This window comes from Lactonifactor sp. BIOML-A5, from assembly GCF_009677585.1.
In the GTDB taxonomy this organism is placed as follows: Bacteria; Bacillota; Clostridia; order Lachnospirales; family Lachnospiraceae; genus Lactonifactor.
Genome location: NZ_WKYV01000009.1, coordinates 1 through 115,343, shown reverse-complemented (window position 1 = coordinate 115,343; position 115,343 = coordinate 1). Strand labels below are relative to the sequence as shown.

Below are 115,343 nucleotides of genomic sequence, written 5' to 3'. Positions count from 1 at the left end.
TGACCGCGCAAGAAATGGCTATGGACCAAGTTATGTTGAGTGTAAGACATACCGTTGGAGAGGTCATTTTGAAGGAGAACCGGAAAATTATCGTAACCCGGAAGAAATCAAACTCTGGAAACAGCCGGATCATGATCCGATCCCCAGATTCGAAGAATACTTAAAAGAAAACCGCGTTGCAAGTCAGGAAGAACTTACTGCTATTCAGGAAAAAGTAAGAGGGATGATAAAGGAAGCTGTGAAGTTTGCGGCAGAAAGTCCATTCCCGACTAAAGAAAAGGCTCTTACAGATGTATATACAGATATTGTAGAGGAGGCGAGATAATGAGAAATATATATTTTTCAGAAGCGATATCTGATGCGATTCGTTTTGAGATGGAGAAGGATCCTACCGTTTTCTGCATTGGCGAAGATGTTGGGCTGGTAGACGGATCTATGGGAGCTACAAGGGGGCTGTATAGACAGTTTGGTAAGGAGCGGGTTCGTGATACACCGGTAGCAGAACAGATGATAGTAGGACTTTCAGCTGGCGCAGCCCTTACCGGAATGCGTCCGGTGGCAGAACTTATGTACAATGATTTTATGGGCTGCTGTATGGATCAGATTATGAATCAGACGGCGAAATTCCGTTATATGTATGGGGGAAGTATGAATGTTCCCATGACATTAAGACTTACCAGCGGCGGAGGAATGCAGAGCGCAGCGCAGCATTCACAGTCGCTAGAGGCAATGCTGGTGCATCTTCCTGGTCTGAAGGTGGTATATCCATCCACACCTCAGGATGCATACGGTCTGCTTTTGACGTCAATAGAAGATGATAATCCCGTTATGTTTTTTGAGCATCAGATGCTTTATCAGACAAAGGGAGAAGTGGTAGATAAAGATGAATATGCTCCGATTCCCCTGGGAAGCGCAGATATAAAGCGGGCAGGAAGCGATGTAACCGTAGTTGCCACTGGTTTGTGTGTGTTGAAAGCTCTGGAAGCGGCAAAAGAATTGGAAAAAGACAATATCAGTATTGAGGTGATTGATCCAAGGACTTTATATCCCTTCGATAAAGAATTGGTTTATAAATCTATCTCTAAGACCAGAAAACTTGTAGTCGTTACAGAAGAAGTCAAACGGGGAGCATGGTCTGGGGAACTGGCAGCGAATGTTGCAGAGGACATGTTTGAAACATTGGATAAAGGAATTATCCGTGTCGGCGCACTGAATACACCGGTTCCATTTACGGTGACACTTGAGGAGTATTACTTCCCACAGAAGAATGACATAATAGATGCAGTAAAGAAAATAATGGGGTAAATTGGGCTTCGTGTACAGTTGCAGCAGCAGGGGCTGCTGTATAAGGAATTGTGATCAGCTGCCCCTGTACGAAACAGAATAAATTATATTACTGGAGGTAATGAAATGGTTAAGATTTTTAAACTGCCCAAAATGGGTTCTACAATGAAGGAAGGAACGGTAGGAAAATATTTGGTTGCAGTAGGCGATAAAGTATCTGAAGGAGATTTCTTATATGAAGTAGAGACAGATAAGATTACCAATCAGGTCGAATCTGACATGAAGGGCTACGTTAGAAAACTTCTGGTAGAAGAGGGAACTCTTGTTGCGTGTCAGACACCGGTCCTAATTTTATCAGAGGATGAAAATGAGGATATTGCTACATATTTATAAATAAAATGGCCGGTGAAGGACGGATGCGCTTAGGCCATATCCGCCGGTTCGCAGGTTATGATGAACTGTAATTCAGAGGGGAGAAATGACAAACATGAAGTTATTGATTGGTCTGGATTTAGGAACAACTGCTCTTAAGGTTGCGCTGTTCGACAGCGGGGGAACGCTGTTGGCTGTATCTGCCAAGGAGTATAGTTTGATGACTCCAAAAGTGAATTTTGTGGAAGGGGATCCTGAAATCTATTGGAATGCTTTCAAAGACGGCCTTGCTGACTTGAAAGCCCAGTATCCAATCCAGGAGCAGGATAGTCTGGCACTAGCAATTTCAGCTCAGGGTGAGACATTGCTTTGTATTGACAAAGAGGGGAAAAGCTTAAGAAATGCGATTGTCTGGATGGATAACCGTGCAGTAAAAGAGGCAAGGGAAATGGAGGCTCAATTCGGAAATGAAACGTGCTATCAGGTGACTGGTCAAGTGAGCTTCGAACCTTGCTGGCCGGCGGCAAAAATCCTTTGGCTTAGAAGGAGTGAACCTGAGGTATTTGCAAAGACATATAAGTTTTTGCTGATAGAGGATTATTTCATTTATAGAATAACAGGCCTGTTTGCAACAGAGGGGTCTTTAGTTTGTTCGTCTGCATACTGGAATATTACCACGAAAAAGTACTGGCCGGAGATGTTGAAGTTTGTGGGAATTGAGGAAGAACAGCTTGCACCTGTGTATGAATCCGGTGAGGTAGTAGGAAAGGTACGTCCTGAAATCAGTAAAGAACTGGGGCTTGGGACTGATATCACCGTTTGTACAGGCGCCTTGGATCAGGCGGCAGGGGCAATTGGAGTCGGAAATGTCCATGCAGGGATGTTTTCAGAAAATATTGGTTCTGCCTTAGCTATTTGCGTTCCGGTTGCAGGTCCTATTTTTGATCCAAACGGTAAGATGCCGCTGCACTATTTTGCAATTCCTGATATGTACATGCTGCATACGTTTACTACAGGGGGGATGGCTCTTCGCTGGTTCAGAGATAAGTTCTGCAAAGAAGAGATGGCAATAGAATCAATTTCAGATGTAAGTGCTTATGATTTGATGGGGAAAGAGGCGGCCAGTGTCCCTGCAGGAGCAGAAGGGCTTTTAATGCTCCCTCATCTGTCTGGTTCTCTTGCTCCTGACGTGAATGCCAAAGCTAAGGGCGTATGGTTTGGATTCACTATGAGGCATACGAAGGCACATTTTGTAAGAGCAATTTTTGAGTCGGTGGGATATACTCTTCAACGCAATATCGATACATTGGAAGCGATGGGAATTGAAGTAAATGAGGTACGCTCTCTTGGGGGAGGCTCTAAGAGTGAAGTGTGGAGTCAGATTAAATCAGATATTACAGGGAAGAGACTGCTCACAACAAAATCAAAAGAAGCTGCATGTCTGGGAGCGGCTATTCTGGCAGGCAAGGCAGTTGGGATTTTTGACAGTATAGATGGGGCTGTAGATAGAATGATTGGAATAAAAGCAGAGTTCGAGCCTGTTCCAGGAAACAGAGAAGTGTACGAAAATGGATATAAGACGTATTGTAAGCTGTTTAAAGATCTGACAGGCTGTTTTGAACAAACAATATGATAAATTAGGAGAAGAAAATGAAAGAAAAATTAATTGTTATGCTGACACATCACGATGTAACAGTAAAGAATGCGAAGGAGACATTTGAGGCGTGCAAAGACCTTCCTGTACAAAACTGGGGATTTAAGGACGTGGGATTAGAACCAGAGGATATGAAGGAATTATGTCAGCTGATGAAGTTTTCCGGCAAAACTACATTTCTTGAAGTGGTTACATACTCTGAACTTGAATGTATGCGTGGTGCTCAGCTTGCCGTAGAGTGCGGATTTGACTATCTTGCAGGAACCATTTTTTATGACAGCGTTTTGGATTATATCAAGCAGCATGATGTAAAGTATTGTCCATTTGTCGGGCGGGTATCCGGAAGCCCCAGTGTATTAAAAGGTACAGTTGAGTTTTGTGTGAATCAGGCAGAGGTATACGCAAAGAAAGGTGTATATGGCATTGATCTTCTGGGATATCGTTATGCGGAGGGCGATCCGGAAGTGTTCTCCCAGGAAATTGCCGTCAGGTGCCAGCTGCCGGTTATTATGGCGGGGAGCATTGATTCTCAGGAGAGAATTGAAGTGGTTCGTAAGATGAATCCCTGGACTTTCACAATGGGAAGTGCACTGTTTGATAAGAAGTTTGTGAAAGATGGCACATTTCGTGAAAATCTGGAAAAGGTTGTATCACTACTGTAGGCAGATGTATATTTTTGCAGAGTAAAACAAAAAAGTGTTGTTGACAAATGGAGGTTTATTATGAAAATTGTTAAAAAAGCTGATGCCAAGGTCAGTCTGGACGGTCCGGAAGTTGTAAGGGATTATTGTAGGACGGACAAAATCTGGTTTGGCACTTCAGAACTTCTTCCGGGACAGACGGGAGGGGTTGATCCGGGACATCCAATTTCTCATGAAACCTTTTTCGCCTGCAGAGGACATGTGGTTGTTCGTAATGGCCAGTCCGGAAAGTGTTATGAACTTCAAGAGGGCGATTTACTTCTTATTGAAGAGGGAGAGCCCCATGAAATCACTAACATCGGTTCAGAACCGGCACTGATTTCTTGGTGCGGCGGTCCGGTTGACTAGAAAGCGTAGAGGCGCCTGTAAGAGAAGGAATAGGGACCAGGCGTAATGAGGAGGTAAAGATTGAAAATGAATGAACAATTAAGAATGGGTCTTGTAGGTTTGTGCAGTCCGATTGAAAGCGGCGGGCAGAGATACAAGGAGTTATTGGAAAGTGCATCTGCTGCAATGAGAGATGCCGGTATAGATGTGGTTGTGGCAGAACGATGTGTTTGGGGACCGGCAGATGCTTTAAAGGTATGCTGTCAATTCAAAGAGGCGGGGATTAAGTCGGTAGCCATTATGGATATTACCTGGGTAATGGACTCTCTAAAATACATTTTTATCCAGGAGTTAAAGCTTCCGTCGGTATTTTGGGCGGTACCTTATCCGGAAACTTTTTCCATAGGCTGTGTTCAGAATTTTGGTTCCGTATTAAAGAATTTTGGTGTCCATTTCGAGTATGTATACGGTCTTGCGCATGATAAAGAGCTTATCAATAAGGTAAAAAATGTTGCCCGTGCCGGTGAAATTATTGAAAAAGTTAGATCAATGCGTCTGGCACTGGTTGGATCACGTCAGACCTGGAGAGTTGCAGGCCCCCAGGATATGAGCATCGAAGAATGGGAGTTTTCAAAAACGGTGGGACCGACCATTCTCCATTTTGAAATGGAGGAAATCATTGATGCAGCGCAGGAAATCTGTGATGAAGAGGCAAAAATGACACTGGAAAAGCTGAGTGATCGTACTGGTGTTGTAAAATGCAGTGAAGATAACATGGTCTGGATGGCAAAGATGTATATGGCAACAAAGGCTATGATTCAAAATGCAGGACTGGCGGCTATAGCGGCAGAGTGTTATCCGAATTATGGCGGGATGATGAACCAGGCAGCATCGTGGCTTGCAGATGAGGGCATTATTGTTGACACGGAGGGTGATATTGCACATGCTGTAGTACAGTATATTTTAAATCTTGCATCAGAAGGCGGTGCGTGTGCCCTGGGCGAGATTGGTGCCTTTAATGATACAGAGGATTATTTGACTGTCTGCCATGAAGGCAGTTCTGCCGCTTCGCTGGCTGACAGCATGGATAAAGTAGTGTCTAACCCGGCAGGGAACAAGGCGTCCTTCATCGGCTTCCCGTTAAAGGCTATGAATAAAGTTACCTTCTGTGATATGCAGGGAAGCGCGGGAAGCTATCAGATGATGATCGCTACTGGTTCTACACTTCCGGTAAGCTGTCAGGAATGGGTTGAAGCGGGGGAAAAACTAGTTGTAAAACTGAGAACTGACGGTGTGAAGGCAAGTCAGGTAGTGGATCAGATGATTGAGAATGGTCTGCATCATCATGTAATTATCAAAGAAGGTGATTATACAGAACTTTTGAAGATGGTATGTGGCTATATGGGGATACAGAAAGTTATTCTTAAATAATAAATGGAGAACGGCATGATAAAAACAGATGTAATAGTATTAGGGGGCGGCCCGGGCGGCTACCTGGCGGCAGAACGTGCAGCTCATGGCGGAAAAGAAGTTGTTCTGATTGAGAAGAGAGCACTTGGAGGGACCTGTCTGAACGAGGGATGTATCCCGTCAAAAGCATTATTGAATTCAGCAAAGCTTTATGAACATGCAAAGGATAGTGCAAACTTCGGTGTGACTGCGGAGAATGTGAGGATTGCCCATAAGCAGGTGATTCAGCACAAGGATCGAGTAGTACATATGCTAGTTGCCGGCGTAGGCGCGAAGATGAAGGCCAATGGTGTAAACGTAGTAACGGGCAGTGGATATGTAGAGGGTAAGACAGAAGAAGGCTTCGTTGTACAGGTTGAGGATGAGACATATTTAGGAGAGAAGCTTATTTTTGCATGCGGCTCTGTCCCTGCGATTCCAGGAATTCCGGGATTAAAAGAAGGAATCGAAAACGGATTTGTTATGACTAGCAAAGAAGCACTCAGCAGAACAAATCTTCCCGAAAAACTCATAGTGATAGGCGGCGGGGTAATTGGGCTTGAAATGGCGTCCTATTTTGCCATGACGGGCGTAAATGTAACTATTATCGAAATGTTGGACAAGATTGCAGGACCGGCGGAAAGAGAAATTGCCTCAATTCTTTTGAGAAATTACAAGCGCAGAGGTGTGAAATTCAGACTTGGCTGCAAAGTGACTGAGGTTACGGAACAGGGTGTGCGGTATGAGGATAAAGGGGGAGAACGTCTGGAACAGGCTGACGCAGTTCTTTGTGCCATTGGACGAAGGGCCTGTACAGAGAATATAGGGCTGGAGAATTTGGGGATTTCTGTTAATCGCGGTGCGATTGAGACAGATGAACATATGCAGACCAATATACCTGGCGTTTATGCAGTGGGGGACATCAATGGGAAAGTTATGTTAGCACATACCGCATACAGAGAAGCTGAAGTCGCCGTAAATGATATTTTGGGCATTGAAGATTCCATGGAATATGAGCAGATTCCGTACGTTATTTATACTAATCCGGAAGTCGCGGGTGTGGGAGAGACCGAAGAAAGTGCAGCTGCGAAAGGCATGAATGTAAGAGTTGCAAATGTTTCCATGAACTACTCAGGAAGATATCTGGCTGAGGTGGAGAGAGGAGACGGCACCTGCAAGCTGATAATAAATACGGATGATAACACGATTGTCGGCGTCCATATGATTGGAAGCTATACATCGGAGATCATTTATGGTGCAGAGATGATGATTGGTTCTAAAAGAACAATTACGGATCTGCAGAAGCTTATATTTCCGCATCCGACTGTGTGCGAGGTGGTCAGAGAGGCATTGTTTATGTAGTGTAAAATTTATATTTTCAGAGGAGGAGGAAGGTAATGAAAAAAATAACAGTTGTCGGCTGTGGAACCATGGGAAGTTCATTGATTCATGCGCTGATGAACGGTGGGATTGAGGTAACGATTGTTGATATTAATAAAAATGCAGCAGACAAATTTATTAAACGTGGAGCGAGATATTATGCAAGTCTGGACGAGGCGGGTGATACGGAATGCATACTGATTAATTTACCAAATCATAAAATTGCATCTGCCGTTATGAATAGCGCTGATAAAGAACGGCTTAGAGGAAAGATGTTAATCAATACAACCACCTCCAGTCCTGATGAAGTTAAGGATATGGATCGTATTGCAAAAGAAAAGGGCATGCTGCATTTGGATGCTAAAATAGAGAACTATCCTGGGGATATCGGTACTGAAAAAGCCTATCTTCTTTATTCGGGAAGCAAAGAAGTATTCGACAGCGCCAAGAATGCACTGGATGCAATCGGAACCGCAGTATATCTTGGAGAAGATGTAATTGGCGCAAGTGTGATTGACATTGCAGTTCTCGAAGTACATTTTGGAGCAATTGCAGCTCTTGCGGAAGCAGTTGCATATTGTATTAAGAACAATTATCCGGTTGCATCCTTTATTGAGCAGGCAGAGCACATTCTTCCAATTATGCTGGCTGGAAATTATCGTTCCTTTGCAGATGAATGCAGCAATTATACGGGCAAGTTTGAAGATGCTTCTGAATGTACCTTACGAATAGAAGTTTCTTCGATGAAAACGATTCTGAACTCTATGCATTCTGTTGGTGTAAAAACACCCTGCGGAGATGCAATTTTGAAGCTGTTTGAGAAAGGCGCCGAGCACGGTAACAGCGCCAAAAATGTTGTAGCGGTTGTAAATGAACTGATTTAGACAGAAGAGGCAGAGGTTATGGCATACGTAATTGGTATTGATACAGGTGGAACCTATACAGACGCAGTACTGTTAAAAACAGACGGGGACTGCGGCCGCGGAGTCGTGCGTAAGGCTAAAGCTCTTACTACGCATGAAAAGCTGGAAAATGGAATCAGTGAAAGCATTTATAAATTGAGGCTGACAGCTCAGGAAACATCGGAAGTTGAAAGGGTAGTGCTATCAACGACGCTGGCTACAAATGCAATCGTGGAAAGCAAGACTGGAAAGGTTGGCGTTATAATTATAGGGGAACGCCCCTGGGGCGTATTGGCATCAGAGAAAATGATGCATGTGGATGGTGAGGTGAACATTAAAGGGCGTGTGTTATCAAATGTGCGCTCAGAACAGGTACGAAGCCTGCTGGATGATTTCCTTCCAGGGCTGGATGCAGTGGCTATTTCAGGTGCATCCAGTATCCGAAATCCGGAGCAGGAGCTGCAGGTAAAGAGCCTTGTGCAGGAAAAAACAGATATTCCGGTAATGTGTGGACATGAAATTGCGAATGTTCTGGGATATTTGGAACGCACAAATACTGTTATTTTAAATGCAGGTTTACTGCCCATTATTCATGGATTTATTAAAGCAATGGAAACATCGCTGAAAAAATATCACATATCGGCGCCGGTTTTTGTAATGAAAGGGGACGGAAGCATTGCAAGTCTTGCGTTTATCAAAGAAAAACCAATCGAAACCGTTCTTTCAGGACCCGCTGCAAGTATGACAGGCGCTGTTAATCTGGCACAGATAGAGACCGCAATTGTATCTGATATGGGAGGAACTACTACGGATGTGGGAGTTATTCGCAATAAACGTGTGGAACTGTCGCATGGAGGGGCACTAGTAGGACCGTGGAAAATCCAAATTCGCTCTGCAAAACTTCATACCTTTGGACTTGGTGGGGACAGTAATATTGCATATGAAGATGGGAAAATAATCATCGGACCGGAAAGGGTTCTGCCGGCTTGCAGAGGTGGTATCGATACAATTACGCCTACTGATATTCTCCATTATACAGAAGAATATGTATTGTGGGATCGGGACAAATCAATAAAATCCATTGCAGGGCTTGCAGATAGGATTGGAATTCCGAAGGATGAGCTTGTTAAAAAGCTAGAGGAGGCAGTTGTTCGGAAGGTCCTGGATGTATTGGGGGCCCACGAGAGTCTGCCCGTATGTGCGGTCGGAGCTCCGGCACGAACCTGGTATGAAAAAGCAAGGGAAGAAAGTGGATTGGATGCAGTAATCCCTGAGCATCATGAGGTAGCGAATGCAGTAGGAGCAGCTACAGCAGGAATTCGGGAGACGGTGGAGGCAACGGTTCGCCCAGGGGAAGAGGGGCGGGGGTATCTCGCCCATACAAAAACTGGACGTTATTTTTCCAGTTTTCGTAAAGACGCATTACAAAGAGCAGTGGATATATCCTGCAGCTATGCGAAGGAAGTGATTTACAGGCAGAATTTGGAACTGGCGGAACTATCGGTTATCTGTGAAGATGTCTTTGAACATAATGGAAAACTGATATATGAATTCTTAAATGTTTCTGAGAAAGGTGTTTTGCTCAGCGAATGCAAAGATGGAGAGCGTCATTTTATAGAAACGGTGGTTCGGGTGACTGCACAGGGTAAAATCTTCGAGGATTGATTTCACGGGAATACTCTATCAATGAGCTGGCATAAAAAATTTAGAAGTGAGGTATATAGATGAGTGTATTAAACAAAACAGGAAAAGAATATTTAAACAGTCTGATTCCGGAAAATGTTCCGGATTGGAAGAAATCATGGCAGGAAGGTTACGAGATTGGAAAGACAATTACAATAGCAGAGACTCCATTTAAGAAAAAATATGGAATGAGCGATGTGGACTATCGTCTCCAGAGGGCAAAAGAAGGAAAGATTAGCTGGAAGATGAATATGGGATTTGCTTCCGTTGACGATGAAGTGGCAGCAATGAAAGCAGTCCAAAAATTCAATGATGAAACTGGTCTTCGGGTCAGTTTTGTACACCAACTTCCCCAAAACCTAGTGGGAACCCCAAAAGAAAAACGCGGAAATCTGCCAAAAGCGCTTGGCTTTGACTTAGATAAGCTGGAGGATTGGGAAAGAATTATGCAGGCTGCTGAAGTACAGCCAGTCTTCGGTGATAATCATCTTGGTTTTCCCAATGCTGTATATATGACAATTAATTGTATGAAAGCCGGCTGCTCTTACCAGGGGCTGTTTGGAACCTTCCAGCAGGTAGCACAGGGCTGTCCTGACGAAGTCTGGAACATGAATGAGAATATTAAGGCTCTTGGAATTGTAGCTGCAAAATACGATGAAAAAATCATTGTAAATTCTAATGCTGACGACAGTATGCCGGCATATTTCTCCGACCTTGTTTCTTACCTTGCATGGGCAAAGTGGGAGCGTTACGTAGTATCCGATCTGTGCAAGGCAAGATATTCGTTTAGCTTTGGCAATCTTACCACTAACCTTATTGACAAAGCAGCCGTGTGGCTGGCTGCCAGCGATACTTTCAGGAAGGATGATCAGCCGGGCATTGAGTTCCTGCATGCAAATACAGTAGATCATTGGGATCATCACCTGCATTCGAATTACGGTTTCCAGATTCCGGAAGCATTAATGATGATTCTTGTAGAAAGAAAATACAAAACAGGTGCAGCATATACTTCTGTGCCTATTACAGAAAAGGTAACCATTCCCACACTTCAGGAACTGCTGGATATGACTGGCGCATGCCAGAGAGCAGAACTCCGTGCAGATGATTATATGCGTCTGATTGACTGGACGACGATTGAAAAGCTTCGGGACGAAGTAAAGGCGCATTCGGACATTATGTTTGATAATATCATGAATGGGATGAAAGAGGCTGGAATTGATATCACAAATCCTATTGAGATGATGGTAGTTTTCAAGAAGATGGATCCCACAAAATTTGAGCAGTTCTTCCACCCTTCAATTGTAAATGATGGAAAAGCCTATGTGGAACCGTATCTTCCTGCCGCCCTTTGGAGCGTTGCAGACGATATGGGCAAGGTGGTTGCTGAGCGTTTGAGAAAACAGGGCTATGCAGAGAAACTAAAAGGCAAACGTATTTGTGTTGTATCAGGAGATCTGCATTTCTATGGTTCTTTTGTAGTGGCTAATGTGTTGGAGGCGTTAGGCGCAGATGTAATAAATGGCGGAAACTCAATGGATGCCATTGATGTCCTGGATATCGCAGATGAACATGGGGTTACTGATATCTGTATCAGTCTGCATAATGGACAGGCTCTGCCATATTCGAAGCTTTTGTTAAGTCTGGCGGAAAAGAGGAATGCGAAGTACCGTTTCTTCATGGGAGGAGTTCTGACAAGTTTTGTAAACGATAACGACGCCGAGCCTTCAGATGTTAGCCCAATACTTCAGGAAATGGGATTATATACAACTGGACCAGTGGAAGAGCTTGTGGCAAAACTGGCGGAATAAAGCAGGGAGGACTGCACAATGGAAATTAAAGTAAAAGGCATGAGAAAAATCATTTCCCAGAGAATGAGTGAGAGCTGGCATACATCTCCCCGCGTTGTGTTTACATTAAGTGTAGATATGACAAAAGTACAGGCATATCTGGAAAGAGTGAATGAAGGTGTAAATGACAAATTGCAGAAGGTTACGCTGAACCATGTTCTGATGAAGGTCTGTGCTGAAGCTATGAAGGAATATGAGTATGTGAACGGCAGCATAGACGATGAAAACATTATACTTCATGAGACAATTAATATCGGCCTTGCTGTGGCAGTAGAGAATGGTTTGATAGTACCGAATGTAAAGGATATCGGAAGCAAGGATATAAAAACAATTGCGGCCGAATGCAATAATGTGGTAGCCCGTGCAAGGGAAAATAAAATTACAATGGATGATATTACCGGCGGCACTTTTACAATTTCAAATCTAGGAATGATGGGTATTGAAAGCTTTTCGCCAATCATTAATCAGCCGGAGGCTGCGATTCTTGGAGTGAATAAGATCACGCCTACTCCGGTAGTCATTGGCGGAGAAATTGCGGTTCGCCCAATGATGAATTTAAATCTGGTGGCAGATCACCGGATTATGGATGGCGCTTATGCGGCGGGTTATCTTAGAAGGGTGAAAGACTTATTAGAAACCACAGAATAGACTATACGATAGATGATAGGAGTATACTATGAATATTAGTAAAGTTATTATTTTTATATTGGTTTTCTTTATGCTGCTTGGTGTGGCGGACCTTTTGTTTTTCAAGAAACGTCTGGGGTACGCTGACGAGTTCGAAAAAGGTATTAATACGACGGGTCCGTTGATTTTCAGCCTTTTGGGATTGGTTTGTATGGCACCGTTAATGGGTCAGGTGTTGGAACCTGTGCTTGCGCCGGTGTATCAATTTTTTGGCGGCGATCCTGCCATGGTTGCAGGTACTTTGCTTTCCTGTGACGGGGGTGGCTATCCGCTGGCAAAAAATATGACGAGTGATCCACAGGTTATTCGTTTATCCGGTGTGTATTTAGGCTCAATGCTCGGCTGTACAATTATCTGCTCTATTCCAGTTTCTCTTGGAGTAGTGAAAGACAAGGATAAAGCTGTATTTTCTGAGGGTATTCTTGCTGGTGTTATTGCAATACCATTTGCTGTATTGCTTTGCAGTGTGCTTGACGGAATGCCAATTAAATTTACTTTCATCAATTTAATCCCTTCGTTGATTCTTGCTGTGATATTAGTGATTGGATTAGTTTTTTTCACGAAGGTAACGATTAAGATATTTGCATTGTTTGCAAAGTTGATTCAGGTAGTTAATATCATTGGAGCTGCAATTGCGATTGGACAGTCGCTTACAGGTATTACTATTATTCAGGGAATGGCATCTACTTCTGAGCAGCTGGGAATCTTAGGAATGATTGGTGTGACTTTGGCGGGGGCATATCCGATGGTTCACTTTGTGACAAAAACGTTTGCAAAGCCTATGAAATCCTTGGGAAAATTCTTGGGTATTAATGATGTGTCAGTTGCCGGAATGATAACGACTTTGGCAAGTTCTTTCCCAGTATATGATATGGTACAAGATATGGATGTAAAAGGAAAGAAAATTGTTTCTGCATTTGCTATCTGTGCTTGCTTTGCTCTCGGAGATCATCTTGGATATGTCGCAGCTAATGACTCAGAAGCTGTTTTCCCTATGGTGGCAGGTAAAATCGTCGGCGGTATACTAGGCATTATCATAGTTCTCGTTATTGATAAAGTGAAAAGACCAGAAAAGGTGAAAAGCTTAGAGGCGTAGAAATAATATGGGAAAGAAAAACAGTTATTCTTATTTTGTAAACAAGGAATGTCAATATTTTCCTTGTCACAAAACTACTGCAGGCAAAGGAGAATTTAATTGTCTATTCTGTTACTGCCCTTTGTATGCTCTTGGTGAAGGATGCGGTGGAAACTTTACATATACAGAGGCGGGGATAAAAGATTGCAGCAATTGTCTTTTGCCGCATACGGACGGTGGATATGATCATATTACCCATAATTTCAAAAAAATAGTTAATATGATAAAAAAATCGGAAAAGGCAGAAGTACATAGCCGCTGAAAGATATCATATATGTAGATGCAGGAAGGAGTGTTATGAAGTATAAAACTTTATACGTTTCAGATTTGGATGGAACTTTATTTAACAGTAAGAAATGTGTATCTGAATATACCATTCAAACTTTGAACCAGTGTATTGCAAAGGGAATGAGATTTACAGTGGCTACAGCACGTATGGCATACGGCTGTGATTACCGTCTTTCAGAAATCCGTTTGAATACACCTGGGATTCTTACAAACGGCGTATTTCTGTATGACTTCTCTAAAAAGGAGATTGTTTCCACTGAGTGTATTAGGAGGGATAGTGCAAAAAAAGCAGTAGACGCCTTTGGAAAGAATGGGTTATCCTGTTTTATATATGTATATGAGGGCAGTCAGATATCTATCTTTTATAATGATAAGAAGATGGAGGAACAAACCCAGTATTATAGTGACCGGGCTATAGAAAGCTGTAAAAATGTGTGTTTGACAGAAGACTTGGACGTAGCATTTAACAGTGGTGAAGTCGTATATCTGACGTATACGGGAGAAAGGGAGATGCTGGAGAAGGTATGTAAGGAGTTGGATCAGATTGAACATTTGAATTATTCCTTTTATCTGAACATATACAGCGGTTTATACTGCCTGGAGGTATTCAGTAATACTGCAAATAAGAAGAATGCCCTGCTTAAACTGAAAAAAATGATGGAATGCGATCAATTAGTTGTATTTGGTGATAATCTGAATGATCTTCCTATGATTGAGATTGCGGATTACAGCCTTGCTCCCGCAAACGCACTAGATGCAGTAAAGGAAAAAGTAAATTATGTGTTGGATGACTGTGACCATGATGGAGTGGCTAAGTATCTGGCTAAAGTTTGGTTAATATAGTAAGAATTAAAAAGGGGCTGTGAAAAAACAGTCCCAATAAAAAAGAGGATTTTCAATACACATTAGTGGTTGAAAATCCTTTTTTTGCGGTAAAATTTATCTGCTATGAAAAACAAAACTACCACTTATTTTATAAATATCATAATAAGAGGATGAGACTACAGAAAGCAGCCTAAAATGAAAAAGCAGAAATCTGTGGGGAGGGAGATTTTATGCCCTTTTATGATTAGAAAAAATATTCCTCATCCATGGATAACTTAATATCCAGAGCTTTTTGGTGCATTCCTACCATCATGTACTTATATAAATCATCTGCGTAATGTAATTCAGGAAGATATCTTTCTGGGATTGTTTTCATACAATCAGAACGAATAACTGCCAAATCTGATGCCTCAACAAGCTGACCGGTTAAAACGATACTGGACGGATCAATCATAGAAATAATGGCAATAATAACCCGTGAAATGATTGGCCGAGCCGTTTTTTTATCACCTAAAAGCAAAAGAAGTTCTCTTGGAGACAGCTCAAAGGGGAGATAACCTATATTGCCGGCAAACAGGTGAGATCCCCGGATTAGCGTGCCATTATATATAGTTGATATCCCAGGAAGGGCTTTGGATGGAAAGTTAGCCAAAGTTAATATTTTTTTAGAGTCTTTACTCTTAATATAGTAACCATAACTTTTTAAGTGCATATCGTTTTCCAGGTGAACCGGACACGAAAACGCAGTGCTGAGTTTGTTAACAATTGCTACATTTTCCAGTTCCTCAATATCACAGATACGAATAATTCCATGATCTGGTACACAGCAGCCAGAAATTATTACCTGAGAAATATTTGGCCATTGGGCTAAAATTGTCATAGATTCTTTTTTTATTAAGTCATAATCCAGATAATCATAAGTTTGGATATGTTCTTCCAGTATATTGCCGGCAAAAGAGAGAACATTTAAAATAAGTGTTTTTAAGCCTTTTGTTATTTCAAAGGAAATACAAAGAAGCTGTTCGTTCTGTGTATTTACATGATATACCATAGTACGCGGACCGATATTTTGCAGCTGCTTTTTTTCTCCGATTATTTCATTATTAGCGGCAAGTTCATTTAACAGAGTATTGCAGGTAGAGAGACTCAGGCCTGTTTTTAATGAGATATCTTGTTTGCTGTATTCTTTGTTACTGTATAACAAACGACGAATAAGATTTATATTTAATTTACGAATATCAGAAGAATCTTTCATAATTATATTCCTTTAGATATATTTTGAAGTTATGCAAAAGCTACATATACTCTTATAATACACAATTACTGAGAAAAAAGCAAATTTTATTTATAGAGGAATAAGTTAAGTTTACATCAGTAAAATATTCTTTTGTATGCCTTTTTCTGTTATGATAAGAAAACAGCAAGTTCTTTATATTTATAAGAAGCAGCTAGATTCCATAAAGTGATTCTTAAGGATATATGTCAATGAAATCAAAAGTAAAACCAGGAATCAATGATCTGCAGACGATGCACCCTCATACAGCGGCTCAATGGCACACATATAAAAACGGCAGACTTACCCCGAAAGAAGTCTTCGCCTACAGTGGCAAAAAGGTCTGGTGGCAGACAGCAGCTCTGTGGCATAAAGGCAGAAACGGTGATACAGAGACATTAGACGGTATGGAACTGGACCTTTATCTGCCGGAGGAGAACATTGCCTTTGAGTATAATGGCCTTTGGGCTCACAGTTTCAGGGAGAGAAAGTTATGTGATGCGAGAAAGCTCAGCCTTTGCAGGGAGAAAAATATTCTGCTTATCCGCATATGTGAAACCAGGACGGTAAACCGTCACGTGCAGGGAGAGCACCTGATCGAGTGCGTGGCAGATGGTACCTGCGAATATCTTACGGCCGGCAGTTCCCAAAGGGTTCACTGGAAACATACTGCAGTTTTTCAGGGCAGAGAGTTTCTGCATGCCTGGAAGGCAACGGTAAAGTCCAGGATGCAGGGCAACGGCTGTCCTTACTGTGGGAATAAAAAGGTACTGAAAGGGTATAATGACCTGGAATCCTGTTATCCCGAGATTGCTGAAAAATGGGACAGAATAAGGAATGCGCCGGCCCTGCCGGATGGCTTTACATCTGCATCAGCCAGGAGGGTCTACTGGACCGACAGAGTTAAGCCTGTGAAAATCAGCGATCGTACCAAGTAGATAAGGATACAGGATAAGAAGTAAAAGGAGGTGCCACCCATAACCACATACAAAACCAATGACATTGCCCGTATTATAGGCATCCATGTGAACACCGTCCGCCTGTACGAAGCCTGTGGACTGATCCCGAGGCCTGAACTCCGGTCCAACGGCTACCGCGTATTCACAGACCTTCACGTAGAGCAATTCAAGCTGGCCCGTGCCGCCCTGAAAGTAGAGGTTCTTCAAAACGGCCTCCGCAAAAAGGCAGTGGATATCATAAAAACCTCTGCTGCGGGCGAGTACGAAGCTGCCGCAGAAAAGACAGCACAGTATATCGGACAAGTGGGCAGAGAAATAAAAAATGCGGAAGAAGCTATAAGGATAACACAGCACATTCTCTCGGGGAACAGCGAATGTTCTCCCAATTCCTCCCTTTCCTTTACAAGAAAGGAGGCGGCGGAGTATCTTCAGGTAACCATAGATACGCTCCGTAACTGGGAGCTGAATGGATTGTTTACTGCGAAACGCAGGAAAAACGGCTACCGGATTTATACGGGCCAGGATATGGAGCGCCTGAAAATCATCCGTTCCCTTCGATGCGCAAACTATTCTCTTTCCTCCATTTTAAGAATGCTTCATGTACTTTCCGCGGATCCTGCGGCCGATATCAGAGAGGCTATTGATACGCCGGGAACAGATGACGACATTATCACTGCCTGTGATAAACTTCTCACTTCCCTGCATGAGGCAAAGGAAAATGCATATTTTGTGGCCGGACAGATTGAAAAGATGAAAAATATGACCACCGAAACCCTACAGTAAAACACCATACTTACGGAAGATGATACTCTTGATACACTTCAAAATAAAGGAGGTAAAAAGAGATGGATGAAACAATCTGGATTTCCGGTCTAAGCAAATCTTATGCCGGAAATAAAGTACTTACAGACATCAGTTTATCCGTAGCGGCAGGGGAGGTATACGGTCTGCTGGGGGCAAACGGAGCGGGCAAGAGCACTATGATTGAGTGCATTTTGGGTACCCGCAGGGCGGATTCCGGGGCAGTCCGCATTCTGGGATTAGACCCGTGGAAAAACAGAAAGCAGCTGTTTGAAGAGGTAGGAGTACAGTTCCAGGAGGCACATTACCCGGAAAAGATGAAAGTGAGGGAGCTGTGCGAAGAAACCGCCTGTCTCTATGAGAAGGCGGCAGACTGGGAAATGCTGCTGGAGCAGTTTGCCCTTGGAGATAAGAAGCATGCGTTTATACAGGAATTGTCCGGCGGGCAGAAACAACGGCTTTTTATTATCCTGGCTCTGATTCCGGAGCCTAAGGTGGTGTTTCTGGACGAACTTACCACTGGTCTGGACACGAAGGCCCGGCGCAGCGTATGGAAAAGTCTGCTGAGGCTGAAGGAGGAGGGGCTGACAATTTTTCTCTCCTCTCATTTTATGGACGAGGTGGAGGTACTCTGTGACAGAATCGGCATTCTCAGAGACGGAGGATTTATATTTACCGGTACGGCGGAGGAGGCCATGGCCCAGAGCTGCTGCTGCAGGTTAGAGGATGCCTATCTTTGGTTTACCGGGGAGGAGGAGACAGAGGATGCATAAGTTTATTACCATGCTGAAAACGGAACTTAAACTATCTATCCGGGGAATGGATATGGTTATCTTCGCTCTCTGTATGCCGGTGGCGGTGACCCTAATTTTGGGATGCATGTATGGGAGTAAGCCAGCTTTCGAAGGGGCGGAATATACCTTTTTGGAACAGTCCTTTGGGGCAATGTCCACCATTGCGGTCTGCGCAGGTGGTGTGATGGGGCTGCCGCTGGTCATCTCAGATTACCGCCAGAAGAAGATCCTGAAGCGGTATCAGGTAACCCCTACAAGCCCCGTGCTTCTTCTGGCAGTGCAGGTGGCCGTCTATGGGGTATACTCTCTGCTGTCTCTAGTTTTGGTTTTTCTTGTCTCAGCTTTATTTTTCAGTATGCGTTTGCCGGGATCCTGGGGAATGTTTCTGGCGGCCTATCTTTTGGTGATGCTGTCTATGTTCAGCATCGGTGTGATGGTGGGCGGGGTTTCCCGGGATATGAAAACTGCCAGTATTGCGGCCAGCATTCTTTATTTCCCAATGCTGATTTTTTCAGGGGCAACCCTTCCCTACGAAGTAATGCCTGAGGCACTCCAGAGGGCTGTGAATCTTATGCCATTAACCCAGGGAATCAAGCTGCTGAAGGCGGCATCTCTTGGTCTCCCTATAGAATCTGTGGGAATTTCGGTAATTATTATGATCGCGTGCGCAGTGATCTGCGGAGGAATTGCTGTCCGATTCTTTCGCTGGGAGTAGGAACAGCGAACAGATAATGTGCAGTTCCGGCTGTTGTTTTTTTATTGCTTTTTCCGGTGTATACTAGATGAGAGGTGATGGAATCATGGGGTACAGAATTTTAATGGTAGATGACGATAAAGAATTGCTCAAAATGCTGAGGGACTATTTTGAAATAAAAGGCTATTCCGTTATTACCGCCGAGAACGGCTGGGAGGCACTGGAGAGAATCAGGATGCAGCCTGATATTCTGCTGCTGGATGTAAACATGCCCAAGATGGACGGACTTGAAGTGTGCCGGCAGATACGGGATAAAATCTCCTGTCCAATCATTTTTCTGACAGCCAAAGCAGAAGAGCAGGATCGGGTAAATGGACTTATGTCCGGGGGCGACGACTATATCCTGAAGCCCTTCAGCTTAAGAGAGTTAGAAGCCAGAATTACAGCTCATCTTAAACGCGAGGAACGGCATAAGGCAAAACCAGATTACAGGTTCAGAGACGGCCTGTTGATTGACTACACGGCCAAGAGGGTGCAGATAGGGGAAAGGTATCTGGAACTTACAAAGCTGGAGTACGATATTATGGAGTTTCTTTCTATGAATCCGGGACAGGTATTCAGCAAGGAACGGATCTACGAAAAGGTCTGCGGATATAACGGCGAGGGGGACAGCCGGGTGATTACTGAGCTGGTTCGGCGTATCCGGAATAAGACCGGTCAGTTTACAGAGACAGAATATATAGAAACAGTCTGGGGGATGGGCTACCGATGGAAACGATAAGGAATTTATCAATAAGGAAAACAATTGTACTGTACCTGACGGTAAGCTTAATCCTGGGATTTCTTACCGGGGCAGCTGTCATGGGGATTGCTGAACAAGCCCAGCGGCAGATATGGATAAAGTATATTGATGAAGATGCATATGTGAAGGCAATGCAGAAAGAAGGGAAGAATTTTACTGTCGATGTGGCCAGAGTCAGTGGTGACAGAATGACAAAAATAGATGGGATCTACTCTGAGCTGTGTGATTTTCTGGAAACCTATAGTATCCTGGTAGCTTGTTTTTTTAGTATGATTGTAGCTGTTATACTGTTTTACAGGGATAAGATAAAGGTACCCTTGGGAGAACTGACAGACGCATCGGAGTTAATCGGAAAGAACGAGCTGGATTTTCAGATTACCTATGACAGCAGGGATGAACTGGGGCGGCTGTGCAGGGAATTTGAAAGAATGCGTGCGTCCCTGGCGGCAAACAACCGGAATATGTGGAAGATGGTGGAGGAGGAGAAGGCGCTCCGGTCTGCCATTGCGCATGATATCCGCTCTCCCCTTGCCGTCCTCAGGGGATATCAGGAAATGCTGCTGGAGTTCATACCCGAGGGCATTCTCGAACAGAAGAAAATCCTGGAGATGCTGCAGGGGGGAATGGAACAGATAGAACGCATGGATAAGTTTATCGGCACCATGCAGAAGCTGTCCAGACTTGAGGCCCGCAGGATAGAATGCACGGAGTTTACGCTCTCCTCCCTTACGGAGGAAGTACGCAGAATTGCACAGATTCTTCAAAAGGAGGCAGGCAGGGAGAGCTTTGTCATACAAACATCACCAGACAAAAAGATTGCGGCAGATCGGGAAGTGATACTGGAGGTGACAGACAATCTTTTATCGAATGCTTTTCGATATGCCAAGAGATTGGTTCAAGTGGAAATCCGGGCAGAAGGGAGAGAATTGAAAATCTCTGTATCGGATGATGGAAGAGGATTTACAGAAAGTCAGGATCAGGTCACAAAGGCATATTATCACTCTAACCCGCAGGATGATCTTCAGCACTTCGGCATGGGAATGTATATCAGTCGTGTGTACTGCGAAAAGCATGGGGGAAGACTTTTAGCATCAAATAATAGGGACGGCGGTGCAGTGGTAAAAGCTGTTTTCAAAACAGGGGAATAGAGTAATGCTGTGTGCAGGAGAATCAGAAGAGATTTTCCTGCATTGTTTTTTTGTTGAGAATTTCCCGTTATTCTAGTAGTAACAAAAAGGAAAGGCGGGGAAAAATGAAAGCAATAATCAAACGGGAACTGAAAAATTACTTAAAAAATCCTGTTTTATGGGTTGGCCTGGTATTTATTATCTTTCAACTGTATCAGACGCTGAATCCGTACCTGGAAATTCGTTATTACCAATCGGAAAAAGATATTGAGGCACTGGAACCGGAGAACATTGCGGATGCTGATATCACAGAGGGCTATGTGCTCTCGTCCAAAGAAGAACAGATGGCACTGGCCTGCGAAAAGATAAAAAAGGATTTAGCAGAGGCAGAAGGCATTACGGAACAGGAGGCGGACCAGATCCTGGAGGATATGAGACACAGGGGATTGTCCATAGATGAGATGGAGGTCGAACTGGCAGAAAAGTATGAATTTTATGGAAAATACGGGGTGAAATATTATTACGATATCTCAGAATACCACAAAGCCGGATATGAGGAGGCCAATGCATATATAGCCTCCAATCTGGAGGAACATTCCTTTTCCTACTATTTCTCACGAAAGTTTGCAGACTTCTGCGGGCTGTTTATGGGATTTTTTTCCTCCGTGCTTTTGGCGTTCTTATTTATCCGTGATTCAAAAAAGGATACCTATGAACTGCTCCACACAAAGCCAATTAGCTCTGGGGCCTATGTGTGCGGGAAAATAGGAGGTGGATTCTTTGCTATGCTTGGTGTATGGGGAATTCTTACAATTATTTTTGGAGGACTCTGTGAATTCTGCGGGCGAAGAGCCGGCTTCCCGGTGAGCATGGCAGATTTTATAATAACAGCGTCTGTTTACATTCTGCCCAATATGCTGATGATCGCCAGCATTTACGGGGCAGCTGCCCTGATCTTTAAAAACCCTCTTCCGGCAGTCCCGCTTTTGTTTCTATATTTGATTTACTCCAATATGGGCAGCATAGGACCGGACGGAGAATATGGGTATTTTGGAAGACCTCTGGCCATTATGGTACGCTTTCCCGGAAAGTTCTTTGAGACAGCGCCGCCGCCTCTGGCACTTTTGAATCAGACATTTTTATCTGCTGCCGCTGTACTCCTTATAGTACTCGGGGCAGAGATATGGAAAAGGAGGCGATTCTATTGAAGCAGGAGATCAAAATATGCCTGCCTCCCTATAAGATGGTGTATTCGGTTATGTTTTTTGTGATTTTAAGCCTAATCCGGGGAATCACCCTCACAGGCGAAATCGGCGGGGCCCTGGATGCCAATGCAGCGCTTTTGGCAGTTGTATTCTGTGCTGAGACTTATGTCATGGAGCGCAGCTCCGGGCGATGGGAGATATTTGTCCTGTATCCCGAGAGAAACAGAGCAAAGGCAGTCATGAGAAGACTGCTGATACAGAACGTATACCTCTGTGTGCTCTCCTATATTGGTTTTTTCTTTTTTTTCTGGCAGAAGCCTGTGCTTTTGTCCGATAACTCTCTGCTCTTCCAGTATGGGATGTATATGCTTGCTGTAACTGGGACAATTCTGTTCTGGAGCACCCTGTCCGTGACAATATCCAACCTTATTGGCAGCCAGTGGGGAGGAATCGGCATCTGCCTTGCGGTTTGGATGATGATAAACTCCACATTTGGAGATAAAACGCTGGGGATATTCAATATTTTTGCCTACAGCTTCCGGGGAACAGAGGAGCCCCTGGACCTGAGCTGGTTATGGGGGAAGGCACTGGGGATCCTGCTGGCAGCAGTAATGGTTGGAATGACACCCTATATCTTAAAGAAAAGAGGCTGAGTAAATGAGTATAAAAATAAAAGATGTAACAGTAACATTCAAAAACGGAGTCACGGCAGTAAACCATGCAAGTCTGGAAATTCCCAGGGGGATCTACGGACTACTGGGTGAAAACGGCGCCGGAAAAACCACCTTAATGCGTATTCTTGTCACGGTCTTGAAGCCCTCTGAGGGTAGTATAACTATGAACGGGATCCTGTATGGTGAACGGAATTACAGAAAAATACAGGAGAAAATCGGTTATCTTCCCCAGGAACTGAATCTGTATCCCAACCTGACGGTGAGGGAATGCCTGGAGTATATGGGGGAATTATCCGGAATTGACAAGACAGAATGCAGGAAGCGGATAGACTACTATCTGGAAAAAACAAGTTTGGCGGAGCACCAGAAAAAGAAAAACCGCCAGCTGTCCGGGGGAATGAAACGCCGTGTAGGGCTTATTCAGGCCTTATTAAATGAACCAGAGTTTTTAATCGTAGATGAACCCACCACCGGACTGGACCCGGAAGAACGGATCCGCATCCGCAATCTTCTTGTGGATTTCTCCAGAAACAGGACCGTCTTGTTTTCCACCCATGTAGTGGAGGATCTGGCCGCAACCTGCAGTGAGCTGGCAGTAATGAAGAAAGGGACTTTTCTTTACAGCGGGACGGTGCAGGAACTGGTGAACAGTGCCAGAGGGCATGTTTGGAACTGCCGGGCAAAAGATATAGAACAGGCAGCGGAAATAGAGAAAAAGTATCATGTTTCTGCAAAACAGTATGTGAATGACGGACTGCAGATGAAGATACTTGCAAAAGAGAAACCGGAGACAGAGTGTACGCCGGCGGAGACAACACTGGAGGATGCTTACCTCTATATGGGTATTTCCAGGAAGGATTGAATTCCAAAGGGATATAATATCATGGGGCTGCTGCAAAATAGAAACGTCTATTTTGCGGCAGCCCCAGTGTGAGTTTTTACTGGTCTAGACTGCTAAGCTTTATTTTGAATGGCAGTGACAGCAGTTTTGTTCGTCTTTTGCTCCAGTTGAGGACTAGCAGTAAAAGTTTATTTATATTATAATGATAATTATATAGTTTAATAACATGCCCTTTGATTTCCTTCAGAATCGAAGGGGAGTTCCTGGAGGAAGGTGTGATACCTGTGAAAGCTCTCAAGAGAATAATTTGTTTTTGTCTTACTGCATTTGCCGCCCTGTTAATAATGCCGATTTCTGTGGAAGCTAAAGAAAAATTGAAGATCGGTTATTATGAAGACGGAGACTATATGAGCCGTGATAAGGACGGCAGTTATGTTGGCTTTAATTTTGAATATCTGCAGAAGATTACACAATATGCGGGATGGGAATATGAGGTTATAGACGGAGGAAGCTGGGATCATACATTTAAGATGCTGGAAACAGGGGAAATCGATATTTTACCTTCTGTTTATTATACAGAAGATCGGGAAGAACAATATCTTTTTTCAAAGCTGCCCATGTGTAATATATACTCCACGCTGAATGTGCGTGTAGACGACAACCGCTATGATTATGAAGACTATGAGTCCTTTAATGGTATGACAGTGGGAGTGATCGAAAACAGCGTGGACGCTGCCTGCTTTGTTGAGTACTGCCGGGATAATAACGTCTCTGTAACTGTCATCCCCTATCAGGAGACACAGGAGCTCCTGGATGCTCTGGATGACGGTACACTCGACGGGGTGGCTATTACATATCTGGGGAAAAACAGTATCTTTCGGTGTGTAGCCCAGTTTTCTCCTCAGCCCCTTTATTTCGCTGTAACAAAGAGCCGGCCGGATCTGGCCCAGGAACTGGATGCTGCTATGAGTACGATTAAGCTGCGGGATCCTTATTATGAATCCCGACTCTATCAAAAATATTTTTCCATTAATTCACTACAGGACCCTGTATTCACCAGGGAGGAAGAGGAGTACATAGAACAGGTGGGAGCAATACGGGCCGTATATGTGGATTCGGATGCACCCCTGGAATATACCGATAAGAGGAGCGGCCAGTTTTCCGGGGTAGAGGCAGACCTGTTTCGCATAATCAGCCAGAAGTCAGGGCTGAAGTTTGAATTTCTGTCTGTAGAGAACTGTGGGGAATCCTATCAAATGCTGAGTGAAGGAGAGGCAGATTTACTGTGCAGTGCAGACAATGACTATCTTTGGTCAGAAAAGAATCATATTGATACCACAACCTATTATCTGAAAGCTCCTTTGGTGGCGGTCAGCACAGGTAATAAAACTAAGGGCAAACGGATTGCTCTGACAGAAGGCCGTTATATAGCTGAGAGGATAGCAAAGGACAACCCGGAAGCAGAAATACTCTATTACCCGTCTAATCAGGACTGTTTTAATGCTGTGAAACAAGGAGAAGCAGATGTTACGTATACCAATACGTATATTGCCAGCTATCTGATGTCCGATCCAACATATTCAAGTTTTAACACAGTCACTCTAATAAATTATTCGGAGGATCTGGGTATAGGCATCTCTGAAGAGGCAGATCCCAGATTGTTTTCCATCCTTGACAAGTGCATCCAGTATATTCCCAGTGAGCAGATGGATACCTGGCTAATGAATAATTCTGCTGCCGCCAAATCAATTACTTTTAAGCGTATCATACAAGAATATCCGGCAGAGAGTGTGGGGATTACTGCCCTGATTTTTTTAATCCTTACAGGGATAATGGCCTATATAGCCATTATAAAATCAAGGAATAATAAACGCTTTCAGGTGCTGCTGTACCAGGATAGAGTGACGGGAATCTGGAATATCAATAAGTTCCGTGAAGAGGCGGAACGGATACTTAATGAGGACAAAGAACATTCTTATGCGGTACTGTATATGGACGTTAATCAGTTTAAGACAATTAACGACAGTTTCGGATTTAAAGAAGGAGATGAGCTTCTCCGGCTTTTAGCTGGTATTCTCAGCCGGAGCATTGCGCCTGGGGAATGCTGTGCAAGAATGTCAGCAGACCATTTTGTGATGCTTCTGCAATATGAGAGCTGGGAAAAACTGACATGCCGTACCTCCCGGATTGCCCAGGATATGAATAATGCTATAAAGGCAAAGCAAAAATCCTATTCAATTCACCTTATTTTTGGGGTATATATTGTAGAAACAACGGACAAACAGGATATCTCCCTGTTTTTGGATTTCGCTAATTACGCTAGGAGGAGCGGGAAAAATTTCAGGGGAAGCATTACCCTAAGATATGATGAAGCTATGCGCCAGGAAGAACTTTGGCGCAGGAGACTATCCGACATTATGGAGCCTGCTCTGCAGAACGGGGAATTTGTCCCCTATTTCCAGCCCAAAGTCAACATCTTTTCCGGGGATATTGTAGGGGCGGAGGCTTTGGTCCGCTGGCTGCGACCTGGAGAAAGTATGCTCTCTCCCGGGTCCTTTATCCCATTTTTTGAGAGTAATGGATTCATTATAGAGATGGACTTATATATCTATGAGCAGGTATGCAGAAGTATTCGGAAATGGATGGATGAGGACAAACCGGTGCACCCTGTTTCCTCAAATTTTTCCAGGCTGCACTTTAAAAATAAACATTTCCCGGATACGCTCTCTCATATTGCGGATGCGTATGGAGTTCCTCATAAATACCTGGAGGTGGAGATCACAGAGAATATCCTGATGGATCAGATTGAGGAGGTACAGAATCACCTGTACCGGCTGAAAGAACTGGGCTTTCTAATTTCTATTGATGATTTTGGCTCGGGCTATTCATCTCTGGGGATCCTGCAGCAGCTGTCGGTGGATACTATTAAACTGGATGGCAGCCTTATCGGCCAGAGCCTTCAGGAAAAGCGAAGACAGATCATTGTAGAGGGAATTATAACGCTTGCAAAGGGATTGGGTATTCAGGTAATCTGTGAAGGGGTAGAGACAGAAGAACAGACTGAGACGTTAAAGGTACTTGGATGTACTACTGCGCAGGGATTTTATTATGCCAGACCCTTACCCTTGGAAGAATTTGAAAAGATGCTGTAATTGTCCCTGGGATCCTTCTGCGGAATAAAAGACGCTTTTTTGTGGCCCCTGCAGCTGGGAATGCACTCCACAGGAGTACATTTCCAGCCCCAGAATTTTGGGCGCATTGCTGCATTATGCGATACAAAATCTCTTTTTATTATACTTTTCAATCTCTTCACAGACTGCTTCGTAGACTCCCGGGTAAGAACAGTCGGGTCCTCCCATGCTGGTACACGGCAGGAAGTACTTAGGAGGGATTTCATCGCAGATCTTTTTGACCTGAGCCGCGATACTTTCGTGGGTCCAGTCTTCCCTGTCAACGATACTGTTATCGATACCGCCCATGAAGGAAATCTGTCCTCCGTAGGTTTTAACCAATTCTGGAAGGTTATTGGTATGGATGGTTCCCTGGTGGATGTCGATACCCATTTCTATCATAGAAGGAATCAGATTTGCCACATAACTGTCTGAATGATGTACAATGAGACATCCCTGTTCTTTAAAGTAGCCATAAACTTTTTTATAGACCGGAACGAAAAATTCCTGGAACATCTGAGGGGAGAAGAATGAGGAGTACTGTGTTCCAAAGTCATCATGGTGGAAGACAAGGTCCGGTTTTATATATTTCATCAATTCTTTGGCATATGCCAGTTCCCAATCAGCCATAAAATCAAATAATTCATGCATAGCCTCCGGCTCTTCATAAAAAGCGACCATTGCCGGTTCCATTCCCATTAAATAATTTATTTTTTCAAAAACTCCGGGAGCCATAAAGGCGGCGACGAACTGTTCCCTGCGGTCAACTGCGTCTGCCTGTGCCTTGGCTGTTTCCCATACTTCGGGGGGATAGACAACCCTGGGAGCCCTCACAGTTTCTTTCCACTTGGTAATATCCTTTAGCGCTGCAAGACCATTGCTGTGGATGGGGAGCGGGCCGGCACATCCCTTTGGAAAGGTTACGGTTACGCCCCACTGGTTCATAACGGTTTCCCCTGGCTTCATGGTATAGGCAAAGCCGCCTATGTGTGTAAGGATGGGGTCAATAATAAACGCAAAGGCTTCGTGGCAGTTTACATAGCGGTCGGGATGCCCGCCCTGAATGGTTTCCAGCAGATTTTGTCGTTTTGTAAGCATAAGCAAATCCTCCTTTAATATGATTCGTACATTTTCTATCTGGTCCCATTATAAGGGGAAGGGGGAAGATAAGTAAATTCTACAAAGAAATTGACTTTGCTGTAAAAAGTTCCTATACTTTATACAGAACATATATTCGCTGGGAGGTGGGTCAATGAGGATAAGTATGGAAATCATATATGAGAATCTGGCAGAGTTCAGGCCGTCCGGAAGAAAAAGGAGGGGATGGAATGAAATGAGATATCTGGGGTTCACGCCAATGGGAAAAAAGATGAGGGACCTGGCTGAGGAATTTGTAATTCTGGGGCGGGCAGAGGAGCTGGAGGCGGCTGAGCTTCCTGAAAAAAGCGGTATTATATGCCTGGGCACCCCCCGGGGAACTTTGGATAAAGCGCAAAGGTGGATCCTTCTTCCGGAAACTGCCCGGTGGGAGGAAGTATGCTGTGCCCTTTTAATAACCTTCCGGAAGTATCAGCTGTGGGAAGAAGCGCTGATGGAAGCGTTGCGGAGGAATGAAAGGATTGAGAGCTACTGTCAGGCCAGTGTGGATATTTTTGAGAACCCGATTTTTGTGCATGACGGGGATTTTGAGATTATAGCCAGTGTAAATGAGATGCCGGAGCAGGTGAAGTGGAATTATGAATCTCAGACAGGGAAGAAAACTGTTCAGATGGAAACCATGAACGAGTTTAAGGTCTCCAGAGAGTATCAGGACAGCCTGAAAACCCGGGGAGCTCAGATTTTTCCAAGACAGCAGTTTGGATACAGGGGGCTGTATGTGAATTTTTGGATGGAGGAAACCTTTCTGGGAAGGATATGTGTAAATGAACTGGGAAGAGAATTCAGAGAGAGTGATTATCCCCTGCTGGAATATCTGGCAGGGCATGTGCAGACAGCCCTGGAGAGAGGCTGCCTTCTGCAGTCAGACGATCCCAGGGACCTGGAACAATCTTTTTATGAACTGCTCCAGCATGGACACACCGAGGAGACTGTCTTGAAAAAGCGCCTGGAATATCAGAAGTGGAAGCCTGGTGACCGTTTCCTGTGTATCCGCCTGCTGGTAAGCAGCAGGGACTTTTCCACTCATGCGGTTTATTTTACCTGCCGGAGGTTGGAAAATATGTTTGCCGGTATCTACGCATTTCACTATCATGAGGGCATTGTTATTGTCTTAAATATGGAAAAGATAAATAGTGATATAAGTGAATTCTTCCAGAGGTTTGCAGTATTTATGAGGGAAGGCCTTTTTAAGGCAGGAATCAGCTGTCAGGGGAATGACTTTATGGAACTGAAGTTTTATTATCAGCAATGTCTGGCGGCATTGGAGATGGGAGAAAAGGAAAATCCTATGTTTTGGATGTACAAGTTTGAAGACTATGTACTTTCCTACTTGTTCTATCAGGGCAGCAGGAAACTGCTTCCCCAGATGTACTGTGAGCCCGGACTGCTGAAACTGAAATCATATGATGAGGAGCACAGTACAGAGTTCTTTAAAACCCTTTATATTTACCTTGTTAATGACAGGAATATCGCTCATACTTCCGGCAGACTGTATATTCACAGAAGTACGTTATTGTACCGCCTGGAAAAGATTAAGAAGATATTGGAGCTTAACTTGGATGAGTACAAAGTCCGTTTCCGTCTTCTTCTTTCCTACGAAATATTAGAATGGACTCAGAATGAATAAGATCCGCCGGTTTACTTGAGTTTTTTCCTATAATAACGTATTATTAGTATAATAGGCAAAGAGCGGGAAGGCGGATTTTAAATGGATTACGTAGAGGAGTGCTGCCTGGCATTTACAGCAAACAACATTAATTTTCTTATCCCGGTCTCCAGGGTAAAGCGGGTATGTGACGCAATACGGGGGACAGCGGAAGGAAAAGATATGCCGGTTCTGAACTTTCCTGTGATAGCAGGCAGAAAGGAAGAGAGGCAGTGGGATTATATACTGATCATTGAGATAGGGCAGACAGCGTTCGGACTTTTGGCAGAAGAGATCCTGGGGGTCCGTGTACTGGAAGAGAAGGAACTGCTCCCTTTACATCCCCCGGTTCTGAATGAAAGGAACCAATATCTGCAGGCCGTGGCAAAGCTGAACGGGGATGATGGAAAAGCTGAACTGGGGTATCTGCTGAATCCAGAACAGCTGTATCAAAGGATCATAAATGACAGCGGCAGTCCGCCGGGCAGCTCGTAGAAAAGGACGGGATATGGAATATATAACGGTAAACACAGGTACAAAGATTGTTTATATTGAAAAGAAAATGACAGAAGCAATTGTCAGAGCTCCTGAGATCCTTACAGTTCCGGAAGGAGATGATAATCTTCTGGGGCTTTCAATATATCAGGGCCGCCTGGTAATCTACTATCAGATGGGAGACAAAAAGTCTTACTCTTGCGGAATTATTATAAAGGCAGGGGGAGAAGCGATGGGGGGAATACCAGCGGTTACAGTTGGCGAGGAAGAGGCAGATCCCTCTTCTTTAACTATGCTGATGCAGGGAGTATGGGGAAAGAAAAGTGATTAGGCTAAATGAAAAAGAATTTGCAGAGATTGTTGCATATATGCGGGAGTACTATGGAATTAACCTGGATAAAAAAAAGACTTTAATTGAGTGCCGTCTGACAAAAGAACTGCAGAGATGGGGACTTTCTTCCTTCAGGGAATATCTGGAACTGCTGAAAAGGGACAGAACAGGAAAGATGGCTGAGGGCATAGTGAATCAGCTGACTACAAACTATACTTATTTTATGAGGGAGCCAGTGCATTTTTCTGTGTTAAAAGAGAAGATATTTCCGGAACTTTTCGCGCAGATTCAGCACGGAATCTGCAATATATGGTGTGCAGGCTGTTCCACAGGGGAAGAATGCTATACCCTGGCAATGGTTCTTCAGGATTATAAGGAAGAGGTCCGGCAGATTCCAAGTGTAAGGATACAGGCAACAGATATATCAAGAGAAGTACTGGAAAAGGCACAGAAGGGGGTGTATCCCTTAAGAGAGCTGGAGCGTCTTCCGGCTGTTTGGAAGAAAAAGTACTGCTGTATTGTAGATAAGAAAGTATTCCAGGTGAAAGAAGCGCTAAAATATAACATTACGTTCCGGTATCAGAATCTGATGCAGACGTTTCCGGCATCAGAAAAATACCATGTAATACTTTGCAGAAATGTTATGATTTATTTTGATAAGGATGCCAGAAAAGCACTCATTGAGAAGCTGGAAAACAGCCTTCATCCAGGTGGATACCTGTTGATCGGACATGCAGAGCTATTAAGCAGGGATGAGACAAGGCTGGAGCAGACGGCTCCTGCGGTTTACCGAAAGAAAAGGAAGTAAAAGAAGCAAAGGAGAGGCAATGGGCAAAAAAATATTAATTGTTGATGACGCGATGTTTATGAGAAAAGTCATCCGGCGATATCTGGAACATGAAGGATATACGGATATTCTGGAGGCAGAGGATGGAGAGCAGGGATATAAGCTTTATGTGAACCATAAGCCGGATTTGGTGCTTCTGGATATTACGATGCCAGGCAAATCGGGAATTGAAGTGCTTGAGGATATTTTAAAAGAAGATCCACAGGGAAAGATTATTATGTGCTCTGCGGTGGGGCAGGACATGATGATTCAGAAAGCACTGATAAACGGGGCGGCTGATTTTATCGTAAAGCCGTTTAAAGAGGAAGAGTTTATCAGAGTAGTCAACGCAAGTCTGCAGAATTAAAAAACGGCGAAGAGGAAGAGACCATGAAGGAAAAATTCAGAAATCTTAAAATAGGAAAGAAACTGCTTCTGGCTTTTGGGACAATCATTATTATGTATGTTTTGACGGTATCCATAGCTCTGTTTAACATCAGGACTCTGGCAGATCGGATGGACCAGCTTTACAATGAGCCCTTTGCCAACGTGCAGTCATCCCAGATGGCTATGGCTAATCTGCAGAAGGTATCCAAAAATCTGGCCATGCTGGCAGGTACAGAGAATCTGGTGGATGAGCCGGTATATCTCCAGGAAACCAAAGAAACAGTGACAGAGGTGGAAGCAGGTATGGAGGCACTGGCCACCGGGTATGTAAGCGGTCCAGAAAAGGTAGAGGAACTAAAGAGCCTGTTTTCACAGCTGAAATTCCCCAGGGACGCAATACTCACAGCAATTGAAGAGGACAGGGATGAGGATGCCCTGAACATATATACCAATGAATATGCGCCTCAGGTCACAAAGGTTATGACTTGTCTGGGAGAGGTTGTGGAGCTTTCGTCAGAGGACGCACACAACAGTCTTTTAGAGGCAAAGAGGATAAGCAGACAGATCTGGACGCTCCTGATCCTTCTGGCCGCTGTTATTTTACTTATTACAGGTTTTCTCTGGATTACAATTACAAAAAGTATCCAGAAACCGGTTAATGAGATTAAAAAGGCTGCGAATACCATTGCAAACGGGCAGCTGAAGACTGAGCTGACATATCGGTCTGAGGATGAACTGGGCCAGCTGGCAGATGACATCAGAGCTACGGCTTCAGCTTTGAACTTATATGTATCGGAGATAAAAAAGGGCTTAGGAGAACTGGGCAGCGGACGTCTGAATTACCGCTCGCCCATCAGCTTTAAGGGGGATTTTATAGCCTTAAGCGAGGGGATGAATGAGATCGGAGAACTGCTGCGGGAGTCTATCGTACAGATTGGAAATAGTGCAGAGCAGGTATTTGGAGGCGCGGAACAGATCTCCAACGGGGCGCAGGTGCTGGCGCAGGGAGCTTCAGAGCAGGCCAGCTCCATTGAAGAGCTGGCTGTCAGCATCAATGATATCGCAGACGGCGTAAGAGACAATGCAGACGGGGCTGTCAAATCCAGCGAACTGGCTGCTTCGGTGGGGAATTACCTCATGGAGAGCAATAATCAGATGATGAACCTGATGGAGTATAACCGGCAGATTAAAAAGAATTCCGTAGAGATTACGGGAATTGTAAAGGAAATTGAGGATATTGCATTCCAGACGAATATATTGGCGCTCAACGCTGCAGTGGAGGCGGCAAGGGCAGGAGAGGCAGGCAAGGGATTTTCTGTGGTGGCAGGAGAAGTGAGAAGGCTGGCGTCAAAGACATCAAGCGCTTCCAGACTAACCTCTGATCTGAGCGAGAAGAATAAAGAGGCAGTGGAAGCAGGTATGGAGGCAGCGAATGACACAGCCAAAACCCTGAAAAAGTCTGTGGACGGAGCACAGGAAGTGAACAAGATGGTAAGTAAGATTTCCCAGGCTTCCGTGCAGCAGGCAGAGGCAATTTCCCAGATTCGAAAAACAGTGGAACTTATTTCGGATATTGTGCAGGGCAACTCGGCTACCTCCGAAGAGAGTGCGGCAGCAAGCGAGGAGCTCTCAGCACAGGCTCAGATCTTAAAAGAACTGGTGGAAAGGTTTGAGGTGTAGGATATGAGGAACTATAGATGAAAAATTACATGGATCTGGATGAACAAGACGCGGACATTTTAAAAGAACTGGGAAATATAGGGACTGGTAATGCGGTTACCTCCCTGTCCCAGATGATGAATCACTCTCTGGAGATTGATACTCCGAGTCTTAAGATTATAAAGTATCAGGAGATAGCCGGAATTCTTCAGAGAGAAGAGGAGATACAGACCGGGATCATGGTAGAAATACATGGAGAACTTCAGGGCATCTTTTTATTCCTTCTGGATGAGGCCTTTACCTTTTCAGTTTTAAACACTATTCTGGGGGAGAAGGAGAGGCAATTGATGTATCTTGAAGATATAGAGAAATCTCTTATCTGTGAATTGGGGAATATTATGTGCGGTTCCTACATAAGAGCACTGTCACAGCTTCTGAATCTGGAGATAGATGTAGATGTGCCCAATCTGTGCATTGATATGGGCGGGGCAATTCTGAATATTCCCCTGTCACATTTTCTTGTCTACAGCGACGAGCTTCTGCTGATCCAAAATGTATTCCATATGGGCAGCTGTTCGTTTATGGGACATATCGTATTTCTTCCGGAAATGAAATCTCTAAGGGCAATCATCGGAACGCTCAGGGAGTAAAGCTATGAATAAAATCATCGTAGGAATTGGTGAGGGAAAGCTTGCAGAAGGGGAACAGATCCTTGTGTCCTATGCACTGGGATCCTGTGTGGGAATTTGCCTGTACGACAGGGCAAAGCGCCTTGCCGGTATGGCACATATTGTTCTTCCCTGCAAAGCAGACTCACTGAATCAGGAAAATGCGTATAAATTTGCGGATGAAGGGGTCAGAGAGCTGATTCACCTCATGACTTCACATGGGGCAGACAAGAGGAGACTTACGGCAAAGCTTGCCGGTGGTGCCAAAATGTTTGAAACAAATAACAGCAAGTGGGAGATCGGCAGCCGGAATACAGAAACGGTAAAGCGGGTTCTCAAAGAAGAAGGGGTCAGAGTAGCCGGGGAGGATACCGGTAAAAATTATGGGAGAACGATTACATTTTATGCAGAAAATGGACAGATGAGGGTGAGTACGGCACGCCATATAGAGATTTTACTGTAGATAACAATGGAGGTTTTAAAATGGAGAAAGAAAGCAGACAGATAGTGCTGGTTGTGGATGATAGCCTGCTAATCTGCAAACAGATTGAAATAGCACTAAAAGAGGAGCCTGTTTTCCTCTGTGAGGCTCACAGCGGACAGGAGGCGCTGGAAATGGCAGTGCAGTATCAGCCGGATCTGATTCTTCTGGATGTGGTGCTTCCGGATACAGATGGTTATGAATTATTTGAGCAGTTAAAGGATACCGATAATAATGATGCGTCTATTATATTTCTGACGTCTAAGGATAAGGATGAGGACGTGGTAAAAGGCTTTGCTATGGGAGCCTGCGATTATATTAAAAAACCTTTTGTCCAGGGAGAGCTTTTGTCCAGAGTGCGTGCACATCTGCAGTTAAAGCGGCAGAAGGATGAGCTCAACAGACAGAATATGGAACTGCGCTCAAGTATGGAAAAGCTGAATTATATGGCGTTTAGAGACGGACTTACCGGCTTATATAACCGAAGGTATGTAGTAGGGGATCTCATGGAAGATATGAGGTGCTGCCAGATGGGAGAGCGCCATAATGTGATGATATTGGCAGATATTGACGACTTTAAGGTGATCAACGATACCTATGGACATGACGCAGGGGACATGGCTTTGGTGTGCATTGCAAATATCCTGGAGGGAATCTGCGGCCGGCACAGGGTGGTGCGCTGGGGAGGCGAAGAATTCTTGGTCGTTTTATTTGAAGTGACAGAAGAGGAGGCATATGAGATCAGCGAGCAGATCCGCACTGAGGTTGAAAAGTTTAAGATTTATCATGAAGAGGGGGAATTTTCCTGTACCCTGACCCTGGGACTTCATGCGTATCATGAGAACGAAGGAATTGAAGAAAGTATCAACTGTGCGGACAGGGCGCTCTATGAAGGCAAAAGAAGCGGGAAAAACTGCAGCATCTGGTATGAGAGAAAAGAGTAAGTGAGGAATATATGGGATATTTCGATGATGACGCCAAAGAAATGCTTGAGGTATACCTGACAGAGGCCGGTCAGCTGGTTGAGCAGCTGGGCGGAATTCTGCTTTCCTCGGAGGATAGAAATGAGTTTACAGGGGAGGACATCCATGCGCTGTTCCGTATCATGCATACCATTAAAGGCTCCTCCGCGATGATGGGACTGAACAGTTTATCATCATTGGCTCATACTCTGGAAGACCTTTTTGGATATTACAGAGAGACGTTTGGGAAGATAGAAGAGGCAGAGCCGGAACTATTTGATTTACTGTTTGCGGCTTCTGATTACATAGAAGAAGAGCTTTCCAGGATGCCTGGGGAAGATTATGTACCCGGGAACACCGAGGAAATACAAAATTGGGCAGAGACATATCTTAGAAGAATATCCTCCGGGGAGGACACGGCCCCAAAGATGGCATCTGAAAGCAGCAGTGAGGTGTCTGTTCCGGGAGAATTGAAGCAAAAGGCAGGAACGGTAGTCCGAATCCTGTTCGAGTCCGGATGCAGAATGGAAAATGTCCGGGCTTTTATGCTGGTGAGGCAGATAAAGGGGCTATGTTCTGAGCTTGAGACGTATCCTGCAGACTTAGAGACATCAAAAGACAGTGCGGGGTACATCGGGGATAACGGAGTATTTATCCGTTTCCAAAGTGAAAAAAAGGATGAAGTGATTCAGCTTCTCAGCAAAGGACTGTTTGTTGCTGAATGCCGGGTGATGTGGGAATGTTCCCAGGAGGGTTCGGCTAAGGGGACGGCAGAAACTTCCGGGAAAAATGAAGGGGATACAAAGGAGTCAGAGTTTCTTAACGTTAAAACAGACCGTTTAGACAAACTCCAGAATTTATCCGGAGAATTATTGATCCAGATGCAGGCCCTTGACAGCTATCTGGGGGAAAGAGGGCTGTCAGATCTGAGAGAGGGAACGGCCCACCAGATCAGCCAGCTGATCAGCGAGGTAGAGCATACGGTAATGCAGATGAGGATGGTGCCTGTGGCCAGAATTGTGCCCACAATAAGGCGTATTCTGCGGGACATATGCAGGGATACTCAAAAAGAGGCAGAGCTTATCATTAACTGCGGGGATATAGAGGCTGATAAAAGTGTGGTGGATTATACTGCCGAGGCACTGCTGCATCTTATCCGCAATGCCGTTGATCATGGGATCGAATCACCGGAGGAGCGGATAGAAGCCGGAAAAAGCAGAAAAGGGAAAATTACCTTTACGGTGGGAAGTACGGTAGGGGAACTTCGCATTTCTGTCAGTGATGACGGCAGAGGGCTGGATGAGGAAAAAATCAGGGCAAGAGCTAAGGAGAGGGGACTCTTTTGGAAGCCGGATGAGGAATACTCGGCACAGGAAATCCAGAGTTTTATTCTCCACCCCGGATTTACCACAAATGCTCAGGTCACAGAATATTCGGGCAGAGGGGTAGGCCTGGATGTGGTAAAAAAAATTATGGAGGATGCGGGAGGACATCTGTATATAAAGAGTGAAGCAGGGAAAGGAAGTACCTTTACAATCACGGTGCCCCTGACACTTGCAACTATGGAGTGCACAAGATTCCGGGTGGGTGATTACCGGTTTTCTCTGCCGTCCCGGCATGTATTCCACTTTATGGATTATAAGGACAGCAAAAAGAACATCCAAAGGGCAAATGGACTGGATTATATCTTATTTCAGGACAGAATGCTTCCTTTTCTGGATCTGCACAAGTTTTACGGTATCGGGGGTGAAACTCCTGACACAGGGATTATTATTTATGTGAGAGGAACGGAAAGAGAAGGATGCATACTTGTAGATGCCATGTATGAGCAGAAGCGTATTGTGATAAAACAGCTTCCCCAGCTGTTCGGGAGCGGGTTCCGCCAGCATACGGGAATCAACGGATGCAGTATTATGGGAAATGGAAGAATCTGTACAGCCCTTGATACCGAGATCCTGATCGGCAGCTATATCCATGCGGGAACCGTGAAAACTGACGAAAAGAAGACGTATTAATAAAAATAGGAAGGAGACAGTGTATGGAGTCCGGACACAGCGATGAGATACTTTGTATTCCGGGAGACAAGAGGAATTATGGGATAGAGCTTTTCCAGGTAGTAGAGATATGCTCTTCTCTGCAGATTTCAAAGGTTCCATGTTTGCCTGATTATTATGCAGGAGTGTGCAATTATAAGGGGACGATTACTCCGGTGGTCAGGCTTTGGGAAGAGGACGAGGCCGATTCCGGGGATAGAGATATGATGGTAATTGTAAGAGAACAAAACTTTCAGATGGGAATCCCAATAGGGAGGCCTCCCTTTATAATAAAGACAGCTCAGTCCGAGCGGATAGAGAATGTCCAGACATTTTTAGAGTCAGAGGTATGGGCAGTGAAAGATATCTACAAAAAAGACGGAGAACTTTATCTGACAATTGATATGGAGCAGACCATGGAAAATCTGATTATTTATCCCGTATAATCCAGAGGGAATGTGAGGGCAGAAGATTGAATCAACAAAATTTAAAGAAACAGATTGTGATTCCCGGTATTCTGGTTGCCTTGATAAGCGTGATATTGATTGGTATCAGTATTTTTATTTATTCCAGTATTCAGGAGACCCAAAAGCAGGAAATAAAGCAGAACCTGAAGGAAATTGTCTCTCAGTACAGTAATATTATAACCACTAAAATAGACGGCGACTTCCAGACCCTGGAGGCAGTATCTATATTTGTAGGGGAAACAGATATCTCAGATTTGGATCAGGTTATGAAATATCTGGAAGCCGAAAGCAGGAGGAATAGTTTCCTGAGGATGGGATACGTAACTCCTGACGGAATCGGTTATTTTGTAGATACAGATGGAACGAAGCATTATAACCAATATGTAGGAGATGAAGAATTTGTCCGGGAGGCATTTACAGGCAGACAAGCAGTTTCGGATACTATGAAGGACAGATTTTCAGAAAATACTATTAACTGCTATGGAGTTCCTGTCTATCACGAGGGGGAGCTAACCGGCGTCCTGACAGCTACGAGCCTCTCCTCAAAATTTTCGGAGATAATAGAGCAGAAGATATTTGAGGGAATCGCGTACGTGCATGTCATTGATGAAGATGGGAATTTTATTGTTCGCTCTCATCATGTAGTAATCCAGGAGGAGCTGTCTAACATTTTTGACAAAGGGGAATTCCCGGGAAATACCAAAGAGGAGATATTATCCGATATGCGTGCGGGGAAAGAGGCTTTTGCAAATATTGGGTATGAGGGAACGGAATACTGGATGGCAGTAGTCCCTGTCGGAATTAAGGACTGGCATATCTACTGCGTGGTACCACAAAAATTCTTAAACAGCAATTTTAACACCCTGCTTTGGGTATTCCTCAGCGTCATGCTCTGCATGGTTCTGCTGTTTGCCGTATTGTTTTTCTATATTTACCGTTTGATTCGAAGAAGCAGGGAAACGATGGAACAGCTGGCTTATACAGATACTCTGACCGGTGCGGATAATCGGAACCGGTTTACCGCCGATCTGCCTGGCCTGCTGAGGGGAACAGCGGACAATGCGCTGGTTCTGTTTAATATCAGCGGATTCAAATTCATCAATGAATTTTTTGGCTACGAGACAGGAAACAGGCTGCTTAAGCATATTGCCGCTGTCTTGAAATCCAGCATGGAGGAGGGAGAGCGATATTACAGAGACAGTGCGGACCGTTTTGGAATCTTTATGGACTATAAAGGCAGAGAGGAAGCTGTAAACCGTCTGGAACAGATTCAGAAGCAGATCAGTGATTTCAGCCTGAGCCAGAACCAGAGCTATCACATTATCTGCAACTTTGGAGTGAAGGTTATTGAGGAAAAGGACTGTGGACGAAACGCAGATATAGATACTATTATGAACCGTGCCATGCTGGCACTTAACAGTGTTAAGGGAAATGACTATAACGCTATCGCTTTTTATGATGAGGTGCTTCACCAGAAGGCAAGAAAGAAAAGTGAAGTTGAGAATAAAATGTATGCGGCCCTGGAAAACAGAGAATTCTGTATGGTGCTGCAGCCTAAATATGCACTGGACACCGGGGAGGTACACAGCGCAGAAGCTCTGGTGCGGTGGTATACCAAGGACGGAACTGTGTATTATCCGGATGAATTTATACCTATATTTGAAGAGAATGGTTTTATTACAAAGCTGGATATGTATATGCTGGAGGAAGCATGCAGGTATCTCAGCCGTTGGCTTGAAAAGGGTTATCCTGCGGTGCCGGTATCCGTAAACCAGTCCAGGCTGTCTTTCTATGACTCTGAATATATGGATAAATTCCATGAGATTGTAGATAAATATCATCTGGACCCTTCCCTGATTATTCTTGAGGTAACGGAAAGTGTTACCATGAATCATCTGGATCAAATTAAAGAAGCGATGGAAAGGCTTCATGCCATGGGATTTCGTGTATCTATGGATGATTTCGGCAGCGGGTATTCATCCCTGAATATTCTAAATGAGCTGTATATTGACGAGCTCAAGCTGGACAAGGAATTTCTGTCGAATCAGGAGGACAGCTGCCGGGGAGAAGTAATTATGAGGAATATTATTAATCTGGCCCGGGATCTGTCTATCACTACAGTGGTAGAGGGAGTAGAGACCGAACAACAGGTAGAATTCCTGAAATCTATATCCTGTGATATTGTTCAGGGGTATTATTTTGCCAAACCCATGTCGGCGGAGGAGTTTGAGGAACAGTATCTGAAAAGCGGCGGCTCTCAAAACTGAACAGAAAAAGAGAGGACGCGTAATTTATAAATCTGTATACTAACGGTAAGGAGTTGAGCTTATGGAATGGATTGAGAGATGGAATGAGGCAATGCAATATATAGAAGAACATCTGACGGGAGAGATTGATTATGAAGAAGCTGCGAAGACAGCCTGCTGTTCTGTCTATCATTTTCAGAGGATGTTTGGATATATGGCAGACGTATCCCTTGGTGAATACATCCGGCGCAGACGCATGTCCCTGGCGGCAGTGGACTTAAGGAGCAGTGAGGAGAAGATTATAGACGTGGCTCTTAAGTACGGCTATAGTTCGCCTACAGCCTTCAACCGGGCGTTTCAGACTATACACGGGATACCACCTTCTATGGCAAAAGAAAACGGTGTCGCCTTAAAATCCTATCCTCCGGTCAGCTTCAAAATCACAGTAAAAGGAGCAGATGAGATGAATTACAGAATTGAACAGAAAGAGGCTTTCCGAGTAGTGGGAGTATCCCAGCCCATGTACAAAGAGATTGAGAAGAACTTTGAGTTTATTCCCGGGATGTGGAATCAGGCTGCTGGAGACGGTACCATTCCCAGACTGGTGGGACTGATGAACACTTCTCTGAAAGGCGTGCTGGGGATCAGTGCCTGCTGCACAGACGATAACTGGAGATACTATATCGGGGTGCCAAGCACCGCACCGGTTCCCGAAGGCATGGAAGAGTATACGGTAGAGGCCTTTACCTGGGCTGTATTCCCCGGGACAGGCGATATGCCCCAGTCTATCCAGAGACTGGAGCAGAGGATTGCCACAGAATGGCTTCCCACTTCCGGGTATGAGTACGCCAACGGGCCTGATATCGAGTTTTATATCAGCCCGGATCCACAGAATGCCAGCTATGAAGTATGGGTACCAGTGGTGAAAAAACAGTAATATGAGAAAAGAGGATGTGCCTTGACTGCGGCGCATCCTCTTTTTTTCAGGTGTTTTTTAAACTTATAAAGTGATAGCTTTCTAAAATTTGAAAATATTTGGCCAGCCGCTCATAGAGAGGGGCAGCTTCCTGTCCGAATTCCCCATCTACCATCTCTCCCAATCTTATAATATCAGTTTCACCGTCAATAAGGGGCCATACAAAGCTCCCCAGCTTATCCAGGTGAATCTTCGTTACCTTTGGCTTGGCCAGGAGTTTTTGGGCGGCACGGTTAAAAAAACCAGTGTTTTCTACCAATAAGGTAATCGTGCCTTTGGAATCCTCTTCCCATCGGATAGAGTTATTTTTTACAGGAATATATTCCAGATAATTCTGGTTTATCACTTTTTCTTTCTTTTTCATAATTTATTTTCTCTCTTTACGTTTTCTCCACAGGGAAAACTTCAGCACACTTAAAATGACCAGCGCAAATACAAGCAGGCTTCCGATATTGGCAGCAGCAGGGGGCAGGCCAAGTTTACCGGACAGATCGATGACAGCGTCCAGATTGAAGACTGCCAGTATCGCGAGAATGATGCCTACCAATCCTTCCCCGGCAATCATGCCGGAGCAGTACAGAATACCGTCGCTGATAATCGAAGATTTCTTTTTCTCATCCTGCTCTTTCTTTCTATCCAGACCCAGACGGATTAATCCGCCCGCCATAATACATGCATTTAACTGCACTGGCAGGTAGACTCCAATGGCAAAGGGAAGTACGGGAATCCCCAGTATCTCCACGGCTACAGCCAGGAACACCCCGATAAATACCAGGGTCCATGGGAGGTTATTCTCCATAACACCTTCCACAATCATTTTCATTAACATAGCCTGGGGAGCACCCAGCTGGTCAGAGCCAAAGCCCCACGCGGCGTTGAGAAGATACAGAACTCCGCCGATGGCAAGGGCGGCTGCGATCACCCCGATCAACTCACCAATCTGCTGCTTTTTCGGAGTAGCTCCAAGCAGATAACCTGTCTTCAGGTCCTGAGAGGTATCCCCTGCTATTGCGGCTACGATACAGATAATGGAGCCGATGGCAATTGCCCCCTGCATCCCGTGAATGCCGCCGTCCCCGGTAAACTTCAGAATAATGGTAGCGATAAGAAGTGTAGCAATCGCCATACCGGATACCGGGTTATTGCTGCTTCCCACCAGACCTACCATACGGGAAGACACAGTGGCAAAAAAGAAGCCAAATACTACTACAATAACAGCGCCCAGAAGGCTGACTGGAATAGGCGGTGCAAGCCAAATGGCCAGGGTAATCAGCGCTACGCCGCCCAGGATAATTCCAAAATTCAGATCCCTTCCTGTGCGGGTGGTATCCAAGTTCTGGCTTCCTTTCATCCCTTTGATGGCATCACGGAAGGTCCTTATAATCAGAGGAAGTGATTTGGCAAGGCTTATGATACCTCCTGCAGCCAAGGCACCTGCGCCGATGTAACGGATATAACTTCCCCAGATACCGCTGGCCCCCTTGGCAGCAAAGATTTCTCCGATAGGTTCCGTTCCCGGGTATAAGGTAAGGTCAGCCCCGAAGAGTACAATAGCGGGTATCAGCACCAGCCAGCTCACCAGACCACCGGCAAACATGTAAGAAGAAATTCTGGGACCGCAGATATAGCCTACACTCATTACGGCAGGATAAATCTGAGTTCCGATTTCCCCGGCGAAGCCCTTGACTCTTAAAGAAACCTCACTTGGGACAATTTTAAGGCCGTCAATAATAAACTTGAAAGCCGCTGCAATCCCCATACCGGCAAATACGGTAGAGGCGTTAGCTCCGCCTTCTTCCCCTGCCAGGAGTACTTCTGCACATGCTGTTCCTTCCGGATAGGGTAAGATGCCGTGTTCCCTGACGATCAGCGCATTGCGCAGAGGTACCATAAACAGAACCCCCAGAAGTCCCCCTAAGAGAGCAATCAGAGTGATTTCTATAATACTGGGAGTCTCCATCTTACCTTCCGCAGCCCAGAGAAACAGAGCCGGCAGCGTAAAGATCGCTCCGGCGGCCAGAGACTCTCCCGCAGAGCCGATGGTCTGCACAATGTTGCTCTCTAAAATAGAATTCTTGCGCATAATTACGCGGATAACACCCATGGCCAGAACAGCGGCCGGAATGGACGCGGAGACAGTCATACCCACCCGCAGTCCAAGATATGCGTTGGCTGCGCCGAAGACAACAGCCAGTATCACCCCCATAATAATCGAGGTGACAGTGAACTCCGGCGTGATGCGATCAGCCGGAATGTAAGGTTTAAAGTCTTTTTGTTTATTCATATCATTCTCTCCCTTTTTAGTCATACTGGACTATTATAGCGAAAGGTGTAGAAAACTGCAAGGAGAAATAGAAGAAATAGGCTATTGACAATTACTGGATATCGCAATATTATAAAAAGAGAACACATGTTCGATAAAAGAGCAATAAGGGGGATGAAAGCATGGAGGAAGAAAAAACGATCAGTGATAAGAAGAAAATGTACCTAAATTCTTATAAACAGGCGGTGATAGCAGCAAAATTAATTGAGGAAGAGATAGAGGAGATACAGATTCATAAATTGAATCCAAGTTATACCATAGAGGGGATGCCCCATGGGAATCTAAAAAAGGACTTATCGGATTATGTTGTTTTGATTGAGTGTAAAACGAAAGAACTGATACAGGCCAGATACCGCAGAATCAAGTTGTATTCAGATATCATTGACAAGATAGAACATATGGAAGATGAGACGGAACGGAACCTTCTGAGATTAAAGTATGTGCATAATAAGACATGGGAAGAGGTTGGGGAAGCGTTAGGTTACTCTTACCGACAGGTACATAATATTCATAACCGGGCATTGCAGGATTTTAAAATGTAAACAGTGCATAGAATTGCACATAATATCTGTGGTAGTATTAGGATGTAGAAATTTGAGAGATAAGTATTTCAGATTTCTGCTGTTTTTATCAATAAGACGCCCTGGCCTGCGTCTTATTTTTGTGCACAAAGGTTGATAGAGACGGAAGTTTAGTCTGTTAAGAAAGTATGGCAGATCTACTAGTATTCCCTTCTACATTTATGCTAGAATAAATACATAAAGGGGGAAATATTGTGAAAAAGGAAATAAGAGCCAACAGTCTGGATCTGACTCAGGGCAGTATTATACGAGGCATTCTTCTGTTTTCGGGTCCTTTGATTGTAGGCAATATCTTTCAGCAGCTCTATAATACAGTAGATTCTGTCATAGCAGGCAATTATATCGGCAAACCTGCGCTGGCAGCCATAGGTTCCAGCAATTCACTGATTAATCTTATCATAGGGCTTTTTATGGGGATTGCTACAGGGGCCGGTGTGGTCATAGCCCAGTATTATGGGGCAAAGAATGAAGAAAAGATGCAGTGGGCCGTACATACCTCCATTGTACTCAGTCTCATAGGGGGAATTATACTCACTGTGGTAGGAGTTACCTTGACCCCACAAATACTCCGCTGGATGGGGACACCTGACAGCGTTATGAAAGAGGCTGTCGTATATCTTAGGATTTTTTTCCTGGGCTCTGTGTTTAATATTACTTATAATATGGGGGCAGGTATCCTCCGGGGGGTAGGGGATTCCAGAAGACCCCTTTACTATCTGTGTGCTACGTCAGTTGCAAATATTATTCTGGACCTTATCTTTGTCATCTGTTTTCAGATGGGGGTAGCAGGAGCAGCGATAGCCACGATTATATCCCAGGGGATATCATCTGTTTTGGTAATTGTGACTTTAATGAAAGACAGGGATATCTATACACTTCGTATTCACAAACTAAGGTTAGACAAAAGGATGACCAGGCGTATCCTTGTTATGGGAGTTCCTACAGGGATTCAGTCCGCGGTAATCTCCCTTTCAAATGTAATTGTGCAGGCTTATATTAACAGCTTTGGACAGGATGCTATTGCCGGTTCCAGTTCATACATGAAGATCGACGGATTTATAGTACTTCCGATTATGAGCTTTGGTATGGCAGCCATGACCTTTACAGGCCAGAATATAGGAGCAGGGAAATTGGACAGAGTAAAACAGGGGGCGGTAAAAACGCTGCTGATAGGCTGCGGGTACTGTGTAATAATGTCAGCGGTACTTCTGATTTTCGGCAGGGATGCGCTGAGCATCTTCTCACGGGATACGGCAGTCATAGAGTATGGATATCTCATGTGCAAGATACTGGCCCCATTCTATGTTGGCATCACGATAGCACAGGTAATGGGAGGCGTATTCCGGGGAGCTGGTAAATCGATGTCTACTATGTTAATTATGATAGGAAGTATGGTGGGGGTTCGGATTCTGTGGATTCAGATTATGACGAAAGTATATTTTACTTTGGATACCGTACTTTGGGGATACCCTGTTTCCTGGTTCTTTGCAACCATGGGAATGGCCATTTATGCCTGGAAAGGGAAATGGCTGGTGAAGCAGGACCGATAGTAACCATTTAGAAAAAGGAGGGGTGGATACCCTGAGAGCAGACAGTATAAAATTGTCTGCTCTCAGGGTTTTTTTATGCCCATTAATAGAATTGGAGGAAGAAAAATGTTAAATAGAATTATAAAAAATATAGGATTACTTATGTGCTGCAGTGTAATGCTTATTACACCTGCAGTTACTGCAAATGCAGCTGTAGAGGAGAAGACTGCCAGCGGAACGCCATCAGTTAAGGTTCATTTTTTGACATTGCGCGGAGCTGATACAGATGCGATCGTACTGGAAGCCACCGACGCAGATGGAACCAAACACTTCGGTATGGTAGATGCTGCAGATGATACGAATGTTCCTCCCGGGGGAGCGTCGACTCCGGGATATGAAGACGAGGTAAATGAGTATTTGACTAAATTAAACGTCAATCACGATAACTTTGAATTCTTCATTGGGACACATGCACACAGTGACCATATAGGGGGGGCTGATGAGGTCATAAGAGCTTTTCATCCCCAAAAAGTGTATATCAAACCCTATTCAGATGATAATGTACTATCAGCTAATAGGAAATGGGATAATGCATATGTATATGCAGATACAATAAAAGCAGCGCAGGATACAAATGCCAAGCTTATTACCAAATTGACACCTGTAGATAATGGTGAGTTTAAGTTGGGGGAGAGTGCTGACATAGAATTGTTTAATTTTGAGTATGACCCGAATGAGAAGTTTTACGATATCAATAGTGCATCTATTATCACCAAAATGTCTGTGTTTGGACGCAAGGTTTTATTGACAGGCGACATGAATACCTATACGACATCTAACGTAGAGGATGATGTATACGGACTGGAGAGTGCTTTGATCAGAATGAATCTGGTAAAAGACATTGATATCTATAAATTGGCACACCATGGGATTGCGGGTTCTAATTCAAAAGCAATGTTAGATGAAGCCAATCCTAAATATATTGTACAGACTGGGTATCTGGGCAATATACCAAATGCTACTATGGCGCAAATTAACCAAAAAGTGGGCTCGAAGTTCTATTCTACCAGTTCCTATTATAATTTACTTTCTGCTATTGTATTTACTATAAATACGGATGGGAGTATTGAAACGAATATACCCAAATTCACACCCGGTTTTGTCACAACACCGAGAGGAACACAGTATGCGGATAGCAACGGAGCATTAATTTATAACCAGTGGATTCTCACTGGGAATAAATGGTACTATTTTGGGGCCAATGGTCTGATGCAGCGTGGATGGGTATATTTTGAAAACAGGTGGTATTATCTGAACGCTGATGGCACAATGAAAACAGGATGGTTATTAGACAGCGGCAGATGGTATTACCTGTATGAAGACGGGAATACAGATCGCGCTCCAGTAGGCTCTATGAAAACAGGATGGTTATTGAACGGAAACCGATGGTATTATCTGAATGAAGAGGGCAACACTGACGGTGCGCCTGTGGGATCTATGAAAACAAGCTGGCTGCTGTGGAAAGGCAAATGGTACTACCTGAATCCTGAGGGGAATGCGGACGGGGCCCCTGTGGGTTCCATGAAAACGGGGTGGCTGTCTTACTATGGGAATTGGTACTATTTATTGTCAAATGGTGAAATGGTAACTGGAACCGTTACCATTGATGGAAAGCGGTACACTTTTAATTCAGATGGAAAATTAATTTCTTAAAGCAGAGCAATACGAGTAAAAGATTGGGCTGATATGGTTAAAAACTATATCAGCCCGATTTTTGCGTTTATTTCCCAAAAGAGTATTTGCCAAACGCTGTACCAGATATCCCGATAGAGTTGATATTGTTCCGATAATTAGGTATACTCGGTGGTAAAGCGAAGTGCAGATTTTAACCTTATTCACATTCAGGCAGAGTCTGAAACAGTAAATGGTTTAGAATATTATGATAATGGAGGAACAAGTATGGCGGTTACAAGAGATACAATTGTTAAAATACAATTATCAGAATCAGATATGCATATTTGTACAGAGAATGCACAAATTCTTTGTGAGACTATGATAGACCGCAGGGATTTACATGCAAGGGGATATATGGAGAGATTTATAGATATCCTGATGGGAGAAGCAGCGGAAGCGGCTGTTATTAATTGGCTGCTGCAGAATGGGAAATATGCGGTCTCAGCGGTAAATAAAAGATCCGGAAATCCTGATTTGGGACATGACATTATCTTAAAAGATATACGAGGAACCGAAATAAAATGTTCGGTAAAATCTTCCTTGTCGGTGTATAAAAGCACAATTGATGATATATTAGATACTTTTACGGTGGCAACCAAGGCGAGCGAACTGCGGAAGGTAAATATTCAGGTATATTATTGGCTGAAGCTGAAAGGAGAACCTAGAATTACTGTACCGACAGAAAGGAATATGGCAATAATAGGCTGGATTGGGGAGAATGATGTGAAGGAATTTGGTACATACAGCACAGAGAATTGCCAGGCACCAAAGATAAAACTAAGGGATACACGGCCAATGCATAGTCTGCTGGAGTACCTGGTTTAGCGCTGTGAGAGAAGGAGCAGAGATTGAAGATGAAAACAAAACAAGTTGACAGAAATATGAATCATTTTCAGAATGATAACCTAAATAAATTGGCGCAAATCTTTCCTTCCGCTGTCAAAGATGGTGAAGTAGACTTTCATGCATTAAAAGAAGAGCTGGGTTTTTTTACGGAGGTTAAAGAAGAAAAGTACGAATTTACTTGGGCGGGTAAGCAGAACGCTAAAAAAGCGGCACAAGAGGATGTTTTTGGAAAGACATTAAAACTGGTTTTGCCTGAAAGCAAAGAGGCGGATAAAACCGAGAATATTTATATTGAAGGCGATAATTTGGAAGCTTTAAAGCTGTTACGCCAGAACTATTACAATGCAGTAAAGATGATTTATATTGATCCCCCTTATAATACGGGAAATGACTTTATTTATAATGATAATTATAAGATGTCGGAAGCAGACAGCCTGAAAGCAGAAGGCGATATGAGTGAACTGGGTGAGAGATATACAGTAAATAAGAAATCTAATAACAGGTATCATGCAAATTGGCTGAACATGATGTATCCGCGGCTGCTGGTGGCAAAAGATTTATTGACAGATGACGGAGCCATTTTTATCAGCATAGATGATAATGAGCTGGAAAACGTAAAAAATCTCTGCAATATGGTTTTTGGTGAGAATAATTATGTTGCAATATTTCCATGGAGAAAGAGAACCGCTAAATCAGACGTGCCATTTGGAATATCTCAGGATTATGAGTGGATTGTATGCTATGCAAAGTCATCATTGTTCAAAGGTAGCATAGCAGGAAAAGAAAGAAAATATTATGTGAGCGATGATTATCCAGATCGGCCATGGAGAATACACGATTTGACAAAGCAGACAACCGCAAGTGAGAGACCGAACAGCTACTTCACAATGATCAATCCTAAGACAGGTGTGGAATACCCTGCCAATCCCAACAGAACATGGGCAATTACTCAGGATACCTTTAAAAAATATTATGAGGAGGGCAGAATTGTCTTCCCTGGGGATTATTCTTTTTTAAATATTAGCAAGCCGGCGCTTAGATATTGGAAAGAAGATGATATGGAGAAGGCCGGGGAGGACTTTGGACGGATTGCAGTGAGTACAAAACTCGGAGATGATATCGGAATGTCCCAGGATGGAACAAAAGAAATAACGAACCTGTTTGGAAGCAAAATTTTTCCATTTCCCAAGCCCTCATCTTTAATTTGCTTTTTGTGTAAAATACACACCAGTGAACATGATATCATACTTGACTTTTTTTCGGGCTCGGCTACAACAGCACATGCGGTCATGAAGCTGAACAGCGAAGACAAGGGCAAAAGAAGGTTTATCATGGTACAGATTCCTGAGACACTAGAGGCGTCAAGTGAGGCAAATAAGGCAGGATTTACTTCTATATGTGAAATTGGCAAGGAGCGTATCCGGCGTGCTGGCGAGAGCATTGTGAGAGAGAATCCGGACTGTGAAGTGGATACGGGATTTAAGGTATTCCGTATCGCGCCCACCAATATAAAATGGAACTCACTTATGGATGCAGGGCAGCTTGATTTTTCGCAGATCGAAAGTGCTCCGGATCTTGCGGACTTTATGCCCGGAGCGAATGACGCAGATATTGTGTACGAATTAATGCTCAGACAGCGCAATGTAGTTTTATCCGAGTCTCTGGAACAGCTGTCTGACATTGGAAGACGCACATATCTCTATGGGGGCAGCTATCTGGTATGTCTGGAAACAGAGATAACCGTAGAATTGATAAATAAACTGGCAGAGCTTGTACCGCTGCCGATCAAGTTTATTTTCAGGGATTCTGCGTTCAGAGACGATATTGCATTAAAAGATGAGACATTTCGAAGATTGAAGGCACTTATCTCGAAGAATGCCGGAACAGATAAACCTGTATATACTGTAGAATTTATTTAAGGGGAAATGAATCATGGCAGGACGAATAACATTCCAGTTCGACGATAACCTTGATTATCAGCTGCAGGCGGTGAACTCTGCCGTAAGGCTTTTTCAAGGATTACCCAGACGAGTGGATAGCATCTATGGATCAGACCGTATTCGTAAGATTGGTGAAGGAGATCCCATAAAAAATCACGACATTGTAGCGGGTTCCAGACTATTGGAGAATTTAAGAAGTGTACAGCTGCAGAATAATCTGTTTGCAGATTCTGCCTTGGCAGCGGGAAACAACTTTACAATAGAAATGGAGACGGGCACAGGCAAAACCTATGTGTATCTTCGTACTATACTGGAGTTATATAGGGAATATGGTTTTAAAAAGTTTATGGTAGTAGTACCCTCCATTGCAATCCGTAAAGGAGTTGAAAAGTCAATGGAACAGCTGCGGGACCATTTTAAAAGGCTATATAATGTGGATATATTAAGGCACAGCTTTGTCTATGACAGCAGCAATCCAAGGCAGGTCAGCGCAAAGCTGGTGGAGAGCAGTGATTTAAGCATTTGTGTGTTGAACATTCAGGCATTTAATAAGGATACCAACAAGATTAGAACGGAAGATGAGTATGGGCAGATTCTATGGGAAGATATCAAATATATTAAGCCGATTATTATTATCGACGAGCCACAGAAACTGGAGGGTACAAAGAGGAATAAATCCAAGTCTCTGAAAGCTATAGAGGAACTGCAGCCATTATTTACTTTAAGATATTCTGCAACACACAAACAGCTGTATAACCAAATCTACAAGCTGGACTCCTATGCCGCATATCAGAAGGAGCTGGTAAAGAAAATCGCAGTAAAAACTGTACATGGGGTGATTCCTAAAGATTATCCTTACATCCGATATGTATCCTTTACCTCTGATTTGAAGGCAAGAATAGAGATATTCTCACAGGAGCAGGGCGGCACAATCAGATTTAGGAGCTGTAATGCCCGGGGAGGTACTTCTATTGAAGAATTGTCAGGCGGTCTTTTGCAGTACAAAGACATGCGTGTTGCCGGGGAACCCCACAAACTTAAGCCCCTGGTAATAGCAACGAAAGAGAAAACGATTGTATTGGAACAGGGACACAGTACCTATGAAACTGAAAAAAATGAAGCTGTGCGTATTCAGATAAGGCTTGCGATTCAGAACCATTTTGAAAAGCAGATAACAATTTTAAATACCGGAAGAAAAATTAAGGCACTGACGCTGTTCTTTATTGATTCTGTCCATAAAGTCAGGGACAGTGCAGCGCCCGACGGCAGGGGCGAGTACTTAAGGATTTTTGACGAAGAGTACAAGCGGTATGTCTCTAAGAATAGAGCTGTGATTGAAAAGTATCAAGAATTTTTCCCGGGTTATACGAATGTACAGTCGGTCAGAGAAGGCTACTTTGCTCTGGACGCCAAAAAAAATGCGGTCGAAATAGAGGGATGGGATTCCGCGGCTGACGAGGATACTATGAATATCAGGGCAAAGTCCCGGGAAGATATCGATCGCGGCATCAGTCTGATTCTGGAGAAAAAGGATGAGTTAATATCCTTTGAGGAGCCTCTTGCATTCATTTTCTCTCATTCGGCTCTTCGTGAGGGCTGGGACAATCCGAATGTATTTACCTTGTGTACATTAAAGTCCGGGAGTTCTGAGATAGCGAAAAAGCAGGAAATTGGCAGAGGCTTAAGGCTGCCTGTAGATATCACCGGCAACCGCTGCCTGGATGGCAGAATCAATGAGCTTACAGTTATAGCAAACGACTACTATGATCACTTTGCCGCAGCATTACAAAAAGATTTCAATGATACTATGAATTATAATAAGAATGAAGTTACCGCCGAGATTTTGATTTCTGCATTGAAAACCGCCGGGGTACCACAGGGGAAAATCACTCCGGAATTGGCAGACACATTGAGACAGGAACTTATTTCTGCCGGTGTGATGAATCGGGATAACATGTTACAGGGCACAACAGATCAAGTTACGAAACTAATTGATACGATGACCTTTGCAGAGGACACTCTCTGTGAGCACATGGAGAAGATTAAGAAGCAGTTTAAGGAACTGATGGTGCAGAGAGGCACAAAAAAGATTGAGATCCGCAACGGAGATAATGAGCCTTGGGAAAATAAGGTAAGATCCTTTGTCACACAGGGTGTGTTTAAAAAGATTTACTTTGCCCTCAGGGAAAATCTCATGAAGCGGACGATATACAAATTCAGGATTGATAAAGATAAATTTATTAAAGATTGTGCATCTGAGATTAATCATTACCTCAGGTTAATGAAAGCAAAGAATGTGTTTAAAATAGAGGCTGGTATGGCAGCATTTAATGAATCTGCAAGGTTTGTTATGGAAGAGGTGTCCTGTGGGGAGAAGGAACTGGAAAGGGAAGCTGCTTTCGGGACAAAGAGTGACTTTGAGATTGTTACATACATCATGTATCATACGATGCTTCCAAGACTTGCCATATTCAAAATTATTCAGGCTGTTGAGAAAAGAGACCTATTGAACAATCAGGATATCCTGGACACAATTACGCAGTTGATACTAAAACGGCTGAACCATACGAAAGCGGCGAACCTTACTTCCTATGAAGTGATAAAGGGGTATGAATTGGATAGTAAGAATATCTTTGAACTTGATACCATCAGCGAAGAGGATTTTCAGGAGGAATGGAGTGTTTTTCAGGCAAATGCCACTCATAGTGCGGCAATGAACGAGTATTACAAAATGGACAGCAAAGGAGAGAAGGAGTTTGCGGAAAAGCTGGAAAATAATCAGAATGTATTGCTGTTTACAAAGCTGAAAAAGGGAGGCTTTGTCATTGATACTCCTTATGGCAATTATACCCCAGACTGGGCTATTGTGTGCAAGAAAAACAGTCTGTATGATCCGGATTTGGGGATTTACTTCATCGTTGAAACCAAGGCAGGCAAGCAGGATATCAATTTACAGGAGGTGGAGCGAGAGAAGATTCAGTGCGGCAAACTGCATTTTCAGGCAGTAAGTGATCAGATACGATTTGACTGGGTGAACAGTTATGAGGACTTCAGAGATAAATTTGGGGTTGCAGAGAGTGAATAATCAGAAATTACCGCGTATCGCAATGGGAGCATGGCTTAAATCTTTGGGATACCGCCGTTGTTTATGTAATGAGCGCTTCGGAGGAAATACTTGGATTGTACCAGGATTCACAGTGCCATTGTTTGAGGGGCATAGCGACATGGGGGTAACGCTGAATACCTATACTTATCTTGGACATGGGAATGTACAGAATGAACTGGTGAGGGTGGAGAAATCGGAGAATGCCAGAAAAGAACTGGAGAAGACCAAAGGGGGAAAACCTGTTTCCCAGAAAATGTTCCGGTCAATATGATAGGAAAGAACAGAAAGGCGCTTTGCTTCGGCAGGGCATTTTCTGCATTCCCTACTCCACATATCCTGCGAGATAAGGTAAAAGAAGCGATGAAGGCAGGATATCCGCCGATTGATATTAAATTTACAGATAGGATTGCGTAATAGAACTTCGTCAGCTAACTAATTATAGAAAAATAATGGTGTGAATATATGAAAAAATCCGATCATGCAGGAGAATTGTGCTCCAACATGATCGGGTTTTTAATTTTGCTTTATTTGATATGCTCCTTAATCTCTTATATCCGATTCATCAAGAATGATTTTCTGCTTTTCGTCAATTTCAAAGGCAAGTGTGCAGTCGAGGAAAGTGGATATTTTTATTAAATCTTCTGCTGAAAAACTGCTGCGGCTAAATTTATTGCTTAGAGATTGTTTGCCCATGCCAAGATATTCTGCCAACTCATTCATTTTCTTACCTTTGATTTTTAACAGTGCTTTTATTTTATCTGATATGCCCATGTATAACCCCACCTTTCTATGAATAACATACAGTAAATAAGTTAGAAAGTCAATCAAAAAGAAATATTACTTAATCAAAAACATGTATTATGGCATTGACAAAATAATCACAAAACGACAACTACACTGAATCTTGCGTACTGTTTGCAGATGATGGGGAAAAAGGTTCTGACTGTGGATTTTGACAGTCAGGCAAACCTGACTACCTGTTTTGGGGTTGAGGATACAGGGGAGTTGGAGACTACCATTGGGCATCTGATGATGGCGGAGATGGAGGATGCAAAGCGTCCTGCCGTGAAGCGATACATAAAGACAAAGGATGGGATGGATTTTATCCCGTCTTCCATTTACCTGTCGGTGGTAGATGCGAAACTGAGGCTGGAAATGGGAACAGAGAAGATATTGTCTGGGATTTTGGAGCCGTTACGTGAGAAGTATGACTACATTTTGATTGATACCTGTCCGTCCCTGGGGACACTGACCATCAATGCACTGGCGGCGGCTGACGAAGTAATCATCACAGTGAACCCGCAGCTTTTGGCAATGATGGGGATGCAGGACTTTCTCCGGACCGTGGGTAAAATCCGGAAAAGTATCAACCCTAAACTGGGGATTGCGGGCATCCTGCTGACCATGTGCGAGACAAGGACGAAGCTGTGCAGGGTGTTGACAGAGGAAGTGGAGGAGAACTTTAAGGAGCAGATACGGGTGTTTGAAACGAAAAACCCCAATACGGTGAAAGTTGGTGAGAGCATTTACTATAACCTTCCGGTGGTGCAGTACAGTCCGAAGGCAAGCGCAGGGGTGGCTTACCGGAGATTTGCAAAGGAGTTGATTTCGTATGAAGGCTAACGGGGCAAAGCGGAAGATTTTTAATGATGCGGTGGATTTGCTGAATGGGGCAGGGGATATGCCTGCCCCGGAGGGTGGGATACAGATGCTGTCGGGGAAGAGTGTGGGATGACCGGGAGGAATATTGCAAGGTATATCCATGACCCGGAGATTTCCGGGAAAGATGCCTGTGTTATTTTCCATAAGCACAGGGCATCTCATCCGTACCATCAGCATGGGAAAGCAAGGAATCTACGTCAGGCGCTAAAGAAGATTAAAGGACATGACGAGTTTCAGATGAACGGGAGAAAATAGTGTTTCCATGATTGGGCATGTGGAGTCAATGGCAGAACTGGAGTGGAGATATCAATTTTATGTACGTTTGGGAAACCGGACATTATAAATGATTTGTTAACATCTATATAATCTTTCTAACCGTTTCAACAAATTTCAGTACATCTTTTGGCGCATCCAGGCTGTACAGCAGGCCATAGGGGATGCTGTAATCCCAATCCACGGGAATTGACACCAGACTGGGATGGACCTCCTGCCAGCATTCCAGGGTGAGGAGGACATTTCCGGTCTCGGCACAGCGGTTGAAAACCGATAAGTCATAAAACAGCGGTGTATCCTCTATATGAATTTGGGGATGGTGCTTTTCCAGGTCATTGCGAAGGAAATCATTGACGCCGGAATCTCCCTGTCGTACCATCATTAGCGTTTCCCCATATAAATCTTCAACCACAATAGATTTTTTCCCAGAAAGGCGGTGTTCCCTGGACACTGCAATCATTTTCTTATATCTGCCAAGGGAAAGGAAATTGCAGCGGCGGAGCCATTCTCTGGAATCGCATACTCCAATCAGAAAATCAAATTTCTTTCCCAACTGTTCAATCTCTGCCAGGATCCCCTCATGGTTATCCTCAAAGGGTACAAGGTGCAGTTTATATTCGGAAAAATCCTGGTTCACACGGTACCATAAGTCCATGAAAGGCTTCGCGGGATTCAGCAGTGAGGTGCCGATGCAGAAGGTTGTGTCATTCAGGTGCATGGCAGCCCTGGCGCCTGCAATGGATTTGCCGGAATAATCGATGATAAATTTGGCGTCCTGATAGATGAGGATACCGGCCGCTGTCAGGCGGACACCAGAGGTAGTGCGCTTGATCAGTTTCAAATCCAGATGGCTTTCTAACGCATTCATCTGTTTCATGACAGCCGTGGGGGAAATGTACAGGCGTTCAGAAGCCTTCGTAAAGCTGCCGCAGTCGGCAACGGCGATAAATGTGTTCAGCATATGATTGTACATGCAGCACCTCCGATATAAACTAAAAGTTAATACTATGATAACATTTTGGAGATTCCGGTTCAAGGAGAATTTGGGTAGACTGTAAGAAAAAAGGAAGAGGTGTTTGAGATGGCAGAGTTAATCGCATTTTTTTCACGCAGGGATGAGAATTATGTGAACGGAATGCTGAAAAAGCTGGATATTGGAAATACGGAAGCAGCTGCCCGTATCATTCAGGAGTTGACAGGAGGGGAGCTGTTCCAAATTGAGCAGATGCAGGCGTATTCCAAAGATTATAACGAGTGTATCGCCCAGGCACGGGCAGACCAGAAACGGGACGCCCGCCCGGAGCTGAAAACCTGGCCGGTAAGTTTAGGGCCTTATGACGTGGTGTACCTTGGGTATCCCAATTACTGGGGAACCATGCCCATGGCAGTCTTTACTTTCCTGGAGCACTTTGATTTCAGCGGAAAAACCATCCGGCCCTTCTGCACCCATGAGGGGAGTGGAATGGGGGGAAGCATAAGTGATATCAGAAAACTGTGCCCCGGCGCAAGGGTGGAGACGGGGCTTTCTATCCGGGGAGGAAGTGCCGGCAGGTCGAAGAAGGATATTGAGAAATGGATAGGGAAGGAAAGGTGAAAATATGAAGGCAGATAGAATGAGTGTATTCCAGGCGGGAAAACCTAATGAGGCTTTTAAAGAGTATTTTGTGGGACAGAGTTACCTGAACATGCTCTCCACTGAGCAGGTAGTGATTGGAAATGTGACCTTTGAACCGGGATGCCGCAATAATTGGCATATACACCATGCTACGTCCGGCGGCGGACAGCTTCTGCTGGTGACTGCCGGGCGGGGATATTACCAGGAATGGGGGAACGAAGCCCGAGAACTGCACCCCCAGGATGTGGTACACATTCCGGCGGGGGTAAAGCACTGGCACGGAGCGGCCCCGGACTCCTGGTTCCAGCATCTGGCTGTAGAGGTTCCTGGGGATAATTGCAGGAATGAGTGGTGTGAGGCTGTTTCTGACGAGGCATATAGAAAATTGAAATAGAGTAAATGGTTTTGAGGAAAGAATGGAAGGGATAGATATCGTGGAGAAAGTAACAGCAGGGAAAGAACAATTGGGAGCCTTTGCCCCTAAGTTTGCAGAATTAAATGATGAGGTACTGTTTGGGCAGGTGTGGTCGAGAGAAGAACAATTGTCAGCGAGGGACCGCTGTATCGTCACGGTTACTGCACTGATGGCCAGCGGGATTTTGGACAGTTCCTTAAAGTTTCATCTGGCCAATGCGAAGAAGAATGGCGTTACAAAGGAAGAAATCGCAGAGATTCTTACCCATGCCGCTTTTTATGCGGGCTGGCCGAAAGCATGGGCGGCATTTCATATGGCAAAGGAAGTATGGGAATAAATGCAGATGATAAGCGATAGTTTTAGGAAGAAAGGATGAAAAAATGGAATATACAAAATTAGGAAATTCTGATATTCAGGTATCCCGCCTGTGCGTTGGCTGTATGAGCTTTGGCGATCCTGCCAGTAAGATGCACGCATGGACGCTGGATCCGCAGGAGAGCGGGGAAATCGTCAAACATGCGCTGGGGCTGGGGATTAATTTTTTCGATACTGCCAATACCTATTCGGCAGGAACCAGTGAGAAATACCTTGGCAGGGCGATTAAGGATAATATAGGGAGAGACAGGGTGGTCCTTGCAACAAAGGTTTATTTTAATGAGGGTAAACTTTCTAAGGAAGCCATTCCGCGGGAGGTGGAAGGTTCTCTCAGGCGTCTCGGCACGGATTATATTGACCTGCTGATCATCCACCGCTTCGATTATGATACACCGGTTGAAGAGACATTGGAGGCGCTGCATGAGGTCGTACAGTCAGGGAAAGTCCGCGCCATCGGCGCTTCTGCCATGTATGGATACCAGTTTATGAAAATGCAGTATGCAGCGGAAAAGAATGGATGGACGAAATTTGTTTCCATGCAGAACCATTATAATCTGCTTTACAGGGAGGACGAGCGGGAACTGATCCCCATCTGCAATGAGCTGAACGTGGCAAGGACGCCGTACAGCCCATTGGCTGCGGGAAGGCTGTCCCGGCCCGGCTGGTCTGCAGATACTTTGAGAAGCAGGACGGATGTGGTTGCCATGGGAAAATATGATAAAACACAGAAAAGTGATATGGAGATTGTAAGACGGGTAGCAGAGCTTGCCGGGAAAAAGGGCGCTACGATGACACAGATTGCCCTGGCCTGGCAGTTTGCCAAAGGCGTTGCAGCGCCGATTGTGGGCGCCACAAAGGCAAAGTACCTTGATGATGCGGCCGGCAGTTTTGATGTCACATTGACACAGGCGGAAATCGAATATCTGGAAGAGGAATATGTGCCCCACAATATCGTGGGTGCATTATAGGAATGGAGGCTGTCAGAATGAAACATATATTGATAATCTCGGCAAGCCCGAGAAAAAACGGCAACTCGGAGATACTCTGTGACCGCTTTGCCAATGGAGCTTTAGAGAGTGGATGCAAGGTGGAAAAGGTATTCCTTGCCTCGAAAAATATCGGGTACTGCCGTGGCTGCGGTGTCTGTAATTCGACACGTCAATGTGTGCAGCGGGATGATATGGAAGAAATACTTGCTAAAATGGTAAGCGCGGATGTGATCGTCCTGGCAACGCCTGTCTATTTTTATTCTATGGACGGGCAGATGAAAACTTTCATAGACAGGACTGTGCCCAGGTATACAGAAATAAGGAATAAAGATTTTTATTTTATTATGACGGCGGCAGACACGGAGAAAGAAAACCTTGAACGCACAATGGAAGCGTTCCGGGGCTTTACCGAAGACTGTCTTGACGGAGCCAGGGAGGCGGGCATCATCTATGGAACCAGGGCATGGCAGGCCGGTGAGATAAGAGCCACGGACGCTTATGATGAGGCATATGAAATGGGAAAAAGTGTAGGATTATTGAACTGCTAATGTGCAATCAGCTATCGATATAGGAGGGTTTAATAGCATGGAAAAGAAAAACGTAATGCTTCTGGCAGGTGCTGGACAGATTGGCATGGCGATTGCCAGGCGCATGGGATATGGGATGAAAATTATTGTCGGAGATATTCAGCTTAAAAATGCGCAGGAAACAGCCCGGATTATGAATAATGCAGGCTATGATGTGGTTCCGGTGGAAATGGATTTGTCCTCACGGGAGTCAATCCTTTCCATGATATCCGAAGGGCAGAAATACGGAGATATTAAAATGCTGGTTAATGCTGCGGGAGTATCGCCAAGCCAGGCGCCGGTTGAAACCATTTTAAAGGTGGACTTATATGGCACGGCTGTATTGCTTGAGGAGGTTGGGAAAGTGATCAGTGAAGGAGGAGCTGGCGTGACGATTTCCAGCCAGTCTGGTTTTCGTATGCCCGCATTAACTGCAAAGGAAGATGAGCTTCTTGCCTGTACCCCCACGGAAGGGCTTCTGGAACTTTCCTTATTACAGCCGGATAACATCAGGGATACACTCCACGCCTATCAGCTGGCAAAGCGCTGTAATGAAAAAAGGGTGATGGCGCAGTCCGTGGTGTGGGGAAAACGGGGTGCAAGGCTGAATGCGATTGCCCCGGGCATTATTGTGACTCCTCTGGCAGTGGATGAGTTCCATGGGCCAAGAGGAGATTTTTATAAAAATATGTTTGCACAATGTGCTGCCGGCCGTCCAGGCACTGCGGATGAGGTTGCCGGTGTGGCGGAACTTCTTATGGACGGCAGGGGTGCCTTTATTTCAGGTGCTACGTTTTTGATTGATGGCGGCGCCACTGCATCTTACTACTATGGGGAAAAGTAAATCATTTTTTAACATGGATGAGGTTACTGATATATGGACGTTTGCCGGATAGTACATCGTCATAAAAAGACTGCTTCCAGTCAATAAAGGAAATGCATTCATTCAGCTCTGTGATAGAAGCCAGGAGAGCTTCCCGTTTGCGGAAAAGAATCTCCTGCCTTGCAGGAATTGTGGATTCTCCCTGAAGGCATAAATCCAGATAGATTTTCATCTCCTGGATGCTCATGCCGCATTTTTTCAAGCAGGTAAGGTCCTTGATCCACTTTATATCCCGCTCATCAAATATGCGGCGGTTATTTTTATCACGCTTTACATTGGGGACAAGCCCTTCATTGCAGTAGTATTTGAGTGTCTGGTACGTCATACTTGTTTCCTGGCAGACCTGCATCATAGTATACATATGGAGTTCCTCCTGATAAAAATGTGAAAGTTTTGTGAATCGCTTGACCGGTAGTAACAATCGGTTGTTACAATTTTATTGTAAGCCAGGTTATTAGAAAAATCAATAAGGAGTGAGTGCAAATGAAAGTATTAATGATTAACGGAAGTCCTCAAAGTAGCGGGAACACTGCGATTGCGTTAAGAGAGATGGAGAAAATTTTTACAGAAGAGGGTATCCGGACAGAGACAATCCATGTTGGAAATAAGGATATCAGAGGCTGTATTGCCTGCCGTTCCTGCTTGGAGAAAGGCAAATGCGACTTTGGTTGCTTTTCTGACAAGGCTGTTTTACAGTACAAATTTTGACAAAACCATGAAAGTAGGAGCTGCCTTAGCAGTGGCTAGGCGGGGAGGATGTTCCGCAACATTTGATGAACTGAATAAATTTTTCACAATAGCGGGTATGCCGGTGGCTTCCAGCCAATATTGGAACAGCATTCATGGAAGAGAGCCTGGGGAGGCAGCGCAGGATGGGGAAGGACTGCAGATTATGAGGACTCTGGCAAGAAATATGACATTTTTGATGAAGAGCATCGCCCTGGGGAAAGAAGCATACGGTCTTCCAAAGATAGAAGCATTTAGTCCGACAAATTTCATCCGGTAGGGAAGGCGGCGTCGGAACATGCAGGAATGGCAGCGGACAGAAGGGGAGCTGTCAAAAAAACTGTAAACTAAGAAGGGAGCATTTAGAATGAAAGCAAAAAAAATAGGAGCGATCCTGTTAACAGCAGTAACTGCGGTGAGCCTGCTTGCCGGGTGTGGTGCGGCTGCAGAGGATAATCAGACGGAAACGGCAGAGCAGACAACACAGGTTGAAGCAAGAGAGCCGGAAGATACGCCGGACGATTCTGAAACGGAAAATTCCGGCAGTGCGGAAGAAATTGCCAGAACAGAAACAGCAGGAACGGGCGGCAATACACTGGTCGTATATTTTTCCGCAACAGGAAATACAGAAGCTGTTGCGGATGTGATTGCCGGAGCAGTAGGCGGGGACTCTTTTGAACTGAAACCGGTGCAGCCTTACAGTGACGATGACCTGGATTGGACAGACGATAACAGCCGTGTAACCAGAGAGCATGAAAATGAGAATGAAAGAAATGTGGAACTTACGGCAGAGACGGTAGATAACTGGGATTCTTACGGCACCGTATTTATCGGGTATCCCATCTGGTGGGGCATTGCGGCATGGCCGGTGGTTGGATTTGTAGAAGCAAATGATTTTACAGGAAAGACCGTGATTCCGTTTGCCACTTCCTCCTCGTCCGGTATGGGAGAAAGCGGGGAACTGTTAGCAGAGCTGGCAGGCACGGGAGAATGGCAGGAAGGCCAGCGGTTCCGCTCCGGAGTGTCAGAAGAGGATGTGCAGACGTGGGTGGAAGAATTAGGGCTTTCCCAGTAGTAGATTTTCGTATCCTATTATGTTTAGCAGTTTCTGAAATATCATCAATATGGGTAAATGTGAAACTTGGAATATAGGTCCGCAGCAGATATTTTGAGACAGGAGAAACTGCACAGGAAAATTACGATGAAGCTAAGTAGCAGGCTATGAAATGGCTGGAGGAACAGGAGGAAACTATGATGGAATATGTAACATTAAGTAATGGCGTTCAGATGCCAATTTTAGGTTATGGCGTTTACCAGGTGACGAAGGATGAGTGCCAACGGTGTGTACTTGACGCATTAAAGGCAGGATACCGTTCCCTTGATACGGCGCAATCTTATTATAATGAAGAAGAGGTTGGCTCTGCAGTCAGGAAATCCGGTATATCGAGAAAGGAGATTTTTCTGACTTCAAAGGTATGGATTGAGCATTATGGCTATGAAGAATGCAGAAAGTCTGTGGAAGAGTCCATGGAAAAACTACAGACGGATTATATTGACCTGATGTTGCTGCACCAGCCGTTTTCTGATTATTATGGTGCATGGAGGGCTTTGGAGGAACTATATGAGGCGGGGAAGCTGCGTGCAATCGGAATTTCTAATTTTTATCCGGACAGATTGATAGACCTTGCATCTTTTGCCCGTATCCGCCCAATGGTGAACCAGGTGGAAACGCATCCTTATAACCAACAGGTTCTTGCAAAGGAGTATATGGATAAATATGGTGTACAGATAGAAGCATGGGCGCCTTTTGGAGAGGGGAGAGGCGGTTTATTTGAAGATCCCACTCTTCTGGAAATTGGTGCGAAATACCAAAAGACTGCGGCGCAGGTAATGCTTCGGTGGCATATTGAACGTGGGGTGGCCGTTATCCCCAAGTCTACGCATTATGAGCGTATGGTGGAAAATCTCAATGTGTTTGATTTTACGTTAAGTGCGGAAGATATGGAGAAAATGGCGGGCCTTGATAAAAAAGAAAGTTCATTTTTCTCCCATTATGACCCGGCGATGGTCGAGTGGTTCGTTCAGATTGTAGAAGAACGTAAAACGAATCATGACAGCAGGAAAGAGCATAAAAATTGGTAAATGTAATAAATTTGACCAGAGAAAAGTATGGATGAAAGCTTCGTGAACGAAAAAAGGAACAGTTAGATATGGATGTCTGATTGTTTCTTTTTTTGTACAAATATTTAGGAATATTTTATGAAAATTATAGATACCGTTATTCCGGAGGGAATCCTGGAGAAAGCCAATGTCTCCTATGGCGGGACCGGATTTTTCTACGATAAAGCACCGAAGCTGCCGGAGGAAGTGGAGCATCATATGCCGGATTACCATCTTTATGACGAATGGGTGGAGGATATCTTCGGGCTTCTGGAACGGATTGAGATCCTGATGAAGTACAAGTGCCTTCCCCATGTGATGCGGTTTGAAAGATATAAGGAAAGCCTCTTCCGTGGTATGTACATCTCCATTGCGAGATGGGCAAACCAGCCCCGTTAAGAACCAGCTTCAGTTAATGGAGACTTCGATTTTGCCGCCGTTCTCTCTGAAATGGACGAAGCAGGGTATGACGTGCGCTGGCAGGTGCTCAACTCCAAAGATTTTGGAGTCCCCCAGAACCGGGAGAGGATATTCCTTATCGCAGTTCTTAGAAGCAGAGGCAGATGGGAAATATTACCTGTCACCGGAGAAGACGGAGGAACTCTTAAAGAGGTTATAGGAGGGATGCAGGGCTACCGGGTGTATAACCCGTCCGGCATTTCTGCCAGTATTAGTGCGAATGGAGGCGGCATAGGGGCAAAGACCGGGCTTTACTGTATGGGGAATGTGAACCCCAGCCGCAAAGGGATGAATGGAAATGTGTATGATGACAGAGGGATTGCCCCAGCTGTCACGACAAACAAAGGGCAGGGGAATAAGGTGTTTGTGGAGCAGATACTGAACCACCCGCAGATTACGGAGACTACCAGATGCCTTGTAGTAAGTTACAGCGGTGGATTTATCAGCCAGAGGGCAAGCAATTCCGGCGTGCTTGAGGCACAGGCAGTGCTGACACCGGAATGGATAGAGAAGCGGCAGAACGGCAGGCGTGGCATATGCGGTGGCAATGTCCCTGCCGGAGAGCCGGGAGGATGAAACAGATGGATCGGGGAAATAGAAAGACAGGAAAGAGCTGACTGACAGCCGAAAAGAAATTTGATTTTTAACAGGAAGTATAGGTTCTGCAGGGAGGAGGTGAAGGCGGTGGCACAGTGAGGGAGGAAACCGAAGCCCACGGCAGTGAAGGTGCTGGAGGGGAATCCGGGGAAAAGATGTCTGAGTGGCAGTGAACCGAAGCCGCAGAAGAAAGCGCCGCGCTGCCCTTCCTGTCTGGAGGATGAGGCGAAGAAGGAATGGAAGCGGATAGTGTTTGACGAGGCAAAGGCGCAGCGAACAGTAGATTTCATCAGCTGCTTAAAGCATACCAAAGGGCGGTGGAGAGGGCAGAATTTTGAACTGCTCCCCTGGCAGGACAGCATTATCCGGGATGTGTTCGGCACTGTGAAGGAGAACGGGCACCGGCAGTATAATACGTCTTATGTAGAGATCCCAAAGAAGAGTGGGAAGTCCGAGCTGGCGGCAGGAGTGGCTCTTAATATGACCTGTGGGGACGGGGAATGGGGAGCGGAGGTTTACGGCTGTGCTTCCGACCGGCATTCGGTGTGCTTTGAGCAGTACCAGAAAGCGGAGGATATCATCCTTGGGAGGAAGATTGACCACACTTTCTATCCGGTGATTTATGGAGCTTCTGATGATGCGGACTGATCCGGCGGGGAATATCAAGCCGGATAAGGAGAAATCTACAGAGAAGATTGACGGGGCGGTGGCTGCGGTGATGGCGCTTGACCGGGCAATTCGGAATGAAGGGAATCATGGCGGCAGTGTATATGATGAGAGAGGGATTTTGGTGTTTTAAGATGAAGGAATTCATGCTATACTGGGAGCAGAAAATTAGAGGTTATGGAGGTAAATGATATGAGCTTGAGGAATCAATATCCCATATGTGAATTTGATACCAGTAAAAATCCAATCATTCATCCAGCGAATTTTTTGACGAAAAGTCTTCCAGAAAAATGTGTGATTACCTATTTGAGGAAGGAATTGGAGCGATTTGTAGAAGAACACAAGCTTCCGATCATTGGTTACCTTAACTCCGAGGTGTTTGATATACCGATTTATGAATATGTAGATGGTGCAGACAGACTTTGTATTACAATGGCATTTTGCGGTGGGCCTGGTGCAGCAGTGGCGCTTGAAGAATTACATGCCATGGGGTGTGAAACGTTCATCGTTTGCGGTGGAGCAGGGGCGTTAATCAATGACAGCAAGGTGGGTGAGATCGTTGTCCCGGTCTCTGCGGTTCGGGATGAGGGAACCTCTTATCATTACTTAGAACCCTCCCGTGAAATTGAATGTCATAAAGAGACCGTTGAGAAGGTTGTTTCATGCTTAAAAGAAATAGGAATTCCATTTAAAACCGGAAAGACATGGACAAGCGATGCCATATACCGTGAAACTCCGGATATGATTGAACGCAGACGAAACGAAGGGTGTATCACGGTGGAAATGGAAGCAGCGGCTTTTTTTTTGCGGTGTCTCGCTATTATAATATTCCACTTGCGCAGTTATTGTATGCAGGTGATGATGTAAGTGGTGAGGAGTGGGATTCCCGAAACTGGAATACCCAAAAGAATATACGATATGAATTGCTTCGTACCGCGATTGAAATTGTAAAAAAATTGTGATGGAGCATTTGCTTATTGGTGAAAGACCGGGATTATATATTCCCTTTTAAGGCTGTTAGCATTGAAACATTATTGTAAAATACATAAATCTGAATTTTAGAATTACGGAGGATAAAGGAAAATGGGAAAATCAATGTATATGATGATGATTGAGAAGAGCAAGACCTATAATAAAATCACCAAAAAAGTGGTTGAAGAACATGTTGCGAACATAAGAAAATTAGATGATGAGGGTAAGCTGGAAATCTGTGGTGTGTTTAAGGGATATCCAGGAATAGCCGGCATGTATATCTTGAAGGTGGAAAGCCGGGAGGAAGCAAAAGAACTTTGTGATAGTGAACCATTGGTTGCTGGTGGGTATGCAACATACAAACTGATTGACTTTCTTATTGCAAATCGTGAAAACAACTATTTGCTTCAATAGAATTTCACATGATTATTGTGGTTCAGGTATGAGAAAAATCATTTATAATAATTTTGCATTCGTGGAGGTGGAAATGGAATTTTCAAAAGACGAGTTAGTGGAAGCACAAAGACAGATTGATTCAACGCTGCACAAATTAAGGGAAACGATAAAGACTTTTGAGTCAAAAGAAAATGTGGAGCGGTATAAATCACAGATTACCCTGGCCAAGAGACGGGTAAAGGCTTTTGAAATTGCAGATTATTTCATAAGCAATGAGATTGAGAGAAACAACTAATTCTCAGTTGATCAGGAAGTGAAATTTATAAAGTTATTTTATAAAGGCATCTCTTCTGAGGTGACCCCTTAAAGTTAGACTTTATTAGCGAAACAGTTTCGGCTGTCTCGCTAATAAAGTCTAACTTTTGGGGGTCAGTTCAGATTCGCAATTTATAGAATACCTGTATAATAGAGCCTATTTATTACTCTATTTGCCGCGTTTTGCTTATTCTGTGATTGTTTTAACAATCTCAGTGGCAATTACATACCCGGCAAATCGCGGCAAAACAGGGCAAACTAACGCAAATCAGGAGGACTTTAAAATATGATACGAGTGCTTTTCGTGTGCCACGGCAACATCTGCCGTTCCCCCATGGCCGAATTTATCTTAAAAGATATGGTTAAGAAAGGAGGTATCAGCGGCGATTTCATCATTGCTTCCTGTGCCACCAGCCGGGAAGAAATAGGCAATGCGGTGCATCACGGGGCCAGAAAGAAGCTGAAGGAACATGGCATATTTGTTGATGGAAAACGGGCAGTTCAGCTTACAAAAGAAGATTATAACAAGTATGATTATCTGTTAGCCATGGACAGCAGGAACATATCGAATATGATGCGGATACTGGGCAAAGATTCCGGGAAGAAGATATACCGCCTTCTGGACTTTACAGCACGTCCGGGAGATATTGCAGATCCCTGGTACACCGGGAATTTTGATGAAACCTACAGGGATATCCGTGAAGGCTGCGAAGGATTTCTAAAACAGGTACTCTCTATACACGGCAACATGCCTGGGAGTGCGAATAAAATGCAGTAAGCTGCGTACCTATGATTTGCAATAGCCAGATAATAGTGGTAAAATATGGGTAATCAAATTAGGAAAGAAGGGTGTTAATTATGGGCAGAGAGGCAGTAGATTACGTAGTTGAGAAAACACGTGAATTAATGAATGCAGCCACATGCAGCAGCGAGGCAAAGGAAGCAGCACAGGCCTGGCTGGATGCTGTTGGAACTGACAGGGAAGCCGCTGAGACAAAGAAATACATAGAAGAGCTGGAAGCGGATATTATGCCGATTGACAATTTAATCGGCTTTGCGGAATCTGAGGCTGGAGCTCAGGTTTTTGGGGCTGATACAGCAAAAAATGTTGCTGCGCATGCTAAGGAGATTAAGGCTGCGGGAGCAAAATACTGTGACTGTCCCGCCTGCGCCGCAGTAGAAGCGATTCTGGAAAAGAAGGACAGTCTTTTGAAGCAGTAAAAGAAGCTGCCCCTTGAGATACGGGGCTGGGCATCAGTCAGAAATGATTGGTGCCCTTTCTTTTACTCCTGTTTTCTCGGTTCCGGAATCCCCATTTCCGTATATTTTGCAGATGACAGATGCCATGGATTCTGCAGTATCCTCTGTACTTCTAAGGATCCAGGCAATGTAAAGGTTAAACAGAGAGCCGGCAAAGGCATGAAGAGTATAATAGAAGGCCGTATCTTCTCTGTCTTCCCAATAAGTCCCCAGCACATAGTCAGTTAAAGCCTGCAGAAGGAGATTTCCCATGCCGCTTTTTAACAGGCACTTGATAAAGTCTTTGTGTTTATAAAAGTATTGGAAGCAGTGGAGCATATTATTATAGCTGTTATAATTTCCTTTGTCTTCCCAGGAAGCCACATCCTTTCGGTAGGAGTCTATAATATCATCCAGATAGGTAATAAAAATCTCATCTTTTGAGCGGTAGTTTCTGTAATATGTCATCCGGGAGACTCCCGCTTTTTTGGCGAGTTCTGTGACCGATACAGACGATAATGGTTTTTCTTCTAAAAGCAGCATGAGAGCAGATACCATGCATTCCCTGGCAAAGAGATTAGATGCATTCTTTTCTCCGTTTTTCATAAACAAAACCCTCCTTTTTGTAACAGTTAATCCGCCATATCTTGCCTGCGGTCCAAAGGTAATGTTACAATATGTAACACATAAATAGTATAACAGAGAAATGGGAGATTGCAAGATGAACAGGTTGGCAAAAGCAATAAGATGCGTTACTCTGGCGCCAGTGATGGCCGGGATTATGCTGACGCTTGTATATGTTAGACAGCCTCAGGTTATGGGAAGGGCGGGCAGCTTCTGGTGGGGACTCTTTTTTCTGACGGTACTTCCTATCCTGGCATATCCTCTGCAGCCGTACATCCCCGGCTATAGAAAAAAAGGGAGAGAAGGGCAGAGAAGCCTGGCTATGGTATTTGCAGTAGCAGGCTATCTTATGGGCGGGATTGCAAATTTCGTTCTGAAGGCGCCCAGAGGAATGTGGATGATTTATCTGGAGTACCTTCTGTCCGGCCTTTTAATTTTATTTTTCAACAAATGTCTGGGGCTGCGGGCCAGCGGCCATGCCTGCGGAGTTGCAGGACCCGCAGCACTGCTGGTATATTTTAGAATTCCTGCGTTTATTTCCGGTATGATAATTCTCGCGCTTACCTGGTGGGCCAGCCTGAGAATGAAGAGACATACAGCCGGCCAGCTGCTGGGGGGAACGGTAATCCCGGTAGCTGTCATCCTGGTGTTAACTTTTCTGGAGAAAATAACTCTGTAATACAGGGTTCCTTTATGATAGAATAAGGGTATCCAAAGTACAGGAGGTTAGTTTAATGAGATATAGAATCGTAGGAAGCATCATGCCGGCGGTGGAGATGCAGCTGCAGGCCGGAGAATCTATCTATACCCAAACCGGGGGAATGTCCTGGATGAGCGACGGGATCCTTATGAATACCAATGCCAGAGGGGGATTTATGAAAGGTCTGGGACGGATGTTTACCGGTGAATCCTTTTTTATGACAACGTATACTTCTCAGAGAGAGAATGCTGAGATCGCATTTTCTTCTACGGTGCCCGGGGAGATTCTCCCTTTAGATCTGCGGAAGTATGGAAGTATGATATGTCAGAAGGGGGCATTCCTTTGTGCCCAGGAGCAGGTGACTGCAGATGCAGTATTTACAAAAAAGTTGTCTTCCGGACTTTTCGGAGGAGAGGGCTTTATACTTCAGGAGCTGAGGGGAAATGGTATGGCATTTCTGGAAATCGACGGGAATAAGGTAGAAAAGGATCTGGATCCCGGAGAGGTGATTAAAGTAGACACGGGAAATGTAGTAGCCTTTGAAACCAGTGTGAGTTATGATATAGAGATGGTTAAGGGAGGTATGAACATGTTTCTGGGAGGTGAAGGCCTGTTTATGACAAAACTGACAGGTCCGGGACATGTCATTCTGCAGACGCAGAATTTTTCAGAGTTTGTGGGGAGAATCAAGCAGTACATACCTACAAGAAATGATTAGATAACAGAGAGTATCGGTACTCTGACATACAGATTTTCCGTATATCCTTGCGGAGCCATAAAAATGCACGGAGTTTCATCTCCGTGCATTTTTGTGGGAACAGTATGAAAAATATACTAAAAATCCAGTCCCTCCAATCCCTCTTCTTTTATAATATTCTTATAATAGTGAAGTTCATCTCCGATAATCTCGTCAATCACCCGCATGCCTAAGACTTCCACAGGAGCCTTATCATCCGTAAGAATCAAAGAACCCTGGCGGACGGGTTGTAGGGATTCTTCTACCTTCTCCATCATTTGCCTCAGAGCGGGCGTCCCAATGGCAGAAAGCTCCTCAGAAAATACAGTCAGCATGTCCCCGTTTTCAGATGCAAACAGCTCCATATTTGTGCCGGACCCTACCTTGGCAGTATAGGCATAGGGAAATACTGAGGCAATGGTATCACAGAGATAATCATTGATGGATCCCTCTTTACTGGAATGCATATTCATATTTACGACCATTACTCCGTCTTCCTTCAAATGCTCCTTTACCATAGTAAAAAACTCAACTGTAGACATCTGAAAGGGAATGGTGATGTCCTGATAGGCATCTACCATAATGACATCGTATTTATCAGAGTTTGAGAGAAAGATTCGCCCGTCTTCCACATGCACATTTACAGACTTCGGAAGGTCAAAGTACTGACTGGACAGACGGGCTATTTTTTCGTCTATTTCTACCCCGTCTATGTTTGGGGAGTCCAGATAAGAAGCGCACATTGAGGCAAATGTGCCTGTACCCAGACCAAGAATAAGAATATCGCTGTCGGCCTGCTGTCCGGCGCCGGCCATATAAGGTGCCGCCAGGGCATAGTCATAATACATGCCCGTAAATTCTTTGTGCTTCATTTTAATGGACTGTACCCCTGCCAGTACATTAGTGGAAAGGATTACGCTCTCATCGTTTTCTTTTACCTGCAGATAGTTGTAAATGGATTCTCCCTCATATACAAGATCGTTTTCCCAGAAAGCAAAGCTGTACTTTACAGAGGATATGCTGAAGAGACCAATCAGCAGAAAGGAAACGGCACAGGCGGCCGCCTTTTTCCGGACAGATATAAAATACAGAAGGCTCAGCAGTGCCAGCAGGACAGAGAAAATGATAAATGTTGCCGCAGTCCCCACCGTTGGAATGGTTACAAAGGTGGGCAGGAAAGTACCAAGGATGCTTCCGATGGTATTCAGTGCGCCAAGTCTGCCCACGATTTCTCCGTTGTTGTCTAAGTCCTCCACGGTATATTTAACAAGGGAAGGGGTCACCGTTCCCAGGAGCATCAGCGGAAAGACGAAGATAATCAGACAGCTGAGAAAGGAGGCGATTACCAAAAAGTTTTTTTCCGTAAGCAAAGCTACTCCCAGGGAAATTGCTGCAATCAGGTATTTGCCTAAAAAAGGAATGGCGGCAATCCATACGGCGGCAAGAAGCAGGCGTTTGTACAGGCGTGCAGGGTCCGGGTTCTTGTCAGCAACCCTTCCTCCCCAGATATTTCCCAGAGCCATAGCAATCATGATTGTGCCTATGATAATCGTCCAGATTACCTGAGAAGAACTGAAATAAGGGGCAAGAAGGCGGCTTGCCCCCAATTCTACAGCCATTACCGACATACCGGAGAAGAATTCGGTGGCATAGAGAAAGTACTTATTCTTTAATAGATTAATAGGTGTCATATTCTTCCTTTCTTTCAGCAAACAGCTGATGTAGTATTTAATGGTATTATACAGGAGCGCGAAATATGGCGCAAGGAGGGATGAAGTTTTGAGGACATGTTTTTTAGAATACAACTTGTCAACACATCCATACAAGTTATATAATATGTCTTGTAAGAAATGCCATTTGAATAACAATACCTTTACAAGTGAGCTTGTAGAAGTTGCACATTTAACATTGAGATGATTTTACCATCTGCCTGGATAAAATCAGCACATTCTACCACCATTGTAACGATACGTTTCGATTCACTTACTACAAGCTTACTTGCAAGGATATTGGCCATAGGGGTAATGGAGGGTTTGATATGGCAGGAGAAAGCGGTAAAACAAAGTATTATTTGTTAATGGAACAGCTGAAGGATGACATTTTGTCCGGCAGAGTAAAGCCCGGAGAAAAGCTGCCTTCTGAGAATGAATTGTCGTCCACATACCAGATCAGCAGGCATACAGTGCGGAAAGCCCTGGCGATTCTGGAGAATGAGGGATTTGTGGTTGCAGAGCATGGGCGGGGTACCTTTTGCTCTGAGAGGATGCGCCACAGAAAGAATTCCAGAAACATTGCAGTAATTACGACGTACATATCGGACTATATCTTTCCCCGTCTGATTCAGGGGATTGATCGGGTGCTTACCTCCAACGGGTACAGCATTATTCTGAAAAATACAGGCAACAGCAGAACGAATGAGGCCAGGGCGCTGGAGGATATTCTGACCAAGGACATCGACGGACTGATCATAGAGCCCAGTAAGAGTCAAATTCTGTGCAATAATATGAACTTGTATGCAATGCTGGATGAATATGAGATTCCTTATATTTTCATCCAGGGAACTTATGCCCAGATGAAGCATAAGCCTCATATTCTTATGGATGACAGTCAGGGGGGCTATCTTCTCACAAAGCATCTTCTGGATACCGGGCGGGAAAAAATTGCCGGAGTATTCAAGGCAGATGACAGCCAGGGCAGAGAACGCCACAAGGGGTATGTAAGAGCTCTCCAGGAGGCTGGAAAGTTGTATGATCCGGATATGGTTGTATGGTTCCATACGGAGGACCGGAAGAAAAAACCGGCGCTTGCCATTCGTCAGATGATGGAATACGGCATGGATATGGATTCTGTTGTATGCTACAACGATCAGATTGCCCTAGAGGTGATGAAAACCCTGCAGAAATGCGGCAGAAGAATACCGGAAGATATCGCAGTGGCCGGGTATGACAATTCCCTGATTGCTGAAAATGGGATTGTACCGCTAACCACCATCGCCCACCCGCAGGAAAAGCTGGGAGAGATGGCGGCGGAGCTGCTGCTGGAGCAGATCCAGAAGATACCCGAGGAAAAAAGCAAGGTGGAACGGCTGATTCAGCCGGAATTAATAGTCAGGGAATCAACGAAACCCCAAATATAAAAGTATATAAATTTATTTTAAGGAGGATTTTTCAATGAAAGCAGCAAAGAGGTATCAGTTTTGGTTCGCAACAGGTTCACAGGATTTATACGGAGACGAATGTCTGGCAAAAGTGGCGGAGCATTCTAAAATTATCGTAGAGTCTTTAAATAAGTCAGGCATGCTTCCCTATGAGGTAGTGTGGAAGCCAACTTTAATTACAAATGAATTGATCCGCAAGACCTTTAATGAGGCCAACGCTGACGAGAACTGTGCCGGCGTGATAACCTGGATGCACACATTTTCACCGGCTAAATCATGGATCTTAGGGCTTCAGGAATACAGAAAACCATTGATGCATTTACATACACAGTTTAACCAGGAGATTCCTTACGATAGCATTGACATGGATTTCATGAATGAAAATCAGTCTGCGCACGGTGACAGAGAGTACGGCCATATTGTATCCCGCATGGGCGTCGAGAGAAAGGTAATCGTTGGATTCTGGGATGATAAAGAAGTACAGAAGAGAATTGCCCAGTGGATGCGCACCGCTGTGGGAATCATGGAAAGCAGCCATATCCGTGTGTGCCGTGTGGCTGACAATATGAGAAATGTTGCAGTGACAGAGGGAGATAAAGTAGAAGCACAGATTAAATTTGGCTGGGAAATTGACGCATATCCGGTAAATGAGATTGCTGAGTATGTGGAGCAGGTATCTCAGGGTGATATTGATACACTGGTAGAAGAATACTATGACAAATATGAAATCTTACTGGAGGGCAGAGACCCGGAAGAATTCAGAAGACATGTGGCAGTACAGGCCGGAATCGAAATAGGATTTGAAAAATTCCTGGAGGAAAAAGAGTATCAGGCAATCGTAACCCATTTCGGAGATCTGGGCTCCTTAAAACAGCTTCCGGGTCTGGCAATCCAGAGATTAATGGAAAAGGGCTATGGATTCGGCGGAGAAGGTGACTGGAAGACAGCGGCTATGGTACGTCTGATGAAGATAATGACGCAGGGGATTGAAAACGCTAAAGGAACTTCTTTTATGGAAGATTATACCTATAACCTTGTGCCTGGAAAAGAGGGGATCCTGCAGGCTCATATGCTGGAAGTCTGCCCAACCATCTGTGACGGCCCCATCAGCATTAAAGTGAACCCATTGTCCATGGGTGACAGAGAAGATCCCGCCCGCCTTGTATTTACAGCAAAGGAAGGCCACGGTATCGCAACATCCTTAATCGACCTGGGCAACCGCTTCCGGTTGATTATCAATGATGTAGACTGCAAAAAGACAGAAAAGGCAATGCCGAAGCTTCCCGTAGCAACTGCATTCTGGACACCGGAGCCGAATCTGGCAACCGGAGCTGAAGCATGGATTTATGCTGGCGGAGCACATCATACGGCATTCTCTTATGACCTCACCACAGAGCAGATGTGTGACTGGGCTGCAGCTATGGGAATCGAGAGCGTTGTGATTGACAAGGATACCAAGATCCGCAGTTTCAGAAATGAGTTAATGTGGAATTCTGTCCTTTATAAATAAAATATGGTATAATCAGGCAAAATACGCGGGAGGTTTTTAGCATGGATGTGAATAATATTAAAAATGCTGTAGAGAGCGGAAAAACAGCACTTGGTATCGAGTTTGGTTCTACCAGAATCAAAGCAGTTCTGGTGGGAGAGGATAATGCCCCCATTGCTTCTGGAAGTTATGAGTGGGAAAACAGCTACTTAGACGGTATCTGGACGTATTCCCTTGAGGATATCTGGAAAGGCCTTCAGGCAAGTTATACCCAGATGGCTGCGGACGTGAAAAAAACATACGGTACAGTTCTCACAAAGATCGGGGCAATTGGCTTCAGCGGTATGATGCACGGCTATATGACTTTTGACAAAGAAGATAAACTTTTGGTTCCGTTCCGTACCTGGAGAAATAATATTACCGGAGAGGCTTCAGAGAAACTGACAGAGCTGTTTCATTATCATATTCCCCAGAGATGGAGCATCGCTCACCTGTATCAGGCAATTCTCAATGGAGAAGAGCATGTCTCACAGATCAGCTTTCTCACAACCCTTGCAGGGTATGTGCACTGGAAACTGACCGGCCGGAAAGTTCTCGGGGTAGGAGAAGCTTCCGGTGCCTTCCCCATTGATGTGGAGAAAAAGGACTTTCATGCAGATATGATGCGGCAGTTTAATGAGCTGGTTGCAGATAAGAATTATGGCTGGAAACTGGAGGAAATCCTTCCGAAGGTATTAGTCGCCGGCGAAAAAGCCGGTGAACTGACAGAAGAAGGAGCAAAGCTTTTGGATGTATCCGGAAACCTGCAGCCTGGAATCCCTTTCTGTCCTCCGGAAGGAGATGCGGGAACTGGTATGGCCGCTACAAACAGCGTGGCAAAGAGAACTGGAAATGTATCTGCCGGGACTTCGGTGTTTGCTATGATTGTGCTGGAAAAGGAACTCTCGAAAGCATATCCGGAGATCGATCTGGTAACTACACCCACAGGTAATCTGGTGGCTATGGTTCACTCCAATAACTGTACCTCGGATCTGAATGCATGGGTAGGAATCTTTAGAGAATTTGCAGAATCCTTTGGGATGAAGGTAGATATGAATCAGCTGTTTGGCACTTTATATCATAAAGCGCTGGAGGGCGACGCAGACTGCGGGGGATTGTTATCCTACTGCTACTTCTCAGGAGAACATATTACAAACTTTGAAGAGGGACGCCCATTGTTTGTCCGCACACCGGAGAGCCAGTTTAACCTGGCAAACTTTATGAGAACACATCTGTATACCGCACTGGGGGCCCTGAAGGTAGGACTTGACATTCTGTTAAAAGAAGAAGACGTACAGATTGACAAGATTCTGGGACACGGAGGACTCTTCAAGACAAAAGGTGTGGGACAGAAAGTAATGGCAGCTGCCATGAACTCTCCGGTATCCGTAATGGAGACCGCAGGAGAGGGCGGCGCATGGGGAATTGCGCTTCTGGCCTCCTATATGATAAATAAAGAAGCAGGGGAAAGTCTTGACGAATACTTGGCTCAGAAAGTATTTGCAGGTGACGAAGGAGAGCGGATGGATCCGGACCCCGCAGATGTAGATGGATTTGAAGTATTTATTGAAAGGTATAAAAAAGGACTGCCTATCGAACGGGCGGCTGTGGATAACTTGAAGTGATAAAGAAAAGGGGACGTGTTCCTTCGCAGAAGAACACGTCCCAAAATGAGTTTGCCCTGTCCCAAAATGGGTATGGGGTGTCCCTTTTTACAGTATGGAGGTTGTTATGTTAGAAGAACTGAAAAAAGAAATATATGAGGCCAATATGCTGCTTCCCAAGTATGGACTGGTTACTTTTACATGGGGAAATGTAAGCGGCATTGACAGGGAAAAAGGGTTGTTTGTCATAAAACCCAGCGGTGTGGACTATGATAAGCTTACGCCAGATGACATGGTGGTCATGGATCTTGACGGGAACCGTGTGGAGGGGGAATATAATCCTTCTTCTGATACGCCTACTCATCTGGAGCTGTACAAGGCATTTCCCAAGATTGGGGGGATTGTCCATACCCATTCTGCATGGGCGACCAGCTGGGCACAGGCAGGCAGGGGCATTCCCTGCTATGGGACCACACATGCGGATTATATGTATGGGGAGATTCCTTGTGCCCGCTGTCTGAATGCAGAGGAGATTAACGGAGCTTATGAAAAAAATACAGGGCTTTTGATTGCTGAACTGTTTAAAGACAGGGATTACGAAGCGGTTCCTGCTGTTTTGTGTAAGAACCACGGCCCATTTACCTGGGGGAAAGATGGCCATGAGGCTGTGCACAATGCTGTAGTTCTGGAGGAAGTGGCCAAGATGGCTGCCCGCTGTGAGATGCTGAATCCACAGGTGGAACCGGCGCCCCAGTCGCTTCAGGATAAGCATTATTACAGAAAACACGGCGCAAACGCGTATTACGGACAAAGTAAATAATTTTTGATGATAACAGCGGTTATTTCCTGGAAGAGGAAGTAAACCGCTGTTTTTGGTTGGATTTCTTTTGGTTGTGTGTAAATCATTCAACATGTCTGTAAAAAAACAAACATGTTTCAAATAAAAACGTACCAAATAATTTTCCATGTAAAATATTCCACTTTTTCCAAATGGTTGTTCGTAGAGGAAAACCTGTACAGATGCTATGATTTTGGCAGTGAATTTGTCGAGTATGACCGCAGAAGGTCTATACAAGCAAACATTAATAATGAATGGAGGAGAATTCATGAAAGAAAGAATGAGAAGACTGGCTGTGCTTTTCCTTACGGGAACAGTGGTGATTACATCCACTCCTACGTCGGCAATGGCTTCCGCTCTGCAGAATGACAGTGCAGCAGAACTAAGCACAGAGGATCAGCAGCAGGATGAGGACACAGACGAGCCAGCCGTGGAAAACGGGGAGACGCAGGAAGAAAGTGAGACGGAAGAGAACGACCTGAGTGCTGCTCCCGCTGCAGTAAGTCTGGAAGACGAAGCGCAGCCTGCTGCTGCGGCAGAGGAGGAACAGGAGATTGTACATTACAGCATGGAGGTTCAGGACGGCCTGCTGAAGAACAATGCCCAGGAAGGCATGGACGGAACTCTTGAAAATCTTTCTGAAAAGAATGTAAATACATATAATGGAGTAAGCACGCTAAAACTGGACGGCAACGGATATGTAAAGCTTCCGGCAGGCATACTCACAGACAATACTATGACGGTGTCGGTAACAGTTGCGAATACCAGAGCAGCCGATCAGATGCTGTGGGCCTTGGGAAAAGACAGCTGGAATTATACTTTCTTTACTCCGGCAAACGGCAGTAAAAAGATGAAGCTGTCTGTTGCACAGCAGGAACCGTATAACTCTACAGGTGCCTGGGCAAAAGAAAATAATATTATTCCTGACACAGGGGCTTTCCTTGACGGAAGTTATCAGACGTATACGATTGTCTACGATGGAGAGACAACAGCTATGTATTTGAACGGAGAAAAAGTAGGAACCGGCAACAATCCTTTTGACCTCTCTACCTTTGTGGACGCAGACGGCTCCAGCGGTTATATTGGAAAATCCGTATACAGCGCGGACGGTTTGTTCCAGGGACAGATCGCCGATTTTGCTATTGCTAATTATGCTATGTCAGAAGAAGAGGTAAAGGCAAATGCTGTCACAGACTTTAGTGATTACATAAAAGCGGATATACACAGTGCTATGCTGAATGGGAATGCGGGCGCAGATGCTATTTCTACCAAGCTGGCATTTCCCGCTAAAGTAGACGGAGTGGAATTGTCATGGGGCACTCCGTCCAACACCGATGTAATTGCAGCTGACGGTACTGTAAAACCTCCCACAGATGAAGACGCTGTGGTAGAGATTCCGGTATCCTTTGTAACGAATGGCGAGACTGTGAATGAAACCTTTCAGGTGACTGTGACTGCGGTAAATCCTTCCGAGAGACTGCAGGAAGCAGCTGATGCCCTGGAGCTTCCCTATGAGGAAGTGTACGGCAACATAACACTGCCTACCGCTTCTACCTACGATACAACAGTAACATGGGAAACTGACCATGAAGAAATTGTTGATGTAAAGGAACATAAAAATGAGGGCTATGACCCCACGCCTGCAGGTCAGGTAACACGTCCTGCAGAGGATACAGAAGTAACTATGACAGCTATTGTCAGTGACGGTACACTGAGTGTAGAGAAAGACTTTACGTTTACGGTAAAGGCTGCACCGGAAGAAATTAAAGAGTCAGATTATACAGACTATTTCTTTACTTACTTTGCCGGTGAAAAATATTCTAATGGTGAGCAGGTGTATTTTGCTGCCAGTCAGGATGGATTAAACTGGACTGACTTGAATAACAATGATCCTGTACTCACATCAAAGTTAGGGGAACAGGGCGTAAGAGATCCTTATATCCTCCGCTCTCCGGAAGGCGATAAGTTCTATATGATCGCCACAGATTTAAAAATTTATGGCAATAACGACTGGAATCGTGCGCAGAGGGCAGGAAGCAAATCCTTAATGGTTTGGGAATCCACGGACCTGGTAAATTGGTCTGAGCAGCGTATGGTAGAGGTGGCAAGAGATGACGCCGGCTGTACCTGGGCCCCGGAGGCGACCTACGATGAGAAGACAGGCGAATACATTGTATACTGGGCATCCAGAGTTGCTGAGGATGGCTATGGCAAGCAGAGAGTATATTATGCAAAAACAAGAGATTTCTATACTTTTACAGAGCCGGAAGTAATGATTGAGAAGAGCAATGATGTCATTGACACCACGATTCTCAAGGAAAACGGCAGCTATTACAGATACTCCAAAGATGAATCCAAGAAATGCATCAAAGCGGATAAAGTAGATACACTGCTCCATGCAAACCCGGTTGATCTGAACACCCCGGTGCTGAACAATCAGGGCGGTGTGGAAGGCCCGACCATCTTTAAATTAAATGAGGATGACAACAGTGAATGGAAATACTGTCTGTTAGTGGATAATTACGGGGGAATAGGTTACTATCCGCTGGTATCTAATGATTTGGACGGCGACTTCACGAAATTAACCGAAGGCTTCCGCATGCCTTCTAGAGCAAGACACGGGACACCTATGAGAATCACTGCCGAGGAATACAAGAATGTAGTGGAGGCTTACGGCGTACCGGCAAAAGAAGAGGAAGAATCGAAGGAACCTGTGCTGGAATACAACTTTGAATCTGATGCAGGAAACAGCATTGCGGATACAGGCAAAGGGGACAATAGCGCAGATGACGGTACCGCATACGGCAATGCGAAATTTGCAGTGGACGAGGAAACCGGAAGCCGGGTTCTGCAGCTGGACGGAAGCAGCAATACCTATGCAGCTTTTCCACAGGGCTTTATGGACGGAAGAAATGTAATGACAATTTCCATGGATGTAAAATCTCAGATGAGCAGCGGAAACTTCTTTACATTCACATACGGATTAAACAGCAACAAATATAACTTCTTGAAGGTCAGCGGGAAAAATGTCCGCTATGCGATTACTCAGGACAGTTACTCAAAAGAAAATGAAGTAAAGACTGCAGATGGGGCAGCAGCCGGCAAGTGGCAGAACGTAACTCTTGTTGTAGACGGAACAAAGCTGGATATGTATCTGGACGGGGTATTAGTTGACTCAAACCCAAATGCAAAGGTTCTTACTTCAGACCTTGGGAAAAATCTGAGCGCCTATCTGGGCAAATCCTTCTACAGCGGGGACGGCTATTTTAAAGGAAGCTTTGACAATGTGAAAGTATATAACAGGGCGCTGACCGCTGATGAGATTCATGATGAAATATCTGAGGCAGCTATTGTAAAAGTAGCGGCAGAGGGATATACCATCAGCAATCAGTCCATTGATAAAAATACAAAGAAGATTCATCTGGATATCAGCAGGAATAACAGCGAAAAGGCTGATCTTGCAAAAGTTCCCCTGGACATTACCGTATCTAAGAATGCGGTTTTGGAACAGGAAAATAAGAAGGAATTAAATCTGACAAAACCTGCAGAGATTAAGGTTACAGTGAACGGCCGGGAAGAAGTATGGACCGTGGAAGCAGCTTGGGCTAATAATACAGTACTTCCAGGGGAATATGCGGATCCTGATATTGATGTATTAGACGGAAAGTTTTATATCTATCCTACAACGGACGGCTTCAGCGGATGGTCAGGAACGCAGTTCCATGCATTTTCTTCTGAGGATATGATTAACTGGGTAGATGAGGGTGTTATCGTAGACGTGGCAAGCAATGACACGGTAGCCGGAACCAACGAAAACGGCGTGGATATTGCAGGAGTACCCTGGGCAGTGGGCAGTGCATGGGCACCTACCATTGAAGAGAAAAATGGAAGCTATTACTTCTATTTCTGCGCAAAAGAGAGCAACGGGAAATCAGCAATCGGTGTGGCAGTATCCGACAGCCCTAACGGTCCTTTCGTAGCAGAGGAAACTCCGCTGGTAACGATGGAGCTCTGCAGCCAGAATGGCGTGAGCATGGGTCAGACCATTGATCCTTCCATTTTTACAGATCCGGATACTGGAAAATCCTATATGCTGTTTGGAAACGGCAGCGCGGCAATCGTAGAGCTGGGTGAAGATATGATAAGTCTGGTGCCGGATACGATGCAGAATCTGGAGGGTGCGAAAGACTTCAGAGAAGCGATTACAGTGACTAAGAGGGACGGAGTATACCACTTTACCTGGTCCTGCGACGATACAGGAAGTGCAAATTACCATGTAAATTACGGTACCTCTGATTCCCTGTACGGACCGATAACATTCCAGAAAACTATTCTATCCAAAGATGCATCGGAAAGTATTCTGGGAACCGGACATCACTCAATCCTTCAGATTCCCGGCAAAGATGAATACTACATCGCATACCACAGGTTCGCAACACCTCTGGGACAGTATGATTCCGGATTGGGGTATCACAGAGAAACCTGTATTGACAAACTGGAATTTGACCCTGAAACAGGTCTGATGAAAGAAGTAACACCTACACAGGCAGGTATTACAGAACCAGTTTCACTGATTGTAGAAGGCTGGGAGCCGGACGGCGACAGATGGAGCTATGTAAATCCTGACGGATCCTATGTGGTAAATGACTGGAAACTGATTGACGGCAAGTGGTATCATTTTGATAAGAGCGGGTATATGCAGACTGGCTGGCTGCAGTTAGGAAAGACCTGGTATTATCTGAAGGCTGACGGGGCAATGGCGACCGGGTGGCTGCAGTTAGGAAGCACCTGGTATTACCTGAAGTCCAGCGGAGCAATGGCGACTGGCTGGCTGCAGTTAGGAAGCACCTGGTATTACCTGAAGTCCAGCGGAGCAATGGCGACCGGCTGGGTGTTAGACGGAAAGACCTGGTATTATCTGAAATCCAGCGGAGCAATGGCAACCGGCTGGTTATTAGACGGAAAGACCTGGTATTATCTGAAATCCAATGGAGCAATGGTAACCGGCTGGGTATTAGACGGAAAGACCTGGTACTATCTGAAATCTAACGGAGCAATGGCTACCGGCTGGGTAAAGGTAAGCGGCAAATGGTACTATCTGTACAACAGCGGAGCTATGGCGTCCAATACATGGGTGGGAAGATATTATGTAAATGCTTCCGGAGTATGGACAAAAACAAGATAAAAGTGCATAATTAAATAAAGCAAAAGAAATAGGGAATATGTGGAGCAGGCATATTCCCTATTTGCCATACTGGAAGGAGGAATATTGGATGAGAAGGAAAGGTTTTGGGAAAAAGGGGTTGGCTGTGATTCTTGCGGCGGCAGTCTGTGCCGGCAGTTTGTGGCCAGGGGTATCTGTTTATGCCAAAGAAGGCGGATCTCTGTCCCAAGGGCCGGAAGAGGGCGGGGGAGAGGGTGACTTTGAGCCTGCGGTTGGAGAGAAGCAGATCCTAGAGATGAAACAGGTTTTACGAATGAATGAGGTCAGCCATGTCAGACTTACAGAATTCGGCAGTACGGAGCAAGAGACCTTCTATAATCTTCAGTCAGAACGTTCGGAGGCCGAACAGGTGATAGAAGGAAGGCCCGGCCGCAAAGCCTGGGAGGACGGATGGTTCAGCTATACGCTTCCGGTAAAGGCGGAGGAAAAAAACTATCTGACCACTGTGTATTATGGGACGGAGAGCCAGGAACCTTATGACATACTGGTTAATGGCGACTTAGAAGCTTTAGAGGAGACAGCATCTGACTCGGAACGCACCGTTTACTCTGACGGCTTTTATTCGGTAAGGCGGGAGATACCTCAAAAGTATCTGTCAGATCCATTCATTACAGTGAAATTTGTACCCAAAGATAATTCCGGCAGCGCCCTGTATGGGCTTTATCTGGGGAGCGGTTATGACAAGTATCCGGAACTGCAGGACTTAAGCTTTGACATTGGTGAGATGGATCCGGCATTCCAGGTTGAAAACAGTGTATATACAGTGAGAGTTCCCCGGAATACAGATAAGATAAATATGACAGCAGTGCCTCATAAACAGGATGGACTTGTAAAGCTATATGATACCGACCTTGAACGGTATGTGCTGGTGGACGATGAGAAGGCCGTGCCTCTCTCTTTAAGCGGCGAGAAAACAGAGGTCCTGCTGAAAGGGACTGCGGAAGACCACAGTACGGAGAGGCTTTATACGGTCAGCGTAGTAAAAACCGGGGATAAGTCACAGCTTAAGGGCCTGGTTCAGACAGCAGAAGGTAAGGTGGAAAAGGAGTATACCAAAGAAACCTGGTCAGCGATGGCTGAGGAATTAAAAGCGGCAAAAGCACTCCTAAGCAATAAAAATGCAACTCAGACAGAGATAAACAGTCAGGTAGAAAAACTGAGGAGAACCATAGAAAATCTGAAAAAGGTTCCAGCTGCAGATACCGGCAGGTGGATCACTGACAGCAAGGGAAGCTGGTTTCGATATCCTGATGGTACATATCCGAAAAAAGCCTGGAAGTTAATGGATGGGAAATGGTATTATTTTGATGAAATTGGGTATGTGAAAACTGGATGGTTCCAGCAGGGAAAGACCTGGTATTACAGTGATACAAAAGGTGTCATGCAAATCAATTGGAAGAAGATAGGAGGAGTCTGGTATTATTTTAACGGAAGTGGCGCGATGGTAACCGGGTGGCAGAAGATAGGAGGAACCTGGTATTACTTTAACGGAAGCGGGGCTATGCTTACAAACTGGCAGAAGATAGGCGGTATCTGGTACTATATGAATGGAAGCGGAGCGATGGCGACCGGGTGGCAGAAAATAGGCGGTATCTGGTATTATTTCAATGAAAGCGGAGCGATGAAGACCGGGTGGCAATGGATAAGCGGAAGATGGTATTATATGAACGGAAGCGGAGCTATGCTGACTGGCTGGCAGAAGCTTGGTGGCATCTGGTATTATTTCAGCGGAAGCGGCAGTATGGCAACCGGCTGGCAGAAAATCGGGACCGTCTGGTATTATTTTAACGGAAGCGGAGCTATGCTGACCGGGTGGCAGAAGATTGGGGGAAGCTGGTACTATTTGAGCGGAAGCGGAGCCATGCTGATTGGCTGGCAGAAGCTTGGTGGAAAATGGTACTATTTTAATCATTCCGGGGCTATGCAGACTGGATGGCTCCATCTTGGAGGGGCTTGGTATTACTTGTATGAAAGTGGCCAGATGGCGGTCAGTACCTGGATCGGAACCTCCTATGTCAACGCCTCCGGTGTATGGATAAAATAGAAAATGAAAAAGGGAAGGATCCCATACAGCTGTATTAAAGAAGCAGCCTGTATGGGATTTTTTTGTGTTTTTTCTAACTTTTTTTATAAAAAAACCAACCAATATCATAGGAAAACATAAAGTAAATATCATATTCCACTTAATTCCAATGGGCCTCTGTGGAAGCGTGAAATCTGTTTATATACAATGAAATCATTGAAAAATGAGAAAAGGAGCGTACATTTATGAGAAAAAAGAAAAAGATTGCAACACAATCTACTGCATTTGTTCTCACAGGGGTTATGTTGGCCGGAAGTATTCTTCCATCGCTGCCGGTATACGCGGAATCGGACATTCTGGCTTTGCTGAATGAGAGTAAGACGCTGGAGATGTCCTTTGACGGAACCCTGGAGGATAAAGTGCTTACGGACAGAAGTGTGCTGGCCAGGGGCCAGGACGGCGGTGAGAAGGAAGCTGTCTACACAGAAGGGGTGAGCGGAGAGGCCTTGCAGCTAGACGGTGCTACCTACATTGATCTGGGAACGGAACAGGATATACAGCCTGAGAATCTGACGGCCTCTGTATGGGTAAAGGCAAATGCAGCGTTGTCAGGGGAGCAGCTGATTACCTGGAATAAGGGAGCATATAATGAAGATGGCTGGTATCTGAACACCACAGACAATAACCCACTGTTTTTATCTGTGGGAACGGCAGTCAGCGGCAGCCAGCCACAGGAATATTATGTGGAAGGCAAACGCTCCGAGTTTTTCCCCGCTGGTGAATGGGTACATGTGGCAGTGACTTATAACGCAGAGACCCAGGAAGCAGCTATGTACAGAAACGGAGAAAAACTGACGGTAAAGGCAAAATACAATTCCAGCAGTGGAATACATGGATCTGACTGTACGAAAACTCTGGGCAACAATGGCACGGTTCACAATGGCGGCTGTTCCAATATCAGTCTGGATGAGTATGCGGTATACAGTGCAGTGGCTGACGATGCTCAGGTACAGGAGCTTTATAAGCTGTATGCAGACACCTCAGGGGAAGGCGAAGAACCGGATCCTTCCTTCACAGAGGAAAGGGTTCTGAACTTGGCCTTTGACGGAGATACCACAGACACTTCTGAGAAAAAGCATCCCGTTACGATTGTTGGGGAGAACTATGGGTATATCCAGGGCGCTGCCGAGGGAACCCAGGCGCTGGAGCTGAAAGGAAAAACCTATGTTGATTTGGGAACCGACGCTTCTTTAAATCCCTCCAGCCTTACCTTCTCTTTCTGGGTAAATCCAACCCAGGACATGGGAGGCGGGGAACATCTTTTTGTGTGGAATAAAGAAGCCTACTATTCAGATGGCTGGTATCTGTCTTCTGAAAACAAAGATAAACCGCTGAGTATATCGATTGGATCTTCCAATGACTGGAAACAGCCATACAAGGTTGGGGTAGAGGCGGACAGAAGCGAGTTTTTCCCGGTGGGAGAGTGGACGCACATAGCTGTCAGCTTTGACGATACAACCAAGGAAGTTACCATGTACCGGAATGGAATCCGGCAAAAGGTAACCGTATTTAGTCCTATTGGAACAGACGGGGCAGACGGAACCATTGATCAGGGAAATGAGATGAAAAAAGCGTTGGGATATAACGGTCCCGTGCATAACAGTACTTATGGTATCTTTGCCATGGATAATGTGGCTCTTTTGAACCATGCGTCTACCCAGGACGAAGTATTGGAGCTGTTTGAGGAAACGCAGGCCTTTGACAGGCAGACGCTGGTCGACGCGGACGCAGAGGCGTTATCTCTTCCGGCATATACCAGAAAGGATCTGGAGCTGCCTGATAAGGGGACAAACGGCAGCACCATTACCTGGGAATCCAGCCGCAAAGACATTATCACAGACGACGGTAAGGTAACGCTTCCGGAGGATGCGGACGCGGAGGTTACCATGACGGCTCATCTTGCTTACGGGAAGGACTATACGGCTGTAAAAGAGTGCAAAGTGGTAGTATCTGCCGCTAATTGGAATCTTACTAATAACGGGATGGACAAGGTGACTCTGTCAGACAGCTACCTTGTGAATGCACAGCAGAAAGAGTATGATTACCTGCTTTCCATGTCCTCCAACAAGTTCTTATATGAATTCTACAGGGTGGCCGGCCTGGATCCACTAACAGACAGCGGCTATGGCGGATGGGAGAGAAGCAACGATACAAACTTCCGGGGACATACCTTCGGACATTACATGTCGGCGCTGTCTCAGGCTTACCTTGGCTGCAAAGACGAGGCTACGAAGACTGCTCTTTTGGAACAGATGTCTGATGCGGTGGCTGGTTTGAAAGAGTGCCAGGACAGCTATGGAACTACACATCCGGAAAGCAAGGGGTATATATCTGCGTTCAGAGAGAGCGCCCTGGATGCTGTGCAGGGAAGCGGCGGAACTGATGAGAATGTACTGGTACCTTGGTATAACCTGCATAAGGTACTGGCTGGTCTGATCGATATTGCGAAGAATGTGGACGGACAGGTAGGGGAAGAGGCTTTGGAAGTCGCTATGGGCTTCGGAGATTATATCTATACTTCCAGAACCAGCACATGGACGGACGCCCAAAAGAAGAGAATGCTGACGATTGAATATGGCGGCATGAACGAGGCGCTGTACGAGCTGTATAACATTACCGGAAACCCGGACTACAAGTCAGCGGCAGAATGCTTTGATGAAACCGAGTTGTTTGTACAGCTGAGTCAGGGAAAGGATGTGTTAAACGGAAAGCATGCCAACACTACCATACCGAAGTTCATCGGCGCTTTAAAACGCTATACCGTACTGACACAGGAACGCTACTATGGAGAACTGACACAGGAAGAAAAAGATAATCTGGAAATGTATCTGACAGCTGCAGAGAACTTCTGGGATATTGTTGTAAAAGACCACACCTATATTACAGGAGGCAACAGTGAATCCGAACATTTTCACGCCGCAGGCTCTTTGGGGCAGTATGCAAATAACAGAACCTGTGAAACCTGTAATACGTATAATATGCTGAAATTATCCAGGGCCCTTTTCCAGGTAACCGGGGACGTTAAGTATATGGATTATTATGAGAATACATATATTAATGCGATCTTATCCTCCCAGAATCCTGAGACCGGAATGAGTATGTACTTCCAGCCAATGGCTCCGGGATATTACAAACTCTACAGTTCCCCTTATGACAGCTTCTGGTGCTGTACCGGAACTGGCATGGAGAACTTTACCAAACTGGGAGATACCATTTATCTGAAAAAAGGAAATCAGCTGTTTGTAAATATGTTCTTCAGCTCTGCGTATACAGACAGCGAATTCCAAATTTCCCAGGAAGCCAATATACCGAACAGTGATAAAGTGAGCTTTACCGTAGCAGCAGTTCCGGAGGGCGGGGCTGTAATGGTAAGAAAGCCTGACTGGCTGGCAGGAAAGGCAGCTGTAACCATTAACGGGACAGCATCTGAATTAAAGGTGACGGATAGTTACTATCAGCTTGACGGCCTGAAAGCGGGAGATAAGGTTGAGATTACCCTGCCCATGGAAGTACAGGTATATGAAATGCCTGATGACAGTTCCATGGTGGCTTTCCGATATGGCCCTGTTGCCTTGAGCACGGGACTCGGCACCAATAATATGGATCAAAGAGAGGGGGCAGGCATCATTGTATATGCGCCTGTTCTGGACAAATCAGCTGCTGACACCATCACCATGACAGATGAGAAGGTAGAGGACTGGAAGGCAGGCATCAAAGAGAATCTGGTCCGCATCGAAGACACAGAGGACGGACAGGTGCAGTTTGCGCTGAGGGGAACGGATCAGGATGATAAGCTGTTCTACACGCCTCACTATCTGCGGTACAACGAAAGATATGGATTATATATGAATCTCTCAGAGCCTGATTCCGAGAAATACCAGCAAAAATTGCTGGAAAGCAAAGAGACATTAAGAGAAAAGGAAAGCAGCTCTGCGTACCTGACAAACTTTGACAATAATAACTCAGAGTTCTCTCTTGGACTGAAACATTCTGAGAATTCTGAGGTGGGTACCTATGGAGGAAGACAATACCGGCATGCAGAAAAGGACGGTTGGTTCAGCTACGAATTGCCTGTGAATAAAGAGGCTGGGAAAAATTATCTGTTTACAACTTATTATGGCGGAGATAAGGGCAGAAGCTTTGATATTTATATAAACGGAGAAAAATTCGTCACTGAAACATTATCTGATACAGAATATCCTTTGACATCGGACGGATTCTATACAGTAAAAAGAGAAATACCCGGAAAATATCTGGAGGGAGACAGTATCACAGTGAAGTTCCAGTCTACGGGAGGCTTTGTAGGAGGTCTATTTGGCGTAAGTGTGGGAACAGATTATGATACTAACGCTGAATTAAAGCAGCTTTCCTTCGATATGGGTGAACTTTCACCTGAATTTAAGGGGGATGTTAAAGAATACACTTTAACCGTTCCCAGAGACTCAAAGTCAGTAAGAATGACGGCTGTTCCCATAAAGGCCAGCGGTCTGGTATACGACGGAGAGGTGCTGTTTGACGATACAAAAGCACGTCTGGTAAAACTAGAGGGAGACGCAACAGAAATCCTCCTTACAAGCAAAGCACAGGATCACAAGAGTTTAACCCAGTATACGATTCATGTGGTGAAAGGGGATGTAGAAGAGAAGAAAGAAGGATGGCAGCAGGACGGCGACAGATGGCTGTATATGAAGGAAGACGGCACTTACGTGGAAGATGACTGGAAATTGATTGACGGTAAGTGGTATCATTTTGATAAGAGCGGTTATATGCAGACAGGCTGGCTGCAGCTGGGAAGCACCTGGTACTATCTGAAATCCAGCGGGGCAATGGCAACAGGCTGGCTGCAGCTTGGGACCACCTGGTATTATTTAAAATCCAGCGGAGCAATGGCGACAGGCTGGCTGCAGTTAGGAAGCACCTGGTACTATCTGAAATCCAGCGGGGCAATGGCAACCGGCTGGTTGCTGGATGGAAAGACCTGGTATTACCTGAAATCCAGCGGAGCAATGGCAACGGGCTGGCTGCAGTTAGGAAGCACCTGGTACTACCTGAAGTCCAACGGAGCAATGGTGACAGGCTGGCTGCTGGATGGAAAGACCTGGTATTATCTAAAATCCAGCGGAGCAATGGCGACAGGCTGGCTGCTGGACGGAAAGACTTGGTACTATCTGAAGTCTAACGGGGCAATGGCGACAGGCTGGCTGCTGGACGGAAAGACCTGGTACTATCTGAAGTCAAATGGGGCAATGGCAACGGGCTGGCTGAAAGACGGCAGCAGATGGTATTATCTGAGAGACAACGGAGCTATGGCTTCCAACACATGGATCGGAAAATATTATGTAAATAAGTCCGGTGTATGGACCAGAACAAGATAGAGTAGAAGTATTACAGCGAGGGATGTGTTCCGAAAGGAACATATCCCTCTTATTGTGATGAAATCGTAAGAAATTAAACAAAAATCATATAAAAACGTACAACAAAAATAAATTTCCAAAAAAATCCACCTTTTTAGTAAATGCGTGGAGAGACAGAATCTGTGAAATCTGTTATAATCCTCCATGAAGCTATATAGGTAATATGAGGCAGAAGACTTCAATTAATTCCTTGGAGATTTCTGCCTTTAATATACAGCGGAACTTAGGGGCATACAGGATGGCACCCCTTACTACATACGCTGCGGGCGGGCATACCGCAGGTTTCTGCGGTTGTTCATATCTCATTGACGTTCACAGAAATGGGAAAGGCTGGAGGAGGAGAAAAACGTGTTAAAAGTGTTTTTAGTGGAAGACGAAGTAGTTATGCGCAAGGGGATTAAGAATAATATACCCTGGGAAAAAGAAGGCTTTGTTTTTGTGGGGGAGGCCAGTGACGGGGAACTGGCGTATCCGCTGATAAAGAAGACGAAGCCGGATATCCTAATCACAGATATTAAAATGCCTTTTATGGATGGATTGGAATTAAGCAGTATTGTGAAAAAAGAAATGCCTAATACCAAGATTATCATTCTCAGCGGATATGGAGAATTCGACTATGCAAAACAGGCTATTAGCATTGGGGTTACCGATTACCTGCTGAAGCCTATCAGCTCTGCTAAGCTTCTGGAATCAATCAAAGAGGTGGCGGCTGTGATTGAAAAGGAGCAGGAGCAGCTGAAAATGATGGAGCAGTACGAAAATGAGATGAGAGAGAATATTACCATCAAACGCCAAAACCTGTTCCAGAAAATACTTGCTGGACAAAGCTCCGCTATGGAGATTATGGAGGAGGCGCAGGACTTGGGTCTGGAGCTCACCGCCCCGGCTTATCTGGTAATGATGTTTAAGACTGTTATCTACGGAGACTCCAGCTGCTATTCCGAGGCGCTGGTGAAAGCGTCAAAAGAGATCATGGATCTGGCGGCCTCCTATGAGCAGGTACTGACCTTCGACAGAGGATTGGAAGGCCTGGCCTTTGTCATTAAGGGGGATGGCGAAGAAGAGCTGCAGGATTTTACGGCAGAGTTTGTAAGAGCCCTGAAGGCTGTGATGGACGGGTACCACAGTGTGGAATATTTCGGAGGGATCGGCAGCGTAGTGCAGCGTCTAAGAGATCTGAGCCAGTCGTATGATGCGGCCAGCAAGGCATTTTCCAGCAGATTCTTTACAGAGTGGAATAAAATAATCAGCTATAAAGATGTGAGCAAAATGCATCACCTAAACGAGGATAAAATCGATCTCAATGCCATTCAGTCTTCCCAGATGGATCGAAAAGAAGTAGAAGATTTTCTGAAAAATGGTACGATTGAGGAAGTAGACAATTTTATTGAAGAGTATTTCCTGCGGGTAGGGGAAAGCAACTATAAATCCTTGATGTTCCGGCAGTATATTGTCATGGATCTATTTGCCTGTGTGCTTGGATTCCTGGAAGGGCTGGGGGTAAATCCGGACAAATTGCCGGAGGAGCTGCAGAATATTAATGAGACGGCCACAAAGATCCTTTCCATAGAAAATCTGAAGTTCCGTCTGCGGAAGCTTTTCTCCGAAGCAATCCAGCTCAGAGACAACGCATCTAAGGGAAAGTTTCATCTGCTGCTGGAGGAAGCCAAACATTATATTAAGGAAAACTATTACCACAATGACATCTCCCTGAATACCGTGGCGACCAATGTCAATATCAGTCCCAGCTATTTCAGCAGCATCTTCAGCCAGGAGACCGGACAGACATTTACCGAATATCTCACTGAGGTTAGGATCGAAAAGGCAAAGGAGCTTCTTATGTGTACAAATCTTCGGGCCTCAGAGATAGGCTATCAGGTAGGATATAAGGACTCCCACTACTTTAGTTACATATTTAAAAAGGAAACAGGCTGTACCCCAAAAGAATACCGGATGAGAGGCAGGTAATTCTATGATGATGAAATTATCTCTGAGAAAGCGGCTTACTGTGCTTACCTGCAGCATATTGGTGCCATTGTGTATCCTGGTGCTCTCTCTGACTTTTATGCTGCTTTCTTACGGACAGAAATATGACAGTGTTGTAAATAACATTTCAGTGGTCAACCGATATAATACTACATTTAAAGACTGTGTGGATTATACTGCGTACCGCATGGTAATCGGGGGAAAGACTGCAGATGAACTGGTGGCGGCCAAGGATCCCAGGGATCAGTATGAGGGGCAGAGGATCCAGGATCCGAAGGAACTGATTGGAAATGCCAGAACGGATTTTCAGTATCTGCTCACTGTGACAAAGGACCAAAAAAATGCCAGAAGGATACGCTGGATATTAAAGTGCCTGAATACTCTGGATGACAGCATTAACAAGATGGAAAAACAGGTGAAGCTTAGCGGGTACTATGCGGACAATATGAATATCCTGATCAACGGAATCTATATTATTACAGAAGATGTCCAGGAAAACATACAGGAATATGTTTACTATGAAACTTTAGGATTTGAGGAAATCCGCCAGGATCTTTCCAGCAGCATCAGTCACTCGGTACAGATAAGTACAGCCGCTCTGATTGGGATACTGGGCATCAGTATACTGATCTCCAGAAAAATTGCAAACAGTGTAACAAACCCCATCCGGGAATTATGTGCTGCCACAGAGCTGGTTGCCCACGGGGATTTTACTTCCCCTACGGAAATTGACTCCGGCAATGAGCTCCAGGTACTGACCAACAGCTTTAACCATATGAAGGGGGCCATCGCAGTCCTGGTGGAGGATATTAAGAAAGAACAGAAAAAGCTGCGGGTTACGGAGCTGCGCCTTCTCCAGGCCCAGATTAATCCCCATTTTCTCTACAATACGCTGGATACGATTATGTGGCTGGCTGAGGGCGGGGATACGAAACAAGTTGTGCAGATGGTATCCGCCTTATCTGATTTTTTCAGAACTGTGCTCAGCGAGGGCAAGGAAATGATTACCATACAGGAGGAGGAAGCGCACATCCGCAGCTATCTGATTATCCAGCAGTTTCGCTATCAGGATATTATGGAATATGAGATTGACATTGAACCTTCCTTATATACAAACCTGATTTTAAAGCTCACCCTGCAGCCACTGGTGGAAAATGCACTGTATCATGGAATTAAAAACAAAAGAGGCGGAGGGAAAATTTGGGTAAAAGGATACAAGGTGGAAAACATAATTGTATTTAAGGTTACAGATAACGGGATCGGGATGGATGAGGAAGAGCTTAAGGCCCTGGAAGACCATGTAAAAGAGCGTAAAGGAAAAAAAGGCGGCAGCTTTGGCCTTAGAAATGTAAATGAGAGGATTCAAATTACATACGGGGACGAATACGGTCTGTCTTTTGAGAGCAAAAAGGCCTGCGGTACCACAGTGACAGTCACCTTGCCCGCACTTGGTTAAAAGAAATTATACCTTTTTCAAAAAATATCTAACAAACAGCCAAAAACTAAAAAAATCGTAAGATAAAATACAAAATAGAGGAAGTTTTCGGTTTTTTTTATTTTTAAACTTGGTAGAATTAGATACATCAGAAGGATGTAAAAAACATCTGAATGGATACTATTAAACTATAATAAGGAGGAACTAAAGTATGAAAAGAAAGGTATTAAGCGCGTTATTATGTGCAACAATGATGGCAGGGATGCTGGCAGGCTGCGGAAACGACTCTTCAGAATCCACTTCCACTGACACAGAGACAAAGACAGAGAGCACAGATACTGCAGAAGCTGGGGATGAGGCTGATGCCAGTGACGCGAAAGCAGGAGATGACGATTTAATCGTAGTTGGTTATGCACAGGTTGGTGCAGAGTCTGACTGGAGAACTGCTAATACAGAATCCTTCAAATCTACTTTTACAGAAGAAAACGGATACAAGCTCATCTTTGATGACGCACAGCAGAAACAGGAAAACCAGATTAAAGCAATCAGAAGCTTTATTCAGCAGGATGTAGATTACATAGTAGTAGCACCTGTAGTAGAAACCGGATGGGAAACCGTACTTCAGGAAGCAAAAGAAGCAGGAATCCCTGTTATTCTTTCTGACAGACAGATGGATCTTTCCGATGACTCTCTGTATACCTGCTGGGTAGGCGGAAACTTCGTAAAAGAGGGTGAAGACGCAGGAGACTGGCTGGCACAGTATCTGGAGTCTAAAGGAAAAGGCGAAGAAGAAATCAACATCGTAACCTTACAGGGAACTATCGGAGCATCTGCTCAGGTTGGCCGTACCGAAGGTTTTGGAAACAAACTGAAAGAACACAGCAACTGGAAGATGTTAGATATGCAGACCGGAGAATTTACACAGGCAAAGGGCCAGGAAGTTATGGAGTCCTTCCTGAAATCCTATGATGATATCGATGTAGTAATCGCAGAGAATGATAATATGGCATTCGGCGCAATCGACGCTATCAAAGCAGCAGGAAAGACCTGCGGACCAGAGGGCGACATCACAATCATCTCCTTCGACGCAGTAAAAGCAGCATTTGAGGCTATGATCGCAGGCGACTTAAACTGTGCGGTAGAGTGTAACCCATTACACGGACCTCGTGTAGCTGAAATCATCCAGAAGTTAGAAGCTGGTGAAGAAGTAGAGAAGATTCAGTATGTAGACGAAAGCGTATTCCCGGCTGATACAGCAGCTGAGTTCATCGACGGACGTGCATACTAATCAGAATATCTGAAGCAAATTAAATCATCTATCACAGGTCCCCGGAGATTTTCAACAACTCCGGGGACCTGTTTGTTTCCAGGCGGGGATTCTATGATTTCTGAGGGAAAAGATGAACAAGTTTTAAAAGAATATACAAGCAGAAAAAGAAGCAGGAGAGGAATTGTATTTCCAGGAATACAAAAAATAACACACTTTTTTCCAATTAAATTGTACAAAACTTCTTTTGAGCAAAAAAATCAAAAAATATATTACAAAACAGCGGAGCCTCTCCGTTGTTTTTTATATGGAAATTGATAGAATTAATACTGTAATCAGGGTGCAGAGAGCACCGGAAGATAAAGAATAATAAAAATGTATATAAGGAGGAACAACATGAAAAGAAAGGTATTAAGCGCGTTATTATGTGCAACAATGATGGCAGGGATGCTGGCAGGCTGCGGAAACGATTCTTCAGAATCTACTTCCACTGACACAAAAACAGAGAGCACAGACACCGCAGAAGCTGGGGATGAAGCCGACGCAGCAGATGCGAAGGGAGACGATGATTTAATTGTAGTTGGTTATGCACAGGTTGGTGCAGAGTCTGACTGGAGAACTGCTAATACAGAATCCTTCAAATCTACTTTTACAGAAGAAAACGGATACAAGCTCATCTTTGATGACGCACAGCAGAAACAGGAAAACCAGATTAAAGCAATCAGAAGCTTTATTCAGCAGGATGTAGATTACATAGTAGTAGCACCTGTAGTAGAGACCGGATGGGAAACCGTACTTCAGGAAGCAAAAGAAGCAGGAATCCCTGTTATTCTTTCTGACAGACAGATGGATCTTTCCGATGACTCTCTGTATACCTGCTGGGTAGGCGGAAACTTCGTAAAAGAGGGTGAAGACGCAGGAGACTGGCTGGCACAGTATCTGGAATCTAAAGGAAAAGGCGAAGAAGATGTAAATATTGTAACCTTACAGGGAACCATCGGAGCATCTGCTCAGGTTGGCCGTACCGAAGGTTTTGGAAATAAACTGAAGGAACACAGCAACTGGCATATGTTAGATATGCAGACCGGAGAATTTACACAGGCAAAGGGTCAGGAAGTTATGGAGTCCTTCCTGAAATCCTATGATGATATTGATGTAGTAATCGCAGAGAATGATAATATGGCATTCGGCGCAATCGACGCTATCAAAGCAGCAGGAAAGACCTGCGGACCGGACGGGGACATCACAATCATCTCCTTTGACGCAGTAAAAGCAGCCTTCGAGGCAATGATCGCAGGCGACTTAAACTGTGCGGTAGAGTGTAACCCATTACACGGACCCCGTGTTGAGGAGATTATTCAGAAGTTAGAAGCTGGCGAAGAAGTAGAGAAGATTCAGTATGTGGATGAAAGCGTATTCCCGGCAGATACAGCTGCTGATTTCATTGACGGACGTGCTTATTAATAATTAAAAGCATTCGCAACGATAGAAGGCCAAGGGCGGTGAGGCAGGGGAGCCTTATGTAAGGCTCCCCTCTCATGCCTTAGAATAACAGTGATGAAAACAGGAAAGGCGGAGATGATATGGAGCAGGATATCGTATTAACCATGCGAAATATTGATAAAAACTTCCCAGGCGTAAAAGCTCTGCAGAATGTGGATTTTACTCTTAGAAAAGGTGAGATTCATGCACTTATGGGAGAAAACGGAGCAGGTAAATCTACTCTGATCAAAGTATTAACAGGCGTTGAAGAATTTGAAACAGGTGAAATAAAGATAGAGGGCATTGACCATCCCATCATCAACAAATCCCCTCAGGAGGCTCAGATTCATGGAATCAGTACTGTGTATCAGGAAGTTAACTTATGTCCTAATCTGTCAGTAGCTGAAAATCTGTTTATCGGCAGGGAACCCAAAAAGGGAGGCATGATTGACTGGAGAACTATGAACAAGAAGTCTAAGGCTTTACTGGAAGGTCTGGATATTCATATTGATGTAACTGCGGCACTTGAAAATTATTCCTTAGCTCTTCAGCAGATGATTGCTATTGCCAGAGCGGTGGATATGTCGGCTAAGGTTTTGATACTGGATGAGCCTACGTCATCTCTTGACGACGGTGAGGTGGAAAAACTCTTCCATCTGATGAACCGACTGAAAGAACAGGGCGTTGGAATTATCTTTGTTACCCATTTCCTGGAACAGGTATATGCGGTATGTGACAGAATTACAGTACTCAGAAACGGTACGCTTGTTGGGGAATATAAGATAGAAGATCTTCCAAGAGTACAGCTGGTTGCAAAAATGATGGGTAAAGATTTTGATGATTTGGCTGCCATTAAGAAAGAAGGGGCCTCAAGCGTTAAAGATGAAGTCATTATTGATGCCAGACAGCTGGGCCATAAAGGCACGATTAAACCTTTTGACCTGAAGATTAATAAAGGAGAGGTCATCGGTCTTACCGGCCTGCTAGGATCCGGGCGTTCCGAGCTTGCCAGAAGTATCTATGGAGCGGATAAACCAGATTCCGGAGAGTTGTATGTAAAAGGAAGCAAGTTCCATGCAAATACACCACTGGATGCTATGATGCAGGGAATGGCATATCTGCCGGAGGACAGAAAGGCAGAAGGAATCATTGCGGATCTTTCTGTGCGCGAGAATATCATCATTGCCCTTCAGGCAAAGCGCGGTATGTTCAAATTGCTGAGTAAGAAGGAGCAGGAAGAATTTACCGACAAATACATAGATCTGCTGCAGATCAAGACTGCTGACCGGGAAACTCCGATTAAACAGCTCAGCGGCGGTAACCAGCAGAAGGTAATCCTGGGCAGATGGCTTTTGACTAATCCGGATTTTCTGATTCTGGATGAGCCTACCCGCGGTATTGATATCGGTACTAAGACCGAGATCCAGAAGCTGGTGCTTAAGCTGGCAGACGAGGGTATGTCTGTGATGTTCATTTCTTCTGAGATCGAAGAAATGCTTCGTACCTGCAGCCGAATGGCTGTACTTCGTGACGGCTCCAAGGTTGGAGAGCTCAAAGAAGAAGAACTCTCTCAGGATTCCATCATGAAAGCAATCGCAGGAGGTGCAAATTAATGGAAAAATTAAAGAAGATTACAAGCTATCGCCTGTTTCTTCCACTGCTGTGTCTGGCTATTGTGTTAATGATTAATATTATTACAACACCTACCTTTTTCCAGATCAGTGTGAAAAACGGGGTATTATATGGTTATATTATTGACGTTATCAACCGTGCCAGCGAGCTGGTAATTCTGGCCGTAGGCATGACACTGGTAGTATCCTCCTCCGCAGGAACCGACATCTCTGTGGGTGCGGTTATGGCGGTGGCAGGCGCTGTGTGCTGTTTTGTTCTGGCTGGAGGCCAGCAGGCAGTAAACGCTTATTCGAATCCTTACATTCTTGGATTTTTAGCGGCTCTTGTTGTCGGTGTTATCTGCGGATGCTTTAACGGCTTCCTGGTTGCGAAGATGAAAATACAGCCTATGGTTGCCACATTGATTCTGTTTACCGCTGGCCGTGGTATTGCACAGCTGGTAACAAAGGGACAGATTACTTACATCCGTGTGGACAGCTTTAAGTTACTGGGATCTAATATTCCGGGGCTGCCTCTGCCGACACCTATTTTCATCGCAATTGCAGTTGTCATTATAACCGTAATTATTTTGAAGAAGACGGCCCTAGGTATGTATATACAGTCCGTAGGTATAAACTCCAGGGCATCCAGGCTGGTGGGCCTGAAATCCACAATGATTATCTTCCTTACTTATGCATTCTGCGGATTATGCGCAGGTATCGCAGGTATGATTGCAACATCCCGTATCTATTCTGCGGACGCGAATAATATCGGTCTGAACATGGAGCTGGATGCCATCCTGGCTGTTGCCTTGGGCGGCAACTCACTGGGAGGCGGAAAGTTCTCTTTGATGGGAAGCGTTATCGGAGCTTACACCATTCAGGCGCTGACCACAACATTATATGCCATGAGTGTTTCTGCTGACCAGATTCCGGTATATAAGGCAATCGTAGTTATCGTAATTGTAGCACTGCAGTCACCGGAATTTGCTAAGATTAGAAAAAAAATTGCAGGTAAATTCCACTCAGAAAAAGCAGAATCCAAGAAGGAGGTGGCATAATGGATAATAAGAAAATGAAAAGCAAGAAGAATATAGACGGTAATGCGTTCTTACTGCTGATTACCATCGTGCTGTTCTTCGCCATGTATATCATTGGAGTCATTGCATTCCATCAGCAGGGATTCGGTAAGACCCAGAACTTTTTAAATCTGTTTATTTCCAATGCCGGTCTGATTGTCATTGCTGCCGGTATGACGGTAGTCATGATAACAGGAGGTATTGATATTTCTGTTGGTTCCGTGGTTGCCCTGACTTGTATGATGCTGGCCTGGATGATGGAGAATAAAGGTATGGGAGCAATCCCGGCGGCTATCATTGTACTGGTAATGGGACTGGTATTCGGTTTTGTACAGGGGTGGTTGGTAGCCTATCTAAAGCTGCAGCCCTTTATCGTAACACTAGCGGGAATGTTCTTTGCCAGAGGTATGACGGCTATTATCAGCCAGGACATGATCAGTATTAAAAATGAAATGTTCTTAAGCTGGGCAAAGTATAAAATATATCTTCCTTTTGGAGGATATGTAAATAGAAAAGGAGTAATGATCTATCCTTATATTTACCCAAGCGTTATCATCGCACTGTTAGTGCTGGTAATCGTGTTTATAATGCTGAAATATACCAAGTTCGGACGTTCTATCTACGCTGTGGGCGGGAATGAGCAGTCAGCTCTTCTCATGGGACTGAACGTAAGAAAAACAAAACTGAAAGCTTACATACTGGCTGGATTTCTCACAGGCCTGGGCGGATTTCTGTTCTGCCTGAATACCTGTTCCGGATTCGTAGAGCAGGCAAAAGGATTTGAGATGGATGCCATTGCATCTGCGGTAATCGGCGGTACGCTGCTGACCGGGGGTGTTGGTAATGTCTTCGGAAGTCTCTTTGGAGTATTAATTAAGGGTACTATAGAGGCATTTATTACCTTCCAGGGTACACTTTCCTCCTGGTGGACAAAGATTACCATTGCAGCGCTGCTGTGCTTCTTCATAATCCTGCAGAGTATCTTTGCATCTGCAAAAGCAAAGAAGAAAAAATAAAAAGGTAAAAAAGGGGACGTGTTCTTTCTAAAAGGAACACGTCCCAAAATCGATCTGGGGTGTCCCCAATTGATGTAAATTAAAATTGTCTAGTAAGTCTTGACAGTTTTATTTTTTTGCTTTATAGTATGACTATACCCCCGGGGGGTGTTATGAGGCGGCAGACATAAGGAAAGGAGTTCTGATATGCAGGCTGATAAGAAAAAAATCGCCCGGCTGTTAAAAACAGCCAGGGGTCAGATGGATGGTATCTTAAAAATGGTGGAAGAGGACAGGTATTGTATTGACATTTCACAGCAGCTGATGGCCACAGAGGCTATTTTAAATAAAGCGAATAAGGAGATACTTACGGCACATCTGAAGTGCTGTGTAGCGGATGCGAAAAGCGATGAGGAAAAAGAGGCTAAAATTGATGAATTAGTCTCTATGCTTGGTAAGATACTAAAGTAGTAGAAACGATTTAACGAAAGGAGAGCGCAGATGAAAGAAAAATTTGATGTAACTGGCATGACCTGTTCTGCATGTTCCTCCAGGGTAGAAAAATGTGTGGCAAAGTTAGAGGGCGTTCAGTCTGTGAGCGTCAATCTGCTCACAAACAGTATGCAGGTTGACTTTGATGATAGCAGACTGTCCCCGGGAGGCATTGCAAAGGCAGTGGAAAAAGCGGGATATGGCGCCAGCGTACATGAGGAAAAAGCTGGCAGTGACCGGAAGGCTGAAAAAGCAGAGGCAGGAGAGAACCCTGTAGAGGCACAGCTGAAGAATATGAAGTTTCGCCTGTGGATCTCTTTTGGATTTCTGATCCCTCTGATGTATGTATCCATGGGGCATATGGCAGGACTGCCCCTGCCCCCCTTTCTGGCTGGACTGGAGAATGCAGTGGGATTTGCACTGACCCAGTTTCTGCTGTGCCTGCCGATTGTCTATGTGAACCGGGTATATTATATCAAGGGCTTTAAGACATTATTCCACATGGCTCCTAACATGGACAGCTTAATCGCTATTGGCTCCACGGCGGCCCTGGTTTACGGGATCTTTGCTATCTATCGGATGGGATACGGTCTGGGCAGCGGGAATATGGAACTGGTAGAACAGTACCATATGGACTTATACTTTGAATCGGCAGCAATGATTCTCGCGCTGATCACCCTGGGTAAATATCTGGAAACCAGATCCAAGGGGAGAACCAGCGAGGCCATTACCAAGCTGATGGATCTGGCACCTAAGACAGCTGTAGTACAGCGGGAGAGCGGTCCGGTGGAGATTCCTGTTGAGGAAGTAGTGGTGGGTGACACTGTTCTTGTAAAGCCAGGTCAGAGCATTCCAGTGGACGGAGTGATTCTTGAGGGAAATACCAGTGTTGATGAAGCGGCTATCACAGGAGAAAGTATACCTGTGCAGAAATCGGAAAAGGATGCTGTCATAGGGGCAACCATAAATAAAACTGGGTTTATCAGTATCCGGGCTTCTAAGGTAGGGGACGATACAACTTTCTCCCAGATTATCCGGCTGGTGGAAGAGGCCAGTTCCAGCAAGGCCCCTATTGCTAAAATAGCAGACAAAATTGCAGGGGTATTTGTCCCGGTTGTTATGGGAATCGCTCTGCTCACTGCAATTGTCTGGCTGGTATCTGGAGCGACCTTCGAATTTGCCCTGTCTTCAGCTATCTGTGTGCTGGTCATATCCTGCCCCTGCGCCCTGGGTCTTGCAACTCCTGTGGCAATTATGGTGGGAACCGGCAAAGGTGCGGAAAACGGCATCCTGATTAAGTCAGGAGAGGCTTTGGAGACAGCACACAGCATACAGAGTGTGGTGATGGATAAGACGGGCACCATAACCCAGGGCAAACCAGTGGTTACCGATATCCTTCTCTTATCCGGGGACAAAGACAAACTACTACAGGCGGCTGCGGGTTTGGAAGCAAAAAGTGAGCATCCTCTGGCAGAGGCCATTATGGAATATGCTTCCCGGGAAGGGATTGCGGTACCTGCAGTTACAGAGTTCCAGTCCCTGCCCGGAATGGGAGTGGAAGGCAAGGTTGAGGGAAATCTTTACTACGCGGGAAATCTCCGGCTGATGCGGGAAAAGGCAATCAATACCCAGAAGTGTGAAGCACAGCTGTCCAAACTGGCCGACGAAGGAAAGACCCCTCTTCTGTTTGCAGACAGTAAAAAGGCAGTTGGAATTATTGGGGTAGCAGATGTTGTGAAGCCAACCAGCAAAGAGGCGATCCGCCGGTTTACGGAGATGGGAATTGAGGTTGTAATGCTTACCGGGGATAATAAGAGAACGGCTCAGGCCATTCAAAAGCAGCTGGGAATCCAGAAGGTTATTGCGGAAGTCCTTCCCCAGGACAAGGAAAGAGAGATAGCCAGACTCCAGGAAGAAGGCAAGACAGTGGCAATGATCGGGGACGGAGTGAATGATGCTCCTGCCCTGGCAAGGGCTGATGTAGGGATGGCAATCGGTGCAGGAACCGATGTGGCCATTGAAAGTGCTGACGTGGTTCTTATGAAAAATGATTTATTAGATGCAGTAACTGCAGTCCGCCTCAGCAAAGCGGTAATCCGGAATATCAAACAAAACCTGTTCTGGGCCTTTTTCTATAACAGCCTGGGAATTCCTCTGGCAGCGGGAGTCTTCTACCACTGGCTGGGATGGAAGCTGAACCCCATGTTTGGAGCTGCAGCGATGAGCTTAAGCAGCGTATTTGTAGTATCCAATGCCCTTCGTCTGAAGCTGTTTAAAAGCAGCAGCAAAACCTGGGAGTCTGCAGGGCAGCCGGCAGAAGAAGAGGCGGAAATAATAGAGAATGAAAAGGAGAGAAAAGTCATGAAAAAAACGATTAAGATTGAAGGAATGATGTGCCAGCACTGCAGAGGTGCTGTGGACAAGGCGCTGAACGCCATGGAGGGAGTAACTGCGCAGGTAAGCCTGGAGGATAAGGCTGCTTATGTGGAAATCTCCGGTGATGTCAGTGATGATATGCTGAAGCAGGCAGTGACAGAGGCCGGCTATGAAGTGGCAGGGATTTCAGAATAAAATCAGCTTGACAAATGCAGACATAGACTGTATACTATAAAAAATCAAATAAAATAAATGCGATGACAAGGAGGAGTACATACTCACCAAAGTCCCAGAGAGAAGATGGATGGTGTGAATCTTCACGGAGGAAGTATGGAAGTAGCCTTTGAGCAGTGAGACGAACAGGCGGTCTGCCCAAGTAGCACTCAACGTATCTTTCCTACGTTACAGGGAAAACGGTATCGATAGCAATGTCTGTACTGATAAGTGTGAAACTGTCAGGAGGTATACTATCCGTACTGGCAGAGTGCGGGAAGCAGCAGTCTTCCTGAATTTAGGTGGTAACACGGATGAGATATTCGCCCTAAGCTTACAAAAGCTTAGGGCTTTTTTATCGCAGTTATCCAGAAAAAACATATAAAAGGAGGGTCATTTCAAATGAAAGGAACAGAATTATTTGTAAAAGCATTGCAAAAAGAAGGTGTTGATTATCTGTTTGGCTACCCCGGCGGTTATGCCATTGATATCTTTGATGAACTCTATAAGCAGGACTCCATTCAGATGATCCTGCCCAGACATGAGCAGGGGCTGATACACGCGGCAGACGGGTATGCACGGGCCACAGGCAGGGTAGGTGTCTGTCTGGTAACCAGCGGACCGGGGGCTACCAATCTGGTAACCGGGATAGCCACAGCAAATTATGACAGTGTTCCTCTTGTGTGCTTCACTGGACAGGTACCAACGAATCTGATAGGAAATGACGCTTTTCAGGAGGTTGACATCGTAGGGATCACAAGAAGTATCTGCAAATATGCGGTGACTGTAAGACGGAGAGAGGATCTGGGGCGGATTATCAAAGAGGCATTTTATATTGCCAACACTGGTAAAAAGGGTCCTGTAGTAGTAGACCTTCCAAAGGATATTATGCTGGAAGAGGGAGACAGCTTGTATCCGAAGCAAGTATCCATCAGAGGCTACAAACCCAGCCAGGGGGTTCATATCGGTCAGATAAAAAAGGCTACGGATCTTCTGAAAAAGGCAGAACGTCCCCTGTTTTTAATGGGGGGAGGCGTTACGATCTCCAGAGGACAGGCGGAAGCGAAAAAGTTGGCAGAACACACTGGAATTCCTGTAATCACAACTATAATGGGGCGTGGGTCACTGCCTACAGACCATGAGCTGTACTTTGGAAATGTGGGAATGCACGGGTGCTATGCAGCAAATAAAGCCATCTCTGACTGTGACCTGCTGTTTTCTATCGGAACCCGGTTCAATGACCGTATAACCGGTAAGCTGGGAGAATTTGCCCCTAATGCAAAAATAATTCACGTTGACATTGATACGGCCTCTATCTCCAGAAACATACAGGTAGATATTCCTATTGTGGCAGATGCCCGGGATGCTATGGAGGCCATACTTAAAAATATGCCGGAGGGTGAGCATAAAGAGTGGGTTGCCCGGCTGAAGGAATGGGATCAGAAGCATCCCATCGACATGCCGGATGGGGAGGGCATCAATCCTCAGAAGATTATCCGGGAGATGAACCGGCAGTTTGAGGAGGCGATTGTAGTAACCGATGTTGGACAGCATCAGATGTGGGTAACGCAGTATCTGGAGATGACGGAAAAGAAACAGCTTCTCACCTCAGGCGGACTGGGGACTATGGGGTATGGTCTTCCGGCTGCCCTGGGAGCCCAGCTGGGGTATCCGGATACACCGGTCATCTGTGTGGCCGGAGACGGGGGCGTTCAGATGACAATCCAGGAAATGGCCATGGCAGCGGCTTATGAACTTCCTGTTATTCTCTGTATTTTTAATAACAGTTATCTGGGAATGGTACGCCAGTGGCAGCAGCTGTTCTACGATAAAAGGTATTCCTCTACCTGCACCAGGAGAAGAAAATCCTGTGAGGGCAAGTGCAAAGGACCGGGAACTCAGTGTCCTCCTTATGCCCCGGATTTTATGAAGCTGGCAGAGGGATATGGTGCAAAAGGGATGCGCGTTGAGAGAGAAGAGGATATCAGCAGGGCATTTGCATTTGCCAGAGAGAACAGGCAGGGACCAACCGTGTTAGAGTTTATTATACAAAGTGATGAGCTTGTGCTTCCCATGGTACAGGGAGGGCAGCCATTAAGTAATATGATACTGGAATGTTAGGAGGGTGAGAGAGATGAAAAAAAGATGGATTTCTTTATATGTTGAAAATCAGGTAGGCGTATTGGCTAAAATATCCGGGCTGTTCTCCGGAAAATCTTACAATTTGACAAGCCTTACGGTGGGAGAGACTGCCGATAAGACCGTTTCCAGGATGACCATCAGTGTGGACAGCGATGATGCAACCTTTGAACAGATAAAAAAACAGCTGAACCGCTGCGTTGAAGTTATCAAGGTCATAGACTTTACAAACATCCCTATTCACAGAAAAGAAGTGCTGTATATCAAAGTAAAGGATTGTGACGAGAGAGCGAAAACAGAGATCTTCCGGATCGCAGAGGTATTTGGACTCAATATCGCAGATTATGGAAAAAATGCCGTATTATTGGAATGCCTGCAGACCGAGACCAAAAATGATGACATTATCCGCCTGATTTCGGCAAATTTCCAGAATATAGAAGTGGTGCGGGGAGGCAGTGTAGCCATTGAATCCGTAAGTATTCAGGAGAAATAGACAAATTTACTCAAAGAATTCAAATGAAGTGTTGCTTTTTGTGAATAATGTATAGTAAAATGAGAAAGACAAAACTATACACGGGAAGTGCTCCGGGGGGAAAGGGGCACTTCCTGAAAAACAAAAAGGAGTGTTAAAGGTATGGAACAAGTGGTGTATGTAGCAGTGGTTGCTGGTATACTGGCGTTAGTGTTTGCTTTTTATCTGGCCAGCAACGTAAGCCGACAGGAGGACGGCAACGACAAAATGAAAGAAATTGCAAAGGCAATCAGTGAAGGTGCCAGCGCATTTCTCTTCTCCGAATACCGGATACTGGTAATCTTTGTGGCGGTATTATTTGTTGTAATTGGATTTGGAATCGGGAACTGGGTGACAGCGGTCTGCTTTCTGGTAGGCGCGGGTTTTTCAGTTCTGGCCGGCTACTTCGGCATGAATGTGGCTACAAAGGCGAATGTGCGTACAGCCAATGCTGCCAGGACAGGCGGCATGAACAAGGCTCTGACAGTGGCTTTCCACGGCGGAGCAGTTATGGGAATGTGCGTAGTTGGTCTGGGACTGTTAGGATGCAGTCTGATTTACGTAATTACGGGAAATGTGGATGTACTGTCAGGATTCAGCCTGGGTGCGTCATCCATTGCATTATTTGCGCGTGTAGGCGGCGGTATCTATACTAAGGCGGCAGACGTAGGCGCAGACCTGGTTGGTAAGGTGGAAGCGGGGATCCCTGAGGATGATCCCAGAAATCCTGCAGTTATCGCCGACAATGTAGGTGATAATGTAGGCGATGTGGCAGGTATGGGCGCTGATTTGTTTGAATCTTATGTAGGCTCTCTGGTATCAGCGGTTACTCTCGGGATTGTTGTATATCAGGCGAAAGGTGCTGTATTCCCTCTGGTACTTGCCGCAATCGGTATTATCGCATCCATTATCGGAAGCTTCTTTGTCAGGGGCGGAGAGAACAGCAAGCCCCATCAGGCTCTGAAAATGGGAAGCTACGTATCAGGCGGTCTGGTGCTTATCTGTTCCCTGATTATGAGCAAGGTATTTTTTGACGATTTTAAGGCAGCCGCAGCGATTATCGCAGGCCTGCTGGTTGGAATTGTAATTGGTATTGTGACAGAAGTTTATACCTCTGATGAGTACAAGTCGGTGAAGAAGATTGCCCAGCAGTCAGAGACAGGGCCGGCAACCACGATTATCAGTGGACTGGCAGTAGGTATGCTTTCTACCTGTGTCCCTATACTTCTAATCTGTATCGGTATCTTTGTGTCCTATAAAGTGTGCGGGCTGTACGGAATTGCCCTTGCGGCAGTGGGAATGCTTTCCACAACAGGCATTACTGTTGCGGTAGATGCCTATGGTCCTATTGCAGATAACGCCGGGGGAATCGCTGAAATGTCCGGTCTGGACCACAAAGTCAGAGAGATCACAGACAAGCTGGACTCAGTGGGAAACACTACAGCCGCCATGGGAAAAGGATTTGCCATCGGTTCCGCGGCGTTAACGGCTCTGGCATTGTTTGCCTCCTATTCCCAGGCTGTGCAGCTTCAGGTAATTGATATTCTAAACTCTAATGTAATTATTGGATTGTTAATCGGCGGTATGCTTCCGTTCTTATTCTCAGCTTTGACCATGGAATCTGTTTCCAAGGCAGCTTATAAGATGATTGAGGAAGTAAGAAGACAGTTCCGTGAGATTCCCGGCATTATGGAGGGGACAGGAAAACCGGATTATAAGTCCTGTGTGTCTATTTCCACCACAGCCGCACTCAGAGAGATGTTGATTCCCGGCGTGATGGCGGTATTGGCGCCTCTGGCAGTGGGAATTGTTCTGGGCACAGAAGCCCTGGGAGGCCTTCTGGCAGGTTCACTGGTGACCGGTGTGCTGATGGCAATCTTTATGAGTAATGCCGGCGGAGCCTGGGACAATGCCAAGAAGTATATTGAGGGCGGCAATCACGGCGGTAAAGGCAGTGAGGCCCACAAAGCGGCAGTTGTAGGCGATACGGTAGGAGATCCCTTTAAGGATACTTCAGGCCCGTCAATTAACATCTTAATTAAATTAATGACAGTTATTTCCCTGGTGTTCGCACCGCTGTTCCTGAGCATTGGAGGACTTTTGGGCTGATAGCCACAAAAAGTATAAAATGTCTTCACGAAACGTTCACAACTTTTACATGGGGAGGTCATAATTGGAAGGTATGATAAATGCATAGTAACAAAACGTTACTGCAATTAATTTTCTTTTTCATACTGCCTTGCAGCAATGTGAGGCATTCCTTCCACTAATAAGTATCATCATACTTTTTATAAAACTCCTCAAAAAAGGTCCTGTTCGAATGAACAGGGCCTTTTTGCTGTAAACATATCCGGATAAAACGCAAGATTGATAAAGAAAATGGCAGTATTGGGGATATACATATGTATAAATATCTGTAATAATGAGGTTGTAATTAAAAAAGAATGTAAATTATGTGTTTAATTTAAAAAAATCAGATTATAGCAAAAATTCAAATCGGTTTAAGACGATTATATTTGAGGGATTAAGGGAAGGATACGCTATATGGATATTTGTATGGCATGGTAATGTATATGGAATATATAATCGGCAATAACTTTCTTTTAAGGGCTCCCTTGCAGGGGTTTAATCAATTTTCAATAATGGAAATGTCAGATGACAGTACCAGTACAATCTTTAATATTTTGAAGGAAGATCCTATCTTTTGTGAAGCTTTGGCGATTGCTAACCTGGAATTATGGATGAAAATTAAAAAAGGAAAGTTAAATACTACACAGAGCGAAGCTATTATTAAATATTATATAAGATACCTTTCACGTTCAACCCCATATGGAATGTTTGCAGGTGTTCGGTGCGGTAATTTTGGGGAGGCGACAAGCTGCGAATCAGGCAGTGAGGAAGAAGCTGAAAAATATTGCCGCGTAGATATGGCTTGGTTTTATGGAGTCATCCAGACTTTAGAAAAGGATTTTGATGTAGTGTATAATACAAAAGTTAAATTTAATTCAGAATGCTTTATACATGGCGACAGAATTGTAAATCCTTATAATCATAATTATGGACAGTTAGATCACAGAGAAGGGTATTTTAAAAATTCTAAGATTAGATTTACGGGACAGGTTAAATTTATTAGGGATAATACAAGTGATTGGATTCCGTTTGAAAAGCTTTTTTATGCTTTTGTAAAGTATAATTTGAATGTTCCTAAAGATAAATTAAAGGGCTTTTTACTTAGTCTTATAGAAAATGGGTTTTTAATAACTGATATACGGGGAGGACTGTCAGAGACAGATCCATTACAGAATTTGCTGGATCAGCTAAAAGACTATAAACTAAATACTCAAAACAGTAATTATTATGAGAAATTATTAAAAGTCAATGAACTAAGACTGGAATATAGTAGTAAACCTTACGGAAAAGGGATAGATTTATACCAAAACTTGTGTGAAAAAATGGAGGAAATACATAAGAGCACAAATTATATAAACGTGATTTGTCAACACAGCATAGAGAAAATCTGTCTGAATCAAAATATAAGACAAGAATTAGAGCGTTTTGCAAATTTTTTGATTATAGTGTCGTCCTCAGATAATGAGCCGGCATACTTAACTAGCTACAAAGAAAGGTTTCTTGATAAATATGGAGCAAATATTGAAGTGCCGCTCTTAGAGCTATTCAACCCGGTAGCTGGATTAGGAAATCCTTACGAAATACCCCTGCTTAAAACGGGAAACGAATATAAAGGAAGTAAAAAAAGAGAATTAATAGAGAAATACTTCAAAGATAAGATTCTGTATTGCATTAAAAATCAGATAAGGGAGTGTGTAGTGGACGATGAGGATATCAAATACCTTAAGCATCTTCAAATCTCCCATAAAGAAAGTAAAATAACATATGCCAGTTCATTTGAATTAAATGCCGCCATTTTGGCAGAGAACACGGAACAAATCGATCAGGATAATTATAAAATTATTTTAGGCCATTGTATTGGGGCAAACCGAATAGGAAAGCTGACCAACCGTTTTTATAATGCTTTAAGTGATGCATATAAAGAAGAGATAGCTTTATTTTATAAAAAAGAAATTGACAATGCTAAATATTTGTATGCAGAGTCCATACATTTGCCGAGAGAGGGAAGAGTCAATAATGTAAGCGGTGGTAAAAAAAATTATAAATATCAATTAAATTATAACCTTGCCCCAGAGAAATATCAGACGGAAATATCTCTTCAGGATTTGGTTATTGGAATTAATAAAGACAATGATAGATTTTATATAAAATCTAAAGCTTACAATAAAATTATAGCTGCTGTTTCCGACAGTATGATTACGCGCTTGGATGATGATTGCTACATTAGGTTTCTGCGGGAGGTTACTTATGCATATCATATAGAGCCATTAGAAAATATTTATTATCTGCAGGCTAACGAAAGCAGGTATATCCCCCAGATAAGATACGGCAATGTTATTATACAGAGAGAGTGCTGGAAATTATATAGAGAAGATATGAGTACAATAGAAAACTATCATGATTTTACGATTAAGTTTTCTTCGTTCATGCACAAATGGAGACTACCAAGATGGGTATACGTGGGTATAGATGATAAATATCTGATTTTTGATCTGTTCAATGATATATGCATGCAATGCCTATACTCTGAAATTAAAAAAAGTCTGCGTTCAGCTGATTGGGTCATTCTGGAGTCTGCAGAGAGAGAAGCAGAGAGCAATACTTGGTTAACGGATAACAGCCAAAGGATATTTTTTTCCGAGATAACTGTTGAATGTATCAAACAGAACTTGATGGGCGCAGAAGGGACCATGGAAGGCTTTAATGACAAACTTAATTTACCAGATAAGAATAAGATTCTATACCCCGGACAGGAGGGATGGTATTATTTTAAGATTTATCTGGAGGAAAATCAGTGCAACGACTTTTTGAGGACACATTTAAGTGCTTTTGCAAAATATCTGTTAGAAAACCAATTAATAGATAAGTTCTTTTTTATCAGATATTCTGATCCGGATTTTCATATCAGATTCCGAATACAAGTTTCAAAGCCATTTGAAATCATACATATATTTAATCAATGGTTTGACAGAGACTGTATGAAAGGATTCAGTATTCGCTATACTATTGATATCTATGAAAGGGAATGTGAACGCTACGGAGGAGCAGCGCTTATTCATGAGGTTGAAGCCTACTTTTATCAAGACAGCTTATTAGTGTTACATATTTTACAATCAAAAGATGAGTGTGACGAAATATCCGAGGATTACATTGCAGTATCCGCAATCATTAATATTGCCAAACATATTATTAAAAATATGGAGAGGGCAGAGCTATATTTAAATAAGCTGATTAATCCGGACTTATTCCGAAGTGAATTCCAAAAAAACAGAGCGGAATATATGGGGATTCTGGAAAACAAGGGAAGGCTCCCCCTTTTCCTTCAGCAAGCAATGTGCAAAGTGGAAGAGAGTTTGGATCATTATTTTATAAAGATGAATCAAATATCTGAAAGTAACCATCTTAAAAACGATAGCTGGGACATTTTTTTATCCTTATGCCATATGTTTTGTAACAGGATCAGCGGTGACAGAAATTGGGAAACAAAGGTTTTGTCAATTGCACGACATACGTTACATGCTTGGAATGAAAAACAAAAGTATTTTGTTTCAGCAGGGAAAATAGAATGAATGATGAAACTAAAATTAAAGATATTGTTATTAACCTAAAAAAATGTTTTTATCTTATTTTAAGGTATAGCAGATTATATATGTGTGTGACGTTGTGCTTTTCAATTTTACAGGGCATATTTCCAGCTTTATCTTTAGTAGTTATGCAGAAAATCTTGAATAAGCTGCAGTCCGGTGACAGAGGTCTTTTGCCTTTTATTTACCTGATAATATTATATACATTAATAGATATGGCTTCCTCCCTGCTCTCAGCAATTTATAATTACTATTATACGAAGTTTCTTTCTCACTTTAATAAGTACATAGAATTGTTAAGACTGAAAAAGGGTGTTGATCTATCATTAAAAGATTATGAGAATGCGGAAATATATGACGTTATAAACAGGGCTCAGCAACAAAATGGGCAAACTGTTTTAAGCTTTTTTGGACAGTTTACTTCTATTCTGCAATTGGTTATTACCATATGTTCGTCGCTTATTATCCTGGCTAATTTTAGGACAGGATGGATTGTCATACTCATAATACTGATATTCCCATTTTTGAAGTATTTATTTACGTTAAAAATAGCAAAAATGCAATATGATATGAGATCCAGAAGAACAAAGGATGAAAGAAATATTTGGTATATTGATTATCTGATAATGACTGGCGTAGCATTCAAAGAAATAAGAATATTTGGACTGAAAGAATATTTTATAAAAAAGTACACTGCATTAATGGACAGGATTATCCAGCAGGATGTAAACTTGGCAAAAAAATCAATTTTTGTACAGACAGGATTGCTTCTGTGCGATCAAATAGCAGCAGGAGGTGCATTTTTATACCTGGTTTTTTGCGGAATTAAGCAAATTATTTTGATCGGGGATGTTGTTACATACACGAAATGTATATTCTCAATTAAAAATAACCTGGAAAGTATTTTCGAATACTTTAGCTCTATAGCGAATGAAGCTTTACTGATTGGTTGGCTTTTTGACTTTTTAGAGTTAAAAACTGCAGTCCCTTTAGAGGATTCTTCTGTCAAAATTTCTGGGATAGACAGCATTCAGATTATTCATTTATCTTATAAATATAAAGGTTCATCTGAATATTCGTTACGGGACATTAGCTTTACAATCAAAAAGAATGAAGTCTTAGGGATTGTGGGAAAAAACGGATCGGGTAAGTCTACACTTATCAAGATAATATTAGGATTATATGACGACTATGAAGGTGATATTTTAGTTAATAATATTAACTTGAAAACAATTAATAAAGAATCATATTATGAGTCTGTCAGCTGCGTATTTCAGGATTATATGAAATATGAGGCATCCTTAAAAGATAATATAGGTTACGGGGATCTGGAGCACATAGATAATACTATACAAATTGAGAATATATTAAAATATGTTAAATTAAAAGAAAACATATGGCAGGACGATGGAGTTGATGTGCTTTTAGGAAATTGGTTTGGAAAGAAACAACTTTCAATTGGAGAATGGCAGAGAGTAGCAATTGGAAGAGGAATCTTTAAGAAGAGTGAAAAATTGCAGAGTATGAGTCTGAGCCTGAAGGCTGCACAGGTACTTTGGTGTTTCTGGGTGAAGTATACCCATATCTGGATAATAAAGAAAAATGTATGGAATTTTCATATCTTATTATGAATGTATTAAAAAAGGAGATTCAGGAAAATGGAGGAACTTTTTCAGGACTGGGAGCCTTCGGAGGGCTGACAGAAATCCTCTTTGCAGCTAAAATATTTTACAAAAAGACAGGGGCATATGGAAAATTCCTTCAAACATTAGAGTCAATTGTCTGCCAGGAGGCCATAGGCTATACCGCTTGCTGTAAAGAGGAGATAGAAGAGCTGAAGGTGATTCATTATGATTTGATTAATGGTTTGACTGGTATAGCTATGTATTATTTATGGGATAGGAAATTAAGTGAACCTGAAAATTTTCTCCTCAAAGAAATCCTGAATTATTTTGTCACAATATGCTGTGCAAAAAAAACTTCAGTGCCAGGTTGGCATATAAAAACAGGAAACCAATATCGGATACAAGACGTAGAGGAGTATCCCCATGGAAGCATAGATTTTGGATTATCTCATGGCATGATGGGACCATTAATGGTTATGGCAGAGGCTTACAGTAAAAAAATAGTGGTAGAGGGTCAGAGGGAAGCTATTTGTAAGCTCGTAGATTTGTATATGATATTCAAGAAGGATATAAATGGTGTATTTCATTGGCCATCACAGCTGGACTTTACAGACTTCCAGCGATTGGAATGGAATACGGATAAAAGAAATAATAGGGTGAGCTGGTGCTATGGAAATATTGGAATAAGCAGAGCTCTCTATCTAGTAGGAAAAAATATATCGGATGGAGCTTTAATGGAGTTTGCCTATAAAAATATAATAGGCATTGCTAATCTCAATATTAATACCTATAAACTTGAATCTGCAATATTATGTCATGGGTATGGGGGGCTTTTATCCATTCTTAATGTTGTGAACAGAGAGAACTACAATAATTTACTGTATGAGAAAGAAATTTTATTAAGTGACATTATTATTAATAGTATAACCAGCCAACCTGATGTTAAAAGAAAGGAAGCTTTTCATAATTTTTTGTATAGCAGAACCGGGGAGCTTTTATCATTAATATCTTTATTTGCGCAGGAAACGGAATGGGAGAGGTGGTTGTACCTTGTATAATAATAGATGGATAAATAAAGAGAGAATAAACGGCACTATAGTAAAAGACCATTTAATGCTTGAACAGGTAATAGAAATATTGGACGCTTACTTTTGTAAGCTTGATAAGGATATAAATGATGGTAATATAGATGATTGTATATTATCTGACTATATTCTTGTTATGAGCGAAGGAATGGAGCTGTTTAGAGAAAAAGAAAGAGGACTTGACAATATATTTCTTGCAGTAAACAGAATAAAAAAAGGATTTGAGCAAAAGGGTATTCCCCAGACTGTCGGACTGTATGGCGGGGGAATCTCTGATTTCGGATATAGTTTAAATGTCATGAGTTTAGCTACTGATACATTTAAGAAATTCACAAATACCTACAATGATATAGCTTATGAAAGTATAAGTGACTTCTGTGACTTTGTTTTGGCAGAGATATATACGATAAAGGAGTCTTATTACGATGTGATCAGCGGTTTGGCAGGCAGTATGATTTATTTGGTGAAATGTCCGGAAAATAAAAAGAGAAATTTTACTATTATAAAAGTAAGCAGTTGTTTAGAATCGATTATCACCGGTGTGCATCCGTTTGGCAATGCTATGATTGAGAATTGGTTTATATCCAATGATAATATTTATGATGAAGAGCTGCGGATGAGATATCCCAGAGGATTATTTAATTTTAGTGTATCACATGGATTAATTGGTCCTATATTTGCACTGGCTAAAGCATCAGATATAGTAATGCCGAAATATGTATCCTTAAAAGTTGTGGAAAATGCACTTGAAACATACAGAGAATACAGCCGCAGGAATGAGGACGGCGTTACAGTTTGGCCGGGACAGTTAGACTTTGACAGCTACACGGCTAAAAGAACAGATGGTTCTGATAAACGGCAGAGTTGGTGCTATGGCTCTATAGGAATAACGGGAGCTCTCTATACAATCTCTAAATACATAAATGATAAATCGTTACAGGAATTTGCCTGTCTAAACAGCGAACGTATTGCCGGATGCCCCATTGATGAGTATGAGCTGGAATCTCCAATAATTTGTCATGGATATGCAGGCATGCTTCTCATTTTAGTAAAGATTTATCGTGATAAGAATAGTGACCTGATATACATGCAAATTATCAGGATAGTAAAAAAAATGATGGAATTGTATAATCCCGGATTAGGATATGGATTCAGAGATGTTCGCTACGATATCATTGAAAATATAGTACAAAAGTCATTTGTTGATGACAATAGTTTTTTGGAAGGAAGTTTGGGAATTGTAATAGCTCTGTTAAGTTTAGTGAAATGTAATGTTTATTCATGGGACAGATTATTATTAAATTAATGTAAAAATATGCATATTTCCTGCAGTGTACGGGGGGACAATAGGAGGAAAGCATATGAGTAAATATGATGAATTTGATCTGGATATTAAACGTGATAAAAAAGATGTAGGAAAAGCATCAAGTACCGCCGGGCAAAATGCAGCGGCTAATGTTCCTTCACCAGCAGTTACACAAGTTAGAACATGCACAAGGTGTACCTCTAGCTATGTGGGAGTTGCAAGATGCTAAGCTGATATTGACAAGTAAAAGCAGCCAAGAGTAAATAATTAGGTTCCTCCTGTACACTGCGTTATATCCGTGGAGGCGTTCTCGAAATGCGGGCATTTCCGTATATGTGAACGCCTCTTATTTATAGCCATAAAAGCTAGAAAAAGTGTTAAAAAATAAACGATAATATAAATTTAAACGAAGAAAATTCTGTAAATCCAACACTGTGTGCAGAATATTGAGCATAAGAATGATGAATTTGCATTCTGCGGAGCCCAGCGGACTCTGATGCGTTTCAGAGCGGACGCTATGCGGATCATAACGGACGCCCCAAAAC

The 115,343-nt window shown here is 44.2% G+C and carries 98 protein-coding genes, 5 pseudogenes and 1 other annotated feature (1 of these 104 running past the window's edge); of the genes and pseudogenes, 94 read left to right on the top strand and 9 right to left on the bottom strand.

The window, feature by feature from the left end; all coding sequences use genetic code 11:
- From GKG41_RS09840 to GKG41_RS09770, 15 genes are all read left to right on the top strand, one after another.
- On the top strand, positions 1 to 325 hold the final stretch of the coding sequence (locus tag GKG41_RS09840; protein ID WP_154258336.1) for a thiamine pyrophosphate-dependent dehydrogenase E1 component subunit alpha. 662 nt of this gene lie to the left of the window's left edge; the window shows 325 of its 987 coding nt (coding positions 663-987); its start codon lies off the left edge, out of view; the stop codon is at positions 323 to 325.
- Positions 325 to 1,305: an alpha-ketoacid dehydrogenase subunit beta gene (locus GKG41_RS09835; RefSeq protein WP_154258335.1), complete on the top strand. Its 981-nt coding sequence runs from the start codon at positions 325 to 327 to the stop codon at positions 1,303 to 1,305. The genes GKG41_RS09840 and GKG41_RS09835 overlap by 1 nt, the downstream gene beginning before the upstream one ends.
- 105 nt (positions 1,306 to 1,410) lie before the next feature.
- The gene (locus tag GKG41_RS09830) at positions 1,411 to 1,677 is read left to right on the top strand and encodes a biotin/lipoyl-containing protein (RefSeq protein WP_154258334.1); all 267 of its coding nucleotides are present in this window, start codon (positions 1,411 to 1,413) and stop codon (positions 1,675 to 1,677) included.
- 94 nt (positions 1,678 to 1,771) lie between these two features.
- A complete protein-coding gene (locus GKG41_RS09825; RefSeq protein WP_154258333.1) occupies positions 1,772 to 3,289 on the top strand; it encodes an FGGY-family carbohydrate kinase in 1,518 nt (505 codons plus the stop codon).
- Positions 3,290 to 3,306: 17 nt separating this feature from the next.
- On the top strand, positions 3,307 to 3,972 hold the full coding sequence (locus GKG41_RS09820; protein WP_154258332.1) for a hypothetical protein: 666 nt from the start codon (positions 3,307 to 3,309) through the stop codon (positions 3,970 to 3,972).
- A 60-nt stretch (positions 3,973 to 4,032) separates the two neighbouring features.
- Entirely contained in the window at positions 4,033 to 4,359 is a 327-nt protein-coding gene (locus GKG41_RS09815; protein ID WP_154258331.1) for a cupin domain-containing protein, read from the top strand.
- A 66-nt stretch (positions 4,360 to 4,425) separates the two neighbouring features.
- Positions 4,426 to 5,769 (top strand): hypothetical protein, encoded by a 1,344-nt coding sequence (locus GKG41_RS09810; protein ID WP_243141009.1) that lies wholly within the window; start codon positions 4,426 to 4,428, stop codon positions 5,767 to 5,769.
- Between the two features lie 15 nt (positions 5,770 to 5,784).
- A complete protein-coding gene (lpdA, locus tag GKG41_RS09805) occupies positions 5,785 to 7,149 on the top strand; it encodes a dihydrolipoyl dehydrogenase (protein ID WP_154258329.1) in 1,365 nt (454 codons plus the stop codon).
- A 35-nt stretch (positions 7,150 to 7,184) separates the two neighbouring features.
- Positions 7,185 to 8,051, top strand: a complete 867-nt coding sequence (locus GKG41_RS09800) for an NAD(P)-binding domain-containing protein (protein WP_154258328.1) — start codon at positions 7,185 to 7,187, stop codon at positions 8,049 to 8,051.
- A gap of 18 nt (positions 8,052 to 8,069) precedes the next feature.
- Positions 8,070 to 9,734, top strand: coding sequence for a hydantoinase/oxoprolinase family protein (locus tag GKG41_RS09795; RefSeq protein WP_154258327.1), 1,665 nt, complete (start codon positions 8,070 to 8,072; stop codon positions 9,732 to 9,734).
- A gap of 59 nt (positions 9,735 to 9,793) precedes the next feature.
- Positions 9,794 to 11,560 (top strand): cobalamin-dependent protein, encoded by a 1,767-nt coding sequence (locus GKG41_RS09790; RefSeq protein WP_154258326.1) that lies wholly within the window; start codon positions 9,794 to 9,796, stop codon positions 11,558 to 11,560.
- Between the two features lie 18 nt (positions 11,561 to 11,578).
- Positions 11,579 to 12,247 (top strand): dihydrolipoamide acetyltransferase family protein, encoded by a 669-nt coding sequence (locus tag GKG41_RS09785; RefSeq protein ID WP_154258325.1) that lies wholly within the window; start codon positions 11,579 to 11,581, stop codon positions 12,245 to 12,247.
- A 28-nt stretch (positions 12,248 to 12,275) separates the two neighbouring features.
- Entirely contained in the window at positions 12,276 to 13,382 is a 1,107-nt protein-coding gene (locus tag GKG41_RS09780; RefSeq protein ID WP_154258324.1) for an ethanolamine utilization protein EutH, read from the top strand.
- A 7-nt stretch (positions 13,383 to 13,389) separates the two neighbouring features.
- Positions 13,390 to 13,683 carry a cysteine-rich small domain-containing protein gene (locus GKG41_RS09775; RefSeq protein ID WP_154258323.1) on the top strand — a complete coding sequence of 98 codons (294 nt, stop codon included), beginning with the start codon at positions 13,390 to 13,392 and terminating at the stop codon, positions 13,681 to 13,683.
- A 35-nt stretch (positions 13,684 to 13,718) separates the two neighbouring features.
- Positions 13,719 to 14,552 (top strand): Cof-type HAD-IIB family hydrolase, encoded by an 834-nt coding sequence (locus GKG41_RS09770; protein ID WP_154258322.1) that lies wholly within the window; start codon positions 13,719 to 13,721, stop codon positions 14,550 to 14,552.
- A 226-nt stretch (positions 14,553 to 14,778) separates the two neighbouring features.
- Here the strand turns inward: GKG41_RS09770 and GKG41_RS09765 are convergent, their stop codons facing one another.
- Positions 14,779 to 15,789, bottom strand: coding sequence for an ROK family protein (locus tag GKG41_RS09765; protein ID WP_154258321.1), 1,011 nt, complete (start codon positions 15,787 to 15,789; stop codon positions 14,779 to 14,781).
- 230 nt (positions 15,790 to 16,019) lie between these two features.
- On the opposite strand from GKG41_RS09765, the gene GKG41_RS09760 reads away from it, so the two are divergent.
- The 10 genes from GKG41_RS09760 to GKG41_RS09715 all read left to right on the top strand — a co-directional run bounded on the left by GKG41_RS09760 (position 16,020) and on the right by GKG41_RS09715 (position 26,856).
- Positions 16,020 to 16,745, top strand: a complete 726-nt coding sequence (locus GKG41_RS09760; protein WP_243141010.1) for a zinc-ribbon domain-containing protein — start codon at positions 16,020 to 16,022, stop codon at positions 16,743 to 16,745.
- 39 nt (positions 16,746 to 16,784) lie between these two features.
- Positions 16,785 to 17,549: a MerR family transcriptional regulator gene (locus GKG41_RS09755; protein WP_347563290.1), complete on the top strand. Its 765-nt coding sequence runs from the start codon at positions 16,785 to 16,787 to the stop codon at positions 17,547 to 17,549.
- Between the two features lie 62 nt (positions 17,550 to 17,611).
- Positions 17,612 to 18,340 carry an ABC transporter ATP-binding protein gene (locus tag GKG41_RS09750; RefSeq protein ID WP_154258319.1) on the top strand — a complete coding sequence of 243 codons (729 nt, stop codon included), beginning with the start codon at positions 17,612 to 17,614 and terminating at the stop codon, positions 18,338 to 18,340.
- Complete coding sequence (locus GKG41_RS09745; protein ID WP_154258318.1) at positions 18,333 to 19,076, top strand: ABC transporter permease; 744 nt, start codon at positions 18,333 to 18,335, stop codon at positions 19,074 to 19,076. The genes GKG41_RS09750 and GKG41_RS09745 overlap by 8 nt, the downstream gene beginning before the upstream one ends.
- An 85-nt stretch (positions 19,077 to 19,161) precedes the next feature.
- Positions 19,162 to 19,836: a response regulator transcription factor gene (locus GKG41_RS09740; protein ID WP_154258317.1), complete on the top strand. Its 675-nt coding sequence runs from the start codon at positions 19,162 to 19,164 to the stop codon at positions 19,834 to 19,836.
- Complete coding sequence (locus tag GKG41_RS09735) at positions 19,824 to 21,005, top strand: HAMP domain-containing sensor histidine kinase (protein ID WP_154258316.1); 1,182 nt, start codon at positions 19,824 to 19,826, stop codon at positions 21,003 to 21,005. The genes GKG41_RS09740 and GKG41_RS09735 overlap by 13 nt, the downstream gene beginning before the upstream one ends.
- 104 nt (positions 21,006 to 21,109) lie before the next feature.
- Positions 21,110 to 22,192 (top strand): ABC transporter permease, encoded by a 1,083-nt coding sequence (locus GKG41_RS09730; RefSeq protein ID WP_154258315.1) that lies wholly within the window; start codon positions 21,110 to 21,112, stop codon positions 22,190 to 22,192.
- A complete protein-coding gene (locus GKG41_RS09725) occupies positions 22,189 to 22,842 on the top strand; it encodes an ABC transporter permease (protein ID WP_194167087.1) in 654 nt (217 codons plus the stop codon). The genes GKG41_RS09730 and GKG41_RS09725 overlap by 4 nt, the downstream gene beginning before the upstream one ends.
- Before the next feature lie 4 nt (positions 22,843 to 22,846).
- Positions 22,847 to 23,725, top strand: coding sequence for an ABC transporter ATP-binding protein (locus GKG41_RS09720; protein ID WP_154258314.1), 879 nt, complete (start codon positions 22,847 to 22,849; stop codon positions 23,723 to 23,725).
- Between the two features lie 254 nt (positions 23,726 to 23,979).
- On the top strand, positions 23,980 to 26,856 hold the full coding sequence (locus GKG41_RS09715) for an EAL domain-containing protein (RefSeq protein WP_199884587.1): 2,877 nt from the start codon (positions 23,980 to 23,982) through the stop codon (positions 26,854 to 26,856).
- A 114-nt stretch (positions 26,857 to 26,970) separates the two neighbouring features.
- Here the strand turns inward: GKG41_RS09715 and GKG41_RS09710 are convergent, their stop codons facing one another.
- Positions 26,971 to 27,972: a uroporphyrinogen decarboxylase family protein gene (locus GKG41_RS09710; RefSeq protein ID WP_154258313.1), complete on the bottom strand. Its 1,002-nt coding sequence runs from the start codon at positions 27,970 to 27,972 to the stop codon at positions 26,971 to 26,973.
- A 154-nt stretch (positions 27,973 to 28,126) separates the two neighbouring features.
- Between GKG41_RS09710 and GKG41_RS09705 the strand changes: the two genes are divergently transcribed.
- The 13 genes from GKG41_RS09705 to GKG41_RS09645 all read left to right on the top strand — a co-directional run bounded on the left by GKG41_RS09705 (position 28,127) and on the right by GKG41_RS09645 (position 41,169).
- The gene (locus GKG41_RS09705) at positions 28,127 to 29,659 is read left to right on the top strand and encodes a helix-turn-helix domain-containing protein (RefSeq protein WP_154258312.1); all 1,533 of its coding nucleotides are present in this window, start codon (positions 28,127 to 28,129) and stop codon (positions 29,657 to 29,659) included.
- A gap of 81 nt (positions 29,660 to 29,740) precedes the next feature.
- A complete protein-coding gene (locus GKG41_RS09700; RefSeq protein WP_154258311.1) occupies positions 29,741 to 30,172 on the top strand; it encodes a chemotaxis protein CheW in 432 nt (143 codons plus the stop codon).
- A gap of 13 nt (positions 30,173 to 30,185) precedes the next feature.
- The gene (locus GKG41_RS09695; RefSeq protein ID WP_154258310.1) at positions 30,186 to 30,503 is read left to right on the top strand and encodes a hypothetical protein; all 318 of its coding nucleotides are present in this window, start codon (positions 30,186 to 30,188) and stop codon (positions 30,501 to 30,503) included.
- Entirely contained in the window at positions 30,496 to 31,311 is an 816-nt protein-coding gene (locus GKG41_RS09690; protein ID WP_347563289.1) for a protein-glutamate O-methyltransferase CheR, read from the top strand. Before GKG41_RS09695 ends, GKG41_RS09690 begins: the two co-directional genes overlap by 8 nt.
- Before the next feature lie 19 nt (positions 31,312 to 31,330).
- Positions 31,331 to 31,696, top strand: a complete 366-nt coding sequence (locus GKG41_RS09685; RefSeq protein WP_154258309.1) for a response regulator — start codon at positions 31,331 to 31,333, stop codon at positions 31,694 to 31,696.
- 23 nt (positions 31,697 to 31,719) lie between these two features.
- Positions 31,720 to 33,396 carry a methyl-accepting chemotaxis protein gene (locus GKG41_RS09680; RefSeq protein ID WP_154258308.1) on the top strand — a complete coding sequence of 559 codons (1,677 nt, stop codon included), beginning with the start codon at positions 31,720 to 31,722 and terminating at the stop codon, positions 33,394 to 33,396.
- A gap of 17 nt (positions 33,397 to 33,413) precedes the next feature.
- Positions 33,414 to 34,025, top strand: coding sequence for a chemotaxis protein CheC (locus tag GKG41_RS09675; RefSeq protein WP_154258307.1), 612 nt, complete (start codon positions 33,414 to 33,416; stop codon positions 34,023 to 34,025).
- Between the two features lie 4 nt (positions 34,026 to 34,029).
- On the top strand, positions 34,030 to 34,506 hold the full coding sequence (locus GKG41_RS09670; RefSeq protein WP_154258306.1) for a chemotaxis protein CheD: 477 nt from the start codon (positions 34,030 to 34,032) through the stop codon (positions 34,504 to 34,506).
- A gap of 20 nt (positions 34,507 to 34,526) precedes the next feature.
- On the top strand, positions 34,527 to 35,468 hold the full coding sequence (locus tag GKG41_RS09665) for a diguanylate cyclase (protein ID WP_154258305.1): 942 nt from the start codon (positions 34,527 to 34,529) through the stop codon (positions 35,466 to 35,468).
- Positions 35,469 to 35,479: 11 nt separating this feature from the next.
- The gene (locus GKG41_RS09660; RefSeq protein WP_154258304.1) at positions 35,480 to 37,501 is read left to right on the top strand and encodes a chemotaxis protein CheA; all 2,022 of its coding nucleotides are present in this window, start codon (positions 35,480 to 35,482) and stop codon (positions 37,499 to 37,501) included.
- A gap of 23 nt (positions 37,502 to 37,524) precedes the next feature.
- Positions 37,525 to 37,965, top strand: a complete 441-nt coding sequence (locus GKG41_RS09655) for a chemotaxis protein CheW (protein ID WP_154258303.1) — start codon at positions 37,525 to 37,527, stop codon at positions 37,963 to 37,965.
- Between the two features lie 26 nt (positions 37,966 to 37,991).
- Positions 37,992 to 40,253, top strand: a complete 2,262-nt coding sequence (locus GKG41_RS09650; protein WP_154258302.1) for an EAL domain-containing protein — start codon at positions 37,992 to 37,994, stop codon at positions 40,251 to 40,253.
- A 61-nt stretch (positions 40,254 to 40,314) separates the two neighbouring features.
- Positions 40,315 to 41,169: an AraC family transcriptional regulator gene (locus tag GKG41_RS09645; RefSeq protein WP_154258301.1), complete on the top strand. Its 855-nt coding sequence runs from the start codon at positions 40,315 to 40,317 to the stop codon at positions 41,167 to 41,169.
- Positions 41,170 to 41,215: 46 nt separating this feature from the next.
- Here the strand turns inward: GKG41_RS09645 and GKG41_RS09640 are convergent, their stop codons facing one another.
- Both GKG41_RS09640 and GKG41_RS09635 read right to left on the bottom strand, forming a co-directional pair.
- Positions 41,216 to 41,572 (bottom strand): PqqD family protein, encoded by a 357-nt coding sequence (locus GKG41_RS09640; protein ID WP_154258300.1) that lies wholly within the window; start codon positions 41,570 to 41,572, stop codon positions 41,216 to 41,218.
- A gap of 3 nt (positions 41,573 to 41,575) precedes the next feature.
- Positions 41,576 to 43,492 (bottom strand): oligopeptide transporter, OPT family, encoded by a 1,917-nt coding sequence (locus tag GKG41_RS09635; RefSeq protein ID WP_154258299.1) that lies wholly within the window; start codon positions 43,490 to 43,492, stop codon positions 41,576 to 41,578.
- Between the two features lie 161 nt (positions 43,493 to 43,653).
- Between GKG41_RS09635 and GKG41_RS09630 the strand changes: the two genes are divergently transcribed.
- The 7 genes from GKG41_RS09630 to GKG41_RS23470 all read left to right on the top strand — a co-directional run bounded on the left by GKG41_RS09630 (position 43,654) and on the right by GKG41_RS23470 (position 53,538).
- Complete coding sequence (locus GKG41_RS09630; protein WP_154258298.1) at positions 43,654 to 44,073, top strand: sigma factor-like helix-turn-helix DNA-binding protein; 420 nt, start codon at positions 43,654 to 43,656, stop codon at positions 44,071 to 44,073.
- A 233-nt stretch (positions 44,074 to 44,306) separates the two neighbouring features.
- Entirely contained in the window at positions 44,307 to 45,662 is a 1,356-nt protein-coding gene (locus GKG41_RS09625) for an MATE family efflux transporter (protein ID WP_226903978.1), read from the top strand.
- Positions 45,663 to 45,767: 105 nt separating this feature from the next.
- A complete protein-coding gene (locus GKG41_RS09620; protein WP_173015594.1) occupies positions 45,768 to 47,354 on the top strand; it encodes a hypothetical protein in 1,587 nt (528 codons plus the stop codon).
- Between the two features lie 246 nt (positions 47,355 to 47,600).
- Entirely contained in the window at positions 47,601 to 48,200 is a 600-nt protein-coding gene (locus GKG41_RS09615; RefSeq protein ID WP_154258296.1) for a hypothetical protein, read from the top strand.
- Positions 48,201 to 48,229: 29 nt separating this feature from the next.
- Positions 48,230 to 50,140, top strand: a complete 1,911-nt coding sequence (locus GKG41_RS09610; RefSeq protein WP_154258295.1) for a site-specific DNA-methyltransferase — start codon at positions 48,230 to 48,232, stop codon at positions 50,138 to 50,140.
- Positions 50,141 to 50,153: 13 nt separating this feature from the next.
- The gene (locus tag GKG41_RS09605) at positions 50,154 to 53,246 is read left to right on the top strand and encodes a DEAD/DEAH box helicase family protein (RefSeq protein WP_154258294.1); all 3,093 of its coding nucleotides are present in this window, start codon (positions 50,154 to 50,156) and stop codon (positions 53,244 to 53,246) included.
- A complete protein-coding gene (locus GKG41_RS23470) occupies positions 53,239 to 53,538 on the top strand; it encodes a hypothetical protein (protein ID WP_243141011.1) in 300 nt (99 codons plus the stop codon). The genes GKG41_RS09605 and GKG41_RS23470 overlap by 8 nt, the downstream gene beginning before the upstream one ends.
- A gap of 269 nt (positions 53,539 to 53,807) precedes the next feature.
- Here GKG41_RS23470 and GKG41_RS09595 read toward each other — a convergent pair whose 3' ends face one another.
- Positions 53,808 to 54,038: a helix-turn-helix transcriptional regulator gene (locus tag GKG41_RS09595; protein WP_154258293.1), complete on the bottom strand. Its 231-nt coding sequence runs from the start codon at positions 54,036 to 54,038 to the stop codon at positions 53,808 to 53,810.
- 123 nt (positions 54,039 to 54,161) lie between these two features.
- Here GKG41_RS09595 and GKG41_RS09590 point away from each other — a divergent pair.
- From GKG41_RS09590 to GKG41_RS09580, 3 genes and pseudogenes are all read left to right on the top strand, one after another.
- Positions 54,162 to 54,890, top strand: a pseudogene (locus GKG41_RS09590) (AAA family ATPase); the annotation flags it as partial.
- Complete coding sequence (locus tag GKG41_RS23745; protein ID WP_256281959.1) at positions 54,880 to 55,002, top strand: hypothetical protein; 123 nt, start codon at positions 54,880 to 54,882, stop codon at positions 55,000 to 55,002. The pseudogene GKG41_RS09590 and the gene GKG41_RS23745, both read left to right, overlap by 11 nt.
- Positions 54,999 to 55,184 carry a hypothetical protein gene (locus tag GKG41_RS09580; RefSeq protein ID WP_154258291.1) on the top strand — a complete coding sequence of 62 codons (186 nt, stop codon included), beginning with the start codon at positions 54,999 to 55,001 and terminating at the stop codon, positions 55,182 to 55,184. Before GKG41_RS23745 ends, GKG41_RS09580 begins: the two co-directional genes overlap by 4 nt.
- Positions 55,185 to 55,287: 103 nt before the next feature.
- On the opposite strand, the gene GKG41_RS09575 is transcribed toward GKG41_RS09580, so the two are convergent.
- Positions 55,288 to 56,175: a LysR family transcriptional regulator gene (locus GKG41_RS09575; RefSeq protein ID WP_154258290.1), complete on the bottom strand. Its 888-nt coding sequence runs from the start codon at positions 56,173 to 56,175 to the stop codon at positions 55,288 to 55,290.
- Between the two features lie 108 nt (positions 56,176 to 56,283).
- On the opposite strand from GKG41_RS09575, the gene GKG41_RS09570 reads away from it, so the two are divergent.
- Genes GKG41_RS09570 through GKG41_RS09545 form a run of 6 tightly spaced genes read left to right on the top strand, consistent with a single transcriptional unit; the run spans position 56,284 to position 60,006 of the window.
- Positions 56,284 to 56,796: a flavodoxin gene (locus GKG41_RS09570; protein ID WP_154258289.1), complete on the top strand. Its 513-nt coding sequence runs from the start codon at positions 56,284 to 56,286 to the stop codon at positions 56,794 to 56,796.
- A gap of 4 nt (positions 56,797 to 56,800) precedes the next feature.
- Positions 56,801 to 57,211 (top strand): cupin domain-containing protein, encoded by a 411-nt coding sequence (locus GKG41_RS09565; protein WP_154258288.1) that lies wholly within the window; start codon positions 56,801 to 56,803, stop codon positions 57,209 to 57,211.
- 22 nt (positions 57,212 to 57,233) lie between these two features.
- Positions 57,234 to 57,569 (top strand): carboxymuconolactone decarboxylase family protein, encoded by a 336-nt coding sequence (locus GKG41_RS09560; protein ID WP_154258287.1) that lies wholly within the window; start codon positions 57,234 to 57,236, stop codon positions 57,567 to 57,569.
- 43 nt (positions 57,570 to 57,612) lie between these two features.
- Positions 57,613 to 58,575: an aldo/keto reductase gene (locus GKG41_RS09555; RefSeq protein ID WP_154258286.1), complete on the top strand. Its 963-nt coding sequence runs from the start codon at positions 57,613 to 57,615 to the stop codon at positions 58,573 to 58,575.
- A gap of 17 nt (positions 58,576 to 58,592) precedes the next feature.
- The gene (locus tag GKG41_RS09550) at positions 58,593 to 59,144 is read left to right on the top strand and encodes a flavodoxin family protein (protein ID WP_154258285.1); all 552 of its coding nucleotides are present in this window, start codon (positions 58,593 to 58,595) and stop codon (positions 59,142 to 59,144) included.
- A gap of 37 nt (positions 59,145 to 59,181) precedes the next feature.
- On the top strand, positions 59,182 to 60,006 hold the full coding sequence (locus tag GKG41_RS09545; protein ID WP_154258284.1) for an SDR family oxidoreductase: 825 nt from the start codon (positions 59,182 to 59,184) through the stop codon (positions 60,004 to 60,006).
- 1 nt (position 60,007) lies between these two features.
- Here the strand turns inward: GKG41_RS09545 and GKG41_RS09540 are convergent, their stop codons facing one another.
- Positions 60,008 to 60,406 carry a MerR family transcriptional regulator gene (locus GKG41_RS09540; RefSeq protein WP_154258283.1) on the bottom strand — a complete coding sequence of 133 codons (399 nt, stop codon included), beginning with the start codon at positions 60,404 to 60,406 and terminating at the stop codon, positions 60,008 to 60,010.
- A 122-nt stretch (positions 60,407 to 60,528) separates the two neighbouring features.
- On the opposite strand from GKG41_RS09540, the pseudogene GKG41_RS09535 reads away from it, so the two are divergent.
- From GKG41_RS09535 to GKG41_RS09480, 13 genes and pseudogenes are all read left to right on the top strand, one after another.
- Positions 60,529 to 61,051 (top strand): annotated as a pseudogene (locus tag GKG41_RS09535) (flavodoxin family protein).
- An 87-nt stretch (positions 61,052 to 61,138) separates the two neighbouring features.
- Positions 61,139 to 61,846 carry a flavodoxin gene (locus tag GKG41_RS09530; protein WP_154258282.1) on the top strand — a complete coding sequence of 236 codons (708 nt, stop codon included), beginning with the start codon at positions 61,139 to 61,141 and terminating at the stop codon, positions 61,844 to 61,846.
- 179 nt (positions 61,847 to 62,025) lie between these two features.
- Entirely contained in the window at positions 62,026 to 62,913 is an 888-nt protein-coding gene (locus GKG41_RS09525) for an aldo/keto reductase (RefSeq protein WP_173015595.1), read from the top strand.
- Between the two features lie 117 nt (positions 62,914 to 63,030).
- The gene (locus tag GKG41_RS09520) at positions 63,031 to 63,330 is read left to right on the top strand and encodes a hypothetical protein (RefSeq protein WP_194167088.1); all 300 of its coding nucleotides are present in this window, start codon (positions 63,031 to 63,033) and stop codon (positions 63,328 to 63,330) included.
- A 42-nt stretch (positions 63,331 to 63,372) separates the two neighbouring features.
- Positions 63,373 to 63,966 (top strand): annotated as a pseudogene (locus tag GKG41_RS23465) (DNA cytosine methyltransferase); the annotation flags it as partial.
- A 144-nt stretch (positions 63,967 to 64,110) separates the two neighbouring features.
- Positions 64,111 to 64,236 (top strand): annotated as a pseudogene (locus tag GKG41_RS23865) (phage terminase small subunit P27 family); the annotation flags it as partial.
- Positions 64,237 to 64,632: pseudogene (locus tag GKG41_RS09510) on the top strand (hypothetical protein); the annotation flags it as partial.
- A complete protein-coding gene (locus GKG41_RS09505; protein WP_154258280.1) occupies positions 64,622 to 64,786 on the top strand; it encodes a hypothetical protein in 165 nt (54 codons plus the stop codon). The pseudogene GKG41_RS09510 and the gene GKG41_RS09505, both read left to right, overlap by 11 nt.
- A 59-nt stretch (positions 64,787 to 64,845) precedes the next feature.
- On the top strand, positions 64,846 to 65,520 hold the full coding sequence (locus GKG41_RS09500; protein WP_243141012.1) for a nucleoside phosphorylase: 675 nt from the start codon (positions 64,846 to 64,848) through the stop codon (positions 65,518 to 65,520).
- Positions 65,521 to 65,736: 216 nt separating this feature from the next.
- A complete protein-coding gene (locus GKG41_RS09495; protein WP_154258279.1) occupies positions 65,737 to 66,039 on the top strand; it encodes a YciI family protein in 303 nt (100 codons plus the stop codon).
- A gap of 73 nt (positions 66,040 to 66,112) precedes the next feature.
- On the top strand, positions 66,113 to 66,316 hold the full coding sequence (locus GKG41_RS09490; protein ID WP_154258278.1) for a hypothetical protein: 204 nt from the start codon (positions 66,113 to 66,115) through the stop codon (positions 66,314 to 66,316).
- Between the two features lie 306 nt (positions 66,317 to 66,622).
- Complete coding sequence (locus GKG41_RS09485) at positions 66,623 to 67,114, top strand: low molecular weight protein-tyrosine-phosphatase (RefSeq protein WP_154258277.1); 492 nt, start codon at positions 66,623 to 66,625, stop codon at positions 67,112 to 67,114.
- 80 nt (positions 67,115 to 67,194) lie between these two features.
- The gene (locus GKG41_RS09480) at positions 67,195 to 67,557 is read left to right on the top strand and encodes a molecular chaperone Hsp90 (RefSeq protein ID WP_154258276.1); all 363 of its coding nucleotides are present in this window, start codon (positions 67,195 to 67,197) and stop codon (positions 67,555 to 67,557) included.
- 33 nt (positions 67,558 to 67,590) lie between these two features.
- Here the strand turns inward: GKG41_RS09480 and GKG41_RS09475 are convergent, their stop codons facing one another.
- Positions 67,591 to 68,181, bottom strand: a complete 591-nt coding sequence (locus GKG41_RS09475) for a TetR/AcrR family transcriptional regulator (protein WP_154258275.1) — start codon at positions 68,179 to 68,181, stop codon at positions 67,591 to 67,593.
- 115 nt (positions 68,182 to 68,296) lie between these two features.
- Between GKG41_RS09475 and GKG41_RS09470 the strand changes: the two genes are divergently transcribed.
- Entirely contained in the window at positions 68,297 to 68,878 is a 582-nt protein-coding gene (locus tag GKG41_RS09470) for a hypothetical protein (protein ID WP_154258274.1), read from the top strand.
- A 55-nt stretch (positions 68,879 to 68,933) separates the two neighbouring features.
- On the top strand, positions 68,934 to 69,617 hold the full coding sequence (locus GKG41_RS09465) for a TIGR00266 family protein (protein WP_154258273.1): 684 nt from the start codon (positions 68,934 to 68,936) through the stop codon (positions 69,615 to 69,617).
- A 116-nt stretch (positions 69,618 to 69,733) separates the two neighbouring features.
- On the opposite strand, the gene GKG41_RS09460 is transcribed toward GKG41_RS09465, so the two are convergent.
- Positions 69,734 to 71,326 carry a fused MFS/spermidine synthase gene (locus GKG41_RS09460; protein ID WP_154258272.1) on the bottom strand — a complete coding sequence of 531 codons (1,593 nt, stop codon included), beginning with the start codon at positions 71,324 to 71,326 and terminating at the stop codon, positions 69,734 to 69,736.
- 347 nt (positions 71,327 to 71,673) lie between these two features.
- On the opposite strand from GKG41_RS09460, the gene GKG41_RS09455 reads away from it, so the two are divergent.
- The 25 genes from GKG41_RS09455 (at position 71,674) to GKG41_RS09335 (ending at position 115,027) form a co-directional block, all read left to right on the top strand.
- Positions 71,674 to 72,771 carry a GntR family transcriptional regulator gene (locus GKG41_RS09455; RefSeq protein WP_154258271.1) on the top strand — a complete coding sequence of 366 codons (1,098 nt, stop codon included), beginning with the start codon at positions 71,674 to 71,676 and terminating at the stop codon, positions 72,769 to 72,771.
- A 34-nt stretch (positions 72,772 to 72,805) separates the two neighbouring features.
- Entirely contained in the window at positions 72,806 to 74,302 is a 1,497-nt protein-coding gene (gene araA / locus GKG41_RS09450; RefSeq protein WP_154258270.1) for an L-arabinose isomerase, read from the top strand.
- A gap of 41 nt (positions 74,303 to 74,343) precedes the next feature.
- A complete protein-coding gene (locus tag GKG41_RS09445) occupies positions 74,344 to 75,945 on the top strand; it encodes an FGGY-family carbohydrate kinase (RefSeq protein WP_154258269.1) in 1,602 nt (533 codons plus the stop codon).
- Between the two features lie 106 nt (positions 75,946 to 76,051).
- On the top strand, positions 76,052 to 76,744 hold the full coding sequence (gene araD, locus GKG41_RS09440) for an L-ribulose-5-phosphate 4-epimerase (RefSeq protein WP_154258268.1): 693 nt from the start codon (positions 76,052 to 76,054) through the stop codon (positions 76,742 to 76,744).
- A 286-nt stretch (positions 76,745 to 77,030) separates the two neighbouring features.
- A complete protein-coding gene (locus GKG41_RS09435) occupies positions 77,031 to 81,947 on the top strand; it encodes a family 43 glycosylhydrolase (RefSeq protein WP_173017838.1) in 4,917 nt (1,638 codons plus the stop codon).
- Positions 81,948 to 82,035: 88 nt separating this feature from the next.
- Positions 82,036 to 84,030 (top strand): cadherin-like beta sandwich domain-containing protein, encoded by a 1,995-nt coding sequence (locus GKG41_RS09430; protein WP_173015592.1) that lies wholly within the window; start codon positions 82,036 to 82,038, stop codon positions 84,028 to 84,030.
- A 224-nt stretch (positions 84,031 to 84,254) separates the two neighbouring features.
- Positions 84,255 to 89,444: a beta-L-arabinofuranosidase domain-containing protein gene (locus tag GKG41_RS09425; RefSeq protein WP_154258265.1), complete on the top strand. Its 5,190-nt coding sequence runs from the start codon at positions 84,255 to 84,257 to the stop codon at positions 89,442 to 89,444.
- Positions 89,445 to 89,831: 387 nt separating this feature from the next.
- A complete protein-coding gene (locus GKG41_RS09420) occupies positions 89,832 to 91,451 on the top strand; it encodes a response regulator (RefSeq protein WP_226903997.1) in 1,620 nt (539 codons plus the stop codon).
- 4 nt (positions 91,452 to 91,455) lie between these two features.
- Positions 91,456 to 92,925 carry a histidine kinase gene (locus GKG41_RS09415; RefSeq protein ID WP_154258264.1) on the top strand — a complete coding sequence of 490 codons (1,470 nt, stop codon included), beginning with the start codon at positions 91,456 to 91,458 and terminating at the stop codon, positions 92,923 to 92,925.
- Positions 92,926 to 93,115: 190 nt separating this feature from the next.
- A complete protein-coding gene (locus tag GKG41_RS09410) occupies positions 93,116 to 94,192 on the top strand; it encodes an ABC transporter substrate-binding protein (RefSeq protein ID WP_154258263.1) in 1,077 nt (358 codons plus the stop codon).
- A 93-nt stretch (positions 94,193 to 94,285) separates the two neighbouring features.
- Positions 94,286 to 94,489 (top strand): hypothetical protein, encoded by a 204-nt coding sequence (locus tag GKG41_RS09405; RefSeq protein ID WP_154258262.1) that lies wholly within the window; start codon positions 94,286 to 94,288, stop codon positions 94,487 to 94,489.
- A 78-nt stretch (positions 94,490 to 94,567) separates the two neighbouring features.
- The gene (locus GKG41_RS09400; protein ID WP_154258261.1) at positions 94,568 to 95,635 is read left to right on the top strand and encodes an ABC transporter substrate-binding protein; all 1,068 of its coding nucleotides are present in this window, start codon (positions 94,568 to 94,570) and stop codon (positions 95,633 to 95,635) included.
- Between the two features lie 119 nt (positions 95,636 to 95,754).
- Complete coding sequence (locus GKG41_RS09395) at positions 95,755 to 97,266, top strand: sugar ABC transporter ATP-binding protein (protein WP_154258260.1); 1,512 nt, start codon at positions 95,755 to 95,757, stop codon at positions 97,264 to 97,266.
- Entirely contained in the window at positions 97,266 to 98,324 is a 1,059-nt protein-coding gene (locus tag GKG41_RS09390; protein ID WP_154258259.1) for an ABC transporter permease, read from the top strand. Before GKG41_RS09395 ends, GKG41_RS09390 begins: the two co-directional genes overlap by 1 nt.
- Positions 98,325 to 98,338: 14 nt before the next feature.
- Positions 98,339 to 99,358 (top strand): sugar ABC transporter permease YjfF, encoded by a 1,020-nt coding sequence (locus tag GKG41_RS09385; RefSeq protein WP_154258349.1) that lies wholly within the window; start codon positions 98,339 to 98,341, stop codon positions 99,356 to 99,358.
- A gap of 186 nt (positions 99,359 to 99,544) precedes the next feature.
- On the top strand, positions 99,545 to 99,808 hold the full coding sequence (locus tag GKG41_RS09380; protein WP_154258258.1) for a metal-sensing transcriptional repressor: 264 nt from the start codon (positions 99,545 to 99,547) through the stop codon (positions 99,806 to 99,808).
- 30 nt (positions 99,809 to 99,838) lie between these two features.
- Positions 99,839 to 102,400, top strand: a complete 2,562-nt coding sequence (locus GKG41_RS09375; protein ID WP_154258257.1) for a heavy metal translocating P-type ATPase — start codon at positions 99,839 to 99,841, stop codon at positions 102,398 to 102,400.
- Between the two features lie 53 nt (positions 102,401 to 102,453).
- Positions 102,454 to 102,752: a binding site (T-box leader), on the top strand.
- Between the two features lie 68 nt (positions 102,753 to 102,820).
- Complete coding sequence (gene ilvB / locus GKG41_RS09370; protein ID WP_154258256.1) at positions 102,821 to 104,539, top strand: biosynthetic-type acetolactate synthase large subunit; 1,719 nt, start codon at positions 102,821 to 102,823, stop codon at positions 104,537 to 104,539.
- 13 nt (positions 104,540 to 104,552) lie between these two features.
- The gene (ilvN, locus tag GKG41_RS09365; protein ID WP_154258255.1) at positions 104,553 to 105,050 is read left to right on the top strand and encodes an acetolactate synthase small subunit; all 498 of its coding nucleotides are present in this window, start codon (positions 104,553 to 104,555) and stop codon (positions 105,048 to 105,050) included.
- A gap of 141 nt (positions 105,051 to 105,191) precedes the next feature.
- Positions 105,192 to 107,177, top strand: a complete 1,986-nt coding sequence (locus GKG41_RS09360; protein ID WP_154258254.1) for a sodium-translocating pyrophosphatase — start codon at positions 105,192 to 105,194, stop codon at positions 107,175 to 107,177.
- 464 nt (positions 107,178 to 107,641) lie between these two features.
- Positions 107,642 to 110,767, top strand: a complete 3,126-nt coding sequence (locus tag GKG41_RS09355; protein ID WP_173015690.1) for a lantibiotic dehydratase — start codon at positions 107,642 to 107,644, stop codon at positions 110,765 to 110,767.
- On the top strand, positions 110,764 to 112,413 hold the full coding sequence (locus GKG41_RS09350; protein ID WP_154258252.1) for an ABC transporter ATP-binding protein: 1,650 nt from the start codon (positions 110,764 to 110,766) through the stop codon (positions 112,411 to 112,413). Before GKG41_RS09355 ends, GKG41_RS09350 begins: the two co-directional genes overlap by 4 nt.
- The gene (locus tag GKG41_RS09345; protein ID WP_173017952.1) at positions 112,341 to 113,465 is read left to right on the top strand and encodes a lanthionine synthetase C family protein; all 1,125 of its coding nucleotides are present in this window, start codon (positions 112,341 to 112,343) and stop codon (positions 113,463 to 113,465) included. The genes GKG41_RS09350 and GKG41_RS09345 overlap by 73 nt, the downstream gene beginning before the upstream one ends.
- Positions 113,458 to 114,798, top strand: coding sequence for a lanthionine synthetase LanC family protein (locus tag GKG41_RS09340; RefSeq protein WP_154258250.1), 1,341 nt, complete (start codon positions 113,458 to 113,460; stop codon positions 114,796 to 114,798). Before GKG41_RS09345 ends, GKG41_RS09340 begins: the two co-directional genes overlap by 8 nt.
- A gap of 55 nt (positions 114,799 to 114,853) precedes the next feature.
- Positions 114,854 to 115,027, top strand: coding sequence for a hypothetical protein (locus GKG41_RS09335; RefSeq protein WP_154258249.1), 174 nt, complete (start codon positions 114,854 to 114,856; stop codon positions 115,025 to 115,027).
- Positions 115,028 to 115,343: the final 316 nt, after the last annotated feature.

Excerpts from the sequence above, each read along its gene's own strand:
- GKG41_RS09545 (WP_154258284.1), top strand. The coding sequence starts at position 59,182 with ATGGAAAAGAAAAACGTAATGCTTCTGGCAGGTGCTGGACAGATTGGC.
- GKG41_RS09660 (WP_154258304.1), top strand. The coding sequence starts at position 35,480 with ATGGGATATTTCGATGATGACGCCAAAGAAATGCTTGAGGTATACCTG.
- GKG41_RS09400 (WP_154258261.1), top strand. The coding sequence starts at position 94,568 with ATGAAAAGAAAGGTATTAAGCGCGTTATTATGTGCAACAATGATGGCA.
- GKG41_RS09435 (WP_173017838.1), top strand. The coding sequence starts at position 77,031 with ATGAAAGAAAGAATGAGAAGACTGGCTGTGCTTTTCCTTACGGGAACA.
- GKG41_RS09410 (WP_154258263.1), top strand. The coding sequence starts at position 93,116 with ATGAAAAGAAAGGTATTAAGCGCGTTATTATGTGCAACAATGATGGCA.
- GKG41_RS09475 (WP_154258275.1), bottom strand. The coding sequence starts at position 68,181 with ATGAAAAACGGAGAAAAGAATGCATCTAATCTCTTTGCCAGGGAATGC.
- araD (WP_154258268.1), top strand. The coding sequence starts at position 76,052 with ATGTTAGAAGAACTGAAAAAAGAAATATATGAGGCCAATATGCTGCTT.
- GKG41_RS09630 (WP_154258298.1), top strand. The coding sequence starts at position 43,654 with ATGGAGGAAGAAAAAACGATCAGTGATAAGAAGAAAATGTACCTAAAT.
- GKG41_RS09550 (WP_154258285.1), top strand. The coding sequence starts at position 58,593 with ATGAAACATATATTGATAATCTCGGCAAGCCCGAGAAAAAACGGCAAC.
- GKG41_RS09675 (WP_154258307.1), top strand. The coding sequence starts at position 33,414 with ATGAAAAATTACATGGATCTGGATGAACAAGACGCGGACATTTTAAAA.
- GKG41_RS09360 (WP_154258254.1), top strand. The coding sequence starts at position 105,192 with ATGGAACAAGTGGTGTATGTAGCAGTGGTTGCTGGTATACTGGCGTTA.
- GKG41_RS09665 (WP_154258305.1), top strand. The coding sequence starts at position 34,527 with ATGGAGAAAGAAAGCAGACAGATAGTGCTGGTTGTGGATGATAGCCTG.
- GKG41_RS09610 (WP_154258295.1), top strand. The coding sequence starts at position 48,230 with ATGAAAACAAAACAAGTTGACAGAAATATGAATCATTTTCAGAATGAT.
- GKG41_RS09560 (WP_154258287.1), top strand. The coding sequence starts at position 57,234 with ATGGAAGGGATAGATATCGTGGAGAAAGTAACAGCAGGGAAAGAACAA.
- GKG41_RS09765 (WP_154258321.1), bottom strand. The coding sequence starts at position 15,789 with ATGAAAGATTCTTCTGATATTCGTAAATTAAATATAAATCTTATTCGT.
- GKG41_RS09415 (WP_154258264.1), top strand. The coding sequence starts at position 91,456 with ATGATGATGAAATTATCTCTGAGAAAGCGGCTTACTGTGCTTACCTGC.
- GKG41_RS09795 (WP_154258327.1), top strand. The coding sequence starts at position 8,070 with ATGGCATACGTAATTGGTATTGATACAGGTGGAACCTATACAGACGCA.
- araA (WP_154258270.1), top strand. The coding sequence starts at position 72,806 with ATGAAAGCAGCAAAGAGGTATCAGTTTTGGTTCGCAACAGGTTCACAG.
- GKG41_RS09465 (WP_154258273.1), top strand. The coding sequence starts at position 68,934 with ATGAGATATAGAATCGTAGGAAGCATCATGCCGGCGGTGGAGATGCAG.
- GKG41_RS09480 (WP_154258276.1), top strand. The coding sequence starts at position 67,195 with ATGGGCAGAGAGGCAGTAGATTACGTAGTTGAGAAAACACGTGAATTA.
- GKG41_RS09770 (WP_154258322.1), top strand. The coding sequence starts at position 13,719 with ATGAAGTATAAAACTTTATACGTTTCAGATTTGGATGGAACTTTATTT.
- GKG41_RS09655 (WP_154258303.1), top strand. The coding sequence starts at position 37,525 with ATGGAGTCCGGACACAGCGATGAGATACTTTGTATTCCGGGAGACAAG.
- GKG41_RS09430 (WP_173015592.1), top strand. The coding sequence starts at position 82,036 with ATGAGAAGGAAAGGTTTTGGGAAAAAGGGGTTGGCTGTGATTCTTGCG.
- GKG41_RS09575 (WP_154258290.1), bottom strand. The coding sequence starts at position 56,175 with ATGTACAATCATATGCTGAACACATTTATCGCCGTTGCCGACTGCGGC.
- GKG41_RS09670 (WP_154258306.1), top strand. The coding sequence starts at position 34,030 with ATGAATAAAATCATCGTAGGAATTGGTGAGGGAAAGCTTGCAGAAGGG.
- GKG41_RS09645 (WP_154258301.1), top strand. The coding sequence starts at position 40,315 with ATGGAATGGATTGAGAGATGGAATGAGGCAATGCAATATATAGAAGAA.
- ilvN (WP_154258255.1), top strand. The coding sequence starts at position 104,553 with ATGAAAAAAAGATGGATTTCTTTATATGTTGAAAATCAGGTAGGCGTA.
- GKG41_RS09695 (WP_154258310.1), top strand. The coding sequence starts at position 30,186 with ATGGAATATATAACGGTAAACACAGGTACAAAGATTGTTTATATTGAA.
- GKG41_RS09485 (WP_154258277.1), top strand. The coding sequence starts at position 66,623 with ATGATACGAGTGCTTTTCGTGTGCCACGGCAACATCTGCCGTTCCCCC.
- GKG41_RS09375 (WP_154258257.1), top strand. The coding sequence starts at position 99,839 with ATGAAAGAAAAATTTGATGTAACTGGCATGACCTGTTCTGCATGTTCC.
- GKG41_RS09490 (WP_154258278.1), top strand. The coding sequence starts at position 66,113 with ATGGAATTTTCAAAAGACGAGTTAGTGGAAGCACAAAGACAGATTGAT.
- GKG41_RS09740 (WP_154258317.1), top strand. The coding sequence starts at position 19,162 with ATGGGGTACAGAATTTTAATGGTAGATGACGATAAAGAATTGCTCAAA.
- GKG41_RS23745 (WP_256281959.1), top strand. The coding sequence starts at position 54,880 with ATGAAGGCTAACGGGGCAAAGCGGAAGATTTTTAATGATGCGGTGGAT.
- GKG41_RS09815 (WP_154258331.1), top strand. The coding sequence starts at position 4,033 with ATGAAAATTGTTAAAAAAGCTGATGCCAAGGTCAGTCTGGACGGTCCG.
- GKG41_RS09380 (WP_154258258.1), top strand. The coding sequence starts at position 99,545 with ATGCAGGCTGATAAGAAAAAAATCGCCCGGCTGTTAAAAACAGCCAGG.
- GKG41_RS09685 (WP_154258309.1), top strand. The coding sequence starts at position 31,331 with ATGGGCAAAAAAATATTAATTGTTGATGACGCGATGTTTATGAGAAAA.
- GKG41_RS09605 (WP_154258294.1), top strand. The coding sequence starts at position 50,154 with ATGGCAGGACGAATAACATTCCAGTTCGACGATAACCTTGATTATCAG.
- ilvB (WP_154258256.1), top strand. The coding sequence starts at position 102,821 with ATGAAAGGAACAGAATTATTTGTAAAAGCATTGCAAAAAGAAGGTGTT.
- GKG41_RS09780 (WP_154258324.1), top strand. The coding sequence starts at position 12,276 with ATGAATATTAGTAAAGTTATTATTTTTATATTGGTTTTCTTTATGCTG.
- GKG41_RS09455 (WP_154258271.1), top strand. The coding sequence starts at position 71,674 with ATGGCAGGAGAAAGCGGTAAAACAAAGTATTATTTGTTAATGGAACAG.
- GKG41_RS09335 (WP_154258249.1), top strand. The coding sequence starts at position 114,854 with ATGAGTAAATATGATGAATTTGATCTGGATATTAAACGTGATAAAAAA.
- GKG41_RS09730 (WP_154258315.1), top strand. The coding sequence starts at position 21,110 with ATGAAAGCAATAATCAAACGGGAACTGAAAAATTACTTAAAAAATCCT.
- GKG41_RS09700 (WP_154258311.1), top strand. The coding sequence starts at position 29,741 with ATGGATTACGTAGAGGAGTGCTGCCTGGCATTTACAGCAAACAACATT.
- GKG41_RS09820 (WP_154258332.1), top strand. The coding sequence starts at position 3,307 with ATGAAAGAAAAATTAATTGTTATGCTGACACATCACGATGTAACAGTA.
- GKG41_RS09735 (WP_154258316.1), top strand. The coding sequence starts at position 19,824 with ATGGAAACGATAAGGAATTTATCAATAAGGAAAACAATTGTACTGTAC.
- GKG41_RS09790 (WP_154258326.1), top strand. The coding sequence starts at position 9,794 with ATGAGTGTATTAAACAAAACAGGAAAAGAATATTTAAACAGTCTGATT.
- GKG41_RS09520 (WP_194167088.1), top strand. The coding sequence starts at position 63,031 with ATGAAAATTATAGATACCGTTATTCCGGAGGGAATCCTGGAGAAAGCC.
- GKG41_RS09565 (WP_154258288.1), top strand. The coding sequence starts at position 56,801 with ATGAAGGCAGATAGAATGAGTGTATTCCAGGCGGGAAAACCTAATGAG.
- GKG41_RS09495 (WP_154258279.1), top strand. The coding sequence starts at position 65,737 with ATGGGAAAATCAATGTATATGATGATGATTGAGAAGAGCAAGACCTAT.
- GKG41_RS09825 (WP_154258333.1), top strand. The coding sequence starts at position 1,772 with ATGAAGTTATTGATTGGTCTGGATTTAGGAACAACTGCTCTTAAGGTT.
- GKG41_RS09720 (WP_154258314.1), top strand. The coding sequence starts at position 22,847 with ATGAGTATAAAAATAAAAGATGTAACAGTAACATTCAAAAACGGAGTC.
- GKG41_RS09460 (WP_154258272.1), bottom strand. The coding sequence starts at position 71,326 with ATGACACCTATTAATCTATTAAAGAATAAGTACTTTCTCTATGCCACC.
- GKG41_RS09395 (WP_154258260.1), top strand. The coding sequence starts at position 95,755 with ATGGAGCAGGATATCGTATTAACCATGCGAAATATTGATAAAAACTTC.
- GKG41_RS09835 (WP_154258335.1), top strand. The coding sequence starts at position 325 with ATGAGAAATATATATTTTTCAGAAGCGATATCTGATGCGATTCGTTTT.
- GKG41_RS09505 (WP_154258280.1), top strand. The coding sequence starts at position 64,622 with ATGATGCGGACTGATCCGGCGGGGAATATCAAGCCGGATAAGGAGAAA.
- GKG41_RS09425 (WP_154258265.1), top strand. The coding sequence starts at position 84,255 with ATGAGAAAAAAGAAAAAGATTGCAACACAATCTACTGCATTTGTTCTC.
- GKG41_RS09710 (WP_154258313.1), bottom strand. The coding sequence starts at position 27,972 with ATGCTTACAAAACGACAAAATCTGCTGGAAACCATTCAGGGCGGGCAT.
- GKG41_RS09445 (WP_154258269.1), top strand. The coding sequence starts at position 74,344 with ATGGATGTGAATAATATTAAAAATGCTGTAGAGAGCGGAAAAACAGCA.
- GKG41_RS09640 (WP_154258300.1), bottom strand. The coding sequence starts at position 41,572 with ATGAAAAAGAAAGAAAAAGTGATAAACCAGAATTATCTGGAATATATT.
- GKG41_RS09635 (WP_154258299.1), bottom strand. The coding sequence starts at position 43,492 with ATGAATAAACAAAAAGACTTTAAACCTTACATTCCGGCTGATCGCATC.
- GKG41_RS09620 (WP_173015594.1), top strand. The coding sequence starts at position 45,768 with ATGTTAAATAGAATTATAAAAAATATAGGATTACTTATGTGCTGCAGT.
- GKG41_RS09800 (WP_154258328.1), top strand. The coding sequence starts at position 7,185 with ATGAAAAAAATAACAGTTGTCGGCTGTGGAACCATGGGAAGTTCATTG.
- GKG41_RS09405 (WP_154258262.1), top strand. The coding sequence starts at position 94,286 with ATGATTTCTGAGGGAAAAGATGAACAAGTTTTAAAAGAATATACAAGC.
- GKG41_RS09470 (WP_154258274.1), top strand. The coding sequence starts at position 68,297 with ATGAACAGGTTGGCAAAAGCAATAAGATGCGTTACTCTGGCGCCAGTG.
- GKG41_RS09785 (WP_154258325.1), top strand. The coding sequence starts at position 11,579 with ATGGAAATTAAAGTAAAAGGCATGAGAAAAATCATTTCCCAGAGAATG.
- GKG41_RS09530 (WP_154258282.1), top strand. The coding sequence starts at position 61,139 with ATGAAAGCAAAAAAAATAGGAGCGATCCTGTTAACAGCAGTAACTGCG.
- GKG41_RS09775 (WP_154258323.1), top strand. The coding sequence starts at position 13,390 with ATGGGAAAGAAAAACAGTTATTCTTATTTTGTAAACAAGGAATGTCAA.
- GKG41_RS09350 (WP_154258252.1), top strand. The coding sequence starts at position 110,764 with ATGAATGATGAAACTAAAATTAAAGATATTGTTATTAACCTAAAAAAA.
- GKG41_RS09830 (WP_154258334.1), top strand. The coding sequence starts at position 1,411 with ATGGTTAAGATTTTTAAACTGCCCAAAATGGGTTCTACAATGAAGGAA.
- GKG41_RS09745 (WP_154258318.1), top strand. The coding sequence starts at position 18,333 with ATGCATAAGTTTATTACCATGCTGAAAACGGAACTTAAACTATCTATC.
- GKG41_RS09615 (WP_154258296.1), top strand. The coding sequence starts at position 47,601 with ATGGCGGTTACAAGAGATACAATTGTTAAAATACAATTATCAGAATCA.
- GKG41_RS09355 (WP_173015690.1), top strand. The coding sequence starts at position 107,642 with ATGGAATATATAATCGGCAATAACTTTCTTTTAAGGGCTCCCTTGCAG.
- GKG41_RS09810 (WP_243141009.1), top strand. The coding sequence starts at position 4,426 with ATGAATGAACAATTAAGAATGGGTCTTGTAGGTTTGTGCAGTCCGATT.
- GKG41_RS09580 (WP_154258291.1), top strand. The coding sequence starts at position 54,999 with ATGACCGGGAGGAATATTGCAAGGTATATCCATGACCCGGAGATTTCC.
- GKG41_RS09750 (WP_154258319.1), top strand. The coding sequence starts at position 17,612 with ATGGATGAAACAATCTGGATTTCCGGTCTAAGCAAATCTTATGCCGGA.
- GKG41_RS09760 (WP_243141010.1), top strand. The coding sequence starts at position 16,020 with ATGAAATCAAAAGTAAAACCAGGAATCAATGATCTGCAGACGATGCAC.
- GKG41_RS09680 (WP_154258308.1), top strand. The coding sequence starts at position 31,720 with ATGAAGGAAAAATTCAGAAATCTTAAAATAGGAAAGAAACTGCTTCTG.
- GKG41_RS09525 (WP_173015595.1), top strand. The coding sequence starts at position 62,026 with ATGGAATATGTAACATTAAGTAATGGCGTTCAGATGCCAATTTTAGGT.
- GKG41_RS09385 (WP_154258349.1), top strand. The coding sequence starts at position 98,339 with ATGAAAAGCAAGAAGAATATAGACGGTAATGCGTTCTTACTGCTGATT.
- GKG41_RS09390 (WP_154258259.1), top strand. The coding sequence starts at position 97,266 with ATGGAAAAATTAAAGAAGATTACAAGCTATCGCCTGTTTCTTCCACTG.
- GKG41_RS09555 (WP_154258286.1), top strand. The coding sequence starts at position 57,613 with ATGGAATATACAAAATTAGGAAATTCTGATATTCAGGTATCCCGCCTG.
- GKG41_RS09595 (WP_154258293.1), bottom strand. The coding sequence starts at position 54,038 with ATGGGCATATCAGATAAAATAAAAGCACTGTTAAAAATCAAAGGTAAG.
- GKG41_RS09705 (WP_154258312.1), top strand. The coding sequence starts at position 28,127 with ATGAGGATAAGTATGGAAATCATATATGAGAATCTGGCAGAGTTCAGG.
- lpdA (WP_154258329.1), top strand. The coding sequence starts at position 5,785 with ATGATAAAAACAGATGTAATAGTATTAGGGGGCGGCCCGGGCGGCTAC.
- GKG41_RS09570 (WP_154258289.1), top strand. The coding sequence starts at position 56,284 with ATGGCAGAGTTAATCGCATTTTTTTCACGCAGGGATGAGAATTATGTG.
- GKG41_RS09540 (WP_154258283.1), bottom strand. The coding sequence starts at position 60,406 with ATGTATACTATGATGCAGGTCTGCCAGGAAACAAGTATGACGTACCAG.
- GKG41_RS09500 (WP_243141012.1), top strand. The coding sequence starts at position 64,846 with ATGAGCTTGAGGAATCAATATCCCATATGTGAATTTGATACCAGTAAA.